General features: G+C 42.3%; 102 protein-coding genes, 1 tRNA gene and 1 pseudogene (2 of these 104 only partly in view). 62 read left to right on the top strand and 42 right to left on the bottom strand.

Going from position 1 to position 115,343, the window contains the following annotated elements; genetic code table 11:
- From KW060_RS12910 to KW060_RS12890, 5 genes are all read left to right on the top strand, one after another.
- Positions 1 to 764, top strand: the 3' portion of a protein-coding gene (locus KW060_RS12910; protein ID WP_249035802.1) for a polyprenyl synthetase family protein. 139 nt of this gene lie to the left of the window's left edge; the window shows 764 of its 903 coding nt (coding positions 140-903); its start codon lies beyond the left edge, outside the window; its stop codon occupies positions 762 to 764.
- A 21-nt stretch (positions 765 to 785) separates the two neighbouring features.
- Positions 786 to 2,720: a 1-deoxy-D-xylulose-5-phosphate synthase gene (gene dxs, locus KW060_RS12905; RefSeq protein WP_249035801.1), complete on the top strand. Its 1,935-nt coding sequence runs from the start codon at positions 786 to 788 to the stop codon at positions 2,718 to 2,720.
- Positions 2,713 to 3,456 carry a TlyA family RNA methyltransferase gene (locus KW060_RS12900; RefSeq protein WP_249035800.1) on the top strand — a complete coding sequence of 248 codons (744 nt, stop codon included), beginning with the start codon at positions 2,713 to 2,715 and terminating at the stop codon, positions 3,454 to 3,456. Before dxs ends, KW060_RS12900 begins: the two co-directional genes overlap by 8 nt.
- Positions 3,446 to 4,702 (top strand): 23S rRNA (uracil(1939)-C(5))-methyltransferase RlmD, encoded by a 1,257-nt coding sequence (gene rlmD, locus KW060_RS12895; RefSeq protein ID WP_249035799.1) that lies wholly within the window; start codon positions 3,446 to 3,448, stop codon positions 4,700 to 4,702. Before KW060_RS12900 ends, rlmD begins: the two co-directional genes overlap by 11 nt.
- 239 nt (positions 4,703 to 4,941) lie before the next feature.
- Entirely contained in the window at positions 4,942 to 5,406 is a 465-nt protein-coding gene (locus KW060_RS12890; RefSeq protein ID WP_249035798.1) for a hypothetical protein, read from the top strand.
- On the opposite strand, the gene KW060_RS12885 is transcribed toward KW060_RS12890, so the two are convergent.
- The 6 genes from KW060_RS12885 to KW060_RS12860 form a co-directional block, all read right to left on the bottom strand.
- A complete protein-coding gene (locus tag KW060_RS12885) occupies positions 5,403 to 6,452 on the bottom strand; it encodes a TauD/TfdA family dioxygenase (RefSeq protein ID WP_249035797.1) in 1,050 nt (349 codons plus the stop codon). The two genes, KW060_RS12890 and KW060_RS12885, sit on opposite strands and share 4 nt — an antisense overlap.
- Positions 6,453 to 6,458: 6 nt before the next feature.
- Positions 6,459 to 7,529, bottom strand: a complete 1,071-nt coding sequence (gene aroC / locus KW060_RS12880; protein WP_249035796.1) for a chorismate synthase — start codon at positions 7,527 to 7,529, stop codon at positions 6,459 to 6,461.
- Between the two features lie 4 nt (positions 7,530 to 7,533).
- Positions 7,534 to 8,352 carry an enoyl-ACP reductase FabI gene (gene fabI / locus KW060_RS12875; protein WP_249035795.1) on the bottom strand — a complete coding sequence of 273 codons (819 nt, stop codon included), beginning with the start codon at positions 8,350 to 8,352 and terminating at the stop codon, positions 7,534 to 7,536.
- Between the two features lie 94 nt (positions 8,353 to 8,446).
- Positions 8,447 to 9,310 carry a YihY/virulence factor BrkB family protein gene (locus KW060_RS12870; RefSeq protein ID WP_249035794.1) on the bottom strand — a complete coding sequence of 288 codons (864 nt, stop codon included), beginning with the start codon at positions 9,308 to 9,310 and terminating at the stop codon, positions 8,447 to 8,449.
- A complete protein-coding gene (locus KW060_RS12865; RefSeq protein ID WP_249035793.1) occupies positions 9,311 to 10,279 on the bottom strand; it encodes a DnaJ C-terminal domain-containing protein in 969 nt (322 codons plus the stop codon).
- A 38-nt stretch (positions 10,280 to 10,317) separates the two neighbouring features.
- On the bottom strand, positions 10,318 to 10,785 hold the full coding sequence (locus KW060_RS12860) for an RT0821/Lpp0805 family surface protein (RefSeq protein ID WP_274757292.1): 468 nt from the start codon (positions 10,783 to 10,785) through the stop codon (positions 10,318 to 10,320).
- 89 nt (positions 10,786 to 10,874) lie between these two features.
- Between KW060_RS12860 and pdxH the strand changes: the two genes are divergently transcribed.
- Genes pdxH through KW060_RS12840 form a run of 4 tightly spaced genes read left to right on the top strand, consistent with a single transcriptional unit; the run spans position 10,875 to position 13,055 of the window.
- Positions 10,875 to 11,450, top strand: coding sequence for a pyridoxamine 5'-phosphate oxidase (pdxH, locus tag KW060_RS12855; protein ID WP_249035792.1), 576 nt, complete (start codon positions 10,875 to 10,877; stop codon positions 11,448 to 11,450).
- Complete coding sequence (locus KW060_RS12850; protein ID WP_249035791.1) at positions 11,450 to 12,355, top strand: cation diffusion facilitator family transporter; 906 nt, start codon at positions 11,450 to 11,452, stop codon at positions 12,353 to 12,355. Before pdxH ends, KW060_RS12850 begins: the two co-directional genes overlap by 1 nt.
- Positions 12,355 to 12,681, top strand: coding sequence for a DUF6122 family protein (locus KW060_RS12845; protein ID WP_249035790.1), 327 nt, complete (start codon positions 12,355 to 12,357; stop codon positions 12,679 to 12,681). The genes KW060_RS12850 and KW060_RS12845 overlap by 1 nt, the downstream gene beginning before the upstream one ends.
- Before the next feature lie 20 nt (positions 12,682 to 12,701).
- Complete coding sequence (locus KW060_RS12840; protein ID WP_249035789.1) at positions 12,702 to 13,055, top strand: ArsC family reductase; 354 nt, start codon at positions 12,702 to 12,704, stop codon at positions 13,053 to 13,055.
- Between the two features lie 6 nt (positions 13,056 to 13,061).
- On the opposite strand, the gene KW060_RS12835 is transcribed toward KW060_RS12840, so the two are convergent.
- From KW060_RS12835 to KW060_RS12820, 4 genes are all read right to left on the bottom strand, one after another.
- Positions 13,062 to 13,964, bottom strand: coding sequence for a DMT family transporter (locus KW060_RS12835; protein WP_249035788.1), 903 nt, complete (start codon positions 13,962 to 13,964; stop codon positions 13,062 to 13,064).
- A 109-nt stretch (positions 13,965 to 14,073) separates the two neighbouring features.
- Positions 14,074 to 14,919 (bottom strand): carboxylating nicotinate-nucleotide diphosphorylase, encoded by an 846-nt coding sequence (nadC, locus tag KW060_RS12830; RefSeq protein WP_249035787.1) that lies wholly within the window; start codon positions 14,917 to 14,919, stop codon positions 14,074 to 14,076.
- Between the two features lies 1 nt (position 14,920).
- Positions 14,921 to 15,922 (bottom strand): quinolinate synthase NadA, encoded by a 1,002-nt coding sequence (nadA, locus tag KW060_RS12825; protein ID WP_249035786.1) that lies wholly within the window; start codon positions 15,920 to 15,922, stop codon positions 14,921 to 14,923.
- Between the two features lie 66 nt (positions 15,923 to 15,988).
- The gene (locus KW060_RS12820; protein ID WP_249035785.1) at positions 15,989 to 17,278 is read right to left on the bottom strand and encodes a Y-family DNA polymerase; all 1,290 of its coding nucleotides are present in this window, start codon (positions 17,276 to 17,278) and stop codon (positions 15,989 to 15,991) included.
- A gap of 147 nt (positions 17,279 to 17,425) precedes the next feature.
- Here KW060_RS12820 and KW060_RS12815 point away from each other — a divergent pair, with 147 nt between their 5' ends.
- The 5 genes from KW060_RS12815 to KW060_RS12795 all read left to right on the top strand — a co-directional run bounded on the left by KW060_RS12815 (position 17,426) and on the right by KW060_RS12795 (position 24,543).
- Entirely contained in the window at positions 17,426 to 18,688 is a 1,263-nt protein-coding gene (locus tag KW060_RS12815; protein ID WP_249035784.1) for a threonine/serine exporter family protein, read from the top strand.
- 15 nt (positions 18,689 to 18,703) lie between these two features.
- Positions 18,704 to 19,252, top strand: coding sequence for a hypothetical protein (locus KW060_RS12810; RefSeq protein WP_249035783.1), 549 nt, complete (start codon positions 18,704 to 18,706; stop codon positions 19,250 to 19,252).
- 120 nt (positions 19,253 to 19,372) lie between these two features.
- Positions 19,373 to 22,501, top strand: a complete 3,129-nt coding sequence (locus KW060_RS12805; protein WP_249035782.1) for a VPS10 domain-containing protein — start codon at positions 19,373 to 19,375, stop codon at positions 22,499 to 22,501.
- Between the two features lie 170 nt (positions 22,502 to 22,671).
- Positions 22,672 to 23,013, top strand: a complete 342-nt coding sequence (locus KW060_RS12800) for a hypothetical protein (protein ID WP_249035781.1) — start codon at positions 22,672 to 22,674, stop codon at positions 23,011 to 23,013.
- A gap of 147 nt (positions 23,014 to 23,160) precedes the next feature.
- Entirely contained in the window at positions 23,161 to 24,543 is a 1,383-nt protein-coding gene (locus KW060_RS12795; RefSeq protein ID WP_249035780.1) for a phenylacetate--CoA ligase family protein, read from the top strand.
- On the opposite strand, the gene KW060_RS12790 is transcribed toward KW060_RS12795, so the two are convergent.
- Positions 24,527 to 24,937 carry a hypothetical protein gene (locus tag KW060_RS12790; protein ID WP_249035779.1) on the bottom strand — a complete coding sequence of 137 codons (411 nt, stop codon included), beginning with the start codon at positions 24,935 to 24,937 and terminating at the stop codon, positions 24,527 to 24,529. The genes KW060_RS12795 and KW060_RS12790 overlap by 17 nt on opposite strands.
- Before the next feature lie 174 nt (positions 24,938 to 25,111).
- Positions 25,112 to 25,489: a hypothetical protein gene (locus tag KW060_RS12785; protein ID WP_249035778.1), complete on the bottom strand. Its 378-nt coding sequence runs from the start codon at positions 25,487 to 25,489 to the stop codon at positions 25,112 to 25,114.
- Between the two features lie 209 nt (positions 25,490 to 25,698).
- Here KW060_RS12785 and KW060_RS12780 point away from each other — a divergent pair, with 209 nt between their 5' ends.
- Positions 25,699 to 27,168: a Na+/H+ antiporter NhaC family protein gene (locus KW060_RS12780; RefSeq protein ID WP_476704316.1), complete on the top strand. Its 1,470-nt coding sequence runs from the start codon at positions 25,699 to 25,701 to the stop codon at positions 27,166 to 27,168.
- A 76-nt stretch (positions 27,169 to 27,244) separates the two neighbouring features.
- Positions 27,245 to 28,762 (top strand): Na+/H+ antiporter NhaC family protein, encoded by a 1,518-nt coding sequence (locus KW060_RS12775; protein ID WP_249035776.1) that lies wholly within the window; start codon positions 27,245 to 27,247, stop codon positions 28,760 to 28,762.
- Between the two features lie 10 nt (positions 28,763 to 28,772).
- On the opposite strand, the gene KW060_RS12770 is transcribed toward KW060_RS12775, so the two are convergent.
- Positions 28,773 to 29,717, bottom strand: coding sequence for a transporter (locus tag KW060_RS12770; RefSeq protein WP_249035775.1), 945 nt, complete (start codon positions 29,715 to 29,717; stop codon positions 28,773 to 28,775).
- Positions 29,718 to 29,811: 94 nt separating this feature from the next.
- On the bottom strand, positions 29,812 to 30,234 hold the full coding sequence (locus KW060_RS12765) for a hypothetical protein (protein ID WP_274757291.1): 423 nt from the start codon (positions 30,232 to 30,234) through the stop codon (positions 29,812 to 29,814).
- A gap of 147 nt (positions 30,235 to 30,381) precedes the next feature.
- Here KW060_RS12765 and KW060_RS12760 point away from each other — a divergent pair, with 147 nt between their 5' ends.
- Genes KW060_RS12760 through KW060_RS12750 form a run of 3 tightly spaced genes read left to right on the top strand, consistent with a single transcriptional unit; the run spans position 30,382 to position 33,263 of the window.
- Positions 30,382 to 31,182, top strand: a complete 801-nt coding sequence (locus tag KW060_RS12760) for a hydantoinase/carbamoylase family amidase (protein ID WP_249035773.1) — start codon at positions 30,382 to 30,384, stop codon at positions 31,180 to 31,182.
- Positions 31,179 to 32,123: an acetyltransferase domain-containing protein gene (locus tag KW060_RS12755; protein ID WP_249035772.1), complete on the top strand. Its 945-nt coding sequence runs from the start codon at positions 31,179 to 31,181 to the stop codon at positions 32,121 to 32,123. Before KW060_RS12760 ends, KW060_RS12755 begins: the two co-directional genes overlap by 4 nt.
- A gap of 12 nt (positions 32,124 to 32,135) precedes the next feature.
- Positions 32,136 to 33,263 (top strand): PAS domain-containing sensor histidine kinase, encoded by a 1,128-nt coding sequence (locus KW060_RS12750; RefSeq protein ID WP_249035771.1) that lies wholly within the window; start codon positions 32,136 to 32,138, stop codon positions 33,261 to 33,263.
- Between the two features lie 40 nt (positions 33,264 to 33,303).
- Here KW060_RS12750 and KW060_RS12745 read toward each other — a convergent pair whose 3' ends face one another.
- From KW060_RS12745 to KW060_RS12710, 8 genes are all read right to left on the bottom strand, one after another.
- Positions 33,304 to 34,923, bottom strand: a complete 1,620-nt coding sequence (locus KW060_RS12745; protein ID WP_249035770.1) for a gamma-glutamyltransferase — start codon at positions 34,921 to 34,923, stop codon at positions 33,304 to 33,306.
- 39 nt (positions 34,924 to 34,962) lie between these two features.
- Positions 34,963 to 37,398 (bottom strand): ABC transporter permease, encoded by a 2,436-nt coding sequence (locus tag KW060_RS12740; RefSeq protein ID WP_249035769.1) that lies wholly within the window; start codon positions 37,396 to 37,398, stop codon positions 34,963 to 34,965.
- Between the two features lie 14 nt (positions 37,399 to 37,412).
- On the bottom strand, positions 37,413 to 39,878 hold the full coding sequence (locus tag KW060_RS12735; protein ID WP_249035768.1) for an ABC transporter permease: 2,466 nt from the start codon (positions 39,876 to 39,878) through the stop codon (positions 37,413 to 37,415).
- Between the two features lie 9 nt (positions 39,879 to 39,887).
- Positions 39,888 to 42,341 (bottom strand): ABC transporter permease, encoded by a 2,454-nt coding sequence (locus tag KW060_RS12730; RefSeq protein WP_249035767.1) that lies wholly within the window; start codon positions 42,339 to 42,341, stop codon positions 39,888 to 39,890.
- A complete protein-coding gene (locus KW060_RS12725) occupies positions 42,341 to 44,818 on the bottom strand; it encodes an ABC transporter permease (protein ID WP_249035766.1) in 2,478 nt (825 codons plus the stop codon). The genes KW060_RS12730 and KW060_RS12725 overlap by 1 nt, the downstream gene beginning before the upstream one ends.
- Positions 44,819 to 44,826: 8 nt before the next feature.
- Positions 44,827 to 47,310 (bottom strand): ABC transporter permease, encoded by a 2,484-nt coding sequence (locus tag KW060_RS12720; RefSeq protein ID WP_249035765.1) that lies wholly within the window; start codon positions 47,308 to 47,310, stop codon positions 44,827 to 44,829.
- A gap of 67 nt (positions 47,311 to 47,377) precedes the next feature.
- On the bottom strand, positions 47,378 to 48,055 hold the full coding sequence (locus KW060_RS12715) for an ABC transporter ATP-binding protein (RefSeq protein ID WP_249035764.1): 678 nt from the start codon (positions 48,053 to 48,055) through the stop codon (positions 47,378 to 47,380).
- A gap of 33 nt (positions 48,056 to 48,088) precedes the next feature.
- Positions 48,089 to 49,486 (bottom strand): efflux RND transporter periplasmic adaptor subunit, encoded by a 1,398-nt coding sequence (locus KW060_RS12710; RefSeq protein ID WP_249035763.1) that lies wholly within the window; start codon positions 49,484 to 49,486, stop codon positions 48,089 to 48,091.
- Positions 49,487 to 49,580: 94 nt separating this feature from the next.
- On the opposite strand from KW060_RS12710, the gene KW060_RS12705 reads away from it, so the two are divergent.
- From KW060_RS12705 to KW060_RS12695, 3 genes are read left to right on the top strand one after another with little or no spacing between them, the layout of a single operon-like run.
- Positions 49,581 to 50,999, top strand: a complete 1,419-nt coding sequence (locus KW060_RS12705) for a sigma-54-dependent transcriptional regulator (RefSeq protein ID WP_249035762.1) — start codon at positions 49,581 to 49,583, stop codon at positions 50,997 to 50,999.
- Positions 50,989 to 52,341: a sensor histidine kinase gene (locus KW060_RS12700; protein WP_249035761.1), complete on the top strand. Its 1,353-nt coding sequence runs from the start codon at positions 50,989 to 50,991 to the stop codon at positions 52,339 to 52,341. Before KW060_RS12705 ends, KW060_RS12700 begins: the two co-directional genes overlap by 11 nt.
- Before the next feature lie 12 nt (positions 52,342 to 52,353).
- Positions 52,354 to 53,079 carry an ATP-binding cassette domain-containing protein gene (locus tag KW060_RS12695; RefSeq protein ID WP_249035760.1) on the top strand — a complete coding sequence of 242 codons (726 nt, stop codon included), beginning with the start codon at positions 52,354 to 52,356 and terminating at the stop codon, positions 53,077 to 53,079.
- On the opposite strand, the gene KW060_RS12690 is transcribed toward KW060_RS12695, so the two are convergent.
- Entirely contained in the window at positions 53,076 to 53,531 is a 456-nt protein-coding gene (locus KW060_RS12690) for an Lrp/AsnC family transcriptional regulator (protein ID WP_249035759.1), read from the bottom strand. The two genes, KW060_RS12695 and KW060_RS12690, sit on opposite strands and share 4 nt — an antisense overlap.
- A 135-nt stretch (positions 53,532 to 53,666) precedes the next feature.
- Between KW060_RS12690 and KW060_RS12685 the strand changes: the two genes are divergently transcribed.
- The 3 genes from KW060_RS12685 to KW060_RS12675 all read left to right on the top strand — a co-directional run bounded on the left by KW060_RS12685 (position 53,667) and on the right by KW060_RS12675 (position 57,221).
- Positions 53,667 to 54,734: an ornithine cyclodeaminase gene (locus KW060_RS12685; protein ID WP_249035758.1), complete on the top strand. Its 1,068-nt coding sequence runs from the start codon at positions 53,667 to 53,669 to the stop codon at positions 54,732 to 54,734.
- A 2-nt stretch (positions 54,735 to 54,736) separates the two neighbouring features.
- On the top strand, positions 54,737 to 55,663 hold the full coding sequence (gene ctlX / locus KW060_RS12680) for a citrulline utilization hydrolase CtlX (RefSeq protein WP_249035757.1): 927 nt from the start codon (positions 54,737 to 54,739) through the stop codon (positions 55,661 to 55,663).
- Positions 55,664 to 55,754: 91 nt separating this feature from the next.
- Entirely contained in the window at positions 55,755 to 57,221 is a 1,467-nt protein-coding gene (locus KW060_RS12675) for a glycine betaine ABC transporter substrate-binding protein (RefSeq protein WP_249035756.1), read from the top strand.
- Here KW060_RS12675 and KW060_RS12670 read toward each other — a convergent pair.
- Together KW060_RS12670 and KW060_RS12665 are read right to left on the bottom strand one after the other, a co-directional pair.
- Positions 57,218 to 58,060: a CvfB family protein gene (locus tag KW060_RS12670; RefSeq protein WP_249035755.1), complete on the bottom strand. Its 843-nt coding sequence runs from the start codon at positions 58,058 to 58,060 to the stop codon at positions 57,218 to 57,220. The two genes, KW060_RS12675 and KW060_RS12670, sit on opposite strands and share 4 nt — an antisense overlap.
- Positions 58,057 to 59,325 (bottom strand): reductive dehalogenase domain-containing protein, encoded by a 1,269-nt coding sequence (locus tag KW060_RS12665; RefSeq protein WP_249035754.1) that lies wholly within the window; start codon positions 59,323 to 59,325, stop codon positions 58,057 to 58,059. Before KW060_RS12665 ends, KW060_RS12670 begins: the two co-directional genes overlap by 4 nt.
- 108 nt (positions 59,326 to 59,433) lie before the next feature.
- On the opposite strand from KW060_RS12665, the gene KW060_RS12660 reads away from it, so the two are divergent.
- Positions 59,434 to 60,522 (top strand): YkvI family membrane protein, encoded by a 1,089-nt coding sequence (locus tag KW060_RS12660; protein WP_249035753.1) that lies wholly within the window; start codon positions 59,434 to 59,436, stop codon positions 60,520 to 60,522.
- A 10-nt stretch (positions 60,523 to 60,532) separates the two neighbouring features.
- Positions 60,533 to 61,792: a D-amino acid dehydrogenase gene (locus tag KW060_RS12655; protein WP_249035752.1), complete on the top strand. Its 1,260-nt coding sequence runs from the start codon at positions 60,533 to 60,535 to the stop codon at positions 61,790 to 61,792.
- Here KW060_RS12655 and KW060_RS12650 read toward each other — a convergent pair.
- Positions 61,789 to 63,171, bottom strand: a complete 1,383-nt coding sequence (locus KW060_RS12650; RefSeq protein WP_249035751.1) for a sodium-dependent transporter — start codon at positions 63,169 to 63,171, stop codon at positions 61,789 to 61,791. The genes KW060_RS12655 and KW060_RS12650 overlap by 4 nt on opposite strands.
- A gap of 193 nt (positions 63,172 to 63,364) precedes the next feature.
- Between KW060_RS12650 and KW060_RS12645 the strand changes: the two genes are divergently transcribed.
- The 11 genes from KW060_RS12645 (at position 63,365) to KW060_RS12595 (ending at position 74,999) form a co-directional block, all read left to right on the top strand.
- The gene (locus tag KW060_RS12645; protein WP_249035750.1) at positions 63,365 to 64,303 is read left to right on the top strand and encodes a glycosyltransferase family 2 protein; all 939 of its coding nucleotides are present in this window, start codon (positions 63,365 to 63,367) and stop codon (positions 64,301 to 64,303) included.
- A 12-nt stretch (positions 64,304 to 64,315) separates the two neighbouring features.
- Positions 64,316 to 64,648 carry a hypothetical protein gene (locus KW060_RS12640; RefSeq protein WP_249035749.1) on the top strand — a complete coding sequence of 111 codons (333 nt, stop codon included), beginning with the start codon at positions 64,316 to 64,318 and terminating at the stop codon, positions 64,646 to 64,648.
- Positions 64,645 to 65,436 carry a class I SAM-dependent methyltransferase gene (locus tag KW060_RS12635; RefSeq protein ID WP_249035748.1) on the top strand — a complete coding sequence of 264 codons (792 nt, stop codon included), beginning with the start codon at positions 64,645 to 64,647 and terminating at the stop codon, positions 65,434 to 65,436. The genes KW060_RS12640 and KW060_RS12635 overlap by 4 nt, the downstream gene beginning before the upstream one ends.
- Positions 65,437 to 67,164, top strand: a complete 1,728-nt coding sequence (locus tag KW060_RS12630; RefSeq protein WP_249035747.1) for a glycosyltransferase family 39 protein — start codon at positions 65,437 to 65,439, stop codon at positions 67,162 to 67,164.
- A 9-nt stretch (positions 67,165 to 67,173) separates the two neighbouring features.
- The gene (locus KW060_RS12625; protein WP_249035746.1) at positions 67,174 to 68,091 is read left to right on the top strand and encodes a flavin reductase; all 918 of its coding nucleotides are present in this window, start codon (positions 67,174 to 67,176) and stop codon (positions 68,089 to 68,091) included.
- Between the two features lie 27 nt (positions 68,092 to 68,118).
- The gene (locus tag KW060_RS12620; RefSeq protein ID WP_249035745.1) at positions 68,119 to 68,805 is read left to right on the top strand and encodes a fumarylacetoacetate hydrolase family protein; all 687 of its coding nucleotides are present in this window, start codon (positions 68,119 to 68,121) and stop codon (positions 68,803 to 68,805) included.
- A 1-nt stretch (position 68,806) separates the two neighbouring features.
- On the top strand, positions 68,807 to 69,448 hold the full coding sequence (gene maiA / locus KW060_RS12615; RefSeq protein WP_420833194.1) for a maleylacetoacetate isomerase: 642 nt from the start codon (positions 68,807 to 68,809) through the stop codon (positions 69,446 to 69,448).
- 111 nt (positions 69,449 to 69,559) lie between these two features.
- Complete coding sequence (locus KW060_RS12610) at positions 69,560 to 70,909, top strand: TolC family protein (RefSeq protein ID WP_249035743.1); 1,350 nt, start codon at positions 69,560 to 69,562, stop codon at positions 70,907 to 70,909.
- Positions 70,909 to 72,663: a type I secretion system permease/ATPase gene (locus tag KW060_RS12605; protein ID WP_249035742.1), complete on the top strand. Its 1,755-nt coding sequence runs from the start codon at positions 70,909 to 70,911 to the stop codon at positions 72,661 to 72,663. Before KW060_RS12610 ends, KW060_RS12605 begins: the two co-directional genes overlap by 1 nt.
- A 5-nt stretch (positions 72,664 to 72,668) precedes the next feature.
- Positions 72,669 to 73,952 (top strand): HlyD family type I secretion periplasmic adaptor subunit, encoded by a 1,284-nt coding sequence (locus KW060_RS12600; RefSeq protein ID WP_249035741.1) that lies wholly within the window; start codon positions 72,669 to 72,671, stop codon positions 73,950 to 73,952.
- A 117-nt stretch (positions 73,953 to 74,069) separates the two neighbouring features.
- Entirely contained in the window at positions 74,070 to 74,999 is a 930-nt protein-coding gene (locus KW060_RS12595; protein WP_249035740.1) for a calcium-binding protein, read from the top strand.
- Here the strand turns inward: KW060_RS12595 and KW060_RS12590 are convergent.
- Entirely contained in the window at positions 74,996 to 75,886 is an 891-nt protein-coding gene (locus tag KW060_RS12590) for a LysR family transcriptional regulator (protein WP_249035739.1), read from the bottom strand. The two genes, KW060_RS12595 and KW060_RS12590, sit on opposite strands and share 4 nt — an antisense overlap.
- Positions 75,887 to 76,056: 170 nt before the next feature.
- On the opposite strand from KW060_RS12590, the gene KW060_RS12585 reads away from it, so the two are divergent.
- From KW060_RS12585 to pcaF, 5 genes are read left to right on the top strand one after another with little or no spacing between them, the layout of a single operon-like run.
- Positions 76,057 to 77,469 (top strand): hypothetical protein, encoded by a 1,413-nt coding sequence (locus KW060_RS12585; protein ID WP_249035738.1) that lies wholly within the window; start codon positions 76,057 to 76,059, stop codon positions 77,467 to 77,469.
- A 27-nt stretch (positions 77,470 to 77,496) separates the two neighbouring features.
- The gene (locus tag KW060_RS12580) at positions 77,497 to 78,207 is read left to right on the top strand and encodes a 3-oxoacid CoA-transferase subunit A (protein ID WP_249035737.1); all 711 of its coding nucleotides are present in this window, start codon (positions 77,497 to 77,499) and stop codon (positions 78,205 to 78,207) included.
- Entirely contained in the window at positions 78,204 to 78,854 is a 651-nt protein-coding gene (locus KW060_RS12575) for a 3-oxoacid CoA-transferase subunit B (RefSeq protein ID WP_249035736.1), read from the top strand. Before KW060_RS12580 ends, KW060_RS12575 begins: the two co-directional genes overlap by 4 nt.
- Before the next feature lie 12 nt (positions 78,855 to 78,866).
- Positions 78,867 to 80,174: an aspartate aminotransferase family protein gene (locus tag KW060_RS12570; RefSeq protein WP_249035735.1), complete on the top strand. Its 1,308-nt coding sequence runs from the start codon at positions 78,867 to 78,869 to the stop codon at positions 80,172 to 80,174.
- A 14-nt stretch (positions 80,175 to 80,188) separates the two neighbouring features.
- Positions 80,189 to 81,388, top strand: a complete 1,200-nt coding sequence (gene pcaF, locus KW060_RS12565) for a 3-oxoadipyl-CoA thiolase (protein ID WP_249035734.1) — start codon at positions 80,189 to 80,191, stop codon at positions 81,386 to 81,388.
- 25 nt (positions 81,389 to 81,413) lie between these two features.
- On the opposite strand, the gene KW060_RS12560 is transcribed toward pcaF, so the two are convergent.
- Positions 81,414 to 81,881 carry a hypothetical protein gene (locus KW060_RS12560; protein WP_249035733.1) on the bottom strand — a complete coding sequence of 156 codons (468 nt, stop codon included), beginning with the start codon at positions 81,879 to 81,881 and terminating at the stop codon, positions 81,414 to 81,416.
- A 111-nt stretch (positions 81,882 to 81,992) separates the two neighbouring features.
- Here KW060_RS12560 and KW060_RS15975 point away from each other — a divergent pair.
- A pseudogene (locus KW060_RS15975) lies at positions 81,993 to 82,136 on the top strand (aspartate aminotransferase family protein); the annotation flags it as partial.
- 42 nt (positions 82,137 to 82,178) lie between these two features.
- Here the strand turns inward: KW060_RS15975 and KW060_RS12555 are convergent.
- From KW060_RS12555 to KW060_RS12545, 3 genes are all read right to left on the bottom strand, one after another.
- Complete coding sequence (locus KW060_RS12555; protein WP_249035732.1) at positions 82,179 to 82,664, bottom strand: Lrp/AsnC family transcriptional regulator; 486 nt, start codon at positions 82,662 to 82,664, stop codon at positions 82,179 to 82,181.
- A 76-nt stretch (positions 82,665 to 82,740) separates the two neighbouring features.
- Complete coding sequence (locus KW060_RS12550; protein WP_249035731.1) at positions 82,741 to 83,211, bottom strand: hypothetical protein; 471 nt, start codon at positions 83,209 to 83,211, stop codon at positions 82,741 to 82,743.
- A 405-nt stretch (positions 83,212 to 83,616) separates the two neighbouring features.
- On the bottom strand, positions 83,617 to 84,807 hold the full coding sequence (locus KW060_RS12545; protein WP_249035730.1) for a cystathionine gamma-synthase family protein: 1,191 nt from the start codon (positions 84,805 to 84,807) through the stop codon (positions 83,617 to 83,619).
- Between the two features lie 205 nt (positions 84,808 to 85,012).
- Here KW060_RS12545 and KW060_RS12540 point away from each other — a divergent pair, with 205 nt between their 5' ends.
- Entirely contained in the window at positions 85,013 to 86,236 is a 1,224-nt protein-coding gene (locus KW060_RS12540; protein ID WP_249035729.1) for an aromatic amino acid transporter, read from the top strand.
- Here the strand turns inward: KW060_RS12540 and KW060_RS12535 are convergent.
- Complete coding sequence (locus tag KW060_RS12535) at positions 86,233 to 87,171, bottom strand: LysR substrate-binding domain-containing protein (RefSeq protein WP_249035728.1); 939 nt, start codon at positions 87,169 to 87,171, stop codon at positions 86,233 to 86,235. The genes KW060_RS12540 and KW060_RS12535 overlap by 4 nt on opposite strands.
- Positions 87,172 to 87,275: 104 nt before the next feature.
- Between KW060_RS12535 and KW060_RS12530 the strand changes: the two genes are divergently transcribed.
- Genes KW060_RS12530 through KW060_RS12515 form a run of 4 tightly spaced genes read left to right on the top strand, consistent with a single transcriptional unit; the run spans position 87,276 to position 90,739 of the window.
- Complete coding sequence (locus KW060_RS12530; protein ID WP_249035727.1) at positions 87,276 to 88,736, top strand: 2-hydroxymuconic semialdehyde dehydrogenase; 1,461 nt, start codon at positions 87,276 to 87,278, stop codon at positions 88,734 to 88,736.
- A gap of 10 nt (positions 88,737 to 88,746) precedes the next feature.
- The gene (locus KW060_RS12525; protein ID WP_249035726.1) at positions 88,747 to 89,160 is read left to right on the top strand and encodes a RidA family protein; all 414 of its coding nucleotides are present in this window, start codon (positions 88,747 to 88,749) and stop codon (positions 89,158 to 89,160) included.
- 2 nt (positions 89,161 to 89,162) lie between these two features.
- Positions 89,163 to 89,729 (top strand): 3-hydroxyanthranilate 3,4-dioxygenase, encoded by a 567-nt coding sequence (locus KW060_RS12520; RefSeq protein WP_249035725.1) that lies wholly within the window; start codon positions 89,163 to 89,165, stop codon positions 89,727 to 89,729.
- 2 nt (positions 89,730 to 89,731) lie between these two features.
- Positions 89,732 to 90,739, top strand: a complete 1,008-nt coding sequence (locus KW060_RS12515; protein ID WP_249035724.1) for an amidohydrolase family protein — start codon at positions 89,732 to 89,734, stop codon at positions 90,737 to 90,739.
- Here KW060_RS12515 and KW060_RS12510 read toward each other — a convergent pair.
- Positions 90,726 to 91,163 (bottom strand): OsmC family protein, encoded by a 438-nt coding sequence (locus KW060_RS12510; RefSeq protein ID WP_249035723.1) that lies wholly within the window; start codon positions 91,161 to 91,163, stop codon positions 90,726 to 90,728. The two genes, KW060_RS12515 and KW060_RS12510, sit on opposite strands and share 14 nt — an antisense overlap.
- Before the next feature lie 200 nt (positions 91,164 to 91,363).
- On the opposite strand from KW060_RS12510, the gene KW060_RS12505 reads away from it, so the two are divergent.
- Positions 91,364 to 92,515 (top strand): efflux RND transporter periplasmic adaptor subunit, encoded by a 1,152-nt coding sequence (locus tag KW060_RS12505; RefSeq protein ID WP_249035722.1) that lies wholly within the window; start codon positions 91,364 to 91,366, stop codon positions 92,513 to 92,515.
- A 21-nt stretch (positions 92,516 to 92,536) separates the two neighbouring features.
- Positions 92,537 to 95,644, top strand: a complete 3,108-nt coding sequence (locus KW060_RS12500; protein ID WP_249035721.1) for an efflux RND transporter permease subunit — start codon at positions 92,537 to 92,539, stop codon at positions 95,642 to 95,644.
- Between the two features lie 15 nt (positions 95,645 to 95,659).
- Here KW060_RS12500 and KW060_RS12495 read toward each other — a convergent pair whose 3' ends face one another.
- Positions 95,660 to 97,210, bottom strand: coding sequence for a serine hydrolase (locus tag KW060_RS12495; RefSeq protein WP_249035720.1), 1,551 nt, complete (start codon positions 97,208 to 97,210; stop codon positions 95,660 to 95,662).
- A 142-nt stretch (positions 97,211 to 97,352) separates the two neighbouring features.
- On the opposite strand from KW060_RS12495, the gene KW060_RS12490 reads away from it, so the two are divergent.
- Positions 97,353 to 97,808: a nuclear transport factor 2 family protein gene (locus KW060_RS12490; protein ID WP_249035719.1), complete on the top strand. Its 456-nt coding sequence runs from the start codon at positions 97,353 to 97,355 to the stop codon at positions 97,806 to 97,808.
- A gap of 1 nt (position 97,809) precedes the next feature.
- Here the strand turns inward: KW060_RS12490 and KW060_RS12485 are convergent, their stop codons facing one another.
- A complete protein-coding gene (locus KW060_RS12485; RefSeq protein ID WP_249035718.1) occupies positions 97,810 to 98,262 on the bottom strand; it encodes an SRPBCC family protein in 453 nt (150 codons plus the stop codon).
- Between the two features lie 3 nt (positions 98,263 to 98,265).
- Entirely contained in the window at positions 98,266 to 99,186 is a 921-nt protein-coding gene (gnd, locus tag KW060_RS12480) for a phosphogluconate dehydrogenase (NAD(+)-dependent, decarboxylating) (RefSeq protein ID WP_249035717.1), read from the bottom strand.
- A gap of 201 nt (positions 99,187 to 99,387) precedes the next feature.
- On the opposite strand from gnd, the gene KW060_RS12475 reads away from it, so the two are divergent.
- From KW060_RS12475 to KW060_RS12455, 5 genes are all read left to right on the top strand, one after another.
- Positions 99,388 to 100,545, top strand: a complete 1,158-nt coding sequence (locus tag KW060_RS12475; protein ID WP_249035716.1) for an aminotransferase class I/II-fold pyridoxal phosphate-dependent enzyme — start codon at positions 99,388 to 99,390, stop codon at positions 100,543 to 100,545.
- 2 nt (positions 100,546 to 100,547) lie between these two features.
- Positions 100,548 to 101,519 carry a phosphotransferase gene (locus KW060_RS12470; RefSeq protein ID WP_249035715.1) on the top strand — a complete coding sequence of 324 codons (972 nt, stop codon included), beginning with the start codon at positions 100,548 to 100,550 and terminating at the stop codon, positions 101,517 to 101,519.
- Positions 101,520 to 101,529: 10 nt separating this feature from the next.
- A complete protein-coding gene (locus KW060_RS12465) occupies positions 101,530 to 102,681 on the top strand; it encodes an aminotransferase class I/II-fold pyridoxal phosphate-dependent enzyme (protein ID WP_249035714.1) in 1,152 nt (383 codons plus the stop codon).
- Positions 102,672 to 103,997: an APC family permease gene (locus tag KW060_RS12460; protein ID WP_249035713.1), complete on the top strand. Its 1,326-nt coding sequence runs from the start codon at positions 102,672 to 102,674 to the stop codon at positions 103,995 to 103,997. The genes KW060_RS12465 and KW060_RS12460 overlap by 10 nt, the downstream gene beginning before the upstream one ends.
- Before the next feature lie 141 nt (positions 103,998 to 104,138).
- Positions 104,139 to 105,419, top strand: coding sequence for a GGDEF domain-containing response regulator (locus KW060_RS12455; RefSeq protein WP_249035712.1), 1,281 nt, complete (start codon positions 104,139 to 104,141; stop codon positions 105,417 to 105,419).
- A gap of 7 nt (positions 105,420 to 105,426) precedes the next feature.
- Here the strand turns inward: KW060_RS12455 and KW060_RS12450 are convergent, their stop codons facing one another.
- Positions 105,427 to 105,909 carry a hypothetical protein gene (locus tag KW060_RS12450; protein ID WP_249035711.1) on the bottom strand — a complete coding sequence of 161 codons (483 nt, stop codon included), beginning with the start codon at positions 105,907 to 105,909 and terminating at the stop codon, positions 105,427 to 105,429.
- Positions 105,910 to 106,219: 310 nt separating this feature from the next.
- On the opposite strand from KW060_RS12450, the gene KW060_RS12445 reads away from it, so the two are divergent.
- From KW060_RS12445 to KW060_RS12425, 5 genes are read left to right on the top strand one after another with little or no spacing between them, the layout of a single operon-like run.
- Positions 106,220 to 106,498 (top strand): STAS domain-containing protein, encoded by a 279-nt coding sequence (locus KW060_RS12445; protein WP_249035710.1) that lies wholly within the window; start codon positions 106,220 to 106,222, stop codon positions 106,496 to 106,498.
- 1 nt (position 106,499) lies between these two features.
- Positions 106,500 to 106,865, top strand: a complete 366-nt coding sequence (locus tag KW060_RS12440; RefSeq protein ID WP_249035709.1) for a response regulator — start codon at positions 106,500 to 106,502, stop codon at positions 106,863 to 106,865.
- Between the two features lie 31 nt (positions 106,866 to 106,896).
- Positions 106,897 to 109,194 carry a methyl-accepting chemotaxis protein gene (locus KW060_RS12435; RefSeq protein WP_249035708.1) on the top strand — a complete coding sequence of 766 codons (2,298 nt, stop codon included), beginning with the start codon at positions 106,897 to 106,899 and terminating at the stop codon, positions 109,192 to 109,194.
- 34 nt (positions 109,195 to 109,228) lie between these two features.
- Positions 109,229 to 110,449, top strand: coding sequence for a PAS domain-containing sensor histidine kinase (locus KW060_RS12430; protein WP_249036284.1), 1,221 nt, complete (start codon positions 109,229 to 109,231; stop codon positions 110,447 to 110,449).
- A gap of 3 nt (positions 110,450 to 110,452) precedes the next feature.
- Positions 110,453 to 110,839, top strand: a complete 387-nt coding sequence (locus KW060_RS12425) for a response regulator (RefSeq protein ID WP_249035707.1) — start codon at positions 110,453 to 110,455, stop codon at positions 110,837 to 110,839.
- Between the two features lie 12 nt (positions 110,840 to 110,851).
- On the opposite strand, the gene KW060_RS12420 is transcribed toward KW060_RS12425, so the two are convergent.
- The 5 genes from KW060_RS12420 to KW060_RS12400 form a co-directional block, all read right to left on the bottom strand.
- Positions 110,852 to 111,391: a hypothetical protein gene (locus KW060_RS12420; RefSeq protein ID WP_249035706.1), complete on the bottom strand. Its 540-nt coding sequence runs from the start codon at positions 111,389 to 111,391 to the stop codon at positions 110,852 to 110,854.
- Between the two features lie 54 nt (positions 111,392 to 111,445).
- On the bottom strand, positions 111,446 to 111,871 hold the full coding sequence (locus tag KW060_RS12415; protein ID WP_249035705.1) for a GFA family protein: 426 nt from the start codon (positions 111,869 to 111,871) through the stop codon (positions 111,446 to 111,448).
- 17 nt (positions 111,872 to 111,888) lie between these two features.
- A tRNA-Arg gene (locus KW060_RS12410) sits at positions 111,889 to 111,965 on the bottom strand.
- Positions 111,966 to 112,011: 46 nt separating this feature from the next.
- On the bottom strand, positions 112,012 to 113,787 hold the full coding sequence (gene ggt, locus KW060_RS12405) for a gamma-glutamyltransferase (protein WP_249035704.1): 1,776 nt from the start codon (positions 113,785 to 113,787) through the stop codon (positions 112,012 to 112,014).
- A gap of 16 nt (positions 113,788 to 113,803) precedes the next feature.
- A protein-coding gene (locus KW060_RS12400; RefSeq protein WP_249035703.1) for an FAD/NAD(P)-binding protein crosses the window boundary here: on the bottom strand, positions 113,804 to 115,343 show its 3' portion. It continues 56 nt past the right edge of the window; only the last 1,540 of its 1,596 coding nucleotides appear in the window; its start codon lies off the right edge, out of view; its stop codon occupies positions 113,804 to 113,806.

The raw sequence follows: 115,343 nt of genomic DNA, 5'->3' as shown, positions 1-115,343 counted from the left end.
TCGCTGGCGGTAAGCGCATGCGTCCGTTTATGCTTGTTGAGGCGGCAAAGCTATTTTCCATTGATGATGAAAGTGCCATGCGTGTTGCGGCTGCTACCGAATGTATTCACACTTATTCGCTTATTCATGATGATCTTCCGGCGATGGATGATGATGATTTAAGACGCGGTAAGCCTACTACACATATAAAATATGATGAAGCCACAGCCATATTGGCGGGGGATGCGTTATTAACGCTTGGTTTTGAAATACTTGCCAGTGAAAAAACACATCCTGATCCCACGGTTAGATGTGAACTGGTAACATCGCTTTCACGTGCCATCGGCGCAAAAGGTATGGTTGGCGGGCAAATGATTGATTTAATCGCGGAAAATCAATCCTTGCAACATGATGAAATAAGCCGTATGCAACACATGAAAACAGGCGAATTGATTGTTTTTTCCTGTGAAGCTGCGGCAATTTTGGCTAAAGTAGAGGGCGAAAAGCGTGACGCATTAGTCCAGTACGCGGAAAAAATCGGCCTTGCTTTTCAAATTGTTGATGATCTTTTGGATATTGAGGGGTGCTCAACAAAAATTGGAAAAACGGCCGGTAAAGATGTGGAAGCAGGCAAGGCGACCTTCGTATCCGTATTGGGTGCTGATAAAGCAAGGTTGCTTGCCGATGAATTAATTGATGAGGCCATCCAGATTATGGATGTGTTTGACGATAACGCCGATGTGCTAAAATCATTGGCTGCTTTCGTCATAAAAAGGGCCCATTAAGGGTGCAGTAAAGATAATATTATGAGTGATAAACCAGATACACCATTATTGGATCAGATTAAGTTCCCAGCGGATGTGCGAAAGTTAAATGCGGATCAATTGCAGGATCTTGCCGATGAAGTACGTGCGGATATGATTGATAATGTGTCCCGTACCGGTGGCCATCTTGGTGCTGGTCTTGGTGTTGTGGAATTGACAACAGCCATTCATTATGTTTTTAATACACCAGACGATAAATTGATCTGGGACGTTGGTCATCAATGTTATCCCCATAAAATCCTGACCGGGCGCCGTGAACAAATGCACACGATCCGTAAGGGCGGCGGTCTTGCCGGATTTACAAAACGCAAAGAAAGTGAATATGACCCGTTTGGTGCGGGGCATAGTTCAACATCCATTTCGGCGGGACTGGGTATGGCTGTTGCACGCGATCTTGAAGGTGCTGATGATGCCGAAGACCGAAATGTCATTGCCGTGATCGGTGACGGTGCCATGAGTGCGGGAATGGCATATGAAGCCATGAATAACGCGGGCGCATTAAAAAGTCGTTTGATCGTTATCTTGAATGATAATGATATGTCAATCGCACCACCAGTTGGTGCCATGAGTGCTTATCTCGCGAGACTATTATCATCCAGCTCTTTTTTAAATCTTCGTGATTTTGCGAAAAATATCGTGAAAAAATTCCCACGCCCCATCAGTAATACAGCACGTAAGGCCGAAGAATACGCCCGCGGTATGGCAACAGGTGGCACATTATTCGAAGAGCTAGGTTTTTATTATGTGGGACCGGTCGATGGTCACAATATGGAACATTTATTGCCTGTTCTTGAAAATGTACGTGATGCGGGTGGTGGCCCGATCCTGATCCACGTTGTGACGGAAAAGGGTAAAGGGTACGAACACGCGGAAAACGCGGCTGATAAATACCATGGCGTATCCACATTTGATGTAAAATCAGGTGCGCAAAATAAATCACCGGCTAAAGCACCAAGTTACACAAGCGTTTTTGCCAAGGCCCTTATTGCCGAGGCACGAAAAGACGAAAAAATCGTTGCCATTAATGCGGCGATGCCGTCTGGTACGGGGCTTGATAAATTTGGTGATGAATTTCCAGATCGCTGCTTTGATGTGGGGATCGCGGAACAGCATGCGGTGACTTTCGCGGCGGGTCTTGCCTGCGAAGGGTATAAACCGTTTTCAACAATTTATTCCACATTCCTGCAACGTGCATATGATCAGGTTGTTCATGATGTGGCAGTTCAGAACTTGCCAGTTCGTTTTGCCATTGACCGCGCAGGCCTTGTCGGGGCGGATGGACCAACACATGCAGGATCATTTGATATTACTTATCTGGCGTCATTGCCGAATATGGTTGTTATGGCTGCTGCGGATGAAGCGGATTTAATGCATATGATTGCAACCGCCGCCGCCCATGACGCTGGTCCATCAGCCGTAAGATACCCACGCGGCGAAGGCATTGGTGTGGACCTGCCGGATGAAGGAACCGTTCTTGAAATTGGTAAAGGCCGCATTGTTCGCGAAGGAAAGCAGATTGCAATCCTGTCATTAGGTACAAGACTTGAAGAAGCGCTGAAAGCCGCTGATGAATTTAGTGCAAAAGGGCTAAGCTGCACCGTGGCAGACGCAAGATTTGCCAAACCGCTTGATCTTGAAATGATCAGGAAGCTGGCACTTGAACATGAAGTTCTTATCACCATTGAAGAAGGCTCAATCGGTGGGTTCGGCAGCCATGTTCTTGATTATCTTTCCAATGAAGGATTGCTGGAAGGTGGGCTTAAAGTTCGCACTATGAAATTGCCTGACACTTTCATTGATCAAAATAGCCCGCAAATAATGTATGAAGAAGCAGGCCTTGTGAAAGATGATATCGTCAGAACGGCCCTTCATGCACTTGGGCATAATGATCTGAGCAGTTCACAGGCCAATGGCTAAAAAGCGCGTAGATCAATTACTCGTTGACCGCGGTCTTGCTGAAAGCCGTTCACGGGCGCAGGCCTATATCATGGCGGGAAATGTATTTTCCGGTGAGCAAAAAATCCTTAAATCAGGCCAGCAGGTTAAAGAGGACATCGCATTAGAAGTCCGCGGTAAAGAACACCCGTGGGTTAGTCGTGGTGGACTTAAACTTGTTAAGGGACTTGATGAATTTAAAATTGACCCAACTGGAATGACCGTCATTGATGTGGGGGCGTCGACGGGCGGCTTTACGGATGTGTGCCTGACGAATGGCGCTGACCGTGTTTATGCGGTTGATGTTGGACATGGGCAGCTTGCGTGGAAAATCAGAAATGATGATCGTGTCGTCGTGCTTGAAAAAACCAATGCCCGTTATTTAAGCGATGAACAGGTGCCCGAAAAAGTAAACCTGATTGTCTGTGATGCTAGTTTTATCGGTCTTCAAACCGTGTTGCCTGCGCCAATGAGTTTGGCGGCTGAAGGATGCGTTTTAATCGCGCTTATCAAACCGCAATTTGAAGTTGGCAAAGGAAAAGTCGGTAAAGGCGGTGTGGTTCGTGAACCGGAACTTCATAAAGAAGTGTGCGACAAAATTGAAAACTGGATTAGAGATGACATGGACGGCTGGAATGTTATCGGTTTAACCCAAAGCCCGATCAAGGGCCCAGAAGGCAATATTGAATTTTTAATCGGGGCCAGATATGAACCATAAAGTAACAATAAATGAAATTGGTGGTCGTGGTGATGGCCTAGCCGAGGTGGACGGTAAAACGATTTATATTCCATACACAGTGCCGGGTGATGTTATTGATGCCAAAATTCAGGGGTCAAAAGGAAAATTACGTCATATCCATCAGAAATCCACCGAACGTGCGGAACCCATTTGCAAACATTTCGGTAAATGCGGTGGTTGTTTATTGCAGCACATTAATGCTGATTATTATAAAAACTGGAAAGAAGGGTTGATCAGAACGGCCCTTGCCCACCAAGGCAGCAAGGATGCAGATATTGCACCGATTAAAGTGAGCCCGATGGGCAGCCGCAGACGAACAACATTTCAGGCAATTGGCCGTGGTAACGGAAATATTGTTTTTGGTTATGCAGAAAAAGGTAGTCATAATCTGATCGATGTTTTTGAATGCCCGATCTTGGCACCGGAATTGGTTGCGTTAATAGGGCCGATTAAAAAATTGATATCCGGCATTCTTGATAAAAAAGAAAAAATGTCCGTCTCTCTAACCCTTGCTGAAAATGGCATTGATATGATGTTAAAGGGCAAGGGTGACCCGAGCCTGAATTTAAGAATGGATCTTGCGGAATTCGCGGAAAAGCATGACCTTGCCCGTATTAGCTGGTTTGATACAAAACTTAAAAAAGGGCAATATGAATTGCTCGCGGAACGTAAAAAGCCATATGTGACATTCGAAGGGAATAAAGTATATTTCCCATCCGGTTCATTTTTACAGGCAACCCAACAAGGGCAAGATGCACTTATTAATGCAATGCTTGATGGCATTGGTGATGCGTCAAAGGTGGTTGATTTATTTTCTGGGTGCGGCACATTTTCAATTGCGGCTGCCAATAGTTCCAATGTTCATGCGGTGGAAAATAACGAAGAAATGCTAACCGCATTAAAATTAAGTGCAAATCAAATGACGGGCATTAAAAAGGTTACAACGGAACTTCGTGATCTTTTTAAGCGGCCATTATTGCCACATGAACTTAATGAATTTGATGCGGCGATTATTGACCCGCCACGCGCGGGCGCAAAACATCAAATGGAAGAAATCATTAAATCAGATATTCAAAAGCTGGTGATGATTTCATGCAATCCGATTACTTTTTCAAGGGATGTGCAAAGTTTAATTGATGCTGGTTTTGAAATGGGTGCGGTAACGCCCGTTGATCAGTTTTTATATGCACCACACCTTGAAATTGTTTCTGTCTTTACACGCTAAAAGATTCACGCGCATTTTTTCGCCATAATTTTTTATTAAATTGAAAATCATGAACTCGGCAGTTTTTAACATGTTTAGAGCAAAAATTGCCGTAAATTATGGTTAAAATTTTATTAAAACACCTTTTTTAACAATATGTTAGTGAAATTTCGCTAGAAAATAGGTGTGTTTCGCAAAAATGCGGAATTGGCATAGTCCTTGCAATGTTTTTGGGCAAGATAAACAGCAAGGACAGAATAATGAATGGTGTAAGAGCATATAATATGAGCATTAACGAATTGGTACGTAATAATAGTAACCAAAATGAAATTGGCGATAAAATGCCTGTTTCGTCTGATAATGCACGCGCTTACAAGGTTGTAAAAGAAACGCTTTCTGAAACACCAAAAAAAACCGAAGCCGTATCAATTGATGTATCACCCGTCTGGCAAGAAGTGGCTGGCACAATTGATTTGAAAAATGCAACAGCCGACGAAGTAGCGAAAATGAGCGCCACATTATTTAAAGCCGAAGTCATTACATTTGAAGACCACGTATCATTAAGTTTTGCCAAAAATCCTGATAACCAAGAAAAAATGAATTTCCTTGATCACTGGAATGACCGTCAGGAAGAGGCTGTTCTTCAAGGAGCATCACATGATGACCTTAACGACATCATCCGTATTCAATCCATTCTTGGATTTGTGGATAATCTTAAAGACTAATCAATTTCAAAAGTAAGTTTTGTTTCGGGGGTAATGATGCCGCCTCGGTTACCTATTTCAATGCTGCCGTAACGTTCTTTAAAACATTCCGGTAATTCACGGTCGCCATCTAATGACAGCCATAGCCTATAAAGGTGGCGTCTGTTTTCTGGTTCAGGGTGATCGGTAAAGCCTTCACGGTCATGAAGCTGTGAATGGTTATAGACAAATTGTAGATCACCTTCTTTTAACTCCATTCTAAAATGAAGATCAGGGTCGTTGGCAAGACTATCAAAAAGATCAAGTGCTTGGATATGTTTATTGGTTAAACGCGGTGCATCTGGAAAACGCTGCGCACTTTCGATATATTGGCGCTGATACATCCCGGTAAGTTTTTCGTCATGCCAGTTCAGTACCGGAATTTCGAAATAGGGTTTTTGGCCATCTGGTACTTCGCCGCGCCTGTCCGTTGCAATATTGTCAAAAAGTAATGCCGTTAGTTCCGGGTTAACGCGCATCATTTTATTATAAATCGTTTCGGTGCTGACCAGTAATGATCCGCCGCCTTCTTTCGCGGTTTTAAGGCACATTAATCCGACAACATCGGCTGAGTCCGTATGGAATGTTTGTCGTTCTGACGTTTGATAAATACGCGTGTTTGGATCATTTGCATCCGCCCCAACATTTCTAACGTGGCCAAGGATATGTCCGGCGGCATTCTGTGATCTTGCGGACCCTAAATGTGCGCCGATACCACAGAAGATACAGGCTGCTTTTTCTTTCGAATATTCGTTGATGGGTAACCCGCGGATGACTTCGAAACCGATACCATTAATCAATGTTTCTTTTAAGCTGGCCAGTCGCCCAGAAAGTAATGGCAATGGAAAATCGTTAATTGTGATTTCACCAATGTTTTTTGATGTTTCAAGAAAATGATCCGCGGCATGTTCAAGTTCCTGAATTTCTTCAGGGTCTAAATAAGTAAGCCATTTATCAGGATTTGCGGCCATGTTTTTGCCAATCCACGCAGAAGGTCGTTCAATTCTTTCTGGTGGATGGTTTGACATGTCTTATTATCCGCATTGCGCCCGGTGAAGCATAATATGATCGGCAAGTACACATGCCATCATCGCCTCGCCAATTGGTACTGCGCGAATGCCAACACATGGGTCATGGCGACCTTTGGTAAGAATTTCCGTTTCATTGCCGTGTTTGTCAATTGTATCACGTGGCGTCAGGATCGATGACGTCGGCTTCACGGCAAAACGCACAACAATTTCTTGCCCCGATGATATTCCCCCCAAAATACCGCCGGCATTATTGCTTGTGAATTCAGGGTTTCCATCTTTGATGCGGATTTCATCTGCGTTTTCTTCACCTGTTAAGGCAGCACTGCCAAACCCTGCACCAATTTCAACGCCCTTAACCGCGTTGATGCTCATCATTGCAGCGGCAAGGTCGGTATCAAGTTTGTTATAAATCGGTGCGCCAAGACCAGCAGGAACACCACTAGCGCGAACCTCGATCACAGCACCGATTGAACTGCCGGCCTTACGAATGCTATCCAGATATTTTTCCCATTCTGGAACCATGTCGGCATCCGGGCACCAAAAAGGGTTGTTGCTAATTTCCTTATCATCCCAATTGTCAGGGTTGATTTTTTTGTCGCCGATTTGAACAAGAGCACCGGTGATTTTAATATCATCACCCAGAACTTTACGCGCAATGCCACCAGCCGCAACACGCATGGCCGTTTCACGTGCGGATGATCTGCCGCCACCACGGTAATCGCGGATACCATATTTCGCGTTATAGGTATAATCCGCGTGACCCGGACGGAATTTATCCTTGATGTCGCCGTAATCTTTTGAACGCTGATCTTTATTTTCAATAACCAAACTGATGGATGTACCGGTGGTCATTCCTTCAAATACGCCGGACATGATTTTAACCTGATCTGGTTCTTGGCGCTGTGTTGTAAATCGGTTTTGACCCGGCTTACGTTGATCCAGATAAACTTGTAGATCGGCTTCGGTGACCGGAATGCGTGGTGGTACGCCATCAACGACACAACCAATGGCTGGGCCGTGCGATTCCCCCCAGGTGGTAACCCGGAAAAGCTTGCCGTAAGAATTATCTGACATAATTTTAGTCCTTGTTTAAGGTCAGGTCTGGGGCATCTTCGCGCTTCATTCCCATCACATGGTAACCACCATCAACATGATGATTTTCACCGGTGACACCAGACGAAAGATCACTAAGGAAATATGCGCCTGCATTACCCACTTCGTCGATGCTTACGTTGCGCCCCATTGGTGAATTTAATTCGTTCCATTTCAGGATATAACGGAAATCACCAATGCCGCTGGCTGCCAACGTTTTGATCGGACCTGCTGAAATACTGTTCACACGAATGTTTTTTGGACCAAGATCACGAGCAAGATATTTTACACTTGCTTCAAGTGCTGCTTTTGCAACACCCATAACGTTATAATGCGGGATCACTTTTTCTGCGCCGTAATAGCTTAGCGTAATCATGCTGCCGCCATCGGTCATTAATTTTTCAGCACGCTGTGCAACGGCTGTAAATGAATAACAGGAAATATGCATGCTTTTTAAGAAATTATCGAGCGATGTATCAACATAACGGCCATCAAGTTCTTCTTTATCGGCATATGCAATTGCGTGCACAAGGAAATCCAACTTGCCCCATTTTTTCTCAAGTTCTGCGAATACGGCATCAATAGATGCGTTATCCGTCACATCACATGGAAGTACAAGTGATGAACCAACACTTTCCGCAAGCGGGCGTACGCGTTTTTCAAGAGCTTCGCCTTGATAAGTGAAAGCAAGTTCTGCCCCTTCGTCGGCCGCTTTTTTCGCAATGCCCCACGCAATTGAGCGATTATTGGCAGCGCCCATAATGATGCCGCGTTTGCTTGACAGAAGTCCTTTTTTTTCAGCCATTTTTACTGTTCCTCTGGGTATTTTCCCAAATGTATTTAAATGATAATCGTGTGTATATCAATTCTAAAATATCCTACACAAATTTGCCTAAATTTCAATCGCTTGGCTCGTTTTTTTCTAATTTCTCTAGTCTATGATGATAGAGCGCCGCATTAATTTCCGCGCCAAGGATAAATCCGACACTTAAAAAATAGAAAAATACCAGTGCGATCATAGCACCGGCGAGGCTTCCGTAGGTCACATCATAGTTGCCGAAATATTTCAAATACATGGAAAATCCGTTACCAACGATCATCCATAAAACGATTGCGGCTAGTGCACCCGGTGCTACAGGCCCGGCGATGGTCAATTTCCTTGGTCTAAGCACGAAATAGGCGAGACAAAGTGCGCCAAATATAAGCCCGAAACTGGTTGATAACCGGATTAGGTTCCATAATAAATTCCAATCTGTATCAATGGGAATAAAGCTTATTATGGTTTTCCATATGACAGGTCCGAAGACGAGGGCCGTCATACCAAGGATGATGCTGCTGGCGGAAAGTATGACAAGCAGTAGATTTTCAGCACGGCGTCTGATGTATGGGCGCCTTGTCACCGTGGAATAGGCACGAACATTCGCAAGACGTGCCGCATCAATAGCGGATGATGAAACCCAAAGCGCACCGATGATACTGAATGTCATAATGCCCTTGCCGGATGTGGATACCATTGTTTCAATGGGACCCCTTAGAACCACCACAACATCTTGCGGCATATTGTTAAATAATGCATCAAGTGCCTCGGTACCCGCAGCGGATTGGCCAAATGTGCCAGCGAGGGATACCAAGAAAATGATAAATGGAAATAGTGCGAGCATGCCAAGAAAGGCAAGATGTCCGGCCATTACCATGCCATCATGCTTATTAAAGTTAGCAATGGCTTTAAATAAAAATTTTATGAAACTGATGGGTTTTTCCATTTAATCCAAATGACCGCGAATCTTGTTTATTTCTGCTTCTTTATCTTTAGATGACCATTTTTTAACAGTATTTTCAAGCCCGGCCAAATTATCGCCTAGTAACATGATTTGCAGTTTGACCAATAAATCGCCTCTTTTTTTGGTTTTTGGGTCCATTGCACCCTTTTCTTTTAGGCGCATTATCTTTCCGGAACTGGAATGTTTCGGAACTTTAAGGGCGATTTTCCCTGTTAAGGCGGGTACGGTTACTTTTGCCCCCATCACCGCTTCTTCGAGTGTTATGGGTAAATCAATCAGAATGTCATTGCCGTTTCTAGTGAAATAGGGATGCTTTTTGATATTAACTTCGATTAAAGCGTCACCGCTTGAACCACCACCGGTTCCGGGTAAGCCCTGGCCTTTAAGCCTTATTTGCTGGCCTTCCTTCACATTGACGGGTGTCTTAATGTTCAGGGTCTTGCCATTTTCCAAGGTGATTTGTTTTTTGCTGCCAAGAACGGCATCAAGAAAATCAATATTGATTGTGTAGGTTTTATCCTTACCGCGTTTTCTTGGAGACTGCGCACGCGCTCTGCCGCCTGCGGTTCTAGCGCCAGCGCCACCACCCATGCCACCAAAAATACTTGAAAATAAATCTTCTGCGTCGAACCCGGCACCAAATGGGTTACCGCCACCACGGCCGCCACCAAAACCGCCGCCATATGGATTGCCGCCGGCATTTTGGCGATATCTATGAAATCCTTTTTCGCTGCCGTCCGGGTTAATCTCGCCGCGGTCGTAACGGGCTTTCATTTTTTCGTCACTTAAAAGGGCGTATGCCGCTGAAACCTCTTTAAATTGTTCAGCAACCTTTTCATCACCGGGGTTTTGATCCGGGTGAAGTTTCATCGCCAGCTTACGATATTTCTTTTTTAAATCGGCCTGGCTCGTATTTTTATCGACGCCGAGTACTTTATATGGATCTTTCATTATTCCATTCTACATAAATTAAGTCGTGCTATTTATAATCAGCTATTTATAATTTTCCAAGTGCCGTCTGGCATGCGGCATGCTGTACCATAGGCAGTTTCCTGTTCGCCGCCAATTGTCACTGTTTGCTGATATTCACGGCAATATTCGCCTTGTGTGTCTTGATAGGCCGGTTGCGGTGTTACGGTGCCGCGGTTTCCGCTATCTGGGTTATACCATGTTTGCGCCTCGCCAGATACGCCACTTTCAAGTGCGCCTTGCGTTGTATTATACATTTGTTGCTGGTCTGCTTCGTCCAATCTGCGGCCAATTTCACGGCCAGCATAGGCACCAGCAAGTGTGCCAAGCATCACACCAGTTGAACTGTCACCGGTAATTTCAGAACCAATGATGGCACCACCAATAGCGCCAAGCAATGTGCCGCTTTCTTCTTTCGTACAAGACATGACTGATAATGACATAAGCATCATCAAAGTGATTTTTGCAATGCTCTTAAAATTCGTCATTTCTTTATCCTTTATATTGCTTTAAATATATTCTTTATTACCTATCATATAGTTAATAATTAAATAAAGCATTACAAGGTTGGAAAAAAATGCAGGATCCTTTTGAAAGATTTGCCGAATGGTTTGAAGAGGCAGGAAAATCCGAAGATATGGCAGAGGCAATGTCAATTGCCACAGTTGATGATCAAGGCCGCCCATCAATAAGAATGGTATTGTTAAAAGACTATAGTCCAGAAGGGTTTGTATTTTATACAAATCTACAAAGCCGTAAGGGGCAGGAAATTGCCGGAAATCCAAACATGGCATTTTGTTTTCATTGGAAAAGCTTAGCAAGGCAAGTTCGTATTGAAGGCGAGGTTGAGCAGGTAAGTGATGAAGAAGCTGATGCATACTTCGCGAGCCGCCCGAAAGATAGCCAGATTGGCGCCTGGGCATCAAAACAAAGCCAGCCGATGGAAGGGCGATTTGAATTTGAAGGTCGTATTTTAAAATATACTACCAAATATGGTATTGGCGAAGTACCGCGTCCAGAATTTTGGTCAGGGTTTAGACTTAAACCACGCCGTATCGAATTTTGGCAGGATAGAAAATTCAGACTTCATGATCGTCATATTTATTTGCGCAATGAACAAGGGGATTGGGATACAGAAACCCTTTATCCATAATGAATGAAATCACGACCAAACAGGAATCAGAAAAACTTTTAAAGCGTGCAACAACCGCATCGGTAAGTGTTGCAGTGACGCTTATTATCCTAAAAACATATGGATATGTTGAAAGTGGTTCGGTCGCGATTTTTGGTACGCTTCTTGATAGTGTGATGGATAGTCTTTCGTCGATTATTATTTTCGCGGCCGTCCGGTTTTCAATGGTACCGGCCGACGATGATCACCGTTTTGGTCACGGTAAAGCAGAAGCGATTGCAGGATTATTACAAGCCTTTGTCATTACCGCGACATCGATACTGCTGATGTATGAGGTGGTCGATAAAATTAAAAACCCTGAAGAAATAGCGAAAACCGAGCTGGGTATCGGCATCATTATCGCGTCCATTGTGCTTACGGTGCTTTTGGTGATTTATCAGCGTTATGTTGCGAAGAAAACCAAATCCATCGCCATTGAGGCAGATGGAATGCATTACACCGGGGATATACTGTTAAACCTTGGGGTTGCTATATCGCTGGTGCTTGGGGGTTATTTCAATATGGTTTATGCCGATCCATTGTTCGGCGGGATTGCCTGTCTTTATCTTTTGCATAGTGCATGGGAAGTTTTTAAAGCCAGCACCGATGTACTTATGGATAAGGAAATGGAAGATGATGAAAAAGAAAAAATCATATCCATCATCAAATCACATGATAGGGTTATTGGCATACATGAATTAAGAACCCGATATTCAGGGCTTAATATTTTCATTCAGTTTCATATGGAGCTGGAAAATGGCATCAGTCTTTTTGATGCCCATGAAATTTCCGATCAGGTCGAAGTCAAAATCATGGAAAATTACCCAACAGCGGAAGTATTCATCCATGCCGACCCAGAAGAAGTGGTTAGCGGGTCCAAGGCATAATGGAGTTTATCCCAAACTTACAAACGGTTGTTCATTATAGCCTGCATTTTATTGTACCGGGAATGCTCGCGTGGCTTTTCTTTAAAGATAATTGGAAATGGGCATGGTTTATCATGATCGCGACCATGTTGGTTGATCTGGATCATTTGCTGGCTGATCCGATATTTGATCCGAACCGCTGTAGCATTGGTTTTCACCCATTGCATTCATATTATGCCATTGCATTGTATTTTGGGATGCTTTTTATAAAAAATACATATGTCCGGATCGTGGGGCTCGGATTATTGTTTCATATGGTTACGGATTTTCAGGACTGCCTTTGGTAGTAAAAATAAAGGAATAATTGATGATAAAAATATTCGGTATTAAAAATTGTGACACCATGAAAAAAGCATTCAAATGGATGGATGCAAATGGTCATGATTATACATTCCATGATTACCGTAAAGACGGCATTGATGAAGAAATGGTTGCTGAATTTGTGGATGCGCTTGGGATCGATCTGGTTTTAAATACCCGTGGCACCACATGGCGCAAATTGCCGGATGATCAAAAAGAAAGCCTTGATGATGCGGGTAAAATAAAATTGCTTGCGGAAAATGAAGCCATGATCAAACGCCCGATTTTTAAAATCGGTGATGACTGGGCCATTGGTTTTGCGAAAAAGGATCAAGCCGCCCTTGAAGAGCGGCTTAAATAAGATTCTTTATGGTAATGATTTTTGCTCTGTCGCCCGGTGATTTAACGGCGGGAAGAACTGAGCCATTAATGTACCAATAAGCATCAACACACATCCGATTAAGGCTTGTGGCCCCAGTATTTCGTTTAAGAAATAATATCCTGCGGCCGCAGCGAACACGGCTTCGGTGTTAAAAATAAGCGCCGCTTGTGATGGTGGCGTTACTTTTTGACCATAAATCTGGATCGTATATCCCATCGCAATGGCAATCATGCCGCTGGCCGCGATATAGAACCATTCTGTTGGCGTAGTAATTAACAGACGTTCACCTGTGATAATTGCGGCAATAAAGCTTAGCATTGCACAGACAAAAAATTGTCTGATTGCAAATGCAATCGGATGATGTCTGTGTGAAATATGATCAATAACAATCAAATGTAATGCCCAGCAAACAGCACTGATCAGAATGAAAAAATCACCCTGCTTCATGCTTAAGCCTTCCATTCCGGAAAGCAGATAAAGACCCGCGCAGGCAATAAGGATGGCAACCCAAATGCCGTGCTTATAACGGTGGCCGATAAAAACACCAATGATCGGTACAAAAACGATGTATAACCCGGTAATAAATCCGGCATTAGATACGGTTGTGTTTTTAATGCCGACTTGTTGAAAAGCAACCGCAACGAACATGATCGTTCCTGCTATGATCGTGCTGATCAGCATATGGCGTTTATCACTACTTTGCATGATATCGATGTTGCCGCGTCTCATATACCGGATCGGCAGAAGACACAGGCTCGCCAGCAAAAAGCGAAAGGCGTTATAAATAAACGGATCCATAAGATCCATTGCCAATTTTTGAATGACAAAGCTGAAGCCCCAGATGGCTGCAACAAATAATAATAATGAGTTTGATTTAGCGAGTGTCATGGAAGGTCTCCTCACTTAGTTTAATATTCAGGATAAGTCCTTCCGGTCTTTATCAAGGCCGGCCAGTTCGGGGAAACTGGATACTGAATATAAGAGCGAATATGCCAGTTTAAACTTTATAGTCAAGCCCAATATCAACGGCAGGTGCAGATTGTGTGATGCGGCCAACGGAAATATAATCAACGCCTGTGTCGGCGATGGATTTGATGGTTTCAAGCGTTACACCGCCCGATGCCTCAAGCCCCACGCGGCCTTTATATTTTGAAACGGCATCACGTAGCATATCATTTGACATATTATCGAGCAGTAGGCGGTCCGCGCCTGCGTTCACTGCTTCTTCTGCTTGATCCAGTGTGTCGCATTCAACGGTAATACCGATGGTGCTGGCGTCTGAACCGTAATTTTTTGCGGCGTCAATGGCGGCCTTAACTGAACCGACGCTGGCGATATGATTGTCTTTAATCAGTATCCCGTCATCAAGACGCATACGGTGGTTCATGGCGCCGCCCATTTTTGTGGCATATTTCGCGAGTTTCCTGAACATGGGTATGGTTTTTCGGGTATCAAGTAACCGACATTCCGTATGTTCGATTTCTTTCACATATGTGCGGGTCAATGTGGCGATACCTGATAAATGTTGCAACACATTTAGTGCGGATCTTTCTGCGGTCAGGATGTTTCTTGCGTTTCCTTCAAGGCGCATGATGACATTGCCAGCTGTGACCTCAACCCCATCTTGAACCAGAATTTCAACCTTGATCGCAGGATCAACCGTGTGGATGATTTTTTCGGCAATCTCAATACCTGCAATCACCATATTTTCACGGGCGTTCATTTCTGCCTTCAGGATATTATCCGCAGGAATGGTGGCAAGCGTGGTCAGATCGCCACGGCCGATATCTTCATCGAGTGTCATTCGGATGAATGAACGAAGTTCTTCCTTGAATAAAGGCATCTTAGAAAGCACGTCCTGATTTTGGTGGAACGGGGGCTTGTGCCGGTGACATTTCAAGCATTTTATTCAGTGGGGCTAACGCTTTTTTGCGTGTTTCCTCATCCACTTGAATTTGTGGCTCAAGCGTGTTCAGGCAATGATAAAGCTTTTCCAGTGTGTTTAATGCCATATATGGGCATTGGTTACAGTTACAATTACCATCTGCACCCGGGGCACCGATAAATGTTTTATGGGGTGCTGACTTCTGCATTTGGTGCAGGATGCCTGGCTCTGTCGCCACAAGGAATTTTTCTGCCGGATTATCAAGCACGAATTTAAGGATCGATGATGTTGATCCCACATGATCCGCGTGATCCAGAATATGGGCTGGACATTCCGGGTGTGCTGTTACCGGTGCGTCCGGATGTTCCGCTTTAAGCTTAATCAGTTCTTTTTCAGAAAAGCGTTCATGAACAATGCAGCTTCCTGGCCAAAATACCATTTCACGGCCTGTTTTCTTGGATAGATAGGCACCAAGATGGCGGTCCGGTGCCATCATTACTTTTTGATCTGCCGGAATTTGGTCCAGAATATATTCGGCGTTTGATGATGTGACGATGATGTCGGAAAGCGCCTTAACATCAGCGGAACAGTTAATATACGTCAGACATAAATGTTCAGGATGTGCTTCACGGAATTTTTTAAATTCTTCCGGTGGGCAGCTATCCTCGAGTGAACAACCCGCATCCATATCTGGTAGAACCACGGTTTTTTCCGGGCTAAGGATTTTTGCGACTTCCGCCATGAAGCGTACACCGCAAAATACAATCACATCTGCGTCTGTTGCTGCGGCTTTACGGGATAGATCAAGACTATCACCGACAAAATCGGCCAAATCCTGAATTTCAGGGTCCTGATAATAATGCCCAAGGATTACAGCATTTTTTTCTTTTCTCAGACGCTCGATCTCGGCAAGGAGTTCGGCTTTCGGCATGGTTTCATTTGCCGTTAATGGAATTGTCATGTCATAATTCCTTAAAGTTTCCAGTCATGACTTCTATGTAAGGCTTTGATGGGCGTCTTTCAAGAATTATTCATGAAATTCAGCCTTTTCAGGTATACGGGTAAAGGCGATTTTGGTGCCGCTAAAGCGTGACATGCTTTCGGGAAGGGTGCCAAGAACCACGGTATCAAGGCCATATTTTTCATTGATTTGATCCATTGCGGTTGAAAGTTTGGCATGTTTTTTTTGGGTCTGCGCCACCGGGTCATCGAGTTCTTTAAACATGTCCGGCATTATTTTATCGGCGGGTACAAGACCGTAAAAACTGACGCCGATCTGTTTGATGCGGGGCGGGGTGCCGTCCTCGATCATTTTTTCCCACAGCATATTAAGCGCGTTTAAAAATGAAAAGCTGTCTTCGGCGAGCGGGATTTTAATATCGCTGGTCCATTTGTAACGCTGCCCTGTGTTTTTCGGTACATCAAACCGCACATAAAGCGCATAAAGTTTCGCAAAATAACCAAGACGCCGCATGCGGCTTGCGGCCTTAAGCGTCAGGCGGCGTGCGACGATCCTTGCTTTATGTCTGGGCCGCATAACGGGGGCAAGCACGTGGCTATGGCCCACGGTGCGGCGCACGGGGTCTTCGTTTGTGGTGGTTTCAATACCGCGTAAGGCATACCAGAACCGTTCCCCCTCGACACTATGCCAGATGCGTCTTACGTGTTTTGGGTCAAGGTTCCAAAATGTGGGCAGGTCCGTCACCCCCGCACGGCGCAACCGTTCATTCATATTGCGGCCAATACCGGGCAAGTCGGAAAGTTTTATATGTGCAAGACGTTCGGGAAGTTCCGTGGCGTAAAGCACACTAAGTCCATTTGGTTTTTGTAGGTTGCTTGCCACTTTTGCGAGGAACCGATTGGGACCAATACCGATAGATGACCCAAGGGTGGGACCCACATTTTCTGCAATGGCGCGTTTGATGTTGCGGGCGATTTCAAGGGCGTTTTCTTCTTCGCGTTCCGTGCCCATCAACCGGCATGCCACCTCGTCAATGGAACATATTTTGGTAAGCGGCAAGAATTTCGCGATTTGGTCCATGATTTTATGATGATAATCCACATAATAATCATGACGTGCCGGTACGGTGACAAGGTCAGGGCACATTTGTCGCGCCTGATAAATCATTGTGCCTGTTTTAACGCCTTTTGCTTTTGCCTCGTAACTGGCGGCAATGGCACAGGTCGCGTCCGTGTTGGACGGCACAACCGCCACCGGACGACCACGCAGGCGCGGATTCATATGTTGTTCAACGCTGGCAAAGTAACTGTTTAAATCAAGATACAGCCACCCCAGCCCTGTCGGAATTTCCAACATGGTTCGATTCTTCTCTTTAATGTAATGAACGACTCATGATATCAAATAAATAAGAACAAAACAAGAACATATAAAAATGAAATAACGTCATAATTAATTTGTTTTTCTTTTTTATAAAAATCGCTTAACGTCAATTTTAAGACAAAAATGAATGAGTTAATGGCCATGACGGATCAGGTTTTAACAGACGAAAGAACAGTAAAATACAGCGTTGCCAGACGCTTTATCATCAAGCTTGGCATCATCGCCCATGGGTATGGCCCATCGGCGGCGCGTCTGGAATCATATCTGAAACAGGTGACAGAGGCACTTGGATACGGTGGTCATTTCCATTCGACACGTTCTGAAATCATCTATGCCTTTTGGAAAGATGACAAAATGGACCAAATCGTCCATATGGAAGCCGTCGAAAAAGGCAGCTTTAACATGGCGAAGCTCGCCCGTGTGGGTGAGGTGGTCGAGGCGGTCGTGGGCGGCGGTATGACCCTTGATGATGCTTATGATATATTGATGGAAATTGATGAACTTCCCAACCCGTGGGGCCCTTTTGCCAAGGCGGTCAGTTTCTTATTCATTGGGGTCGGCTTTGCGGGGCTGATGTCCGGCAATATATTGGATATTGTAATCGCGGGAACGCTGGCGATACTTGTGTATGGCAATGTGCATGTGGCCCATCAATATGGGGGCAGGGTTTTGGAATTACTACCATTTTCCAGTGCCTATACCATCGGGATTATAACCGCGGTGATTAAAATATTTATGCCGGAAATCAACGTGTCGGTGATTGTGCTTGCCGCGATCATCAGCATCATTCCCGGCTTTTCGGTTTCGGCCGGTATCGTGGAAATCGTCAGTAACCATGTGGTGTCGGGCAGTGAAAACCTGATCAGTGGTGTGATTTATTTGCTCAAGCAATTTTTTGGTGCGTGGTTCGGCCTTGCGACCATCGGATTTTTGTTTCCGGGTGATCCGGTGCCCGGCGCCGTTAGTGAAAGCCTTGGTTTATGGTTGTTTTTACCGCTGTTGTTCATTGGCCTTGGGATTGCGTACCAGTCATTAATACGCGATTTTCCGTGGGTGATGCTGTGTTGTCTTATATCCTATCTGGGTGTGATATTCGGTAACACGTTTGAAATTCAATATCTGGGAACATTGGTTGGCGCGATCACCGCCACCGTTTACGGTAACCTGTGGGCCAGAAAATTTAATCGCCCCACATCAATCGTGCTTGTCCCCGCCATCACCGTGATGGTCAGTGGATCGGTCGGTTTCCAAGGATTAATGATCGCCGCTACCGAAGAAAGCAGCCGCGGTTTCGATCAATTCCTGCAAATGTTCATTGTGGCACTGGTGATTTCAGCGGGTCTACTGATTGCCAATACAATTGTCAGGCCGAAGGTGACGTTGTAAGTAGAGGGGGAATAAATGGGGACTATAATAATTCAAGCAGTGGATGATGGAAAGGATTGGTCGAGTGTTGAGACTGATGATGTAGATATCTTGTATGTTCTAGAAGGTGTTGGGAGGAGTAGATGCTATTTGTATTTAACAAATGAAGTATACCATATGGGCCCTACACATGTTTTTGGATCTCCATTAGATGTGATGCTAGACGGTATTACCGAATTTTTACAAAGCTACAATGATATTAATTTCACATGGTATGATGAGCCAGGAACATATGACTGGTTCATCTATAAAGACAAAAAAGAACCTCATGTTATGGAAGTTGAGATTATTGAATATGAAGATATAGAATCGGATTTGAAAGGAAAGTTACCAAAATCTGAGGTATGTAAAACAACTAAATTCAGAGTAAAAATAAAAGTTTTTTGTACTTGTCTTTTAAAACAAATTGAGAAGATCGAGTTACTCTTGTCAGAGAAGAGTTATAGTGATCGCCGAAAAAAAGATTTTGATTTCATTAAAATTCAAAATTTTAAAGAAGCTTACGACAAGAGATTTGGGTACTAGTAAGATATTATACAGAAACAAGTTCAGCATGAGTGTTATAAGTTAACATCTGCCATTGCCAACCCACCTATTCCCTTGTAAGCTCTGGATCATTAGAAACAAAAAATCTGGGAGGATAGAATGGGATTTAAGTTCAAATCCAATTTATTGACATATTGTATGACCGGGATTGTCGGGGCGGGGCTGATGACAGTGCCGGCAAGTGCGGCTGACGGTATTATTAACGAAGATAACCTTAAGGCGATGGAATACCGTCTTGTGGGGCCGTATCGCGGTGGTCGTGTGACCACGGTGACGGGTGTTGTTGGTGATGATCAGACTTATTACATGGGGTCAACCGGCGGTGTGTTTAAAACCGTGAATGCGGGCCATACGTGGGAACCTGTTGATGATGGTACGTTTGGTACCGCATCTGTCGGGTCGGTGACCGTTTCAAAAACAGACCCGAATGTAGTTGTTGTCGGCATGGGGGAAAGTCCATACCGCCATGTGGCATCCAGTTATGGTGACGGTGTTTATATGTCCACTGACGCGGGTAAATCATGGAAACACATCGGTCTTAAAGACGCGCGTCAGATTTCAGAAGTGATCGTAATGCCGAATGATCCGGATACAATCCTTGTGTCGGTACAGGGCAGCCCGTGGGAAGAAACAGAAACACGCGGCGTATATAAAACCACAGACGGCGGTGAAACATGGGAACGTACGCTCTTTACCAATGAAACATCCGGCGGCGTGGATATGAAGATCGACCCGAATAACGCGCGTATTATTTACGCAACCATGTGGGATCAAAACCGTAACCCGTGGGGCATGCGTAGTGGCGGCCCGGGCAGTGGTATTTATAAATCCATGGACGGTGGTGACACGTGGAAAGAAATCACAAATGGCCTGCCGGATTATCTAGGTAAAATCGGTATCGCGCCATCGGGCGCGCAGGATGGTTTGATCTATGCGCTTGTGGAAGCGGGTGATGATGAAAGAACCGGCGAGGATAGTGGTCTTTATAAATCCGTGGACGGCGGTGAAAACTGGACACATGTGACGGAAAACCGTCAGCTTGTTTCCCGTTCATGGTATTATATGCATATTTATGCGGACCCGAATGATGCGGATACGCTTTATACATTAAACGCGCCAATGTATCGTTCAACGGACGGCGGTAAAACATTTGACCGTATCCGTACACCGCATGGTGACCATCATGGTCACTGGATCAATCCGGATAACAGTCTTAACATGATTAACGCCAATGATGGTGGTGCGACGGTAACGTTTGATGGTGGTAAAACATGGTCATCCATTCATAACCAACCAACAGCGCAGTTTTACCGCGTTAATACGGATAACAGTTTCCCATTCCGTATGTTCAGTGGCCAACAGGATAATTCATCGGTTGGTATCGCCAGTAAGGGCGTAAGCGGTGACATGGGTGAGGATGCTTATATTTCTGTGGCGGGCTGTGAAAATGCCCATGTGGCCATGGATAAAAATAATCCGCGTTATATGTATGGTGGTTGTTATCTTGGTCAGCTTAATGAATATGACAGCGATACAAAAATCCGCAGGAATGTGGAACCATACCGCGAGCTTGGTTTCGGGGTTAATCCGAATGAACGTCGTTATCGCTGGAAATGGAATGCGCCGGTGCTTGTATCCGCACATGATCCAAAGGTGATTTATCACGCCAGTAACGTGATCCATAGATCAGACGACCGTGGTGTGACATGGACGGACATTAGTCCTGACCTGACCAAAAACCAAAGTGAATATCAGCAAACAAACCCTGATACGATCACACGTGAGGTAACAGACAGTTATAATGCGCTGCTTTCGGTTACAGAAAGCCCATATGATGGCAATGTCATCTGGGCGGGTTCCGACGACGGTATGCTTTCCAAAACAGAAGACGGCGGCGCCACATGGGAAGAGGTCACCCCACGTGATAACGAAGACGGTATGGTAAATTCCATCGAAATTTCACCGCATGATCCGAATACGGTTTATATCGCAACACCGCGTTATAAATATGATGATCATAAACCATATATTTATAAAACAACCAACAATGGTCGCAGTTGGGACCTGATTACGGATGGTATTCCGGAAGGGTCATTTGTACGTGTGGTTCGCGAAGATCCGGTTCGCCCGGGCCTTTTATACGCAGGAACGGAAACGGGGATGTATATTTCTGTTGATGGCGGTGACAACTGGCAAGCCTATCAACAAAATCTGCCGACTGTTCCGATCACGGATTTACAGGTAAATGGAACTGACCTTGCCATTTCAACGCAGGGACGTGCTTTCTGGGTGCTTGATGATCTATCACCACTTCGTCAGGGCGCGGAAGACCGTGATGAGGATGCAGCATATCTTTATGCACCAGCAACAGCCTATGATGCACGTGTTGGTAATATGACCATGCAGGCGGTAATTTATTATACGCTTGGTGATGAATATGATCTTGCGGAAAAGCCGTTAAAGATGGAAATTCTTGATGGTTCTGGCAATGTGGTTCGTACCCTTAAGTCGGACGCGAAAAACCGTGATGGCGGTGGATCGGGTAGTGCTTATAAGCTTCCGGCGAACAAAGGCTTAAACAAGGCAATGTGGGATTACCGCGGTGAAAATTATTCAAAGATCGATGATCTTTATATTATCTCCGGTGGTGATGACAATATCACTGATGGCGCTAAACAACGCCCGGGTGAATATACGGTGCGTCTAAGTTTCGATGGCGAGGTAATGGAACAACCATTAACAATTTCATATGATCCACGCATTGAAGTAACAGATGCGCAATTGATGGAAAAATATGATCTGACGGACCAGATTGATGCGGCCCTTCGTGATCTGACCGATAGCATCAAAACGGCACGCGATGCCCGCAAGCAGGCGAAAGCCCAGCTTAAAGATGATGCCAATGATGAAGATCTTAAAAAACTGGCCCAGGAAATCGTTGATGCCGTGGATGCATGGGAAGCAAAAGTGGTCAGCGTTGACCGTACATATTTCCAGGACATCTTAAACTGGCCGGATATGGTGTTTGCGGATATGCAGGATATTTACCGCATTGTCGATAATATCGTGCCGCCAATGAACCAGCGTATGCGTGACCGTTTCTCGCATATCAATGATCGTTGGGAAGCGCTTAAGCCAGAATATCAGGCAATTTTAAGCGGTCCAGTTGCAGCGTTTAATGACGCATACTTCCAAAAAAGAAGTAAGGTTATTTTAGCTAGCGAATAAGTTGTATTGATAGAATGTATTTAAAGAGCGTCCTGAGTGGCGCTCTTTTTATATGTTTTGTGTACTGCTATGTCCTAATTTTCATAATTTATTAACCTTGAATTGTAACGTATTGTTTATACTTCCTTGTTACAATACAACCTTGACTCGAACATGGTGCGGCAAAAAAAATGATAGGTTTAAATAAGTTAAAGGATATTTTAACAGATGAGGATGGTTCAGATAGGAACCAGATACATGAACAAATTAATAATGATGTGGAATATGATCCATATTATGAAGATATAAAATTAAAAAGCATTTCCGCTCTTGAAGAAGAGGTGCTTTATAATGAAGATGAGCCGATAAAATCTCCTGTTCATGAAAAAATAGAATTTACTGAAAGACGGCTTTCTGAATTGCTCGAAGAAAATGAAGCAAAAGCAAGACAGGCCCTTAAAATCATTGAAAAGCTTGATTGTGAGGATTTTTGCAGTTGGACTTCCGCTGTTGAGGAAGATTGCGAAGAGTAATGTTTTTATATATTACGGCTAAATGAAGCGCCCAATGGGGCGCTTTTTTTGTGCCACTATAAATGTATTATTTCTTTTCATTTTAACTCTTTAAATCAATTGTTTTTTGTATAGAATAAAATCAAAAAATAGACATGCAGTTTTAAAATGAAAAATTATTCTCCTGATTTACTAATTCCCGGTGCTATTCCCGGAATGGTGTGGCCCGCGGTAAACGGCTCTTCATCATCAACGCTATCGGTTATCTCTGACCAGTTGGAAAAAACACAGTGGTGGAGCAAGGAACAAATTCTTGAGGCTCAGTGTCGTCAACTTGGAAAGTTATGCGAATTTGCACGTAAAACAACACCTTTTTACATGAAGCGTTTAAGTGGCTTGAAGATCGATAGTGAAAAGGGAATTGATTTAACAGAATTTAAAAAGCTACCAATTTTAAAGCGTGCTGATCTTCAAAATAATTTTGAGAAACTACAAACTACTGATTTGTCTTTGGAAAGAGGGCCGATTTACGAAAATATATCATCCGGTTCAACGGGTGAGCCTGTAAAAACAAAAATGTCGAGTTATCTGAATGAAGTAAATGTTGTGCTGCAACGCAGGTGGTATGATTGGGTTGGTTTAGATGGCAGTCAGCCCATGGGTTATTTTACGTCTAAACTTTATCAAAAAGGGGATAATGATTTTCAGCATACGCATGGTTGGCATCTTAATTATCCCGATAATGATTATTATGTGAATAACGTTTCATTATCACTTGCCAAAAAAGTGAAATGGTTATCGGAAGTCAGACCAAAATATGTGGTTACTTATCCTTCCTATACCAAGGAAATGATCCAATATGCCAAGAAGCATGAAATTGACATATCGTCCGTAGAACATTTTCTGCTTTATGGTGAACCAACGATGCTTGGCCTTAGAGAAATGGCAGAAGAGGTATGCGGCGCGAAGTTATCCGATAAATATGCGAGCCGTGAAACAGGATGTATTGCTATTGAATGCCCGGAAAGTGGGCTTTTGCATGTACAGGGTGATAATGTTTATTTGGAAATTATCAAGGATGATGGAACTGATGCCAAACCGGGTGAAAATGGCAAAGTGATCGTGACTAGTCTGACGAATACAGCAATGCCACTGATAAGATACGAACTTGGTGATGTTGCTGAAGCCGGGCCCGACTGTAGCTGCGGCAGACAGCAAATGACAATTTCAAACATTCTGGGACGTACGCGTGACTTAATACGGTTGCGTGGTGGTGATCGGGTAAGACCGATTACGAACCTAAGCGATAAAGATGCCTTTATTGACGTTCGTAAATTGCAATATGTTCAAAAAACATATGATGACATTGTACTTAGATATGTTTCTGATGAGCCGCTATCAGAAGATATCCAGAACCGCATGATTAAAGCAGGTGAGGAAATGTTCCCTACTTTTAATTTTAATGTCACACTGGAACGCGTTGATGACATTCCGCAAAAAGATGGCGGAAAATTAAGGGATATTATCAGCGAAGTTACTGAAGAAACTTAATCGTTTCTAACCCGCGTCCGCATTTGCATGGTTCTCTGGGGCTAATTGGTAACCCAGATGCGACCCTGATAAGCGGCATCGCAAAATTATGAAGTGAAGAGGCGACAACACTACCATTTATGTTTTCCAGTAAAACTGAATCTGATTGTACATGAAGATTTCCTTCTTCTGGACAAGCAGCAGCTATCATACCGAACCCTTTTTGAATAAGGACTGGAATGATAGAAAGGCCTTTATCTTTTGCTTTTTCACAGATTTTAAGGTGAGCATTATTCGATACAAAAACGATACCGCCTTGCCAGTTTTTTAGTTCGTCATTTTCATAATGCTTTAGCAGTTTTTCTAAAATCAGAACGTTTGTACGACAGTAAAAGTTTTCTTGAATGTCATTCAACCATTCAGGAAGTGATTTTTCCTCAAGATTAAGTTGACCATTAATTCCAAGACCACTTTCTTTAGCAAGTTTCCAGCCATTTTGATTGGCCGTACTTACTTGAACATTGCCGATTGAAATGTCGACGAGCGTATTTTTTTGATCCCATTTAAAATCATGAAAAAGGCGGGCAAATCATGCATTGCGTATTGCCATCCAATACTGACTCACGACAATTTTTACAGGCGGGTGAACTGTAGATATTAATTCGAGAGGTAGTTTTTTTCCATGCTTTTCCGGCATATTTTGCAATATCATGGTATTTCCGGATTGGGCAATTTGTTGTATTGATGTTATAGGAACTTGTTTCCATAAATCAGCAAAATTGCGCGCTTTCTGCATATCAAAATTAGAGGCCATATTGGCGAAATAAGCCGCATTGTTTCTTGCAAACCCAAGTAAAAATTCCAATTGTTTTGTTTGGCCCTGTCGAATTTCCTGAAGAGATTGCCATTGCGTATCTAATAACTGAAGATACATGTCATTAATTAAAATGAGATCTTCCCCAGGCATTCTCGGCCATTCAAAGTAATCGTTATATTTTGTATATTGCATTGTCACGATATTGGTTTCTCTAATTATTTTCTAAAATCATATATAGCATTATGGTTTTGTTTTTGAAGTGATAAAATTATTTTAAAAACGGCGTGTGAACTATAACTCCTTGACCATAGTATATTTGGCGTTACTCTTGAATTTATAAAAAATAAGGGAGAGGAAGATTGGATACTTATGGGTTTTTATCGGTAATACCACCGGTAATAAGTATTTTTCTGGCAGTATATACGCGCAATGTTATTTTTTCACTGGCGCTCGGGGGGCTAAGCGGGACACTTATTCTTGGTGGGTTTAATCCATTCTTTGCACCTGTTTCCTTAATGAGAGACCATATATTTATCCAAGTCTCAAGCCCATCTAACACGCAAGTTATTATGATTACTTTGATTATTGGTGGGTTTGTCCGGTTGCTTGAAGAAAGTGGTGGCGCACGTGCCTTTTCAACAGCAATTGTAAAGCTTGTATCCAGCAAGAAAAAAGGACAGTTCGCGACATGGATTTCCGGTATCAGTGTCTTTTTCAGTGATACGGCAAATTCATTAATAGTCGGGCCTCTGTTTCGTCCCGTTTATAGAGAGCTTAATATCTGCCGTGAAAAACTTGCTTATATTATTGATACAACGGCTGCACCCGTTGTGATCCTGATCCCGGTGGCCAGCTGGGGCGTTTATATTATGAGCCTGATTGAAAATTCATATTTAGGAATGGGGATTAATGAAGAATCATATTCGGTCTTGCTTAGTGTCTGGCCATATCAATTTTATGCATTTCTTGCCCTTTTTGCTGTGCCGATGGTGATTAGTACGGGTAAAGATTTTGGACCTATGCTCGCTGCACAAAAAAGTTATGAAAACGAAACGATTAAGCAAAATGATGAATTGAGTAAGGAAGAAGGTGAGACCAAAATTATCATGGTGATCCTGCCTTTTGCGATTATGTTGACAGTGCTTGGTGGGGTGCTGGGTTATTATGCTTTTACTGAAGGTATTAAAAGTACACACGTCAATGCTGGGCTTTGTCTTTCATATATTTTTGCGTCAATGGGATGTGCTTATGTGATGAGACGCTATCAAGGCACAAGTTATACTGAAGCAATGAATAGTTTCTTTAAGGGGGTCGGCAATTTGATGCAGGTGGGCGCGATCCTTGCGCTTGCGTGGGCACTTGGTTCTATATGTCGGGAACTTGAAACAGGGCCATATCTTGCAAGCCTTGTTGGTGATGGATTAAATCCGGCCTTTTTTCCTGTAATTGTATTTTTCCTTGGCGCGATGATGTCTTTTGCCACCGGGTCATCCTTTGGAACATTTGCAATATTAATGGCAACAGTTCTTCCTGCGGGTCATATCCTTGGGGCTGATCTTGTGCTGACAATCGCGGCGATTTTAAGCGGTGGTTTATTTGGCGATCATACATCACCAATTTCCGACACAACGGTTCTAGCCTCCATGGGGGCGGGTTGTCCGCATATTAATCATGTAACGACGCAAATTCCGTATGCTTTAATTACGGGAGCGATGACGGTATCAGCATTTATATTGCTTGCGATTTATCAAACGCCTTATGTCATTATTGCAATGTTTTTTGTTCAGTATTTTGTAATCAGATTTCTAATGAACAGGTTTGGTGCATAAAAAACTATGCAAGTGGGCATAGTTCTACTAACTTACCAAATCATATGGGGGCAAATACAAAAGAGGGAAATTTTTAATGGATGAATATGGCGTATTATCAATTTTGCCACCAGCATTAAGTATTGTACTGGCTGTATATACGAGAAATATTATTTTCTCACTGACATTAGGTGCGTTTAGTGGTGCATTGGTTTTATCCGATTATAATCCGTTTCTTGCTATTGCCGAATTCATTGAAACTCACGCATTCCCACAGCTTGCTGTTGCGTCGAATAATCAGGTTCTTGTGGTTACTTTATCCATAGGCGGCTTTATCTTTATGTTGGATAAATCCGGCGGGGCACGCGCATTTGCGGCTGTTATGGTGAAATTTATCGGTAATCCTGCCAAGGCGCAGCTTGCCGCGTGGACAACGGGGTTAAGTGTGTTTTTCTCGGACAGTGGAAACGCCCTAATTGTTGGACCGTTATTTAAACCAGTATTTCGTGAATTGAAAATTTGCCGTGAAAAACTTGCGTATATCATCGATACGACAGCGTCCCCGATTTGTATCCTGATCCCGTTTGTGGGTTGGGGTGTATATATTATGGGCTTAATTGAAAATGCGTACGCGGATGTTGGCTTAACAGAAGACAGCTTTTCCGTTCTTTTAAGCATTTGGCCATATCAGTTTTATGCGTTCTTGGCGCTTCTTTCTATTCCGATGATCGTGAGCACAGGCCGTGATTTTGGCCCAATGGCCGCAGCACAAGAACGATATAATCAAGCGCGCCTTGAAGGCACAATTGATAGTGAAGAAGAAACTGACGAAACACCAACAAAAGAAGAACCGAAATTAATCACCGTTCTTTTGCCGCTTGGCTTAATGTTAAGCACAATGGCGATTTATATTGGTTATTTCGCCGTAACAGATGGTGTCAAAAGCGTGCATGTAAGATCGGGTATTACGCTTGCTTATATTTTTGCATCGATGGGATGTGCGTACTTAATGAAGAAAAACGCAAAAACAACATATAATGAAAGCTTGAATATTTTCGTGCAGGGCATGCAGAAAATGGTCTTTATTTGTATCGTGCTTTTGCTTGCCTGGACGCTTAGTTCAATTTGTAGCGAAATGAAGACTGGTGCTTATTTGGCCAGTTTAATTGGCGACCGAATTCAGCCAAGCTTTTTACCGCTGATTGTGTTTTTCCTTGGGGCGATGATGTCCTTTGCGACGGGGTCATCATACGGAACATTTGCTATTTTGATGGTGATTGTTGTGCCGATGGCACATGCGATGGATGCACCAATGATTTTAAGCATTGCTGCGATTTTGAGCGGTGGTCTTTTCGGTGATCATACGTCACCAATTTCCGATACAACGGTTCTTGCATCCATGGGGGCGGATTGTCCGCATATTGATCATGTATCGACCCAATTTGCTTATGCGCTGACAAATGGTGCCATGACAATGTTGGCGTTTATTGTAGCGGGTTTTTATCCATCACCATATATCGTTTTCGGGATTTTGATTGTTCAGTTTATCTTTATCAGAACACTTATGCGGATGTATGGACATGATGCCCGCGGCGAAGTGACGCAGGCATCATAAAAAGGTTTCATTAGAACGCAAGCTGCCAACCAGCATGTAGACGGTAATCATTTTCCATCATGTTTGTACCAACATCCTGGTGGATGGCTTTGCCGAATTCGATGGCAAAACGGTTTCCTTTCAGTGTGCCTTCAGGGATAATGAAATTGATGCCGCCAAGCAGATCAAGTCGTTCTGCACCCATCATGTTCATGACGGGTGTACCATTTAAATTGGTATCGCCCCATTTTTGACCATCAAGTCTTAATGAAACACTCATGAAATTGGCAAGGTCATATCCAACCCATGCACTTGCAGCAATACGGTCGCCCATTTTGTAATCATTGTCGTTGGTGTTGGTGCGAATGACGCCCATTATTTGCCCACCCCAGGCAAGATCATCCTGTCTATCGATATATGTTAATCTTGAAATGATGTCATATGTACCGGAACCCGGTTGCATATTGGGGGATAAAAGTTGATTTGCCATCATTGGCGTATCATCGGTTTGATTGATTGAACCGGTTGGCAGGCTGATCGCCATATTAAGAAGGACCTTGGTGTGATCTTTTTGATAAAGCGTATATATGCCACCCAGTTTAACATCACCAATGCCATCAGCAGATGTTTGGAAATCAGCACCCATAGATCGGCCCATGGCCATTTTTGTTTTCACGAACGGCACATTTCCAACGAGCGTCAGTTCATCGGTTAGACCATACATTAGACCTGTTACATACATTTCCTTTTTCATGGTTTTAGGGGCCATCATTTTTCCATTTAAATAATCACCATCAAGCATTTTATTTTCCATGCTCATTTGATTAAAACGAAATCCGGCCATCCATTCACCTGCAAGGTGGTTATGATCAGCCATCACGCCAATGGGCGCGTGGTCCGTTGGAAGTGTGCCTGCGAAGGTAGATTGTGCTGCGAGTGTTGCAGCAAGTGTAAGTGTCGTTAGTTTCGTATTCATAGTTTTTCTCTTTAAATAATTTTTGTAAATTGCACGCGCATTACCACCGATGCCAAATGACATCAGGCGCGTTAGGTTTGTTTTAAAATTAAGGTTAAAGAGAAACGGGCGGTGCCCTTGGGATTGACGGGCTAAACCGTCTATTTGATTTTAGAATGTTATGCTGAACAATAAAATGTGATTTTGCCTGATGTATTTCAATGGCCATGACCGACTTTATGTCAGCAAGATACGGCTTATCTTCATCAGTATTTATCTGGCATAATGAACAATGGCTCGCAGAATCTTCTTGATCGCTGGTATCCATGTCATCAAGTTCATCAAAACTGACGTATTTATAGCCAAATGGCGTACAGATCAGAATTTTGTCGCCGAACAGTGACGATAGCTCGTCTTCTTCTGAAAATGATGACTTGGCAAAAACAGTTGAAAGTGGGGCGATAGCATTAATAAATACCGCCATTACAATCATTAAATTATAATATATTTTATGTTTTAGAATTGTTCCAATCATCATGACAGTGCTTATAGAGATAAGGGAATTAAAGCTCAAGAAAATTAAGGGATAAAAAACACTTGAAGATCAGAATATTGAATATAAGAATAACTTTTAGAAAATATCCATGGCTTGCTTAAGGGTTGGCATCATTCAAGGTGAAAAATATTGAATATTAATTTTGAACGACTTAAAGACCGCATCACAAAATTATCTGAAATCGGCCGTACACCCGAGGGTGGGGCAAGGCGCATTGCATTATGTGAAGAAGACAAGCAAGGCCGTGATCTTGTTCGTGGTTGGATGCGTGAATTGGGACTTGAAGTTACCATTGATAAAATTGGTAATGTCTTTGGAGTACTGAAGGGAAGTGGCAATAAAAATCCTATCATGATGGGGTCCCATATTGATACGGTCGGTAACGGTGGACACCTTGATGGGCCGCTTGGGGTGCTGGCGGGGCTTGAGGTGATTAACACTTATCTTGATCATAATATCATTCCGGATCATGATTTATGTGTTGCTTTCTTCACCAACGAAGAAGGGGTGCGTTTCCAACCGGATATGATGGGGTCACTAGTTTATGCGGGTGGTTATGATTTGGAAAAGGCGTATTCCACAAAATCCAATGATGGAAAATTATTAAAAGATGAACTTCAGAAAATTGGTTATCTGGGTGATATGGAATGCGGCGCAATTGTCCCGCATGCATTTGTGGAATTACATATTGAGCAGGGACCAGTTCTTGAAAAAGAAAACATTGAAATTGGTGCCGTTGAAAATGTGCAAGGCATATCATGGTCAGCTTTAACCATTAAGGGCGAAGCAAATCATGCTGGTACAACCCCAATGCATATGAGACATGATGCTGGATATGCGGCGGCCTCAGTTTCCGTGATGGTGCGTAAAATTACCGAAACCATCGGTCATGGACAGGTGGGCACAGTGGGTGTGGTTATCTGCATATGACGGCGAAGGGACTTAAAAAACAAGAACTTTCAAAATTTCTGGCTACGCGTGGTTTGTGGTTGATTGTTGTTGAAATAACATGGATCAGCTTTGCGTGGCAGTTATGGACTTATAATTCATTTTATCTTCAAGTCATCTGGACAATCGGCATAAGTATGATTTGTCTTGCTGGTCTCATTCATTTGCCTAAAAAGATTATTTTGGCAATTAGTCTTGTGATGATATTTGGCCATAACTTGCTTGATGGGATTGAGCCGGAAACATTTGGGGATTTTTATTGGTTATGGAATATTCTTCATAATCAAACATATGTAGTAACACCTGATCTTCCTATTCGTGGATTTTTAACAGGATATCCTTGTATCCCTTGGATTGGGGTTATGGCATTGGGTTATTTGATGGGGGATATATTCACAAAACCTATAGAAGAACGTCATAAAACATTATTCAAAATTGGTGGGTCTGCGATCATTTTATTCGTGATTTTACGCTATCTGAATATATATGGTGATACTGAAAACTGGGCTGTGCAGGAGCGTGGATTTGCATACACGGTTATGTCATTCCTGAATACGGAAAAATATCCGCCATCACTGTTATTTTTGTTAATGACGCTAGGGCCATCAATATTATTGATGCCTTATTTTGATCGAATGACTGGTAATGTCGGTCGTTTTTTTGCTGTTTACGGTAAGACGCCATTTTTCTTTTATGTACTGCATTTGCCATTGGTGCATGTATCGTCATATTTGCTTTATTTGTTTCACAGAACCGAAACCAGTTCATTTCGTGATCATTCATCGTGGGCCGTATCATATGAACCAAATATGTTCAGATGGTATTTGATGACGGCATTCTTCGTTTTTTTATTTTACTACCCATGTAAATGGTTTGGTGAATATCGCCGAACCCATAAACATTGGTGGCTTAGTTATATTTAATTGGATTTTATAATGAATACTGAAAAGATATCTACTGCTCATCAGGCAGTGATCGAAAGTGAAGCCAGGCTTTTAAGAGCGCAACGCATTGCGCATATGGGGAATTGGGTGTGGGATATTCCGGCAAATGTGGTTCATTGGTCAGATGAAATTTATAATATTTTCGGCCTTGGCGTGCGGGAATTTAAAGAAAGTTATGAAGCTTTCCTTGAAAGGGTTCACCCTGAAGACCGTGAAAAAGTAAAGGCGGCCGTTCAAAATGCCGTTGATACAGGGCATACCTATTCCGTTTTTCACCGCATTATTAGGCCGGATGGTGAAGAAAGAGTGGTTCATGAAATTGGTGAAGTTTTGCTTGATGATGATGGCAACCCAATACGAATGGACGGCACGGTACAGGATATTACCGAACCCTGGAACAAAAGAATAAACCTGAATGAAGATAGTGTTGAAGATGAACATTTTGAAAAGATGCAATTTTGGTCAAATGTAGAAGGGGACTTGAAATCATCATTATCGGATATCATCCGATTGGGGGAACTTATAAAAAACAATCAACAAGCTGAAAGTGGTTCATCTGAAACAGCTGAATATGCTGACAAAATTATTGATAATGGTCAACATGTTATCTTTATGCTGAATAGCTTGCTTGAAAAGTCTATTTTGGAACTTGGTAACCTTTCTTCACAAAATGAAAAATTTCAGATTTTAGATATCGCAGAAAAATGTGCCAATTTTGCCAGACAAAAAGCAAAAGCGAAAAATGTAAAACTTGAAACCACCTTTGGTGATACAAGTTGTATTGCTGAACTGGATAAAGGGATCTGCGCCCAGATCATGATCAATTTGCTCTGTAACGCAATCAAATCATCTAATGCGGGTCAAACGGTCACATTTAATGTCAAATGTCATGAAGAATATTTTGAAATTATCGTTCATGATAATGGTGCTGAAATGGATCATGACGTGCTTGATGAAGAATTAAGAGGTTCAAAAACCGGATCACGTGTCAATTTATCCAATACAGGTGCGTCGCTTCCGATGGTTCAGAAACTGACGGAAATGCAGGACGGGATCATTTATATTGAAAGCAAAAAGGGAAGCGGAACAACAGTTAAGGTCGAGCTTCCCTTTTCATAAAGCGTTCTTATTTTGTTATGCTGCTTTAATGAGTTTGGAATTAATTTTTCCATGCTGGCTTTGCGGTTCCATCCCTTCTTGGGTCGGCTGCACCAGACCATTTTCCGTTTTCATTGGCTAGTGCATGAACACCGCCAAAGTAAGGATCAAAATGTCCATTTGCAACGCCGTAATTCGGTCTGTTCAGATTATAATCATATTCAGCCATTTTCTTGATCAGCTCGTTATCAATATTCGGGCCTTCGATATAGGCTTTATCATCCGGCACCACGTGTACTCTGAATGCGGAAACCGCTTTTTCTATATTTTGTTCAACATCAATCCAGTAACTGGTTACTTGTGCAATGGCGGAAATAATTCTGGCACTGGCAGGGCTACCAAGAACCATTTTGGTTTCATTATTTTTACGGACAATGGTTCCCGACATAGAGCTTAATGGCATTTCATTAGCCTTTAAGACATACGGTGAGCCATCATCTTCTATGCGGAAAGATTGCATATAATTATTATACAAAAACCCAAGCGTTGGATGAGCAACCAATGCTCCGAAATAATTATCGATACTCATGGTGACGGCAATTGCATTACCTTCTGCGTCAACAACAGAAAAATGTGTTGTTTCACCACCTTTACCGGATTTGAAATTTTCAATCATGCGTTGGGCTTCTTCTTTAGAAAGTTTATGACTGATATCATCTTGATAATTATGAAAGTCGGGTGGTGGGTTATTTTTCCTTGTCCCGTGACCAAGTCGCATTGCATTTAAAAGTGCAATTTTTCGTTCTGCATTATCTTGGTTAACTGCATCCGTTGATTGTGCCTCAAGCAGATTTAAGATTTGCAACATTACCCATCCACCATATGGCGGTGGAAGGGAGAGTACCTCATATCCACGGTAAGTTGATTTTATAGGTTCAACAATGGCGGGTTCAGGAAAGTTTGCCAGATCATCATAGGTAATCCAACCACCATTTTCTTGAAGGTCAGCGGCAATTTCACGGGCCATGTCGCCTTGATAAAATTCGTCTGCGCCTTTATTGGCAATACGTTCCAAAGTATCAGCCATTATCGGTTGTTTAAAAATTTCACCGATGTCATAAGCGCTTCCATCAGATTTTAAGAAAATTTCGGCGGCTTCTTTTTGCCCTTTTAATCCCATGCCGTAATGGGCGAAGGCTTTATGACGAAAATAACCGACTTCAATACCATTTCTGTATAAATCAACGGCAGGCATCACCAATTCTTTCCATGTGAAATTACCGCTTGCGTAATTTTTGAATGTATAATCAAGAACACGTAATTGGGACGGAACGGTTGATGCTGTTCTTCCACGGACAAGTTGGCTGCGCGTAACTTTATCAGGAATATTGGACGGGGAAAGGGTGGTTCCATGAATGACAAATGCGTCGCCATTTGCAGGTTGGACAAGCATCACGGTTTGTCCGAATATTCCCGATCCGGCCGGTTCGCCGGGACCCAGCGCTAAGGCAACAGCCACGGCAGCGTCATAAGCATTACCACCGTTTTCAAGGATTTTTACACCGACATCAGTTGCTTCCGGTGACGCAGAACTTACATATCCGGCGAATTCTTTTTCTTGAGAAAAACCAATAGATAAACCCAGATATGTAGACAGAAGAATAAAAAATAATCTACGCATAATTTTTCCCTTTTAATTATGCGTAGATTTTATATTTATTTACTCATAATGCAATGCATTAACCGGATTGGTTTTTGCCACATTAAATGCGTGCGTTGCGACGGTTGCGGCGGCAATCAGAATACCCACAATGCCTGCACCGATCAGCATACCATAAGGAAGGCCAATACGTTCCGCAAAGAAATTTAGATACTGGCTGGATGCAAAGAATGCGATGCCAAGTGCAATGGGTGTTGCCCATAACACTGGTGTTGAAAATTGCCAGATCAGCAGTCTAACGATTTGATTATTGCTCGCGCCTAGAACTTTACGGATACCGATTTCTTTGGTTTTTTGTTCCGCCATAAAGGCAGCTAAACCAAAGAGACCAAATGAAGCAAGTGCCAGTGCGACAAATGCAATTGAACCAAGTGTTGATGTGGCCAATTCAAAAAGCATATAAACCATCTGGAATATTTCATTTAAGAACTGACCTTGCATCGGATAGTCGGCATAAACAGTTGCCCATGCATCTTCAATATCACGAACGACACTGATCGGCGCGTCTTTCGAAATTTTCACAGACGCAAGTCTGTATGAACCAGGTCTCATGAAAAAGAAGGTTGGTTTAACAACATTAAATAGGCCAAGAATATTTCTATCGGCCATAACTCCGACGATTGTGTAAGTGGTGATGCCTCTTTCATCTCCTTCGTCTTCGTAGAAAACTTGTCCAACGGCTGCGTCTGCACTTTCAAAGCCAAGGGTCCTTACGGCCGTTTCATTAATTAAAACATTTACCTCACCATCTTCGCGGATGTGGGTGTCTTTGGCATATTCTTTTGAAATATCCCTGCCTGCAACAAATGGAATGTCATAAGTATCAGCAAAGCTGTCATCGATATTGATCTGATGCAGACTGATTGTTGATTCAAAATCATTTAGAATACGTGAAGCATTAATCGATGTATTTGTTTGTTCATAAGGAACCTGTGACGAAAGAGTAAAGTTTTCCACATAGGGGACATTCATCATTTCATTTCTAAGTACTTCATGGCGATCTTCCATTTGATCCACATTTAAACGGTTCAAAGTATAAATCTGATCTTTCGGGAAAATGCGGCTGCTTTCTTCCACTTTCGAGTTTTGTTGATAAACAACCAAAACCATCGCTAGAATACATACAGAGAATGTAAATTGTACACCAATCATGATCGCTCTAATGAGTGATGCGCCACGGCCTTTTCTAGCACTATCACGTAATGCATCAATTGGGTTGGTTTTGGTGATCAGGTAAGCCGGATAACTGCCAGCAAAACCACCGACAACCATGGTGGTAGCGATCAACCATGGAAGTTCTTGAATATAGTTAATTGTGAGAACCTTGCCTGATGCTGCATTGAACATAGGAATGATTAATTCAAGCACGGAAAGCGAAAGCAGCAATGAGAAAAACGTTATCGTCATGCTTTCAACCAGGAACTGGGTCAGCAATTGTTTCTTGTTTGCACCCAGCGTTTTTCTTAGGCCCACTTCACGTGCGCGTCCCATTGATTGTGCTGCGGCAAGGTTCGTATAATTCACGCAAGCAATGACCAGAACAACAATACCTAGAACTTGTACGACATCAATGACAGGAAGTCCCAGCATCGCCCATAAAGCCATATTTTGTTCCTGTAATGGTCGTACGTTAAATCCAGACAGGAAGTCACGTTGATCTTCTGGCATGTGGCGTTCATAAATACCATCCATTTGTGTTTGTAGCCAGTCCCTATCCAGGTTTTCGGGTAACAGCACGTAGGTCAGGTTACCCATAGATGTACTGCCCCAGTTTGTATCAGGTTGGAATTCTGTAATACGTTCCATGGCACGTACAGGAACGATAACATCAAGCGGTCTTGTCATTTCACTTGCGAAACCTGCGCTAAAGTGTGTATTAGCGGGTAGTTCGTCAATCACGGCCGCAACCGTTAAATCATGTTCATGATCCAGTGTAATGGTTTTCCCCATTGGGTCAGTATCACCAAAGAATTTTTCGGCCATCGTGGTGGAAATTATCACGCTGTTTGAACCATCCAGTGCCGTACGGTTTCCTTGCAGGAACGTTAGTTCGAATATGTCCAGTAATTCCGGATCGGCAAAGCGTACGTTTTGATAAAAATTATTTTCGCCAACGGTTACCAGAAATTCCCTGAAAATCGTGCGGGCCACGGCCTCAACCTGTTCAAGGTCAGATTTAATCAGCGGTCCAACGGCCCCCTGAACGCCATCAATTTGATTAAGTCCAAGATTGGATTGCGGGTTCACATCACCGCGAATGGTGTAAATACGTTCCGCATTTTGAAAACTTAAGTCATGCGTTTTTTCATATTCTGCAAAAAGCGAACCAAACATATAAATAGCAAGCCCGATAGAGAGCCCCAAAATGTTAATCACGGCATAAAGCTTGTTTTTCAAGATGCTTCTGATTGCGACTTTGATGTAATTTTTAAACATAACGTTTCTCTTTTCTATTCGCTTTTAAGTGAATAAACAGGATTAATGGTTGCCGCACCCCATGCCTTGATGGATGTGGTGGCATATGCAAGTACGAAGGCAACAACACCAGCGATTAGATAAGGCAGGATGCTCATATCAATGCGAGTGTTAAATGCCATTAGCCAATCATTCATCATGATCCATGCAACGGGCCATGCGATGACATTGGCAATCAATACTAATTTTGAAAGTTCCCATGATAACATGGTGACAATGTTCATAACAGATGCGCCAAGAACCTTGCGGATGCCGATTTCTTTGGTGCGGCGATCTGCGATGAAACTGGCAAGGCCATATAAACCGATACAAGCGATCATTGCCGTAATTCCTGCAAAGCCAATAAACATTCTGAAGACACGACCTTCTACGGCGTAGAAGGATGCGTAATCTTCTTCCAGATATGTTCTGCGGATTGGGTATTCAGTGACATGTTGCGCCCAGATGTTATCAATGGCTGCGGTTGCGGCGTTTAATGCGCCTTCCTCTGCTTTAATCACCATTTTATTACCGACACCTTCTGTCATGAGGAAGGAAAGGGAGGCAGGCTCTGATCTAACGGATCCAAAATGAATGTCTTTTACAATTCCAACAATATTGAAGTTTAAACGGTAATCCGTACCACCAAATGAAAACGCAGTATAAATTTGTTCGCCGACGGCATTATTGGGGTCGGTCCATCCGGCTTGACGAGCGGCGGTTTCGTTTAAAATAATACCACCGCTGACCGTCGGATTTTCCGGTGAAAAGTTTGGCATAATATCACCAAGGAAATCCTTGCTTAATGGACGGCCCGCGGCCATTTCCATGCCAAGCGTATCGAAATATCCGTCATTTACGCTGACGCGACGTGTAATGATTTGAAAATCTGGTGCTTCACCCTCTTTTTGAAAGACGGAACCATCCGATAAATCACCCGTCGGGATGATTGATCCGCTTGATACAGCTGAGATCGCTGGATTAGCAAGCAGCTGATCATGCATGGTTTGATATGCGTTTCTCGCTTCGCTGTTATTTAAGCTTACCGTGATGACATTTTCTGGCTCATACCCAAGTGAACCATTAAGTGCAAAGTTGATCTGATCATTCACAATGCCAGTTGCGGACATTAGCCCGATGGCAATGGCAAATTGCATCACCACTAATGTAGCGCGCAGCTTTGCTGAGCCAACACCGTTAAAGGCACGCCCGCGAACCGCGATAGCCGGTAAAATACCAGAGACAATCAGGGCAGGATAAAGACCGGATATAATGCCAACCATAACCGCAAGTAATATCAACCCACCCATAAAGGCGACGTTATATACAGCCGCAGCCGTAAGTGGAACACCAAGCATGCTGCCAAAAAATGGTGAGAACATTTCCACAAGAACCAATGCACAGATTAGCGCGATTAAAGCCATCAGGGTTGATTCCACAATGAACTGTGCGGCGATTTGTTTTCTGCTTGCGCCAAGTACTTTTCTGACGCCGACCTCTTTTGTTCTATTGCTGCTTTGTGCGATTTGCATATTCACAAAGTTAAACGTGGCAATCACAATCGCCAAAATGGCGACAATGGCAAAAATGGAAATATCAGATTTCTGTCTGCCCGGCTTTGAAAGTCCGGTCATTGTATCGCGAACGGTCATTTCATTTTGTAATTCAGTATTGAAATGAATGTCTTTTAAACTTTGTGCATAAACGCCCAAATCTTCTGCGAAATCGCTGCTAATGTTATCTTTGATATATTTATGGGCATTGGCGGCGAATGTGTCACCACTTACATTTGGTGCCAATCTTATATAATGATAAAGCTGATCGGAAAAATTACGTTCCCAAAATGTGTCATCATTCCAGACGACAGGTAACATTTCCATATGGGCATAAATGTTTGAAACCTGATGACTGTTGCTTTCATTATTTTCGATAATCGCAGTGACTTGAAAATCGTGCTGACCATCGATTGTGATAGTTTTTCCAATTGGGTTTTCGCCGGGGAATAGGGTGTCGGCGGCAATCCGGCTTAAAACCATATTATTCTGGTTCTTTAATGCGTTTTGATTACCTTGAATGAAATTGTTTCCGAAAAATTCAAAATAATTAGGGTCAACAAAACTAACCGTTTGATATAATTTATTATCACCAATGGTTAGCAAACTTTCTGTTAGCGCAATGCGACTTACATCTTCCACGTCATTTGGGTATGCATCCGCAATAACCGGGGATAACGGATTAAAAAATGTGGCAAATCTTGCGCCGCTTGATGTGCTTTCCCAATTCAGACGGTAAACACGATCATTGTTTGGCACATTGCTATCGAAACTGCTTTCGTGATTAACAAACAGGATAATTAGGATTGCAACGGCAAGTCCCGCAGCCAATCCAACGATGTTGATCGTGCTATAAAGGCGTTGTTTGAGGATGCTTCTAAACGCCATATGGATATGATTTAATAGCAATGTTTTCTCCTATTCATATCTTAATGCATTGATTGGGTTTGATTTGGCGACGCGGATGCTATTGCCCGCGACCGTTCCCCATGCAATCATCAGCGCGATTAAACCTGCAACAATTGAAAATCCGATGATGTAGGTGGCATCAATTCTGTAAGAAAAGCCCTCAAGCCATCTGGTCATCATGTAAAATGATAATGGCCATGCAATCAGATTAGCAATAAGTACGGGTTTGGAAAATTGCCACATTAATAAATGCACAATTTCAAATACACTGGCGCCCATGACTTTACGGATGCCGATTTCTTTCACGCGTCGTTCTGTTGTAAAGCTTGCAAGGCCGTAAAGCCCCATGCTTGAAATCACGATCGCAAGTGCTGAGAAAATAAGAAATAATCTTCCTTGATCCTGATCAGATTTATATTGTTCCGCAATTTTTTCTTCGAGGAATACTTGTGTGAATGGAACTTGTGGGAATAAGTCATTCCAGATTTCATTAATTTCGGCAACAACACGTTCTGTATCATCACCTGTTAACTTTAACGTGAGGCGGTAATAAAATTCCTGATCAATATAATAAATTGTCGGATTTGATTCATCACGTGTTGTTTGTAAATGAAGATCAGGAATAACCCCGACGATGGTGAACGCATTTTCATCAACAAGCCTTTTACCAATGGCGTCTTCTGCGTTTTTAAAACCAAACTGGCCAACGGCTGATGCGTTGATTAATACGTTGCTGTCTTTTACATCTTCACCGTAAAGCAGCGTAATATCATCACCGCGTGTTTCATCCAGATTTCTTCCATGGGTTACATTAATGCCATATGTGTTTAAGAAATCTTCATCGATGCTTTGAATTCGTGCAAGGATCGGGTCAACTTCAACACCATCAACATTACCAAAACCCACCATGGCAACCATTCTATCGGCTGGAACCGCGGATGTTAGTGTGGCACTTGCAACATTTGGGTGGGATAGTAATCTTTGTTTTAAAGTAACGGCATGTTCCTGCACCAATGGATCACTGATGCGGTTAATAACCATAAGATTTTCTTTTTCAAAACCTGCGTCACGGTCAATGCTATAGTCCAATTGTGAATAAACCACAAAGGCAGAAATGATCAGCGTGATACAGATGGTGAATTGAATGATGACCAGTGCCATACGCATTCTAAGGGATCCAACTGTTTCAGAACGCCCGGAAGAGAGAACTTTGCTAGGCCTAAAGGATGACATAACGAAAGCAGGGTGTGCCCCTGCGCCAACCGCAACAAATATTGTTAAAGCCACAATCAGGAACATGGTTGCTGGGGATTGAAGGGCATTGATTTCAAGCATTTTTTCAACAATTTCGCTGTAGTATGGCAGTGTAATTTCCACAATAACTAGTGCAAGAAGAAGTGCTATTGACGCCATCAGGATGGCTTCTGATAAAAATTGGAAAATGATATCTTTTTTACCGGCGCCAAGAACTTTTCTGATGGCAACTTCACGTGACCTAAGGCTTGCACGTGCAGTCGATAGATTCATAAAATTAAAACAGGCAATCACAAGGATCAGTAACGCAATCATAGAAAAGGAAATGATTGTCGTCATATTGCCTTTTGGTTTGATGCGCGCGGATTCAGATCCTTTTAAATGGATATCCGTAAGCGGCATAAGATGCAGTTCCCATCTTTTGCTTGGTACAATTGTGTCGTTTGGTCTTGGCCCTCTACGGTCAAGGAATGCCGGAAATTCATTTTCAATTGCGGCTTCCGTTGTGTTCGCACCCAGTTTTACATAAATATAAGTGCCAATGTTAAACCAATTATCCAGTACAGATAATTCATCATTATCATCTTGCGGCTGTGGGAATTCGGTATAAGAAAACGGGACGACAATATCCAGATTCATATGTGAATTTTGCGGTAAATCTTTAAGAACTGCGACTACGTTATAATCACGGCCTACGCTGGAACTAATGCTTTGGCCCAGAACATCTGTGGTTCCAAAATATTTAATGGCCATTTCTTCTGAAATGATTGCCGCAGATGGGTCGGTAAAAGAAGTTATTTTTTCACCATGTACCAATGGCATGTCAAAAATATTAAAGAAATTACCATCTACAAAGGCGATTTCTTCTGAAAAATAATCATTTCCTTTTTTGATGTTTCGGTTGGCGTAATAAAGTCGTGCTGTTTCCTCAATGCCTGGGAAATCCTGTTCGATGAATGGTTTTAGCGGTCCCATCGACGCAGCAAGGTTAAAGGTACGAGCTGTTGGTGCATGGCTTACCAGTTCAACGCGGTAAATATCTTCGTTATTTGGAATCCATTTATCATAGCTAAGTTCATCTTTTACAAACATCATAATCAGAATGCAGGATGCAAATCCGATCGCCAGACCAAGGATATTGATGGCGCTGAATAGTTTATATTTATAAAAATTGCGCAGGGCACTATTGATGTAATTTTTAGCCTTCATTATTCATACCTTAATGCTTTGATGGGGTTGGCACGTGCAACACGGAAACTGTTACTTGCCACTGTTGCCCACGCAATAAGAAGCGCAGCCACACCGGCGAGTGCACAAAAACCAAGAATGAAAATAAACTCGATACGGTAAACGAAACTTTCTAACCAAACTGTCATGGCATAAAATGCCACCGGCCAGGCAATTGCATTTGCAATGAAGACTGGTTTTGAAAATTGCCAAACCAGTAGCTTCACAATGTCAAACACGCTTGCGCCCATGACCTTACGAATGCCGATTTCCTTTGTGCGGCGTTCTGCTGTGAAACTTGCAAGACCATAAAGACCAAGACAGGCAATGAAGATTGCTAGACCAGAGAAGGTCGCAAACATTGCCATTTCGCCTTGTTCTTGTTCATATTGGTTTTCAAGATTGTCAGTGGCAAAATTATAATCAAACGGGACGCTCGGGATTTCTTGTTCCCAGATTTGTTTTAATTGGTCAACGACCGCCATTGGGTCACCGGTATATTTAACGGTAACATATTGGGCGAGGGTTGGTGTCAGGTCGAACATTTCCGGTCTGATCTGTTTTTTAAGTGTGTCCAAATGGGAATCAACAACAACACCAATGATTTCATATTCCATAATAAAGGATTCATCATTATTGCCGAATGGACGGTAAAGGGATTTGCCGACGGCCTCTTCTGCGCTACTGAACCCTAATGTGCGAACAGCCGTTTCATTGATGACCAATGAACTAACATGGCCGTTTCCTTCGCGGATGGCGCTGAATTCTGCGCGTTCGTCATTTTTGTTAATGTCATAATAGCGTCCTGCGATAAGCGGGATGTTATAGGTTTCAAAATAATCATAACCCACGGTGCGGTTACCGATTAATTGTGTATCTTCTGCGGGCATTTCCGGTGTGCGAAGGCCTGTGTTGTTTTCGGTCGGTACACCTGGTGCATCATTTGACGTTGCAACATTTATGACATTCGGAATGCGTTTATATTCATTTACAAGTGTTGCTTGTTTATTATGGGCCGCATCACGGTATAGATTGCCGATAACAATCATACGTTCTTTATCAAACCCAAGTTCGATGTTTTTCGCATAAAGCATCTGGCCGTAAACGACGGCTGTTGAAACGAACAGGGTAATTGAAATCGCAAATTGGAAAATAACCAGTGCGGCTCTTAATTTTGCGGATGCGCCCCCTTCTGATGATTTATTTGCTTTTAAAACTTCGGCTGGTCTAAATCCAGATAGGATAAAGGCAGGGTATAATCCACCCATTAATCCAACGGCTGCTGCCATCAGCATCACCAGAAGCAGATCACTTGATGCGTAATCAAACGATAAATCCTTACCGATTGTTTCATTGTAAAGTGGCAAGGACATTTCCACGATTGCCATTGAAAGAAGCAAAGCGAACAATGTTAACAAGATGGATTCGCCAATAAATTGGGAGACCAGATTTTTACGGGATGCCCCCAAAACCTTACGAAGACTAACTTCTTTGGCCCGTTGACTTGCACGGGCTGTGCTTAAGTTCATAAAATTGATGGATGCAATTAGTAATATTAAAAAAGCAACAGCAGAGAATATAAGTACGGTATTTAAGCTTCCGCTTTCTGTAAATTCGCTTGTTCCCGGTGCCTGCAAATGCAAATCCGTAATAGGCATAGAGCTTAGTTCAACGAAGCTTGAAACTTTATCACCGCTTCCTTGTTCAGGGAAATTACGGTCAATGAAAGTAGGCATTTGTGCATCTATTTCATTGATATCTGCGCCGTCACGTATCGTATAATAAAGAAAACTATTAACCGAGAACCAGCTATCAAACATCCATTCTTGGCTTTTCCATTCTTCTTCTACGATCGGTAAAAAAGCATCACCCCCAAGAATAGTGTTTTCTGGCATGTCTTCAACAACGGCGCTAATTCTAAATTCACGTTCAAAAACATCGGCGTTGACCGTGATAGATTGACCTAACGCGTCGCCGTTTGGGAAATATTTATCAGCGAGTGTCTTGGTAAGGACGATACTACTTTGATCGACAAGTGCGTTGTTGATGTTTCCTGATAAGGCATTAAGGTCAAATATATTAAGAAATTCCGCATCGACGAGGCCGATGGTTTCTTCGAAATAATTTCCGTCTATTGTAAATGTTACTCGCTTTCCTGAAATCCGAGCAGCATGTTCAATTTGTGGGAAATCTTTCTTTAAAGCATGGATGATGGGACCAGCCGCGAGCGAGAATTCCATAGGCGGCCTCGCTGTTGGCAGGAAGGTTTGATGCATTCTGTATATATTATCAGCCTTGGACCAGAACTTGTCATATCCAACCTCGTCACGGACAAATAAGGCAATCATCATGCAGGCAGCAAGGCCGATGGCTAGACCCAGAATGTTAATGGCACTGAATAATTTATGATTATAAATGTTGCGCCATGCGACAGTAATATAATTTTTAAATAGCATCATTCGTCCCCTTATTCATATCTTAATGCAAAGATTGGATTTGCTTTTGCGACACGCATACTGTTGCTTGCAACGGTGCTCCATGCGATTAGCATCGCTGAAATACCGGCGAGCAAACAGAAGCCAACCACATAATAAATTTCAATGCGGTAGACGAAATTCTCTAACCAAACGCTCATGGCGTAATAAGATATGGGCCACGCGAGAAGATTGGCAATAATTACAGGTTTTGAAAATTGCCAAACCAGTAATTTTACAACATCAAATACGCTTGCCCCCATAACTTTACGGATGCCGATTTCTTTGGTGCGGCGATCCGCAGTGAAACTTGCCAGACCATAAAGGCCAAGACAGGCAATGAAGATAGCAAGACCAGAGAAGGCAGCAAACATAGTCGCTTGCCCTTGTTCTGCGGAATATTGCTTGGCAATCGCATCGGAAATGAAGTCATAATCAAACGGGATGCTTGGAATTTCCTGTTCCCAAAGGGCACGGACCTGTTCAACCACTAAGGTAGGATCGCCTTGAAATCTTGCGGCGATAACTCTTCCCCAATCATTTTCAAGCTCATACACTTCGGGGCGTATTGTTGTTTTTAAGCTGTCGAAATGAATGTCTGGAATAACGCCAATAATTTCATATGTGGCCGTAAGATTTTCTTCCGGCTGTCCGGCACCTTTATAGATGATTTGGCCGATGGCTTCTTCAGGGCTAGTAAACCCAAGTCTGCCAAGAGCAGATTGGTTTAGCATAATTGAGCCGGTGTAATTAATCCCGTTACGAAGATCATCCGTCATTACATTACGGTCACCGCGTTCCTTGCTATAGGCGCGACCGGCAATCATTGGTATATCGAATGTTTTGAAATATTCATATCCGACATTACGACTACCGATCAGAACACCATCTTCAACGGTTTGGCCTTCTGTGTGGACGATTGTGTTATTGTTATTGGAATTACCCGGCATAAAATCAGACCAAGTAACAGCAGTCACACCCGGCATTCTGCGGATTTCTTCCACAAGGGTCAGCATTTTTTCGTAAACGACATCACGGCCAGCTTCTTTGATCGCTAATACATTTTCAGTGTTATAACCAAGGTCCATCGTTCTGGCGTATAGCATTTGACCATAGACCACTGATGTGGAAACAAACAGTGTGATCGATACGGCAAACTGCATCACAACCAAGATATATCTTAGTTTCACGGATGCATCACTTTCGGCTGATTTATTTGCTTTTAATGTTTCTGCAGGGCGGAAATGCGAAAGGACAAACGCAGGGTAAGCGCCGCCAAGCAGTCCAACACCAAAAGCAAGCAGAACAATGTTTAAAAGATCGCTTGAGCCATAATTAATCACAAGCTCTTTGCCGATCGTTTCGTTATAAAGCGGTAGTGCCAATTCAACGATCGAAAGCGCAATCACAAGCGCGAATAATGTCATTAAGACAGATTCACCAAGAAACTGAATGATCAGATCTTTACGGGAAGCGCCCATAACTTTGCGAAGGCTGACTTCCTTTGCACGTTGACTTGCACGTGCGGTGCTAAGGTTCATGAAATTAATCGCTGCTATCACCAAGATCAAAATAGCAACCGTGGCAAAAATCATCACTGTATTTTTGTTGCCGCCTTGATGGTATTCACCGTTACTTAAGGCATTCAAATGAATGTCTTGAATATTCATGGTGGACATCACGATCATATCCGATGTTTCAGCATCATCACCACCAAAAGGTAATTTCGGGAAATTACGATTTACAAAATCAGGGTATGCTTTGTTGATATTTTCAATATTGGCGCCATTTTGAAGAGAAAAGAAAAGCTGCGAGTTGGTTGAAAACCATGCATCAAACATATAAGGACGGTCAAGCCAGGCCGCTTCATCAATACTGATGATTGCTTTTGGCTTAACATGGCTGTTTTCACGCATGTCTTTCATTACGGCGACGATATTGTAATCTTTTTTGAAATTATCAAAATCGACGGTCAGAATTTCACCAGCCACATTTGTGTTGCCAAAATATTTCTGGGCCAATGTTTCATTCAGGATAATGTTGCTATAGCTGTCCATGGCACCATCAAGCGAACCAGAGATGATTTCAAGGTCGAAAATATCTGTAAATTCAGGATCAACTAACGTGATGTAATCAACGAAGTAATTGTCATCCACGATAATTGTTGGCTCTTGTATTGAATAGCGCGTCGCATGTTCAATGTCCGGGAAGTCCTTTTTCATAGCATTCATTACCGGTCCCGGTGTCATTCCCATATACATCGGGTCACGCCCCGGTACTGTGAATGTAATATTCGGGCGGTAAATGTTATCGGCCTTCGTCCAGAACTTGTCATAAGAAAGCTCATCGCGGACAAACAGTGCGATCATAATACAAGCGGCCAAACCAATGGCGAGGCCAAGTATATTAATCGCGCTGAACAGCGAATGTTTAAAAATGTTGCGCCATGCGCTTACAAAGTAATTTGTTAAAAGCATTTTTATAATCCTGAATTTGGCTCCCTACTCCCTTTCCCTTCAAGGTCGCCGAATTTTTAGATTGCGTTTAAGCACGCATGCTTTCTGTAACAACGTGACCATCAAGCAGGTTGATTGTGCGGCGTGCATAATCAGCATGTGACGGGCTATGTGTTACCATTACGATTGTTGTACCTTCTTCGTTTAGTTTCTGAAGCATTTCCATTACTTCCTGACCATGAGCAGTATCAAGGTTACCGGTTGGCTCGTCAGCGAGGATCATGCTTTGGTTACCAACAACGGCACGGGCCACAGCAACACGCTGTTGTTGACCACCGGAAAGTTGACTTGGCATATGTTTAGCGCGGTGGGCAATACCAACTTTATCCATTACGGCGTTAACACGGTCTTTGCGTTCTGAGGCCGGAATATCATGATAAAGCAGCGCAAGTTCGATGTTTTCAAATACTGAAAGCTCATCAATCAGGTTAAAGCTTTGGAAGATAAAGCCGATATGTTGTTTTCTGATAACACCAAGTTGTGCTTCAGAATATCCTGCTACATCCTCGCCATTAAAGAAGTAATGACCACTTGATGGTGTATCAAGCATTCCAACGATGTTTAGAAGCGTTGATTTACCACAACCTGATGGTCCCATGATGGCAACAAATTCACCTGTTTCGATTTCAATGTTGACGTTGTTAAGGGCAACCGTTTCAACTTCGTCTGTGCGGTATGCCTTTGTAAGGTCTTGTAATTTTAACATTCTATGTCCTTTTGGTTTGTTAAATTCTTTGGTTTATTCTTCGGTTAATTTTAAACGGTCCATATCCATGAAGCTGGTGTATGGTGATGTGATGACGCGCTCACCGATTTCCAGTCCTTCTATTACCTCAATGTAATTGTTGTTTTTGCGTCCAAGGCGCACATTACGTTTAATGGCAGTTGTGCTGTCATCGGTGACAACGAATACCCAGCTACCACCTGTGTCTTGGTAAAAGGCACCATTTGGAATAAGGACGGCTTCAGCGCTGTCGCCAAGGGTTAGTTTTGACTGTAATGTTTGGCCGCGACGAATATCTTCTGGCTGTTCTTCAGTGAAAACCATATCGATTTTAAACTGGTTGTTTTGAACATCCGGATAGATTTTCTTGATGCGCATTGGGAATTCAGCATTATCGCCAGGGCGCACATACACACCATTTTGACCAAGGTCGATACGGTTTAGATAAAATTCATCCACCTGTACTTCAAGTTTGAAATTATATGGATCATCAATTTGACCGATGGCTGTGCCCGGACTTACTGTTTGACCAAGTTCAAGATCAAATCCGGAAAGCTGCCCTTCGATTTGCGCTTTCATATTTAGGTTTTCAAGACTGGTTCTGGCGATACCAAGATTTCTTTCCAGGTTTTCTGTGTCCAGTTTGGACATCTGAAGCTGAGTTTCCTGCATACGCGCATCGGTTTCTTGTGATTGCTTGGTGATGTCAAGCATCTTGATTTTATAGGCTAGGTCCTCTTCAGCCAGATCCATTTGCGCTTTGGTATAGTTACCATTGGCATATAGTCTTCTGTAACGTTCAATATTACGGGTCATTTGCTGAATTTCATATTCAAGCGTCGTGATATTGGTAATATGGCGCAGGCGGTTTTGCTCAAGCTGTAATTCAAGTGTACGCATGGCGTTAAGCTGCCCTGCAACGCGTGCTTCGTTTTGGAAAACTTCAAGCTGAAGCGTTGGGTTGGATAACTCAACGATTGCCTGTCCTTGATTTACGATTGCACCGTCTTCAACAAGAATACGTTCCACGCGACCACCTTCGGTCGCCGATACGAATACGGTTGTTAGCGGGGTTACTTTTCCGCGGATGGGAATGTAATCTTCGTATACGCCGCTGGTGACGGTTGAAACCACTAGGCGGCTTTCTTCAACGCGGAATGTGCGACCGCCACTAACGCTGTCAAAAATCATATAAATGACAGTTAGTGTGATTAATCCGGCGGCGCCGAATAAGGCCAGTTTTTTATTATCGCGTTTTTTTTCAATGACGCGGTCCATGCCTGTACCAGCATGGGCGCTTGTTGTGCTTTTAATATTGTTGTCCATTTTAGTCATGTTAACTTCAATCAAATAATTCGTGTTACCTTCTTTAAGTGCAAAGAGCGTGCCAAAAATAAAAACGTTGATTTTCAATGATTTAATTCTTTACTGTTCGTTTTCGTACAGTATATACTGTTCGTAAACGGACACTGGTGTACGAATGCGGACATTAAAAGGATAAGTAAAATTGGAAAAACGCGGTTCGATATTAATTGTGGATGATGACGAAGATATTCTTGTTGCGGGCAAGCTTCTTCTTAAACCGCATTTTGCATCCGTTAAAACCATTGAGGATCCAAATAGGTTGCCGGAACTGTTATCGAAAAATACATATGATGCAATTTTGCTGGATATGAATTTTGGTCCCGGTCAAAGTTCTGGTGAGGAAGGCTTTCACTGGTTATCAGAGATTATGAAAATCGATCCACAGGCCGTTGTTATCATGATCACGGCCCATGGTGGTGTAAATATTGCTGTAGAGGCCATGAAAATGGGGGCAACAGATTTCGTTTCAAAACCATGGCAAAATGAAAAAGTGGTCGCCACCTTGTCTGCGGCGGTGAAACTAAGGAGAACTCGAAACGAAGCAGCAAACCTGAAACGGGTAAATCAAACACTTGTTGAAGAACGCGGTGGTCAGGAAATTATCGGGTCATCCGACGCGTTAAAAAATATCCAGTCTATGATTGACCGCGCCGCGCCGACGGATGCCAATGTTATAATTCTTGGGGAAAATGGAACGGGTAAAGAATTGGTTGCCCGTGAATTACACCGCAAATCCAAAAGGTCCGGTGAAATATTCTTAAGCGTGGATATGGGCGCGATTAGCGAAAGCCTTTTTGATAGTGAACTGTTTGGTCATAAAAAAGGATCATTCACGGATGCAAAATCAGACCGCGTTGGCCGTTTTCAAGCGGCATCGGGTGGGACATTGTTCCTTGATGAAATCGGAAATTTGCCGCTGCATATGCAGACGAAACTGTTAACAGTTTTAGAACAACGTCAAGTAACACCCGTTGGGGCAAATGCACCGGTGGATATTGACGTAAGAATTATTGCTGCAACAAACCTGACGGCAAAAGAGCTTAATGACGAAAGCCGTTTTAGACAGGATTTGTTATTCCGTCTTAATACCGTTGAGATTAACGTGCCGCCTTTAAGGGAACGCCCGGGCGATATCGAAGAAATCGCCAACCATTATATCGAGGTTTATTGCCGCAAATATGATAAACCGCATAAGAAATTATCGGTGGACGCATTAAGTGCGATTAAAGAATATAACTGGCCGGGCAATGTCAGGGCGTTACGCCACGCTATTGAACGCGCAATTATATTGAGCCAAGGAAATGAATTTTCAGCGGGGGATTTTTCCTTGGAAAGTCATCCCGATAGCGCGGGTGAAGTGGCGAACAAATTAAGCATTAAAACAAGTTCCGGCACCGAAGAAATTGAACTTCCTGACGGTAACCTTAATCTGGAACGGATGGAGCATGTTTTAATTGAAAGGTCACTTAAAAAACATCGCTATAATATTTCGCACGCGGCGAAAGAATTGGGTTTAACGCGCGCCGCACTTTACCGAAGGATGGAAAAATATGGGTTTTAAGCGTTTCAGCTTACTTCTTACTATAAGATTGGTGTTGTTATTCGTAACCGTTTCCAGTCTTTCTATCCTTGTGATCAGCCCGGGTTTTATTGCGGCTAGCATGCTTATTACATTGGTTGCTGTTTTTCAGATTTTTGAAATTGTCCGCTTTGTAAAACTTACCAATGATGATCTGACCCGTTTTTTGGATGCCATGCGTTATAGCGATTTTGGCCAAAAATTTGATCATGCCGGAATGGGTGCGGGTTTTAATGAACTTGGTGAAGCGATCACAGATATTCTTGAACGCTTCCGACAGCTTCGCGGTCAGCAGGAAGAGGACCTAAAACATTTAAAAGCACTGATTGAACAGGTTCCCGTGCCATTAATGTCCATCAATGGTGACGGTACCATTTCAATTCATAATAATGCAGCAAGGCGGCTTTTTGGGTCTGCGCATGTGACGCGGGTTTCTGACCTGTCGCAATTTGGTGATGAATTTAGGAAAAAGGTACTTACTTTGGAACCCGGAGAACGCCACCTTGTGACGTTTAAGCTGGATGATATTGAACAGACCTTAACGGTCGCATCCACGCAGATCATTTCAGCAGGTAAAGTAGAAAAATTAATTTCATTGCAAGACATCCAAAGCGAACTTGATGTTGCGCAGCTTAAAGCATGGCAAGATTTGGTGCGCGTGCTTACCCATGAAATTATGAATAGCATCACGCCCGTATCATCACTGGCGAAAACATCAACCGATCTTGTTGATGATGCCATTGAAAAGGCAAAAGGCCAAGATGAACTGGTTGAAGAATTAAGTGATGTTCGTGATGCGGTCGATACCGTCGCCAGAAGATCAGATGGCCTTATGCATTTTGTGCAAAGTTATCGTCGCCTCACCAGATTACCACCACCGGAAAAAGAACAAATTGTTCTGAAAAAGATATTTGATGATGTCATTCGGATCGCGGCCGTTAATTGGGATGATAAGGGAATCGCGCTAGATGTTGATGTGGCAACAGACAGTCTTGAGGTTTCCGCTGATCCAGAAATGCTTGAACAGATGTTGATTAACTTGCTTAAAAATGCGGCGGAAGCATTAGAGGGCGTAGAAAATGCCAAAGTTTCGTTAAGTGCAAAAATCAATAAACGTGGCCGAATTGTTATTGAAATATCAGATAACGGGCCCGGCATACCGGATGACCTTGCGGAAAAAATATTTGTGCCATTTTATACGACAAAACGCGAAGGATCGGGTGTTGGTCTTGCCTTAACCCGTCAGGTGATGATTGCTCACGGTGGTAACGTTAGTCTTTCGACTTCTGCTGGTGGCGGTGCATCATTTTTTCTTACATTTTAATCAAGGTTAGGCATGGTCGTTTCATTTAAAGATATTTCAAAACAATATGGCAAGACCAGTGTTCTTAATCAAATAAACCTTGATGTTGAAAATCATAAAATAACGGCACTGGTTGGCGAAAGCGGCAGCGGTAAAACAACATTATTGCAGCTGGTGAATGGTTTAACGGAACCATCATCCGGTCATGTTGAACTGTTTGGCGACAAGCTGAATTATGATGATATTTCCGGTATGCGAAAGAAGATGGGGTATGCGGTTCAAGGTGGCGGTCTTTTCCCGCATATGTCAGTTTATGAAAATATCATTGTGATGGCGAAACTGGATGGATGGTCTGACGCGGATATTAAAAAGCGCGTGGATCATGTGATTAAGCTCGTGAATTTATATGAAGAATTACTGGATAGATATCCGCATAAACTATCCGGTGGGCAGCAGCAGCGTGTAAGTCTTTGTCGTGCTTTGATGCTTGATCCAGCATTACTGTTACTCGATGAACCATTTTCCGCATTAGACCCCATCACCAAAGAACATATTCACGATGAATTTTTAAAAATGCAGCAAGCGGAACCGCGTGCGATTATGCTTGTCAGCCATGATATGAGTGAGGCCGTGAAGCTTGCCGATAATATTGTCATAATTGAAAAAGGTGAAATCATTCAGCAGGGGAAAACCGCAGATATTATTCAGAACCCAGCAAATGACTATGTACGAAATTTACTGAAATCACATGCAGATTAAATGCTGATGAGCAGCAAACTTGTTTCACTGTTAAGGACGCCGTCAATCATTCTGACATCCCTTAACACGCGGTCAAATTCTGATAGGCTGGATGTTTGAATTTCAGCAACCAAATCCCATGAACCATTTGTTGTGTGTAATGCGTGAAGTTCCGGCATTCCGCGTAGCTTTTTAATCACTTGTGATGTTGTTTTGCCGACCACTTCGATCATCATTAGGGCGCGTATGGTATCCTGATCATAATCTTCACGGACGCGCACAGTGAACCCGTGAATGGCACCGGAATTTACAAGCCTGTCCAGTCTGTTTTGCACGGTGCCACGGGATACACGCAGTATATCAGCAAGCTTTGATAAAGGAGCGCGCCCATCGTTCCTTAATAAAGAGATTAGGTCACGATCAAGTTGGTCATATATATATTTGGTTGGTTCTTTCAATATATCGGCAATCATGTTTGAAATTGTTATTTTTCACAATTTTATATATCAAAATGTACAATTATGCATCAATTTTTATCAAAAAATGACATTGTTGCTAGTTTTGTGCTTTGGTAAAATCTGTTTTTAAGAACTTAAGTGAGCAATATTATGAATAAAAAATCATTAAACGAACTTAACCTTGTCCCATTCGTCAGTGTTGATGACATGATGAAGATTATTTTAGATATCGGCGTTGAAGAAATGCTTGCCGGAATTACAGAATATCTTGATGAAGATTTTCGCCGCTGGCCGGAATTTGATAAAACACCACGTGTTGCCTCCCATTCACAAGAAGGCGTGATTGAATTAATGCCGACGAGTGATGGTCAAATTTATGGTTTTAAATATGTGAATGGTCACCCGAAAAATACAAAAGACGGCCTTCAAACGGTAACGGCGTTTGGTGTGCTTTCTGATGTGGAAACAGGTTATCCATTAATGTTCACGGAAATGACAATTTTAACGGCCCTTCGTACGGCGGCAACATCGGCACTTGCGGCAAAATACTTAATGCCAAAGGGTTCAAAAACAATGGCGATGGTCGGAAACGGCGCGCAATCAGAATTTCAGGCGCTGGCGTTTAAATCCATCTGTGGCATCGAAGAAGTACGCCTTTATGATGTTGATGCAGCGGCCACTGAAAAATGTATGCGTAACCTTGAAGGTCGCGGCTTAAAAGTGGTTCCATGTGATAGCGAACAAATGGCCGTTGAAGGCGCAGATGTAATCACCACATGTACTGCCGATAAGCAATATGCAACCATTCTTACTGATAACATGGTTGGGTCGGGTGTTCATATTAATGCCATCGGTGGTGACTGTCCTGGTAAAACGGAACTTCATAAAGATATCCTACTGCGTTCTGATATTTTCGTGGAATATACCCCACAAACCCGCATAGAAGGTGAAATTCAACAGCTTGATGATGATTATCCGGTAAAAGAATTATGGCAGGTTATGACTGGCGAAGTTGAAGGACGCACATCTGAAAAACAAATCACCCTTTTTGATGGTGTTGGTTTCGCGATTGAGGATTTCTCGGCCCTAAGATATTTGCATGACCAGCTACAAAGAACAGGCCATTTCCAAAATTTGGATATGCTTGCTGACCCTGATGATCCACGTGATCTGTTTGGTATGGTGCAAAGGGCCGCAAAAAACAATGACGGAGAGTAACCATGGAAAAACGCAGTGTTCAGGCACCTGCGGCTGTAATTATGGTGCGGCCGCATCACTTTGTGCCCAATTCACAAACGGCAAAAGATAATAGCTTTCAACAAACAAGCGAGGATTTATCCGAAGCTGAAGTTTCAAAAAAAGCTTTTCAAGAAGCAACAATTGTCGCTGAGAAATTAGAAGAAAAAGGCGTAAGAGTTCATATCTTTGAAGATGAAGGAACGAAAACACCGGATTCCGTTTTCCCGAACAATTGGTTTTCGACCCATTCGGGCGGTCATGTGGCCATATACCCAATGTTCCCTGAAAACCGCAGATTGGAAAGACGGTATGACATTATTGAAATGCTTAAAACCAATTACCGTGTTCAAGATGTGATTGATTATTCTGGCCTTGAGCCGGACGGTCTTTTTCTTGAAGGGACAGGGGCAATGGTGTTGGACCATAGGGACCGTGTTGCTTATGTGACCAAATCAAACCGTGCTGATCCGGTGACATTAGAAAGATTTTGTACCCATTTTAATTATGAACCAATGGCGTTTGATGCTTTTGATGATAGTGGTACACCCGTTTATCATACAAATGTACTTATGTGTATCGCCACCGATTTTGTGATGGTCGGGCTTGATATGATGGATGATCCAGCAAGACGGGACGAGATCGTATCAAGATTTGAAAGTTCCGGTCGCGAAGTCATTGCATTAAGCAAAGATCAAATTGCCAATTTTGCCGGCAATGCGCTGGAATTACAGGGTAGCGAAGGACGCATTCTTGCCATTTCCAAAAGAGCCGTTGATGCGCTAACCGACGAGCAAATAGCCAAAATCGAAGAAAGCACAACCATACTGCCGCTTGAAATTCCGACAATTGAACTGGCGGGTGGTTCAGTGCGCTGTATGCTCGCAGGAATTCATTTATTGCCGCGTTAGGTTTGACTTAAAACCATATATCCCTGATACTGATTAAAAAGGTATCAGGGAAAGAAAAATCTTTAAATCAATCACAGTGAAATTAATGTTCTTGGCCTTAACTTTAGTGGGGCCATTTACGTTCGCGCAGGATAAAGAAACCATTACTGTGGGCAGCAAAATGGATGGCGAAAGCTATTTACTCGCGGAAATAATGTCGCAGTTATTAGAAAGTGATGGTTACATCGTTGACCGGCGGTTTGGAATGGGTGGGACGCTTATTACCTATAATGCACTGACATCTGGTGAGATTGATTTATACCCTGAATATACCGGTACAATAACAGCTGCACTGTTAAGCGAGGATGAGCTTTCAGATAATCCAATCTCAATTGATGACCTTAATAAAATTTTGAACGATAAAGACTTGCATGTAAATTTCACGTTTGGATTTAATAATACCTATGCGATGGCGATTAAACGTGAATTAAGCGATGAAAAAGGTATTAAGAGCATTTCTGATTTACAAAATCATCCAGATTTAAATGTGCATTTCAGTCATGAATTTTTAAATCGCAATGATGGATGGCCGGCGTTAAAGGCGGCATACGGGCTTTCTTATGAACCCACAGGAATTCAGCATGGCCTTGCCTATAAGGCCATTGATGAAGATGCCATTGATATGACGGATGCTTATTCAACAGATGGTGATATCGAAAGATACGGGCTTATTTTACTGAAAGATGATCTTGAATTTTTTCCGAAATATTTTGCGGCATCACTCACAAGGACAGATTTTCCATTAAGGGCAGCAGAACTGCTTGCTGAGTTATCCAGTAGTTTAAATGACGAGAGCATGCGTGCAATGAATGCTCAAGTAGTTATTCATGAAAGAACATTCGCGGATGTTGCAAATGAATTTCTAATTTCAAAAAATCTCGTTAGTGAGCAAAGGCAGCAGGCGGGTTGGTCAACCCGGTTGTTATCCAATACATTAACACACATCAAAATCACGTTGATCGCGTTATCAGCTGGGTGTGTATTTGCTCTTATATTGGCTTTTTTGATTTTTAGATCCGTTAAATTATCAAGATCAGTGATTTATTTTTCTGGACTTATGCAAACGATCCCGTCTATTGCATTGCTGGCGCTTATGATCCCGCTTTTCGGTATTGGTGAACTACCGGCCATTCTTGCGTTATTTTTATATTCCTTGTTACCAATTTTAAGAAGTGCCGTGACCGCATTAACGACGATTGACCCGGTCCTGGTTAATGTATCACGCGCCATTGGCATGACGCGCTTTCAACAATTAAGTCGGGTTATTTTCCCGCTTGCTTTACCCAATATATTGTCAGGTATCAGAACAGCGACGATCATTTGTATTGGTACGGCGACACTCGCGGCGTTTATTGGTGCGGGCGGGCTTGGTGAGCCAATTGTGACCGGGCTAGCGTTGAATGATACGAACCTAATTTTACAAGGGGCGGTGCCAGCCGCATGTCTTGCAATAATCACGGAACTTCTTTTTGAACTTCTTGAAAAGAAGGTTATCCCCGAACATATGCGTGTTCGTTAATCCTGTTTCAGCCTGACCGTTTTTTCATGGAACGTGATTTTGCCCTCTTTAAACAATTTGCCGAGCGCTTTTTTATAATTGGATTTACTGACATGGAAAATGGCATTGATTTCACCGGGCGGACTTTTGTCAGTAAGGGTCGTGATGCCGCCATTTTCATGAAGGAAAGCCAGAATTTTATCTGACAGCTCTTCACGCATTTCATGGGCCAGTTTTTGAAGTGTTAAATTGATGCGACCGTCATCCCGAAATTCACCGATATATCCTTTAAACTGATCACCGGCCCTAATAGGGCGGACAACTTCGTTTTGATGAATAAGACCAAGATGGGTGCCGTTAATCACTGCTTTATAACCGAGGTCGGTTTTTCCAGTGATCAGTAAATCCACCTCTTGGCGAAATTCAAAATCACCTTCGTTTTCTTCTTTAAGGTGCCTGCTTATTTGTGTTGTGGCTGCGATCCGGTTCGATTTATCAAGATAGATATAGACGACATATGATCTGCCCTCATGCATGGGGACGCGCTGTTCTTTAAAAGGAACAAGTAAGTCTTTTGATAAACCCCAGTCGACAAATGATCCAAATGTCGTTTTGCCAACGACTTGTAAAAATGCGCATTCGCCAACCTCGGCATAAGGTTCTTCTGTGGTTGCGACGGGTCTGTCTTCTGAATCAAGATAGACAAACACATCCATTTCTTTGCCGATTTCGTAAAGCGATTGATCGTCAGGTAAATATTTTTCAGGAAGCAGAATATTTTCCGTTTCATCACCAAGGTAAATACCGAAATCAGTATGACTGGTGACGGTTAAAGTGTTCCTGCTTCCAATTGAAATCATTTTTTTCTTTTCTTTTTACGCTTTGGCGTTTCTGCGGCTTCTGTCTTTTTAAGTTCAGGGCGCCACCACCAGCTGGTTTTTAAGCGACCACGATCCATAAGCCAGTCATCAAGTTTTAAAGCAAGCTTTTTAAACGGGCTTTTGGCAAGTTTCAACCACAACCTGTGTCGTAATTTTGAAAAGTCGCGATTGTAAGGGCATGACCTGACACAGATAATACAATCAGTATTTTGATTGCACCAGAATTTAAAACATTTTTCGGCGGACGGTGTCCATTTTACTACGCCTTTGATGTTGCTTTCGCTATGGACATGATCGCTTGGATCGTCAAATGGAATGGCACTAGGCGGGCACGCGACTGCACATCTGTCGCAATTATTACAAAATTCCTCAACACCAAATTTTTTAGGCTTGTTAATTTCCAGCGGCATATCGGTGAAGATTTTTCCAATCCTAAAACGGGGGCCATATTTTTCATTGATCAGCATGCCATGACGGCCGACCTCACCAAGTCCGGCTTGTAAGGCAAGTGGTATACATAATGCACTATCATTCAGCGTGGCATAAGCACGATACCCCATATTTCGGATATATTGCGCAAGCGTAATGATTGCGACACCGTCAAAAGTATAACCTAGCCCCGTTGCAGCACCGGATAGTGCAGAAGGAACCGTTTTGATCAGTTCACGGTCCATGGGTTCCAATGTCACAATAACGTTTGGAATGTCACTAGGGATTTCTTGTGGTTTTTGACCGTTTCCTTCCTTACTGAATATGGATTTATACATCCATCTTTCATCATATTCACAAACACCAAGGTCACCGACACCACAAAATCCGGCCACTTTTTTAAGGTCACGTGTGGCTTCGGCGGCGCTTTCAAACGGGTATGGTTCTGGCCATCCTTCATCATGGGATGTGTAATAATCCCAAAAGCCTTCTTTTCTGATTTCATCCGGTTTTTCTTTTCTAAATTCACCGGATTTTTCAATGTCACGGATCACGTTATTCACATGCCATGCTGCATTTCTGAACGCATAATCTTTTTGGCTAAACCCATCGGTTTTACGTGCCTTGGCGTAGGGCATATAATAGCCTTCGAAAAATTTATCGGATTTTTCCGATCTGATTTCCGGATCCCACATGGCACGGCAATAAATATCAAACTTTTGTTCAAACCTTTCGAAATCATCGTTCACTTTGATTCCGGTTAATTCATCAATTGGTTTGGCATTTAATGATTTGTTTTTAAAGGGTTTATTCATAAATACACATCCTAAGTTTTACACTTGTGTAAAATATATACTGATTTTGCCTTTGCATCAAACAAATATAAATGCCATGGTCGTTTCAAATTGAATGGAAGGAATGAAATGGGAAGTATATTTAAGCGTTATTTGTTGCCGGGTTTTATTTTTCAATCTGTCATTATTGCAGGTGGATATTCAACAGGTCGTGAAATTGTTGAATTCTTTTTTGGATCGGGCCCGATAGGTGGACTACTTGGCATTTTTGTTGCCATGACCATCTGGAGTATAACGCTTGCGGCATGTTTTGAACTTGCCAGAATGACGAAAAGTTTCGATTATCAGACCTATTTCAGCCAAACGCTCGGGCGATTTAGCTTCCTGTTTGAGATTGCATATATGCTTCAAATTCTATTAACAATATCAATTGTCGGTGCTGCGGCCGGCGCATTACTGCTTGAAAATTATGGAATTATGCCAATATGGGGAACCACTGCGATGATGATTTCTGTTGGGGTATTGGTTTTTTACGGATCAAACATCATTGAAAAATTCTTAAGTGCATGGTCCATTCTACTTTATATCGCCTATGCCGCATTTGTAATTTTATGTATTTCTGTATTTGGCGATAAAATTGCGGCCAATTTTTCAAGCTACCCTGTGGGAGAGGGGTGGATTAAAGGCGGGCTTACATATTCAGGGTATAACCTTGCGACGATCCCTGCCGTTTTATTTTGTATTCGTCATTTAACATCCCGTAAAGAGGCCGTTACTGCAGGGCTATTGGCAGGACCAATTGCGACCATTCCAGCAATTTTATTTTTTATTGCGATGATGGGGTATTATCCGGAAATTACGGGGGAATCGTTGCCGGTTAATTTCCTGCTGATCATATTGGATGTGCCATTTTTTAAGGTGTTATTTGAAATTATTCTATTTGGAACATTCATTGAAACGGGTACGGCACTGATCCATTCGATTAATGAACGAGTGGCGGTGGCTTATGAACATAAAAATAAAGTTATGCCAAGGTTCATGCGCCCTGTCATTGCCATCGGTATTTTGTTTACGGCAATCGTTCTTGCGACTGAATTTGGGATTGTAAACTTAATCGCAGAAGGGTACGGAACCTTAACATATGCATTTATTATCTTGATCATTGTCCCTCTATTTACTATTGGTCTTTGGAAGATGGTAAAGAACAAAGCGGAATAATTTTTAAGTTATGAAAATTATAATTGTTGGCGCAGGCGTCGTCGGTACCACGAGCGCCTATTTCCTTGCGAAAGAAGGACACGATGTCACTGTTATTGAAAGACAAGACGGGCCAGCGTTAGAGACCAGTTTTGCCAACGCAGGAATGTTAACGCCATCAATGGCTGATCCGTGGAATTCACCGGGAATATTAAAAACGCTGATCACATCACTTGGTGATAATAAAAGCGCGTTTAAGCTGCGCCCTAAAGCTTTGCCGTCACTTTTGACCTGGGGGGTGTCGTTTTTAAATAATTCTAGGGAACAGAAATATATCAAAAACCTGCACCGCAGTGCGGAACTTGCTTGGTATTCCCTGAAATTATTGGATGATATCAGGGAAAATATGAACCTGAATTATGACCAGATCACAACCGGGTCTATAAAGGTATTCCGCGATAAAGAAAGCCTTGATGAGCTTGCAGAATTATCCGAACATTTACGTGATCATGGAATGACGTTTGATGTTTTATATGGTGAAGACTTGTTAAAGGTTGAACCGTCACTGGAACCCGTTATTGATAAGCTTGCGGGTGGTGTTTATTTTCCAGATGATCAGGCGGGAAATGCTTATAAGTTTAGTTGTGAAATTGAAAAAGAAGCCGTGAAGTTGGGTGCGAAGTTTCGTTACGGGGTATCGGTTGAAAAGCTGATGAAGAAATACGGAAACATATCATCCTTAAGAACCAGTGATGGCGATATATCGGCGGATAAATATGTCATCAGCGCCGGAAGTTTTTCCGCACCACTTGCGAAAACGGTTGGTCTTAATATCCCAGTACGCCCCGCAAAAGGATATTCAATTTCCGTGCCGCTTAAGGGATGGAACGGTGGGCCGCGCATGCCAATTATTGATGATGGTTTCCATGCGGCGATTTCCCCACTTGGTAACGTTCTTAGGATTGCGGGAACAGCGGAATTTGCCGGACTTGATAGCAGCCTTACCCAAAGTCGTCTTGATAATATGTATAATCTGCTTGAGGAACTTTATCCGGATTTTGCCCCTTATTTTGATAAAGATCAGGTGACTGAATGGGCGGGATTAAGACCATTAAGTGTTGATGGATCGCCGTATATCGGCAAAACGAAAATTGATAACCTTTATGTTAATACGGGACATGGACCGCTTGGATGGACCATGGCAGCAGGATCAGCGAAATTGTTAACTGACATCATTAGCGGTAACGAGCCGGACTTTAATCCGGCTACGTTCAATCTTGATAGATCCTAAAACGGGTTGCCAAACATCATCATATAAACGACCAGTGTAATGGCTGCTGTAGCAACATATTTTGTGCTGATGCGCCACATGGTGAACTGGCTTGTGCCGTATTTAAACCCAAGCTGTTCTGTAGCCATTTCATTTGTCATTGCCCATCCGGCGAATACAGCAATCAGAAGCGCATTAACCGGCAGCAATACATTCGCAACCGTATAATCCATTATGCCGAACAGGTTTTTGCCTTCATAAAACGGAATAAAGTTAAGCGGTTGGAAATCAGCCAGGATGTTAAATGAAAATAACATGAACATACCAATTGACCATGCGACAACGCCTGTTGCCCATGCCATTTTAGCACGCGACATGCCTTTATCAACGAACCAAGCAACAATTGGTTCCAGCATGCCAATCGTTGATGTAAGTGCCGCAAAAGAAAGCAGCACAAAGAATAAAGTACCAAAGAAAATACCACCCGGCATTTGACCAAAGGCAATCGGAAGTGTCGCGAAAATCAATCCCGGTCCTTCGCCTGGCTCAAGCCCGTATGCAAACACAACTGGGAAAATGGCAAAGCCCGCAAGTAAGGCTACTGCCGTATCGGCTAAGGCAATAATACCTGCTGAACGTGGCAGTGATGCTTCGTCATCAAGATAAGCACCATACGTAATCAGACCACCAACACCAATCGCCAGTGAAAAGAGCGCCTGACCAAGTGCTTCAAGAATGGCGCGTGGGGTTAATTTGGAAAAATCGGCATTGATAAGAAAATCAATTGCGCCGCGCGCGTCACCCGTGCTCATGGCATATACGGCCAAGATCACAAGGATCAGGAATAATGACGGCAACATAAATTTCACTGCCTTTTCAAGGCCAGCTTTAACACCAAGTGAAATAATGGCCACAGTGGAAAATAGAAAAATGCTGAACCACACGGTTAAAACTTGCCAGTTATCCTGTGCTTCCTGGAAAATGGCACCTGACCCGGCGGCATCAACACCGTCAAACTGTCCTGACCCTGCTTTAAATATATATTCAAGGGAAAGTCCGGCAATCACACTGTAATAAGTAAGTCCGAGTACGGGCACCAGAATACTGATATAACCGATGCTTTTCCATATTGGGTGATGTCCCATGGAAACTAGTTTCTTCATCGTGCCAAGGGCATTCATTTTACCAGCACGACCAAGGGCGAGTTCCGACATAATCAATGGAACACCAAGCAAAAACACAAAAGCAATGTAAATAAGTACAAAAGCACCACCACCATTTTCCCCGGCGATATAGGGGAAACGCCATAGGTTTCCTAACCCAACGGCGCACCCGACTGATGCCATAAGAAAGGCCGATCTTGTCGTCCAGGTGACTTTTTCTGTTGTTGCTTCGCTCACGTGATTATTCCCTATTTATATTTTTATAATTCTTATGATTATGATTCTTTGGGCGCTAGCTTAGGATAGACCGCAATCAAAAACCAAGAATAAATTGTATTTTTGTTATAATGGAATGTATATAATATTAGAAAAATAGCATTGCCGGATTACGGTTTTGACTAAAGACAAAATTGAGGGATTAAGAAAACACATGACAATTATTAATGAAAAACCTGAATTGTCTGTCGTTATTCCTCTATATAACGAGCAAGATAATGTTGCGGCTATGTCTGGCCGTCTGATTGAAAATCTTGAAGCACTTCAAATCAAGTATGAAGTTATTTTTATTGATGACGGTAGCCGCGATGCAACATGGGATCATGTTTGTAAAGAAAGCAGCAAGAATAGTCATATCAAAGCTATAAGGTTTTCCAGAAATTTTGGTCATCAACGTGCTATTTACGCTGGACTAAAACATGCTGAAGGTGAAGCTGTAATAAGTATGGATGGTGATTTACAGCATCCTCCCGAATTAATTCATGCTCTATATAAAAAATGGAAAGATGGTTACAATATTGTCAATACAGTGCGTCGTGACAAGGCTGTATCAGGTTCATTAAAAAGAGTTTCTTCGAAACTCTATTATAAAATTTTCTCATTATTATCCAGCGTTGAAATAGAAGAGGGAAGTTCCGATTTTCGGTTAATTGATAGGCAAGTATTAAAGGAATTATTATCATTTGGTGAAAGCGATATTTTTCTTAGGGGGGCAATTCAATGGGTCGGTTTTAATGTGGCAACGATTGAATATGATTTAGCAGAAAGACACAGCGGCAAAACCAAATTTACATTTTCCAAGATGATGCAATTAGCATCAAGTGGCATTGTCTCTTATTCCACACTGCCCTTAAAAATTGGGGTATGGATAGGGATGATCACAGGCATTATTGCCTTTTTTGAATTAGGGTACATCTTTTTTGTTTATTTAAAGGGGGAAACAGTTCCAGGTTGGGCTTCCACATTAGGGGTGATGTCTCTTTTGTTTGGAATATTGTTTTTCGTTATAGGGTTGATGGGAATTTATATCGGAAGAATTCATAATTCACTGCAACAAAAGCCAACTTATATCATTAAAGATAAAATTAACTGAGGTTTGCCAAATATGATGATAACCAATGCTTTAATTTTTATAATGTATTTCTTAGTAAGTGCTTCCGGTCTTTTGCTTTTGAAATTATCAGATGGGGAATTGATATCTGCTAAAGGAATAGGCGGGTTATTTTTATATGCTGTTGGCTTCTTAATTTGGTATGTGGTTTTATCCAGAATTAATTTATCAGCTGCTTTTCCAATTGCAGCAGGGGGACTTATCATTTCAACGCAATTGGTTGGTTATTTCTTCTTAAAAGAATATATTTCAATGAGCCATATTGCAGGTATTCTTGTAATTATTCTGGGGATTGCATTGATAACAATTGGTGATAAACCAGTATGAATAGGCCAGATCAAAAACAAGAATTATTAGACCGACAAAAAGAACATTTTAATTCAATTGCTCATGAATATCATCAGGCAAGGCTTCATAAAAATCATCAACTTTTAAAAAAACTGATTTGGAAGCATTGTTTAAAAGAGATCAGTTTACTTCCAAAAAGAAAATATAATTTACTTGAAGCAATGTGCGGTTTTGCTGAAGGAAATGAAATCATCCCAAAACATTTGGGGGTTCAGATTGTTTATTGTGGCTTTGATTACAGCGATCAGGTGGTTTCTTTATTAAAGGAACAAAATACTGACCTAAACATTTGGCAAGCAGATGCTACGAGCTGGAAACCAGAACCTGAAACATATGATATAATTTTATTGATTGGTGGATTACATCATGTTCCGGATCATGCCGGGCAGGTGGTAAAAAGTTTATCAAAAGGCTTAAGAAAAGGTGGGTTGTTTATTAATTTTGAGCCCACATATGGCAATCCGGTCACGAAAAAAATCAGAGAAATAATTTATAATAAGAATAAATTATTTGATGAACAAACTGAACGTGATTTCTCGGTAAAAGAACTGGAAAATTTATTTCAGTCGGCAGATATGGAATGCGAACGCATTAGGTACCCGGGGCTGTTGGCATATATCTTATATTATAACCCAGATGCATTCCCGTTATTAAATAAAGGGGGCGAGTGGTTGGTCAGGTCTGTTTTCTGGATTGATAGGCTCTTTTACAAAAATCTTATCGGCCGCTTTTTTTCATTTGCAACATTATCGATATGGAAGAAATAATTGAAAACCGATTTTCTTAATCATATGAGAAGCAGAAATAATATCCTTCTTTTGATTTCTATTGCGATTTCTGTTGCTCTATTGGTTGTAAATTATGACAAGCAATGGGATCCTCCAGATGACGGGGCTTATGGTCATGTTGCGGATAGAATTTTAAAAGGAGAAGTGCTCAATCTGCATGTTTCTGATTTGCATATGGGATATGTAAATTTTCTAAATGCGTTTGTCTTAAAAATATTTGGCAGTAGCTTAGTAAACTTAAGGCTACCCTTAGTTTTTTTAACAATAGTTCAGTCGATATTAGTTTTTAGAATATTAGAAAAACATAGTCCCGAATTTGCGTTTTTAGCATCAACCGCCTTATCTGCATCGTCCTTTATTCTTTATCCCAACCCGACAGCTAATTGGTACGCATTATTTATTGCAATTCTATTGATTTATAGTTTGCAACGCATACCAAAAGAGAATGAAAAACGTTTATATATTATTGGTGTTTTGATTATGACACTGTTTATGTTCAGACAGTTAACAGGTGTCATTACTGGTATAGGACTTTTTACATATTTACTATTGGAACAGCATGACCAAAAATTACCGGGCCTTAATATTGGTGCTAAAATCCTTACATTTATTATGTTTTTGGGACTTTTCTGGTATCTTGGAAATAAAACGACATTTTTTACGGCAATAATTATTGGCGGTTTTCAGGTTTATATACTTCTGTTTATGTCTTTCTTGATAAATGTAGATAATTCAAAGCTATGGAAAATAATTAAGAAGATATTAGTTGGTGCTATTATACCTTTAATACCGATAGTTCTTTATCATGTATTAAATAATTCATTAGAATCATGGTTTTACGATGTATTAATTCTGCCGTTAGGTTTAACAGAACTCGAATTTATTAAATCAATCAAATATTTATATTATTATATATTTGCGATTGAGAACTTATTGAACGGGGGGAGTTTAACGGAAAATATTAATGCGTTGATGTGGATATTAGCTATATTGGTTTATCCGGTATTTGGGGCGGTGGTTTTAAAATATGTATATTCTGTTTTTAAAGGAAATAAAGATGTACATCCTTTACCTATAATCGCTCTTTTTTATGGAATTGTTTCAACGCATTATCAAGCGCCAATTTATTTCTGGTTTTCATTTGGGCTAGTATTGTGTGGATTGATATTCATGATATTGGAGTTTCCCGTTAAAATAAGAAATTCTATTGCTGCAATGATAGTTTTTATTGTTTGCGTTAATGCTTATTTTAATGCTAGCGCATCACATGAACGGAATTTAAAAGAAATTGTATTAGGACAAAAGCACAATATTGAATTGAAATATTACCCGAAACCGATTGGTTTATGGTTAAGTCAAAAAGATTTTGAAGAATATAAAGCAATTATGGAAGTGACGGAACGTTATAGTGATAAAGAAGGCTATATTTTCGCATTTCCAGGAAATGCAGAAATATATTTTATTTCAGAAAGAAAAAATCCTTTCAGGTTCTTTAGTACTGCATTTACAGATATTAATTTTGAAAAAAGTATAGAAATCATTCAAGAAAAGAAACCAAAGGTTATTTTCTATACGAGGGAAGATAAATATAATACTGAATACTCTGAAAGAATGGCTGAATATTTTTCTTTAAACTATAAACGTATAAGTGATATAGGAAATAAAGAAGTTTATGTATACAGTGTTGCACAAGACATTGAAAATTAAGGTAAATCAATGACAAAAATAGATCCCAGAGAACTTAGAAACTGTTTCGGTAAATTTGCAACGGGTATTACCGTGATAACCGCTGTCGGACCTGATGGTAAAAAAATTGGTCTTACGGTTAATTCGTTCAGTTCTTTAAGCATTGATCCACCGATGATTTTGTGGTCACTTGATAACAGATCTAATAATCTGGATGCTTTAAAAGAGGCAAGCCATTTTGCCGTTAATGTACTTGCGTCGGATCAAATGGATTTATCCAATAATTTTGCTAGTCCAAAAGAAGATAAATTTGAAGGCATTGAGACGTTAGAAGGTAAGTGCGCCATCCCACTTCTAAAAGATACTGTTGCTCATTTGGAATGTAAAAATGTTAATCAATACCCGGGTGGGGATCATACGATTTTCATCGGTGAAGTTGAGCATTTTGAAATGGGTGATAAAAAACCGCTTCTTTATGCAAATGGTAATTATGGATTAGCAGCCCGTCACCCATCCAATCAATTCCCGGAGCCGGAAGCAAAATCACATGATGGTGATTTTGTGATGTTGATGCTTTTAAAAAGTTACCGTGAAATTGCGGCCCCTTTTCACCGGGAATTAATGGATGAAGGTATTCCTGTGGCGCATGCAAGGCTTATTTCAAGCATAAGCAGAAACCCAGGCATCATCACGGCGGAACTTGCAAGTGATACTGATGTGGATATGGCAACAGTTTCAATGTCTCTCAAAATGTTAAGCGATAACGGCCATATCAATATGGATGATGATAAAGGATATTACCTGACGGAAACAGGTGAAGAATATATGCTATCCATCAGAAGCCGCGTCAAAAGATTTGAAGATGAAGTTCTTGATGGTTTTTCATCTGATGAAATTGATATGCTTAAAAAGACATTGCAAAAACTTATCAATCGTTCTGATATTTAAATTCAAAATTATAAAGGGGGTGCCATAATGGCATTTGTCGTTGAACCTTGTGAAAGATCCACGTTAAATATTCATAACAGTGATGATCTTTATCCGGTACGAAGAATATATTGTGTTGGCCGAAATTATGCTGATCACGCACTTGAAATGGGTGGTGACCCAACACGTGAAGCACCATTTTATTTTACAAAACCGGCAGACGCTATTTTAAAAAATGGTTCTGACTTTCCATATCCACCAGAAACAGAAAATCTGCATTATGAAGCAGAGCTTGTAATCGCCATCGGTAAAGTAGGAAAAAATGTAAGCGTTGATGAAGCACTTGATTATGTATACGGATATGCAGTTGGTATCGATTTTACAAGACGCGATCTGCAGGCAGCATCAAAGAAGAAAGGACGTCCTTGGGATACGGCAAAAGGGTTTGATCATTCTGCGCCTTGTTCGGAAATATATCCTGTTTCTGAAAACGGTCATATCGATGATGCGCGTATCTGGTTAACGGTTAATGGTGAAACAAGGCAAGATAGCAACACAAACAAAATGATTTGGTCAGTTGCTGAGGTCATAGCAAATTTATCCGAGCTATTTACATTGAAGCCGGGTGACTTAATATACACAGGCACACCCGAAGGTGTTGGTCCTGTTATTAAAGGTGACGAAATTAAAGTTGGCGTTGATGGCCTTTCTGAATTGGAGATAAAAGTTGTCTAATATCGTTTTACATGGTTTTTGGCGTAGTTCTGCGGCTTACCGCGCACGTATTGCGCTCAATTTAAAAAAAATCGATTATGTACAGAAGAATTATGCCCTTGCGAAAGGTGAACATAAATCGGAAGAGTTTTTAGCGAAGAATCCGCAAGGATTGGTTCCCGCACTTGAGGTCGGTGATAAAATGATCACGCAATCTTTGTGTATTCTTGAATATCTTGATCATTTAAGCGCCGATAATCCGTTATTACCTGACAATATTGATGATCAAATCAGGGTAAAATCTATTGCTTATGCGATTGCGTGTGAAATTCATCCATTGAATAACTTACGTGTTACTAATTATTTGCGTGATCCTTTAAATCACAGTGATGATGAAGTCACCATGTGGTATCATCATTGGGTTAAACAAGAATTCACAGCACTGGAAAAGAAACTGGAACGTGAGCCGGAAACAGGTGATTTCTGCCATGGTGATAAACCTGGTTTCGCTGATTGTTTTCTGGTGCCACAAGTTTATAACGCGAACCGTTTCAAATGTGATGTATCGCCATACGCGAATATTTTACGAATTAATGAAAACTGTCTGGCGTTAGAAGCATTTCAAAAAGCGATCCCTGAAAACCAGCCAGATGCCGTAATTTAAAGGTAAAAATTAAAATCTTCTGCTTTATTAACCTATAATTATATTAGGTTGATTAATATGCGTTCTTCAATATAGTTACGCGGTAGAGAATCATTGATTAAAGATAAAAATATGACAAAGATAAATTGGGGAATTGGTGTTCTTGCGTTAAGCATGGCATTATCAGCACCAATCGCGGTGAAGGCGCAGGAAAGTAGTAATTTTGTTGGCGTACCTGCATATTCACAAACATTTAAAGAAAATATTCAACTTGCTGTAAGCGAGCATCCACGTACGTCTGCGGCACTCGCCGTACGTGATGAACAGAAATTTCGCGAGGACGAAGCTCGTTCTGCATTATACCCAACAATTGGTCTTGATGTGTCGGGCCGTCACAGGATTTTTGATAATTTTGAAGATCGTTTTGATAACATAACCCAACGTAGCCTTCGGGATACTGCGGCGAATGTTGCGCTCGTCGGTAGGCAATTATTATATGATGGGGGCAGCACTTTTAGCCGTATTTCCAGTGCCCGTCATGCATTCACAGCGGCACACGAAGAATATTCATTAGAAGCATCGGCAGTGGCACTTGCTGCGGTAGAGGCGCATTATCAGGTTCTGTTCCAACGTATGCGTAAAGATTTTCATCAGCAGAATGTGGCGCGTCACCGTGAAATACTTGATATGGTTAATCAGCGTTTTGAAAGTGGTCGTGGTGCCAACCAGGACGTTACATTAATGGAATCGCGTCTTGCCCTTGCTGAAACGCAGGCATCGCGTGCTGATATGGACTTGGAAGAAGCCACTAGCCATTACGAAGAAGTTTATAATTTTTCCCCGGCCAATTTGGACCGTCCGGAATTTGCCTTAAACCTTCCTGCGACGGAAAATGAAGCTCTTGAAATGGGTTTTATGAATAGTCCGCTTCTTACGATGGCATCTTCAAGAACGATGGCATCCAAGGAAGACGTCAATGCGGTTAAGAAAGAAAGACTTCCATATGTGTCATTGGAACTCGCCGCGACGAAATATGATGTGGAACGCTGGACGCCGGATTATGACGTATCGGGTCGGTTGATTTTGAATTATGATCTTTATACTGGTGGTGCCAATACAGCGCGCATTGCCAGATCACAAAAGAATTATGAAAGATCACGTCATGCGGAAGATCAAATTGGTCGCGAAGTAAACCGCGGTATTAAAGTTTCTTTCCAAAGTATGCAAAGTCAGCAAAGACAGGTTGTTTCGCTTGAAAAAGCAATGCAGGCAAGCGGCATTAACCGTGATCAAACAAGAGAACAATTCGAGGTTACTGGCGGCAGTCTGTTTTCATTGTTAGAGGCGGAAAAAGAACATCACAATGCCCGTGAACAACATTTAAGCGGCATGATCGAGCATGATTTGTCAAAATACAGGCTGCTTGATAGTATGGGTACATTGCTTCCGGCACTGAATATTATATTACAGAGAGGCGAGTAATGAGCGAGTTTAGTCCACAATCAGCTATTTTGGATAAGGAACATTGGTTCTGGGGTGCGTTTCATCAGAACTGGTGGACCTATGGCCAGATTATTCTTGCTGCGGTAATGATTAATATTTTTTCATTAGGTAGTTCCGTTTTTATCATGACGGTTTATGACCGTGTTATTCCGAACAATGCTATTGAAAGTCTGGTGGCACTTTGTATCGGTATGATCATTCTGATCGGGTTTGATTTTCTTTTGAAATTCTTACGTGCCTATTTCATTGATAGCGCAGGTCAAAAGGTGGACCTTACGGTTGCGAAGCGCATTTTCGACCGTATCATGAAATTAAAACTGGCGTCACAAAAAGGATCGACGGGCGGTCTTGTGAACACGGTTCGTGAATTTGAAAGTCTTCGTGATTTTTGTACGTCCGCATCAATTGCGACAGTGGTGGATATTCCGTTTATTGTGTTGTTCATTGGTGTTATTGCAATGATTGGTGGTCCGGTTGCTTGGGTGCCGGCACTTGCGGTGCCGTTCGTACTTTTTGTTGGTGTATTCATTCAACCATTCCTTAGCCGCTTTTCAAAAGAAGGAATGCAGCAAGGTCATAGTAAACAAAGCACACTTGTTGAAATGGTGTCGGGGCTTGAAACATTAAAAAGTCTTGGGTCTGATAAACTTTTCCATGACCGCTGGGAAAAGGCGGTGGACCAGCATTCAAACGTGGGTGTTAAATCACGTATGTTCAGTCAAGTTGCCATTAATAGCGCAGCATCCGCACAGCAAATATCACAAATCGGTATTGTTGCGGTTGGTTTCTTTATGATCATGGAAGGGGAGCTTTCCATGGGTGCGTTGATTGCCTGTGTGATTATTTCCGGTCGCTGTCTTGCGCCGCTTGGTCAGCTTGCGAACCTGCTTACGCGTTATAACCATGCGAAAACGGCTTATGGTGCACTTGATAATTTGATGGCAGAACCAAACGAAGATGTCACTGGTCGTGATTTCATCCGCCGTGATAAAATGAAGGGTAAAATTGAATTTAAAAATGTGAACTTTAAATACCCTGATCAGCCGACCCGTGTGCTTGATAATTTATCCTTTAAAGTGGAGCCGGGTGAGAAGGTCGGTATTCTTGGTAAAATTGGTTCTGGTAAAAGCACAGTTTTAAGACTTGCTGCGGGGCTTTATGAACCGGATGACGGTGCCATCATGATTGATGATACAGACATACGTCAGATCGTGCCGGATGACGTTCGTAAAAATATGGCCATGGTTTTACAGGATGTATTCCTATTTTCCGGAACGGTTAAAGAAAATATCACAATGGGCCATCCGGAAGTGAGCGATGAAGATATTCTAAAAGCTGCTGAAATCAGTGGTGTTCAGGATTTCCTTGGCAGTATTCCAAATGGTTATGATCTTCACCTTCGGGACCGTGGTGAAGGATTATCGGGCGGCCAAAAACAAGCGCTTGCCATTTGTCGTGCGCTCGTTCGTAAGGCGCCGATGATCATGATGGATGAACCGACCAGTTCTATGGATACGGCATCCGAGCATAAGCTTATCTATAGATTAAAAGAAGAATTAAAAGACAGCACATTACTTATTGTAACGCACCGTCCGTCGCTTCTTGAACTTGTGGACCGTATCATTGTTGTGGAACAGGGCAAGGTTGTTGCCAACGGGCCAAAAGATGACGTCATTAAAATGCTAACCCCTAAGGGCGCGAAAAACGCACCTGATATGATGAAGAAGGGGTAACCCAAATGTTAAAAAATATTCCTGAATTAACACCAAAACTGGCGGCCAATGCATTATTGCTTTGTATTTTTGGCTTTTTCACATTGTTTATTTTATGGGCAAGCCTGTCTGAACTGGACGAAGTAACACGTGCATCGGGCCGTATTGTGCCAAGTAAGCAAATACAGGTAATCCAAAACCTTGAAGGCGGTATCGTAAAAGAAATTCTTGTGCGCCAAGGGGACGAGGTAAAAGAAGGCGATATTCTCGTTAAGCTTGACCGTACCCAGTTTGATGCTGAATTTAATCGTAATGAAGAAGAGTATCTATCATTAGAGGCGATGATCACCCGTCTTCGTGCAGAAAGTAATTTCGAAGAACCGGTATTTGATGAAACGCTTTTAAATGAGCATGAATATCTGGTCAGTCGTGAAATCAATCTATTTAATGCCCGTAAGGCGGAATTTGATGCATCGATTAACAGTCTTACTGCACGTCTTCGTCAAATTGAACAGGAACAAATCGAAGCAGAAGTAAGTCTCGTCAGTGCCAGATCAGCTAGTGAGTTAGCGGACGCAGAAGTTGAACTGTTAAAGCCGCTGGTTGAGCGTGGTATTGAACCGCAAATGGAACTGATCCGTGCGGAACAGCGCAAAACGGAAGCGGCCGGTGATAGCAGAATTGCAGAGCTTGGGATTGAGAAAGCCAAGAAATCCGTTGAAGAAACAAATCTTCAAATCGAAGCCGAACGTCAAAAATTCCGTGCTGGTGTACTAACGGAACTGAATGAGGCGGAAACAAGCCGTAACCAACTTGTTGATAGCCTTCCGGCGTTATCGGACCGTGTAAACAGAACGGACGTTATTGCACCGACAGACGGTGTGATTAATCAGGTGCTCGTCACAACCATCGGCGGCGTTGTTGATAGCGGTATGCCGATAGTTGAATTGGTGCCACTTGATGACACGCTATTGGTTGAGGCAGAAGTATTGCCGCAGGATATTGCATTTTTACGTCCGGGGCAGGATGCACGTGTTAAATTAACGGCATATGATTTTGCCCGTTACGGCGCACTTGAAGGGAATGTGGAAAACATCAGTGCTGATGCGATTCTGAATGATCAGGAACAATATGTTTATGTCATTCAAGTACGTACACAGGAAAACAGCCTGCCATCAGACGAAGGAAACTTGCCAATCTTACCTGGTATGGTCGCAGAAGTTGATATCCTAAATGGTAAAAAGTCGATTATGCGCTATCTGATGAGTCCGGTTCTTAAATTGCAGGAAAATGCATTTAGAGAGCGTTAATTCTGACCGGTACCTGACTGTTTCCTGAAGGGCATATTCAGCAACCGTTCATCAATAATCATGTAACTTTATTTTCACGCACGCGGTGAGGGGTCAACCTGTGGTGTGGAGTAAAGTATGAAAAAACGTGCTTTAGAAAATGTGAAATTCTTTAAGAAACCGAAACTCTTCGGTCTTGGTATCTCAGCAATATTAATAAGCGGATGTAATTCCGGCCATTATCACTATGGCGCAGATACCGTTATCGTAACAGAATATGTTTATGAAGATTATGGCCCAAGCAGCTATTTTTATGCGTCCAGCGATACATACGAAGCATATGATGATGCCGATCATATCTTGGAACAAGAATATACCGGCCGGGATCTAGTGGTATTTTCTTATGGGGGTGACGATATTATCGATACTGGTTCTGGCGATGACATCATATATGGTGGCGGCGGTGATGACTTGATCCATGGTCATCATGGTTTCGATGATATTTACGGCGAAAGCGGTTTTGATGACATTTATGGTGGCTCGGGCGATGATCATCTTGATGGCGGCAGTGGTAACGATTGGATATATGGTGGTTCCGGTGATGATGATCTTTATGGTGGATCCGGCAATGATTTAATGTCTGGCGGATTGGATATTGATTATCTATACGGTGAAGGTGGCGATGACACCTTCGAAGTTTACGAAGATGAATTTTCCGATCTGGAAGATTATTTTGATGGCGGTAGTGGATTTGACACGCTTCAATTCTTTGCCGAAGACCCCTTTATCCCCTTCTTTCTTGATTTATCCCTTATCGATGCCGTTGATATTGAGGTCATTGACCTTGGTAACTTCGAAGATGAAATCTCTGTGGAACTAACCGTTGATGACGTCATCGACATTACCGATGGTTATAATGAATTAATCATCGAAGGCGACAGCGGTGATGAAGTGTTCTCTGTCGGTGAAGGTTGGTTTTATGTCGGTGAAGAGGCCGGTGCAAACGTTTATACATTCGCCGATGTAACACTTCTCGTGGATGAAGATATCCCTCAATTAATTACTTAGGTCTCAGTCTGTTCCAACAACCAACTTTTTAGCGCCTTAACCGGCGCATAGTTGGAATGGCTGCTTGGGGTGATCAGGTAATACCCAGCGCTGTTTTCAAGCGGATTATCCATCAAAATCTCAAGCTCCCCGCGGTCAAGTTCCGTATTGATCAAAAAATGAGGAAGGAGCGCGACACCAAGACCCGCGACGGCGGCTTGTGTAACCATTGAAAATTGTTCAAGCACCATGCCTTTGTCTTTTGGTGGTTTAAGGTCATTTTGCTTAAACCATTCGTCCCATGCGGCTGGCCTTGTTTCAATATGTAAAAGCGGCATGTCCAGTATTTCTTCTGCATCACGAACGGTATGGTCGCCAATGAATGATGGCGCAGCAACGGGGACGGCTTGTTCGCTCATTAAAAAGGTGCCTTCCGTACCGGCCCAATCGGGATGGCCAAAGTGAATGGCGCAATGAAGATCTTCGCTGTTAAAATCAAACGGTGATAATTTACTGGTGAAATTCACTGTGATTTGTGGGTTCTTTGAAAGAAAGTCAGGAAATTTCGGCATCAACCAACGCATGCCGAACGTGGGTAATATAGCGACGTTTAATGTCTGGCCCTTGGTGTCACTCACTGCGTTAAGAGACGCATTACGAATCGTTCTAAGGGCTCCAGCGATTTCATCGGCATAAATTTTTCCAACATCCGTCAGGATAATTGATTTTTTGACCCTTTTGAAAAGGGATACACCCAGCTGTTCTTCAAGCGCGTTTACTTGTCTGCTAATTGCACCTTGTGTCAGGTTTAATTCCTGTGCAGCAAGGGTAAAGCTGCCGTTTCTTGCGGATGCCTCAAATGCCATCAGCATACTGGTACTTGGTATTAATCTTCTTTGGCCGAGCATTTTTCTCTTTCATTACAAAAACTCATGAATATGTGACCAACTTTGGCTTGTCCATATCCAGATATTTTTGTAATTTACGGCAAATTTTAATTTTGAGCAATATGTTGAAATGAGTTTTAGTCATAAAAGTTGCATTTCAATTCGTCTAAACAGCCGTGGAGGGCATTATTATGAACGTACAAGCAAAAGTTAGAAAGAAGCATATCCCAACTGAGAAAGAAGCAGATTTTCTGTCAAAAGTTCAGAATGCTAAATATGACCGTCAAATCGTAACAGGTCTTCAAAAATTCATGGACGGTAAAGTCGATGATGATATGAAGGATTTCTATACTGAAGAAGAGCTTGCTGAAATCGCAGCACTTAAAGGCACAAACCGTGACATCGAAGCACGTATGCCAGTTAAAATGACACGTCATTATTTCGAGCGTGCACGCGTAAGCCCATCAGTACGTACACTTGTTAAAGCATCACCTGCTGAAACATTTGACCTTGCCGGTTCAGAAGATCCTGGTAAGCAAATGAGCTACAGCCCAGTTGAAGGTCTTATCCATAAATATGAATTAGGTCTTATTTATGTTGCGGGTACATGTTCAGCACACTGTCGTTTCTGTTACCGTGAAGAACTAATCGCGAAAAAAGAAATCGTTCGCGAAGATGGTTCAATCCAAGCTAAAGGTCTTGCACAAATTCCTGAGCTTGTTGAGTACATCAAAGAGCACAACAAAATCGTTGATGAAAACGGTGGCCGTCACCCTGAAACAGGTCGTGAGCGTCTACGTGAAATTCTTATGTCTGGTGGTGACCCAATGGTTCTTGCGAACAAAGGTATCGCATCATGGTGGGCAGCACTTTCAGAAGCAGGTATCGAAAGCATCCGTCTTGGTACTAAGGAACTTGCGTTCTTCCCAGACCGTTTTGATGACAGCTTCTTCCAAATGATGGATGATTTCCATGAAGCTTATCCTGAAACACGTCTACGTTTCATGATCCACTTCAACCATCCTGATGAGTTCCTAGATAAAGACGAAGACGGCAACTACATCCCTGTTGAAGGCGGTGGTCTTAAGTGGGTTGAGAGCACAGGCCGTGCCGTTAAAGAATTCGGCAAACGTGGTTTCGTAACACTTGATAACCAAGCACCAATCATCAAAAACATCAGTGATGACCCTGATGCGAAGCGTATCATGCAACGTGAACTTCGCCGTGCGAAAGTTGAAAACCATTACTTCTTCTGTGGTCGTGACATTGTTGGCCATAAAGCGTTTAACGTTCCAATCGAAGAGGCATGGAACATTCTTAATACTTCACAACGTGGTCTTTCTGGTGTTGAGGCGCATGCTCGTCTTTCAATCACTCACTATTACGGTAAGACAGAAGTTGTTGCAGTAACAAACGAGCCTATCCCTGGTGTTCCGCACGCTGAAAACGGCGTTGTGATCTTCAAGCTTCTTCGTTCTGCTGAAGATGCACCGAAGAAAGGTCAAGTTGCGATTGTTGGTCGTAACCCAGATGCGATCTGGTTCGATGATTATAAAGATCGCGTAATTAGTGATGAAGCAGGTCTATTCAGCATTAAAGCTTAATCCTATTCATCATAAGGACTATCGTTTATGATCAATAAACAAATAGATTCCGTTCATGAAGCGGTGGCAGACATCAAAGATGGTGCCACCGTTATGATCGGCGGGTTCGGTGAGGCAGGCAGCCCTATCGAACTTATTCATGCTCTCATCGATCAGGGCGCAAAAGACCTTACTGTGGTTAATAATAACACAGGTTCCGGTCACGTTGGCCTTGCAGCGCTTATCGAAAATAAGCGCGTTGCAAAGATGATCTGCTCTTTCCCGAAATCTGCGAACTCATTCGTTTTTCCTGAACTTTATACAGCAGGTAAAATTGAACTTGAGCTAGTGCCACAAGGCACACTCGCCGAGCGTATCCGTGCTGGTGGTGCAGGTGTTCCGGCATTCTTTACGGCAACATCCGTGGGTACACCACTTGCCGAAGGTAAAGAAGTTCGTAATTTCAATGGTCGTGATTATGTGATGGAAATGGGCTTAACGGCTGATTTCGCACTGATCAAATCATTAAAGGCAGACCGTCACGGCAACCTGATTTACAATAAAACGGCCCGTAATTTTGCACCGATCATGGCAATGGCCGCAAGCACAACAATTGTTCAAACAAAAGAATATGTTGAAGCAGGCGCAATTGATCCTGAAGTGGTTGTAACACCAGGTATTTTTGTAAATCGTATTGTTACTGTTGCTGATCCTGTTCATGAATCAGCACTTGTTGCAGCAGGGGAGAGTTACCCATGACTGAAGAAGTAATCGGTTGGGACCGTGAACAAATGGCGGAACGCGCAGCGCAGGATATTCCTGATGGTGCATATGTAAACCTCGGTATCGGTATTCCTGAAAAGGTTGTCCGTTATATCCCTGAGGGCCGCGAAGTAATTTATCATACGGAAAATGGACTTCTTGGTATGGGCGATGCCCCAGCAGAAGGTGACGAGGATCCGGAACTGATCAATGCTGGTAAAAAGCTTGTAACAGCAATCCCGGGTGCATCATATTTCCACCATGCGGATAGTTTTTCTATGATCCGTGGCAGCCACATTGATATTTGTGTGCTTGGCGCGATGCAGGTTGCGGAAAATGGCGATCTTGCGAACTGGTCAACTGGTAATCCAGATGCGATCCCGGCTGTGGGCGGCGCAATGGATCTTGTTGCTGGCGTAAAAACAATCAACGTGATTACCCAACATGTAACCAAAAAAGGTTATCCGAAATTGGTTGAAAATTGCACATTCCCGCTTACTGGTGTTGGCGTTGTAAAACGCATCTATTCCGATCTTGCGGTTATTGATGTAACACCAGAAGGGTTCAAACTTGTTGAACTGGCTCCGGGTGTTGATTTTGATTATGTGCAGGAACGCACAGGTGCAAAGCTTATCAAGGCTTAAAAGGAAAAAATAATGTCAAAAAGCTCTGAATTATATGAACGCGGCCTAAAGGTAATGCCTGGTGGTTGCAGCCGTAACACAATCCTGCGTAAACCACATCCATTATATGTGGACCATGCAGAAGGCTGTTTCGTAACCGATATCGAAGGCGTAACCCGCATCGATTTTGCCAATAATATGGCATCGCACATTCACGGTCATTCTCACCCGAAAATCGTTGAAGAAGTAAGCGCACAGCTTGCGAAAGGTACGGCATTCACACTTGGTACAGAAGCAGAGGTTCTTTATGCTGAGCATCTGGTTAACCGTTCAGATAGTTTTGAAAAGGTTCGTTTTGTTAACTCCGGAACCGAGGCCGTAATGGGATGTCTTAAAGCATCACGTGCTTTTACGGGCCGTCCAAAAATTGCAAAGGTTGAGGGTGCATACCACGGTCTTTATGACTATGCGGAAGTAAGTCAAACGGCAAACCCTTCCAACTGGGGTGATGAAGACCGTCCGACAAGTGTTCCTGTTGCACACGGAACACCGCAAGCGGCCCTTGATGACGTTGTGGTTATTCCGTTTAATGATCCAGAGCGCGCCATTAAAATCCTTGACGAAGAAGCAGACAACATTGCTTGTGTTCTTCTTGACTTGATGCCGCACCGTGTTGGTTTCTTACCTGCTGAAGAAGATTTCGTTCAGGCAATTTACGACTGGACACGTCGTAATGAAGCGCTACTTGTTTGTGACGAGGTTATTACCTTCCGTTCAAATTATGGCGGTGCGCAGGAATGGTATCCGAATATTAAGCCTGACCTTACTGCGATGGGTAAAATGATCGGTGGTGGTTTCCCTGTTGGTGCCTTTGCTGGTCGTGCGGATGTAATGGATGTGATGAACCCGCATGCGGATAATGTACTATTCCCGCATTCCGGTACATTTTCAGCAAACCCGATTACAATGACAGCGGGCCGTGTTGCCATGGAACTGTTTGATCGTGAAGCGGTTGACCGTCTTAACGGTGTAACTGAATATGCACGCCAGTCTGTTCGTGAAGCGATTAAAAACGCTGACGTTCCATGTTGTGTAACGGGCCGTGGTTCCGTATTCCGTATTCACATGAAGCCGGAAGTGCCAAACACATACCGTAAAGCATTTGTTACCAAAGAGGAAAGTGCCCTGATCAGCACACTGAACAATCACCTGTTTGATGAAGGTTTCATCATGGTGAACACATGTTCTGGTCTGCTTTCAACAGCACTGACCAATGCGGAAATCGACAAATTTGCAGAAGCCGTCGAGCGCAGCTTCAATAAAATGAAAAACCAGTTTTAAAGGTAAAAAGTAAAATGAAAAACGTCTTTATTTGTGATGCAATCCGTACACCCGTTGGTCGTTATGGTGGTGGTCTTGCCCCTGTACGTGCAGATGATCTTGCGGCAATTCCGTTAACGGCGCTAATGGAAAGAAATAAAGACGTTGACTGGGCAGCGGTTGATGATGCGATTTATGGCTGTGCCAATCAGGCAGGCGAAGACAACCGTAACGTTGGCCGTATGGCAACACTTCTTGCAGGGCTACCGCAGGAAGTTGCTGCAACAACCGTAAACCGCCTTTGTGGTTCTGGTCTTAATGCCATTGGTATTGCCGCCAACGCCATCGCGGTCGGTGAAGGTGATCTGATGATTGCGGGTGGCGTGGAAAGCATGTCACGCGCCCCATTCGTTATGGGTAAATCAGAAGGGCCATATGGCCGCGCACATAAGTTAGAAGATACGACAATGGGCTGGCGTTTTATCAATAAGAAACTTGATAAGATGTATGGCACAGATGTGATGCCAAAAACGGCAGAAAATCTTGCGGAAGAACATAACATCAGCCGCGAAGATCAGGACAAGTTCTCTTTCTGGAGCCAGAATAAAGCAGCCGCCGCAATTGAAGCGGGTTACACAGCAGATGAAATTTGTTCTGTTACGGTACCGCAACGACGTAAAGATCCGATTATCGTGGACCGCGATGAGCATCCACGTCAATCAAACCTTGAAAAAATGGCGAGCCTTCGCACAATTTTTGAAGGGGGCACAATCACAGCCGGTAACGCATCTGGAATTAACGACGGTGCCGCAGCGACATTGATCGCCACCGAAGAAGCCGCAAGCAAACACGGTTTAACGCCACGTGCCCGTATTCTGGGTTCTGCTGTTGCTGGTGTTGCACCGCGTACAATGGGTATTGGCCCAGTTCCAGCATCACAAAAATTGCTGGCACGTCTTGGCTTATCCCTTGATGACATGGATATTCTTGAGCTTAACGAGGCATTCGCCGCACAGGTTCTTGCTTGTACACGTACACTCGGTATTGCTGATGATGATCCGCGCATTAACCCGCAAGGCGGCGCAATCGCATTCGGTCACCCACTGGGTATGAGCGGTGTTCGCCTTGTAACAACCGCGGTCAATCAACTTGAACGCACTGGCGGCAAATACGCCCTCTGCACAATGTGCATCGGCGTCGGCCAAGGCATCGCCATGGTGATCGAACGCGTTTAGGTTTATTTAATTTAAAACTCAATTTTTATTTTGAAATTACGTTAGATTTTTTTTGCTCTATAAAGTCTAAAAGTAGATCAGTTATTCGTTGAGGAATTTGATGAACTTCAAAATTAGGATCGCATAAACCTAGTTGCACTTGGTTTGGTATATTGTCATTTTTTGCAAATATAAGCATGGGTTCGTTTTTTACAAAATTTTTACCCCAGAAACTTGTATTGGATGAATGGAGTATATTGATTTCTTGAGAGTTCTTTCCTTTATATAATTTATCAATTACAAAAGTTGTAATGCTCTTTTGTATAGTTATAGGATCTGTTTCATTAGCAGATTCATAGTATACAACTCTTGATGATGTCGCATATCCTTTAAAAATTACGTCATAATCATCAATTAATTCTTTATCATAAGTTATATTGCAACTTAATGCATACGAATTTGAAGAAGCTATTACAGAACAGAATAATATTAATAAATAGGCAGTAATCTTCAATTTAATCTCCAGAAAATGGAGGGAAACTTTGAACTAAAAAAATGTTAGAAATCTCCCCAATCAGAACTTTCAATTACTATAACATTTTTTCTTGAAAGCCAATAACTTCGTAGTTTGTGTAAGCGTGGTGTTATTACGCGGGCCATGCCACAAGGTGATATTCTTGGTTTTGCCCCACCATTATGCATTAGCGCCGCTGAAATCGATATTGTTGTTGCTGCTATGCAAGAAGCAATCAGTGAAGTGTGTGGATAAGTATAATTTAGTAAGCGGGATCAGGTTTGATCCCGCTTTTTCTTAATTATCCAGTAATGCGTTTATTTTAATTTGATTTGATGATTTAACGGTTTTGGTGACGATATAGGTAAAATAACGATCAATTCCGATATCAGCGTCCAGCATTTCATCAATTAGCTTTTGGTATAGATCAATATCTTTTGCGACGATGCGCAGGATGTAATCAATGCCCCCGCCCGTTGCGTAACAATCCACCACATGGTCCATTGATTGAACTGCTTCTTCGAAACGAATAAAATCATTCTTTGTATGGCTTTTTAGGCTGACTTCAACCATCACGGTCGAAAATGAAAAAAGCTTATCAAGAACGATATTGGCGCTATAGCTCGTGATGTATCCTTCATCTTCTAACCGTTGAAGACGTACCCAACATGGGGATGGGGAAAGGTTCACACGTTCCGCAAGATCGGTTTTGCTGATCCTGCCTTCGTTCTGCAGTACAGATAGAATTTTAAGATCAGTGGGATCGAGTGCGGTTAATGTCAAAATAGTGCCTGTAGTCTTAATTTACTTTAAGGATGCATATTACCTTAATTAATTTCGCGCGCAATAGTATGCATTATTATTTCCTAAAACTGATATTCGCAAACTGATCATTTTCAGGATTTGACTCCTTCAGTTTTTTGGCAAGTTCTTCTTCTATTTTCTCTTCTATTTTTTCTTTAATGATTTGCTCGATGCGTTGCTGGACTTCGGCTTCTAATGTTGCGTAATCCTCTTCGCTATATCCCATTGAACTAAGAACTTGTGCTCTAACCTCTGCTTCTAGCTTTTCTCTATTTACCTCTTCTGCCCAGTCAAGAAACCCTTTTGACATGATTTTTTCGGTTAAGGCATTCTGTGCTTCATTTCGCGCTTTAAGGCTAGCTTCATATGCATCCAGCGCTTCGGATGATATTTCGACCTTATCTTCAACAATGCGCGCAGCTCTGTTATTGTGAGCCTGCGTTTCTTGATTTGAAGTTTGGTTGCCTTGTAATGACGTTGCACCAATGGCGTTCGCTGGATATGTTTTATCTGGTATAATGATCATTTTTTCTTCCCAATATGTTTGCAGGAAAATAATGCAAGAAATATGCCACTTGAAAATGTGGAAAATGCTGGGAAGTATTTATAGATAAACAATAATTGCCTATGCAGAACATGCCGAAACGGCAAAATATGCTGAGATCAATGTTAGATGCAAACTCAGCTTAAATTTCCTAAGATAAATCGGAGTCGTTTTTACTCTGCGTCAGCCGCCGAAAAACATGGTTAATTCAGGGCTATTGATTTTAAAAGAGAATTGGAAACCATAAGCGGCGAAATTGAAAAATGGCTTATTTTATGGTATAATAAGCTATTCAGACAGGGACGTGGTTGGTTAGCCTGTTATTGTCTGAAAAACGGGAGAGCGCGAACCACGCCACGCTCTCCTTTTTATTTGTCTAAACGCTTTTTAAAGCGACTTCATTGCTTGTTCGAAATCGGCAATGATGTCATCAATATCTTCGATGCCTACTGAACAACGGATCAGACTTTCCGGAATGCCGAGTGCAGCGCGTTGCTCTTCTGTTAGTTCAACATGGCTTGCTGTACGGGGTGGCCCAAGAATTGTTTCAACACCACCAAGGTGCGCTGCGCGGTGCGCATATTTAACAGATGGCAGAAACTTACGAACGCTATCAAACCCGCCCTTAAGCGAGAAACTAAGCATACCTGTAAACCCACGCATTTGACCTTTTGCGATTTCATGACCCGGATCATTTTCAAGACCTGGATAGAAAACTTTTTCCACCTTATCGTGACCTTCAAGATATTTGGCAAGTGCAAGCGCATTTTCGTTTTGCTGTTTAACGCGTAGTTTTAATGTTTTAAGACCACGAAGAAGCAAATATGCTGAATTGGCGTCAAGTGATGCACCATTAATTTCACGGAAAGAATATGCTTTTTTAATCAGGTCTTCTTTACCACAAAGAATGCCGCCCATCGCATCAGAATGACCACCAAGGAATTTTGTCGCACTGTGCACCACAAGATCAGCACCAAGTGCAAGCGGGTTTTGGTTAATCGGTGTGGCAAATGTGTTATCAACAATAACAATCGCGCCTCTCTCTTTCCCGTAGGCAATCAAACGTTTTAGATCAAGAACCTTCATCGTCGGGTTTGTTGGTGTTTCCAGATAAAGTAGATCACAGCCTTTATCAACTTCTGCTTCGATCGCGTCCATGTCGGTTGTTTCAACAAGACTAACATCAACACCAAAACGCGGTAGATGTTCTAAGAATACAACGCTGGTGCCGCCATACGTATCTTTTGTTGATACTACGCGTTGTCCTGGTGATAAAAATGTGAATAAGGCGTTGCTGATCGCAGCCATTCCAGTTGAAAAACTTGTCGCGGCTTCCGCGCCCTCAAGGACGCGCATTTTTTCTTCAAAAACATCAACGGTCGGGTTGGTGTTACGGCTGTAAATGTGGCCTTCGCGTTTACCGGTCGCAACTTCAAACCATTCATCAACATCATCGTGGCTATATGAAACACTGTTCACGATCGGAACTTGTGCGCAGCCCTCCAAAAATGTTTTTTCTTCACCAGCCCAAACGGCCATTGTCGCCTGGTCGATGTTATCCCAATTTTTGTCTGTCATGTTTATAATCCAGTTATTAAAAATTAAATTCTTTTCATGTTTACTCGAAACATATATCGTATCCAGAAACATAAAACAAACATTACATGTAAAACATTATTCTTATTGAAGAAATGATGTTGTAATTATTATTAAGTTGTTGAAATTGTTGGGGTATTAGAGAAAAATTTCCTGAGAGATCGGGAGCGAAGAGGGAGAAAAATATATGTCAGAAGATAAAAATCCATCCGTCCTTGTGGGCACCGCAATTATTGCGGGTGCTACTGTTGGTGCGGGGATGTTCTCTCTTCCGATTATTACGTCAGGAATGTGGTTCACATGGTCTATAATAGCCTTGGTGGTTAGTTGGTATTTATTGTATCAATCCGGCCTTATGGTGGTGGAAACCAACCTCAATTATCCGCGTGGTTCCAGTTATGATACTTTTGTAAAAGATACTCTCGGCCCCAAATGGAATTTGTTTAACGGCATCACGTTTGCCTTTGTTTTATATGTGCTTACCTATGCCTATATCAGTGGGGGTGGTTCAATCGTAAGTCATACGCTTGAAGCATCGATTGGGTTAAACTTGCCACCGGTTGTTGCAGGTCTGACGTTCGCGTTTGGGCTTGCCTTTATTGTTTGGTTAAGTACCGCAATGGTAGGGCGCATAAATGCGATTATTGTTGGCGGTATGTCGATTACATTTTTGCTTTCGATGGGTGAATTTACTACACGAATTCAATTGCCTGTTTTGCTTGATAATAAAGCGGAATATATTCCATTTATTTTCGCAGCCCTACCTTATTTTCTGGCGTCATATGGTTATCACGCAGCTATCCCGAGCGTGATGAAATATTACGGTAAAAAGCCTGATTTAATCAGAAAAAGCGTACTTTACGGATCACTGTTTTCAATGGTTGTTTATGCGCTTTGGTTAATGGTGACACAAGGTAATATCGGCCGCGAAGAATTTAAACCGATCATCGCAAGCGGTGGAAATATTGGCGATATTGTTGGTGCGCTTAATAATGTTGCTGAAAGCGCAAATCTTTCTGCGCTTGTAAACGCCTTTGCCAATATGGCTGTTGTATCAAGTTTCCTTGGCGTGTCACTGGGGTTATTTGATTTTATTGCGGACAAATTTAAATTCAGTGATGATGGCATGGGCCGATTAAAAACGGCGGCGATTACATTTATTCCGCCGACAATTGGTGGTGTATTTTTCCCAAATGGTTTTCTTTATGCCATTGGCTTGGTTGGCCTGTTTGGAATGGTTATGGCAACGCTTATGCCCGCGCTTTGTGTACGGGCAAGTCGCAAGAAATTTGAAAATAAAGATTTCAGAGCTGGTAGCGATAAACTGATTAATGTGATCCTTGTTTATACAGCGTTTCTGGCCATTTGCTTCATTGCTGCCGCAGCAGGGTTATTGCCAAAATTCGGTTAAATATCGCTTATTTCATTGGCAACCTGTTTTAAGGTTTCAATGAAATAATTAACTGCGGTTGAGGGGGTATAATCCGAACGGTAACTGATACCAACAGCGCTGGTTGCAGCATCAAATGTGATTGGTAATTTTATCAGATCGTTATTATTTTCCACCACGTGATTTGGCATCGCAGCAATCATATCCGTTTCAGCCAGCAATGTGAAATTGGTTAGAATAGAAATGGATTCAATGGATTGGAGCGGTGGTTCAAGTCCGGCATTTCTAAATTCGCTTTCAATCTGGCGTCTTAATGATGTGGATGGCGGCGGTAAAATCCAGTCATATTCTTTTAAATCGGAAAATGAAATGTTTTTATGATCCGCTAATGGGTGATCTTTTCTTGAAACGATGGATATGGGTTCATCATAAATAATATCTTGTTTTAAACCCTCACGTTCACGAAATTCCGGAAGTCTTCCCACGACCACATCAATATCACCTGTGCGTAAGGCAGGCATCAATTTATCATTGGTGCCTTCGATTATGGTGACGGTGATGTTGGGACGTTCTTCTTTTAATTTTAAAACGCTCTGTGGGATCAGGGTCGGTGACGCGGCCAGTAAAGTGCCTACATTAATGTGTCCGGTGATCCCTTGTGAAATCGATGTAATTTCTTCGCTGATTTGTTTGACCTGACTTAGCATAAATTTGGCGTGCTTGATGGCCACTTCGCCGTAAAGTGTTGGTGTAACACCACGGGAAGATCTTTCGAATAAAGGCACATTCATTATATCTTCAAGTTCACGAATGCTCTTGGTCGCGGCCGGTTGCGCAATATTTAATTCTTTGGATGCTTTTAAGATATTTCTATGGTGATCCACGGCAACAAGCAGCCGTAATTGTCTAAATTTCAACCTGTATAAAAGATGATGTTCTAATTGCGCAGCGGTCATAACGTTATATTCAAATTATTATAATTAAGGTTCATATTGTTATTATTAGTTTATATGTTTAATCTGTATTATTCAATAAACCAAACAATTTTTCGGAGCCTCTATTGTCCAATTCACCAATATATAAAAACTATATCGACGGCGTATTTGTCGATAATGGTAATTATTTTGATGATATCAGCCCCATTGACGGATCATTGGTCGCAAGGGTTTCAGAAGCGGATAAATCACTGGTGGATCAGGCGGTTCTTGCAGCCAAAAATGCCATGAATGGAAAATGGGGCAAAATGAGTGTCGCCGAACGCTGTGATATGCTTGACCGCGTTGCGGCAGAGATTGAGCGACGTTTTGATGATTTTGTCGCTGCTGAAATCGCTGATACTGGAAAGGCGCATGCGCAGGTTAAAAATATCGATATTCCCCGTGGCGGTGCTAATTTTAGATTTTTTGCAAACCTTGCTCGTGAACAAGGTGAGAAAAGCTGGCAAATGGATACACCCGATGGATTGGGCGCGACCAATAAAATTTTGAGTAAGCCAATTGGTGTGGTTGCGGTTATTTCGCCGTGGAATTTACCGCTTCTATTGATGACATGGAAAGTGGCGCCTGCGCTCGCCGCTGGAAATGCGGTGATTGTTAAGCCATCCGAAGAAACGCCGGGAACAGCAACATTGCTTGCAGAAGTAATGGATGCGGTTGGTATGCCAAAAGGTGTGTTTAATCTTGTGCATGGATTTGGCCCGGGATCAGCAGGGGAATTTATGGTTACGCATCCACATGTTGATGCGGTCACATTCACCGGTGAAAGCAAAACCGGTACCGCCATCATGAAAAATGCGGCGGATGGATTAAAGCCCGTATCATTTGAACTTGGGGGTAAAAATGCAGCCATTGTTTTTAAAGATGCGGATTTTGATAAGGCCGTTTCTGGAACCATCAGGTCGGCATTTGCCAATTGCGGTCAAGTATGCCTTTGTTCGGAACGTGTATATGTAGAACGTGAAATTTTTGATGAATTTGTATCGGCGCTTAAAGAAAAGGCAGAAGCTTTAAAAATCGGTAGACCAGAGGATAACGCCGACATGGGGCCACTTATTTCTGTGGGACACCGTGAAAAGGTGCTTTCGTATTTTAAGCTAGCGATTGAAGAAGGGGCGAATGTGGTCACCGGTGGTGAAGTGCCGCATTTCGGTGATGACCGTGATCAGGGTGCCTTTATCAACCCAACCATATGGACGGGGTTATCAGATGACGCCAGATGCATGAATGAAGAAATATTTGGCCCTGTTTGTCATATTATGCCCTTTGATCATGAAGACGAAGTAATCCATAAAGCAAACGACACTGATTATGGTTTAGCCGCTGCAATCTGGACAACAGATTTGGAAAAGGCCGAACGTGTCGCGAGGCAGATGGAAGTAGGAATATGTTGGGTGAATGACTGGTTTTTGCGTGATTTGCGCACCCCATTTGGCGGCGTAAAATTATCGGGTATTGGTCGAGAGGGTGGTATTCATAGCCTTGAATTTTATTCGGAACCCTTAACTATTTGCATGAAACATTAGGAACTAAGCCATGAGCGGAAAAATAATTGACGGTAAAGCAAAGCCCCTTGGTGCCTATCCCCATTATAAACGGGCTGGCGATTTTATTTTTGTTTCCGGCACCAGTTCAAGACGCGAAGATAACAGCCATGAGGGCGTTGAAATTGATGCTGATGGCAATGTTACATTGGATATCAAGGCACAAACACACGGTGTTATCAAAAATATTGAAAGCACATTAAAAGCCGCGGGCGCAGAATTGTCGGATTTGGTGGAAATCAGTACTTATCTAATCAGTATGGATGATTTCGCAGGATATAATCAGGTTTACGGCGAATATTTTAATGCTGAAACAGGCCCGTCCAGAACCACGATTGCCGTAAGTGAATTACCGCATCCGCATCTGTTAATCGAAATTAAGGCCGTTGCCTATAAGAAGGGATAAACATGCCAGTACATCCAAAATTAAAACCATTTAATTTTCAAAAATGGATTGATGAGAATGAGCATCTGTTAAAGCCACCAGTGGCCAACAAAATGCTGCATGATGAAACATCAGGTATGATCGTTATGGTGGTTGGTGGCCCCAACACCCGTGTTGATTTTCATGATGATCCGGTTGAAGAATGGTTTTATCAGGTCAAAGGCGACATGATGCTAAAAATCGCGGAAAATGGTGAAATTTATGATGTGCCAATTCGCGAAGGCGAGGTGTTTTTATTGCCACCCCATACAATTCATGCGCCGCAACGCCCACAAGAAGGATCAATCGGCCTTGTGATCGAAGCCCCAAGATACGAAGGAATGATGGAAGGGTTCGAATGGTACTGTTTTAATTGCGGTGAAAAAGTACACCGTGTTGAAGTGTCATTAGTTGACCCAAGCATGATCGTAACAGCACTGCCAAAGGTCTATCAGGATTATCATGATGATATAAAGGCACGTACCTGTAAAAATTGCGGTGAATTACACCCTGGAAAAGGAAAACCGCCGGAAGGATGGGTTAAGCTTTAATCATGACTGCATCCACCAGAGTAATAGACATTCATTCACATTTTTATCCGGATAACATTGCGGATATGGAAACGCGCTTTGGCTCGGGCGAATGGCCGGGGTTTCGAAAAGTTTCTGATGAAAAAGGAATGATTACCTTTAAAGGAAAAGATTTTAGGCCCATTTATGATGCCTGTTGGTCCGCATCCCGCCGTATTGAAGAAATGGATAAATATGGCGTAGATGTTCAGATTATGTGCGCGACACCAATTCTTTTTGCCTATGCAAAACCGGCGAAACAATCGCTGGAATGTGCGCGCTTCATGAATGATGCTGCCCTTGAAATGTGTTCATATGATAGTGCCCGGTTAAAAGCCATGTGTCAGGTTCCTCTACAGGATATTGATCTTGCTTGCGCGGAAGTCAGTCGCGCGATGGAAAGTGGTCATATCGGGGTACAAATTGGCAATCATGTTGGTGATAAAAACCTTGATGACGAAGGATTGATCACGTTTCTTCATCATTGTGCTGATATTGGCGCGCCTGTATTGATCCACCCTTGGGATATGATGGCACCGGAACGAATGCCAAAATATATGCTGCAATGGTTGGTGGCGATGCCTGCGGAAACGCAGCTTTCAATTCTGTCGCTGATACTATCTGGCGCTTTTGAAAGATTGCCAAAAAGCTTGAAACTATGTTTTGCTCATGGCGGTGGCAGTTTTGCTTATCTTATGGGACGTGTTGATAATGCATGGCGCGAACGTGATATCGTCAGGAAAGACTGCCCGAATTTGCCGTCCAGTTATTGTGACCGTTTTTATGTGGATAGCGCAGTGTTCAGTGATGACGCCCTTGATTTGTTGGTAAAATGCAGTGGCACAGAACGGGTCATGTTCGGAACTGATTATCCGTTCCCGCTTGGTGAAATTGATATGGGCGCATTGGTGCGCAACCATCCTGATTTGGATGATACGCAGAAATCAGCAATACTTGGTGGAAACGCGGAAAAATTCTTTAAACTAGATTAGAATTAATCACCACTTCATTCATAATTGTACGTTGAACCGGGCATTTTTCGGCAATGGCAAAAATGCGCCTTCTTTCATCGTCTGTCAGATCACCGGAAATGCTGATCTCTGTATCGATAATATCCACGAGGCCCTTTGTGGTTTCGCATTTCTCGCAATCTTTTGCATGGATCCGATAATGATTTAATGTCACATCAACATGTTCCAGCTTAAATCCCTTATGCGCCGCATACATGCGCATGGTCATGGATTTACAGGCACCAAGGGCGGATAAAAGATAATCATATGGATTTGGGCCAAGATCATCGCCGCCGAGTTCAGTGGGTTCATCGGCAATCAATACATGTCCTGAGCTTGTTACGATTTTATTGGTGAATTTCCCGGCACCGGATTCAGAAATTGTGACGCTTGTTTTATCAGCCATGTTATTCCTTAATAATATTGAAAATTATTTATGATTTTACGTTAGTCATCTTAATTACATAAGACAATAAATTTAAAAGCCAATAGCCGGAATGTCACATTTATGTGAATAGTGTGATCACTGATTTACTTTTGTTGTTCGGGATATTAATAAGTGCTATATTGATCAGTTAATCCTAATAATGAATAAGGGAAAAACCCGTGTCCAGAAAAAATCAAATCATTGCCATTTCCGTTATCATCATTGCGGGTTTAGGTTGGTATTTTATGAAAAATAATGCGGCTGCACCAGGCGGTGGAATGCCAATGGGTATGGGGCAAATGCCGCCACCGGCCGTTTCTGTATTACAAATTAATACTGAAACCATCAACCGTGAAGAAATTCTTCCAGGTCGTGTCGCTGCCTTTAGGCAAGCGGAAATCAGACCGCAAGTTGAAGGTATCATTACCGAGCGCCTTTTTGAAGAAGGGGCGGCTGTTGAACGCGGTCAGGCGCTTTACCAAATTGATGATACGCCATACCGTGCGGCCCTTGCCAGCGCGAATGCTGATCTAGTGAGCGCAGAAGCAAACTTAAGAGCCGCTACAGCAAAAGAAGCAAGATTTAAAGAGCTGATCAAAACAAATGCGGTCAGTGGACAAGCTTATGATGATGTAAAAGCGGAACTTGACCGCGCTACAGCAAATATTGCAGTGGCAAAAGCAAACATCGAAGTTGCACAAGTAAACTTGAACTACACGAAAGTATATGCGCCGATTTCCGGACGTATTGGCCGCACAATGGTGACGGAAGGTGCGCTTGTGACAACAAACCAAAGCGACAGCCTGACACAAATTACCCAGCTTGACCCGATATATATCGACATCAGCCAACCGGGTAATGACGCACTTCGTTTAAGAAGCGAAATGAGCAATGGTAACGATCTTCCGGTTCAAGTGGTATTGGATAATGCTGCGGGCGTTAGTTATGAAGAACAAGGCGTTCTGAAATTTTCTGATGTAGTTGTGGAAGAGAGCACCGGATCAGTAGGTCTTCGGGCACTAATGCCAAATAAATCGCAATTATTGCTGCCGGGGCTGTTTGTTCGTGTGAAAATCGAACTTGGCGAACAAGACGCGCTTCTCGTGCCGCAACGCGCAACCACCAGAAACCCGGACGGTACATTAACAGTATGGACTATTGACGCAAATAATCAGGTAAGCCCAAAAATGATTACCGTAAGCGGTGCGCATGGCGATCAATGGATTGTATCATCCGGCCTAAATTCCGGTGACACAATCGTGATTGAAGGGTATCAGAAAATCGGACCGGGAATGACAGTGATGCCATCCCCATGGTCACCTTCATCGTAATAAAGGGTATAGGAAAATATAATGGCTCGATTTTTTATTGAACGACCAGTCTTTGCATGGGTGATAGCGATTATCATTATGCTTGCGGGTGTCCTGTCTATTCGTGGACTACCTATTGAATTATACCCGAAAGTGGCGCCGCCAACGGTTTCAATTATGGCGATGTATCCCGGTGCATCGGCAGAAACGATTGAAAATTCGGTCACGCAGGTGATCGAACAGAAACTAGTGGGAATTGATAACCTGCGTTATTTCTCGTCACAAAGTATGGACGGGATGTCAACGATTACATTGACATTTGAACCAAACGCGGACCCGGATATTGCACAAGTGCAAACCCAGAATAAGGTGCAAGGGGCCGTGCCGCAATTGCCATCGGAAGTACAGGCACTTGGTCTTACGGTTGCAAAGGCAACACGAAATTTCATGATGGTTGTCGGACTTTATTCAGAAGATGAAAATATCGGGCAGCAAGAAATCGGTGACATGATCGTTACCACATTTCAGGATCAGCTTTCCCGTGTGAACGGTGTCGGCAGCGTTCAGGTTTTTGGTTTCCAGAACGCGATGCGCATTTGGTTAAACCCTGAAAAACTGCTTAGTTATAACCTGACACCGCTTGATGTTCAAAATGCCGTTAGAATTCAAAATACGGACCTTTCAGCAGGACAAATCGGTGCCCTTCCTGCAGTTCAGGGACAACAATTAAATGCAGTTATTAATGCGCAATCACGTTTACAAACAACCGAAGAATTTGAACGTATTATATTACGTGTGAATTCCGATGGATCACAGGTTCGCCTACGTGATGTGGCCCGTGTTGAATTGGGTTCTGAAGAATACGGTATGGTTGCTCGTTATAAACGCCGCCCGGCAAGTGGTATGGCTGTAAGTCTTGCTTCAGGTGCCAATGCGCTTGATACGGCGGAACGTGTAAAGGCAAGGGTCGAAGAGCTTGCAGAGTTTTTACCGGAAGGTGTTAAAGTAATTTATCCGTTTGATACGACACCGTTCATTGAATTATCCATTCAATCTGTTGTCATGACATTGTTCGAAGCCGTTGGACTTGTGTTCCTTGTTATGTTCCTGTTCTTGCAAAATATTCGTGCAACCATGATCCCGACGATTGCGGTGCCGATTGTGTTGCTTGGAACGTTTGCCATTCTTTCGATGTTTGGATATTCGATCAACACACTAACCATGTTTGCGATGGTGCTTGCCATTGGTTTGTTGGTGGATGATGCCATCGTTGTGGTGGAAAACGTCGAACGGATCATGAGCGAAGAAGATCTTTCCCCGAAAGAAGCCACGAAAAAATCCATGGATCAAATTACCAGTGCCTTGATTGGTATTGCGGTCGTGCTTTCAGCGGTGTTTGTGCCGATGGCATTTTTTGGCGGTTCGGCCGGTGTGATTTATAAACAGTTCTCAATCACGATTGTATCCGCGATGGCGCTTTCGGTGGTTGTGGCAATTGTGCTTTCACCATCACTATGTGCCACTTTCCTGAAACAGGAAAAGCATGGTGAACGCCGATCGACATCGGGCTTCTTTGGTGCGTTTAATACACATTTTAACCGCATCCGTACTTTTTATCAGGAAAGTACGTCATATATGGTACGTCGTACGGCGCGCTTCACATCCATTTATGTGATCTTGATTTCCGGTATGCTTTATATCTTTAGCACGCTACCAACATCATTCTTGCCGAATGAAGATCAAGGCATGATGATGATGATGGTCAATGCCCCGTCCGGTGCAACGGCGGAAAGAACACTTGAAAGTGTCTATCAGATCGAAGATTTCTTCCTTGATCAACAAGCACATAATGTTGATCACTTATTTACGGTGGTTGGTTTCAGTTTTGCTGGCGCCGCGCAAAATGCGGGTATGGGTTTTATCGGATTAAAGGATTGGGATGAGCGTACACGCGAAGATCAATCTGTCTTTTCCATATTCGGGCAAGCCATGGGTGCCTTCTCACAGATTAAAGATGCTTTTGCCTTTGCGTTTTATCCACCCCCAATTCAGGAACTTGGTAACGCATCAGGATTTGATTTCCAAATCGTCGACCGGGCAGGGCAAGGTCATGATGCGTTGATGCAGGCAAGGAACCAATTACTTGGTGCAGCGGCACAAAACCCGCTACTTTTCGGGGTGCGTCCATTGGGACTTGATGATGTGCCGCAGCTTAAAATCGATATCGATAGTGAAAAGGCATCTGCCCTTGGTATTTCACTGAATGACATTAATAGAACATTACAAATCGCCTGGGGTTCTAGCTACGCAAATGATTTTGTTGATCAGGGTCGTATCAAGAAAGTGTACCTGCAAGGGGATGCTGAGTTCCGCATGATGCCGGAAGATGTTTATGATTGGTATGTGCGAAACGATATGGGCGAAATGGTACCGTTTAATAACTTTTCAACGGTGGAATGGGAATTTGGCCCATCGAAACTGGAACGTTTTAACGGAACAAGTTCACTGAATATTCAAGGTTCACCTGCACCGGGTATTAGTACCGGTGTCGCCATGGTGGAAATTGAAAAAATCGTTGATACATTACCTGATGGTTTTGGTATTGAATGGTCCGGCATGTCTTACGAAGAACGTCTGACTGGGTCACAAGCACCACTTCTTTACGGTATTTCGGTACTTGTTGTTTTCCTTTGTCTTGCGGCGCTTTATGAAAGCTGGGCTGTGCCATTTGCGGTACTTCTTGTTGTGCCGCTTGGTGTGCTTGGTGCCGTGATTGGCAGTAAGGTATTCGGTATGGCAAATGATGTTTACTTCCAAGTGGCATTGTTAACAACAGTGGGGCTTGCGTCCAAGAACGCAATTCTGATTGTTGGGTTTGCTAAAGAAATGTATGAAGACGGCATGTCGATACTTGAGGCAACAGCACTGGCTGCGCGTCAGCGTTTCCGTCCGATTATCATGACATCGATGGCATTTATGCTTGGTGTGACACCGCTTGCGCTTGCAACAGGTGCCGGATCAGGAAGTCAAAATGCAATCGGCGTTGCGGTGATGGGCGGTATGTTCGCCGCCACATTCCTTGCGATTTTCTTTGTGCCGATGTTTTACATTTTCGTACAACGATTATTCAGAAGCAAATTTGAAAGCTAATTATTTCAATCTTAATTACTGGACCCTTTTGGGGTCCAGATGCTGAAAATCAAATGAGAAGTCCGTTAATGGGGAAACGGGCTTCATTTTTATGCCGTTGATGTTTCCTTCCGGGCTTGTTTCAAATGTGACGTAGGCATCAGCCTCTAACGTGCGGTCATACCACCTTGCGATGAAGGTGTTGTTTTGGAAATACTCTAACGGTCCGGTAAGCAGTTCACTGCGACCGAATGCGATTTCTAGGTTGTCACCGTTTAAGCGTACTTCAATATCGCCATACCAAGCATCATGATAAGTGCCAACATAATTGTCGGTTGGTTGCGAAGGTGTGCCGCCGGATGATTTTGGTGCTGCTTTTGCCATCACTTCTTCAGCACGTTTTCTGGCTTCTTGCTGGTATTCTTTAAAGGCGGTAATCCAGTCCCCATTATCAAGACCAAGATAAGCGTCCAAAATTTCATGGGAAACGGAAACCATTGGCCCGCCATTCATGCTATTGGTAAATACCATCACCGCCATTTCCTGTTCCGGAAGCAAGTTGGTGTATGTCACCATACCCACAAGGCCGCCTGTATGACGCACACGTAATTCACCGCCTGCGTCTGATAAAATCCACCCTAGTCCGTATGCGGAAAAATGTTCATCAAATTCACCGCGTTTTATAGCAGATCCACGCATCATGGTTACGGGGGACCAGATTTCCTTATGACGGTCTTCGCTATAAAGTGCGGTGCCGTCTTTCATTTTGCCTTCATTAAGCTGTAATGCGATCCATTTGGCATGATCATTTAAGGAACAATTGATGGAACCAGCAGCCGTCATTGGTTCGCCGCTTTGCCAATATGTTTTTGTAATCTTACCATCAACGGGGATGTGCGGCGCAGCGGATGGTGCATCGGATGGCAACCTTTCCCGCATGGAACGGCAGCTTGTCATGTTTAAGGGCTTGAAAATATGTTCTTCAATATATTCTTCCCACGGCTGTCCGGAAACGCGGGTTACGACCTCACCCGCAACAATATAAAGCAGATTGTCATAATCATATTTACTTCTGAAACTGGAAACCGGTTTTAAATGTTGAAGCGCGTTGATGATATCTGCACGGCTTGCGGTACTATTTGGGAACATCAATAAATCGCCCGCGCCAAGATCAAGACCGCTTCTGTGGGTGAGCAGATCACGAATGGTAAATTCACGGGTGGCATATGGGTCATATAATCTAAATTCGGGGATATGGTCGATTACCTTATCATCCCAATCAAGTTTTCCTTGATCTTTTAACATTGCAAGGGCGCCGACGGTATATGCTTTTGTATGTGATGCGATGCCAAAAACGGTGTCTGGGGTAATTTTTGCGCCTGTTTCAACATCCGCAATGCCATATCCTTTTGCAAATATCAGCTCGCCGTCTTTTAATATACCAACGGACATACCCGGTGTTTCAAATGTTTCAAGGGCACGTTCTGCTATTTCATCAATTTCATTTTCGCTTATTGGCATATCGGCAGCAAGCGATGTGCTGGCGCTTAAAAGTAAGGCAAGTGATAAACAGGTATTTTTGATCATGATATTTTCCCGCAAGATTTTTGTTTTCTTTAGATCATACACACAATGAATTGGAATAAAATGTCTTTTTATAATCTGCTATCTGTTCTTGTCAGCGTGGAAAACCAGATATATGCTGTGGTGCAACAAAAAGGGAAACGTCATGAAGAAAATAATCATAGCCATCACAGTAATGTTAATGCCGTTTACAGCATTCGCAGACGGTAGCATAACAGAAAAAGCAGCTGTTCATAAAGTATTGGATCAGGTTTTTGATGCCATGCGTGCGGGGGATGCGGACACCTTAAGGAACCTTTTGTTGCCGGATGCGAGCCTTGATAGAATTACACCAGGTAAAACTGTTAACAGAAGCGATTCATCAGGCTGGATTGGCTGGGTAGAAACACTTGAACCGGGTGAGGCTGATGAGCAAATTTTTGATGTAAAAATCCATGTGGAAGGACCACTTGCTGTGGCATGGGCACCATTTACAATTGCGCTAAATGGAAAGCTTACATCATGTGGTGTTAATCAATTTACGTTAGTAAAACATGGCGAAGAGTGGAAAGTGGCGTATCTGATTGACACACACACACCGGAAAAATGTTTGCCACAATAAGTTAAAATTTATCCTCGACGACATTTAACTTAATGCCGTGCTCAAGATAAGCTTTCGCGGCGGCGACTACCAGATGAAAGCCGCCGTTTGAATCAAGTGCTTTAGCCATTTTTTCGTCGTCAGTCCCCTTGAACCCCTTGTTAATCATGGTGACAAGGGTTGTACCGTCATCACGGCCAGCGAATGTCCATTCGAGACGGGATAAATCATCACCGTCACCCCATGTCATGTGGATTTTTTCGCCATCAATGAATTCTGTCACACGGACAGGTACACAAAAACCATACATGGTCCAGCACCATTCAACGTTGGCACCCAGGGCAAGTGGTCCAGTGCTTTTATCAAACCAAAATCTGGTAATCTGATCCGGATTAACAAAGGCTTCAAATACGACATCCACAGGTTTGCGGATACGTAATTCTGCTTTTGCGACCGGATCAAGATTTAATGACATTTGCTATTCTTTCTTTACGCTATGCCCGCCAAATTGATTGCGAAGCGCGGATACAACCTGTCCAGTATAGCTTGGATTGCCTTGTGAATCGATACGGAATTGAAGTGATCCTTCAATGACAGGTACAGGGATATTTTTAACATCGCCTGACTTCGTGACGCAATTTTTGGCTTCTTCAACGGTCCAAAGCCCTTCGCCACTATGGGAAACTTCGCCAGAAATGGCGTCCAGTTCCACACCTTCTTCGTCGTATGCCTTTTGAAGCCATCCTGTAAGACGGGATTCAATCACGCTGCCTGTGTTATAGATGCGTGATACTTCTTTAAGATCCAAACCAAATTGGGATTCTTTTAACACTTCAAATCCTTCGCCGATGGCTTGCATCATGCCGTATTCAATACCGTTATGGATCATTTTTACATAATGACCAGCACCGCATTCACCCATATAAGCATAACCATCTTCAATGCTTAGGTCTTTGAATAGCTGTTCATATTTATCAAATTTATCACGGGCACCGCCGATCATCATACAGGCTCCATTACGCGCACCAGCAGGGCCACCACTTGTGCCCACATCCATAAAGACAAGACCTTTTTCTTTAAGTTCTGCACCGCGACGCATGGTTTCTTTGAAATTGGAATTACCACCATCCATAATGGTGTCGCCTTCGTTTAATATACCGCTTAGGTCCGCGATGACATTATCGACAACATTATGTGGCACCATGATCCAGATAAATTTTTCGCCTGGCAGTTTGTCTTTAAATTCTTCCAAGTTGCTTACGATTTCTGCACCAGCTACTTTGGCTTCGTTACAGGCATCTTCGTTTGGGTCAGTGGCAACCACTTCGTGACCTTTTTCAAGCAATAATTTGACCATGCCAAGGCCCATTTTGCCCAAGCCAATATATCCGATTTTCATGATTTAAATAATTCCCTGTTATATGAACATCTCTTCCCCTCTTTATAGCGGATTCTATTCAAAAATGAAGTAGTTTTAACAAGCTATTCAAGCATAATTTGTATTTTTTCGTTATTCCTGAATATATGTGATCTTGTTGCTGGACTTTGGTCAATTCTTTCTGCAAGATGCATTCAATATTTATGATTTTAGGGAGCTGAAATGCACTTACTAGATAACCCGATCAGATCAGATCAATTGCTTGAAAAAACATTTGATATCGACCACCGTTTTTATGCCTCGTCATCAGAACCGCTTGATCTTCAGGAACTCATCAACTGGACCATTGAAAATGGTGATCAGGAACTGGTTGATTTGATGCATGATCATTCACTTGGTTATGCGGATAACGGTGGCAGTCAGGATATCCGTGCGGAAATTGCGACCCTTTATGATGATAGCATCACGGAAGATAATATCGTAATTTTCCCGGGTGCACAAACCGGTATGACATTAACAGCACTTGCGATGATCCATGATGGCGATCATGCGATTGTTGTGACACCAAGTTACCAATCTCTTGAGGAAGGGATTAAATATGCGGGCGGTGATGTTACACGTATTGGTCTTACACCAGAAGATAACTGGCAAGTGAATGTGGACGCGGTTAAGGCCGCGATCAGATCAAACACAAAATATCTGGTGTTTAATGATCCGCATAACCCGTCTGGCTCGCTTATGAAGCCGGAAATCAAAAGCGAACTAGTCAAATTGGCTGAAGAACACGGCTTTCATGTTTTCTCAGACGAGGTTTATAGACTGCTTGAAATTAATCCGGATGATAGATCGGCATCTGTTGCGGAAATGACCAAAAATGGCCTTGCGCTTGGGACGATGGCGAAACCGTGGGGCGCTGGTGGATGCTGTGTTGGTTGGGTTGCTTGTCAGGATATAGATGTCATCAGAAAATTACAAAAAGCACAGCATTTATTTGCCGTCTGTGTGTCAAGAACTGGTGAAATTCAGGCGCGTATGGTTATTCGTGCCAGCGATAAAATCATTGAACGAAACATGAATATCATCAATGAAAATCTGGTATTACTTGATCAATTTTTTGATGAATATAGTGACCTTTTTGAATGGATGCGTCCCGAAGCAAGCGGCACGGGTTTTGTGAAATTTAAAGGACCGATGACATCAAATGAACTGGCGGAAGAATTACTTGAAGTCGGTATTTTGGTGTTCCCGTCATATATTTTTGATTGCGATGAAAGCCAGAAACAATATTTCCGTATCGGCTTTAGCCGCAAAACAATGCCGGCTGCCCTTGATGCATTTAAAACTTTTGTAGATGAGCGAAAAGAAAGTTGGAAGTCATAATTATGAAAGAAATTATTCCAAATTTCAGCGATGAAAAAATTGCGAGCATTGCGAAAGAACATTATGGTCTTGAAGGGTCGGTAACCGCTCTCGTGTCATATGAAGACCAAAATGCGCTTATTAAAACGGGTAATGGCAAATTTGTATTAAAAATTTCCAATACCAAATGGCCGAAAACATTCATTCAAACGCAAATTAATGTGCTTGAGCATCTTAAAGTTAAGGCTCCCCATCTTGCCTTTCCAAGTACGGTTGCAACACTGAGCGAGGAAGAATTGATCGAAGTTGACGGCTTTTACGTTCGTCTTCAAACCTTTCTTGAGGGGGAAATTTACACCAATATGCCAAAGAGTGAAACGCTCTATGCTGATCTAGGGCGTTTTTTGGGGCAGCTTTCACAAGCGCTTTGTTCATTTAATCCGGAACATCATGAAGGGTCGGACCCGCTTTGGAAGCTGGACCGTGTGATTGATTGTAAGCCATATGTAAAATATGTGGCCGATGATGAAACACGTGACCGGATGAATCGAATTTTTGACGCGTATGAAGAAAAAGTGCTTCCTAAATTACCCAAATTACGTAAGGCGATTATCCATAGCGATGCCAATGAACAAAACTTTCTTGTATTAAAAGAAAAACCAGACCAGATTTATGGTCTGATTGATTTTGGCGAACTTCAACATGCATCACAAATCAATGAACTGGCGATTACGCTTGCTTACTGCTTGATGGGTGAGGATGACATTGAAATGGCATCCAAGGCATTGGTTGATGGATATGACAAGGAATTTAAAATCCTTGATGAAGAGCGTGAGATTTTATTTTACCTGATGGCGATGCGTGTCATCGTGTCGGTCACTATGTCAGCTTATAACGCGAGTTTGCAACCGGATAATGAATATCTGTTGGTGACGCAAAAACCGGGTATCGAGCTTTTAAAGCGAATGGAAGAATTAAAATTTATTGATATTTAGAAAGCGGAAAATGACTTTCAAATTACCATGGTCTAAAAGACATAAAAAAGTAACTGGCGGTTTGCCGTATAATTTTTCAAATTCTTATACTGAACCACTGACGAGCAAAGAATTGCTTGATATGGCGGCTGCGCGTGGTGATCAAAACCTTGTTGATGAATATCTTGATCATACACTGGAATATACACCAAATGGCGGCAGTCTTGATTTACGTGAAGAGATTGCAAAATTATACGGCCCTGAAATCGGGCCAGATAACATTCTTGTCTTTTCCGGTGCCCAGGTCATCATTTCGACGCTCGCATTTGCTTTGCTTGATGAAAATTCGCATTCCATTGTTTTTACGCCAGGGTATCAATCTGTTCAGGAAGCGCCATTTTTTGCACGCAGTCAGGTTACAAAAATTCAGCTGAAATATGAAAATGATTGGCGTATTGATTTGGATGAGGTCGAAGCCGCAATTCAGGAAAATACGAAATATATCGTTGTTAATCAGCCAACCAATCCTGCTGGTACTTTAATGAGTGCCGAAGAACAGGCAAGGTTGGTTGAGATGGCGCAAAGAAATGACATTCATATTCTTTCTGACGAAGTATACCGTTTATTGGAGCATACACCGGATGTACAAATTCCTGCGATGGCAGATATATATTCAAAAGGGATTAGCATCGTAACCCTTTCAAAACCATGGGGCGGATGCGGTGTCACAATTGGATGGGCCGCGCTGCAGGATTTGGATTTAAGAGATAAAATGACCGATATTCAGTATTTCGGAACTGCATGCCCAAGCCGGGCCAGTGAACTGCTTGCGATAATGACACTAAGGTCCAGTGATGAAATATTGAAACGTAACATTGAAATTATTAATTATAATATGTCCTTGCTGGATGAGTTTTTTGATGAGTATAGTGAATATTTCGAATGGGTAAGACCAGTCGCGGGTGCGGTTAGTTTCGTGAAGTTTAAAGGCCCAATGGATACGGATGAATTGGGACTTGCGCTTGCAAAAGAGGGGATATCAATAAAGCCTGCCTATGTTTTCAGTGATACCGTGACGGAAGATGTTGATTTTTTCCGCCTTGGATACGGTGAAAGCAATATGGCAGAAGCGTTAGAAAAATTAAAAGAATTTATAGAGAGGCACAAGGGCGAATGGGATTAGAAAACGGTGAAAAGAAATTATCACGTGAAGGGCTTGTCAGATCAATTGGTCCATTAGCACTAGGCACCAATGTATTTAATATGGTTGTTGGGGCCGGTATTTTCGTTTTGCCGGGGGTTGTGGCTTCCCATCTGGGGGCATCAGCAATTTTTGCTTATCTCATTTGCGGGCTTGCCGTTAGTATGATTTTTCTATGCTACGCCGAAATCGGCAGCCGCGTTAGACGTAGTGGCGGTTCATACGCTTATATCGAAGATGCATTTGGCCCTTTTGCTGGGTTCATCGCATCTATGCTGCTATGGTTTGGGTGGGCTATTCTTTCGGATGCGGCGCTTTTGGTGATTTTAACGGAAACGATAATTCTTATCGTGCCGGAAGTGGATAATCAGATATTCCGTATTTTATTTATGACGGGATTGATCGCGTTTCTTGTTTTTACCAATGTTCGTGGTGTTGAGAGCGGCAAAAAGCTTTATATCGCCAATACTATCGCCAAGGTTATTCCGCTTGGTTTGCTTGTAATATTCGGATTTTTTGCCATTAATTTTGATAATTTGACCATCACTGAATGGCCATCGGTAGAGCAAATTGGCGCATCGACATTAATTCTTTTCTTTGCTTTTTCTGGTGCGGAATGCGCACTTAATGCCAGCGGTGAAATTGAAAAACCTGAAAAAACAGTGCCCCGCGGTATCATGCTTGGGATCGGTAGTATTTTGATGCTTTATCTTGCGCTGCAAACGGTGGCACAAGGTGTTCTTGGTGCTGACCTCGGTAATAATACGGAAGCGCCACTTTCCGCGACAGCCGAAATTATATTCGGATCATGGGGTGGTAAAATGTTGCTGGTGGGGACGGCTATATCAATTTTCGCGACACTTAGTGGTGATATTCTGGTTACGCCGCGTGTTGTATTTGCATCAGCACGTGATGGCAATTTACCTAAATTCCTTGCGAAAGTGCATCCAAAATTTAATACACCATATATGTCCGTGATTGTGTTTTCGGCGCTTCTTTTATTGATAGCCTTTAGCGGAACATTTGAAACACTTGCCATTCTTGCGTCCGGTTCCATTATGTTGATTTACGCGGGTGTCAGTCTGTCGGTGATTAAGGTCAGGATGCGAGATGGAATGCCGTCCAGAGAACAGTTTAAATTGCCGGGCGGTGCAATTATTCCGATGTTAAGTTGTTCGCTTATTGCTTGGATGCTTTTCCAGTTAGAAACAAATGAAGCGTTAGGGCTGATTGCACTCGTGGGTGTTTCCGTGTTGATATATCTGGCCAATCAATTAATGAAGAAAAAATCTTCTTAACGGTTAAGTGTTATTTAATATATTAAGTAAATAATGTGTGGATGATCTTATTTATTAAGATGATGGGGTATCTATATCATTAGCTGTTATCTGCTGTTGAATTTTTGACTATCCTCTAATTTTTGCGTTGGAGAATATTAAATGTCACTAAAAGGCCAAGGCGTTAAGAATATTTTACTTGTAGAAGATTCTAAATATTTCGCTGCGGTTATCATGCAAACGTTAAGCAGAATGGAATGGGTGAATATCCATTGGGCAAGTGATCTGGTAGAAGCCAAAGAAGCTTTATCAAATCCAGATAATAAATTTCATTTAACACTTCTTGATTTAAGCCTACCTGATGCCCACGGTATCGAGATAGTTCAGGCAATTACAAACTTTAATGTTCCTATCGTTGTATTCACAGGAACTTTTGATCTTCAATTATCGAAAAGTATGTTTGACCTTGGTGTGGTTGATTATGTGATCAAAGGGGGAAAGGCAAGTTTTGAATATATATATTCTGTTGTGAGAAGAGTGCTTATAAATCAGGATATAAAAGTATTAATTGTCGATGACACCAAAATAGGCAGAATTTTACTTTCTGAAATGTGCAGAAGATATCAGTTAAACGTAATCGAGGCATGTGATGGTGAAGATGCACTTCAGAAATTGAAAGAAAACCCTGACATCAAAATGATTTTAACGGATTACAATATGCCGAAAATGGATGGGTTTGAATTAACGAAAAACATCCGTGAAGAACATCCAAAAAGCAAGCTTGCGATTATTGCGGTTTCCAGCTCAGAACAACAAGGGTTGTCGGCGCAATTCATTAAAATTGGTGCCAATGACTTTATTTCAAAACCTTTTGATGCAGAAGAGTTCTATTGCCGGGTTTCACAAAATCTTGATTATCTTGAACATATTGAACAGCTTGAAAATCTGGCGAGTTATGATTTTCTGACAGGATTAAGAAACCGCAGGTCATTTTTCGAGGTAACAGAACCGCTCCTTTCCGGGTTAGATAGACGGAAAGTGCCTCCTGTTGCAGCGATGCTTGATGTGGATCACTTCAAAAAAATTAATGATACATTCGGCCATGATGTGGGGGATCAGGTTCTTATTTTGATAGGTAATGTACTATCAGAAAATATCCGAAAAAGTGATGTGCTTGCTAGGACGGGTGGTGAGGAATTTGCAATTCTTGCAACAGATATGGATGTTGAAAAAGTAGAAGAAAAATTTGACCATATTAGACAAGCTGTTAACGATGTTACCATGGAAATTGATAATGAAATCATTAACCCCACCATCAGTATTGGCGTTTATGTAGGGCATAGTGAAGATGCAGATGAATTATTATCATATGCTGATAAATGTTTATATGAAGCAAAGGAAAACGGGAGAAATAAAGTCGTCGTTAAATACGAAGAAGAATGAATGATATTTATAAATTGTTCGCCAATTTATATTCGACGCCATGTCTTCTGGCGCATATTAAAATCATATAGGCTTCTTTTGATTTTGGTTCAATTTCCTTAATCCCTTCTAGTAAGGCGCGTTCATGGGTTTTAAGTGAAAAATTACCCATCAAATACTTTTTTAATCCTTGAATGGGACCAAGGAACCTTGGGGTCGAATTTGCAGTATTTAGATCCGATGATTGTCGTTTTTCCAGTCTTGCGATTTTTGCATTTTGTTCTTTTATTTTTGACTGTAGTTCTTTGATTTTTCGTTTAGTAGAATGGGTTGATTTATATTGTAATTTGCTAATAAACGCGTGATATGTTAAACCATACTTAGAAAGAATTTGTTGAGCTTTACGAGTTGCCACTAAACATTCGGCGTCATTTGTTGAATTTGAAAGCTCTAGTATACGACATAATTTTTGTAGTTCTTGTTCGTTACTAAAAAGGTCTGTTTCAGGCATTATTTCCTCCGGGAAAGACATTAAAACAGTTTGTAAAATTGTACCGCGTTAATCTTTTGTTAAGCATAACATTACGAATCATATGATGATGATTCGCGCGAATCAATATAAAAATTCATTTTGATTCAAAAGTTTATATTCAGTGAGCAATATTTTTGGGGGTAAGGCGCGTTGTCGCCAAGCATATATAAAATTGTAACAGAAATTTTACTTAATATATTTAATATTTTAATTGCTTGTTAACTAAATTGGCAAATACTATTGCGAAATTTAATCGGTAAAAGTGAATTCAGGGAGGAAATTTACCTTTATGACTGACACAATTAAACTTTCTCCAGTTATGGATCTTGTCGCAGCAAATGATTTCAAAGTGCAGCTGGAATCCCAATTGAATGACAAGAGTGAAATTACGATAGATGGCTCAGAAGTTGAAAGAATTCTGACCCCATGCATCCAGTTGATTGTGGCTACCGATAATGAACTTAAAAAAAATAATTCCAAATTAATTGTCACGAATGCATCGGATGCATTCATTAGTGCGGTAACCGATTTGGGATTGGAAAAAGAATATAAAGATTGGAGTTCTTAAAATGGCTAAAAAAATTCTGGCTGTTGATGATTCAAAAACCATGAGAGATATGATCAATTTTACACTGCAAGGTGCAGGGTATGATGTCACGTTGGCCGTTGATGGGAACGATGGGTTAACCAAATTAAAATCCAACGAAATCGATCTTATTATTACAGATATTAATATGCCGGGAATGAACGGCATTGATTTAATCAAAAATGTTCGCGTGGACGATAAATATCGTTCCATGCCGATTTTAATCCTGACAACTGAATCTGGCGATGACCTAAAACAAGAGGGTCGTTCAGCCGGAGCAACAGGCTGGATTGTAAAACCATTTGTACCGGAGAAGTTGATAAAAGTAGTAGCTAAAGTGTGTCCTTAAATCAGAATAAAAAAACAGAACAGGGAAATACATGACAGGTGATGATCCGTTTGCTCAGTTTAAAACTGTTTTCTTTACGGAATGTGATGAACTGACAGCAGATATGGAACAACATTTATCAGATTTGCAATCTGGTGATGATGACGATGAAACGTTGAATGCAATCTTTAGGGCGGTTCATTCAATTAAGGCCGGTGCGGGAACTTTTCAATTTACAGATTTGATATCATTTTCACATACATTCGAAGCATTGCTTGATCGCATGCGCAATGGTGAAATTGATAATAACGAAGATGTCACCAATACATTGTTTAAATCAAGTGATGTACTTAGCGATTTAATTGAAGCAGCACAAAATGAAGATGAACTTGGCCCGGAATATGGAATTGAAGCAAAACAGGAACTTGAAGCATATTTAAATTCGGATGGTTCAACGGCACCAAAGGAAAAGAAAGAAGAGGCGCCGGAAGAGCAACAATCGGAAAAACAAACATATTCTATTTCCTTTATACCCAATGCGGAAGTGTTTCGTCATGCCAATGAACCGATCCTTCTGATTAGAGAACTCAAAACACTTGGTGATGTTGAAGTTGAAATTGATACATCAAAACTTCCGGATTTACATTCAATCGAACCGGAAGATTCATACTTTTCCTGGAATTTTAAATTAACGACTGAAGAACCACGTTCTGAAGTTGAAGAGGTTTTTGAATTCGTAGAAGATGATTGTAAGCTTGAGATATCTGTTGTTGAAGACGCGGCGGTGAAAGAGCCGGAAAAAACAGAGGCCAAAGAAGTATCAACAGAAAAACCATCCAAAGCGAATGGCAAAGATGCCACCGTTAAAACGCCTGTGACAAAGAAGAAAGCGACGGCTGCAACGACCTCTATTCGTGTTGATCTTGAACGTATTGATAAGCTCGTCAATATGGTTGGTGAGTTGGTGATTACCCAGGCCATGTTAACGCAAGACCTTGAAGATTTGGATACTTCGCAAAATCTACGCATTGTTTCCGGCATGGAGGAACTCGCAGCACATGCACGAGAGCTTCAGGAAAATGTGATGGCCATTCGCATGCAGCCGGTAAAGTCTGTATTTTCCAGAATGCCGCGCCTGGTGCGTGATTTAAGTGGGCAGCTTAAGAAGAAAGTAAAGCTCGTTACAACCGGTGAGGCAACTGAAGTCGATAAAACAGTGATTGAAGAAATCGCCGACCCGCTGACACACATGATAAGAAATTCTTTGGATCATGGCATCGAAATGCCCGATGAAAGAGAGAAAAACGGGAAAAGCGCAGAAGGTACGATCTGGCTTAATGCGGAACATCGTGGCGGCAGAATTGTCATTGAAGTATCCGATGATGGTCAAGGTATCAAAAGAGATGTGGTCTTAAAGAAAGCACTGGAAAAGAACCTGATTGAATCAGATAACTTGGCCGACGAAGATATTGATAATTTGATTTTTCATCCGGGTTTTTCAACAGCAGCCGAAGTCACAAATGTGTCTGGTCGCGGTGTGGGTAGTGGTATTTCCAAAATTGTGACCCTTTCAAAAGAAAGTATCCAGATGGTTTACGATCTGGAAAAAGTCATGGGCAATGTTGAAGAAACGGAAGCGCTCCTTTTTAAAATTGAAGACATTAATAGCAAGACAAATTTACTGGCGTTAAATGCTAAAATTGAATCTGCGCGTGCCGGCGATGCGGGTAAGGGTTTTTCTGTTGTTGCGGATGAAATGAAGGATTTGTCCCAATTGATTAACGGGCTTGCGGGTGAAATTCAATCGAAAATGGGGTCTGTTTCTTCGGGGATAAAAGAAAGTTTTGAATCCTTGAAAAAGATCGCAAATATCGACATGTCCCAAAATATTACTGCTAAAGATAATATCGATAGCATGATGGAAGAAATGATTGAATATAACAATGATTTCAGTCTTCGCCTTGAGGAATCATCACACATGTCGGAAAAAATCGCGCAGGATATTTCTGGCTTGATTACTGGTTTCCAATTCCAAGACCGTGCCACCCAATATCTTGAAACCATCAAAGTGACGCTTGGTTCACTTGATGATTTCCTTAACGATCTTGAGCATAATGCAGTGATGAGCGAATTAGATGATGAAGCCCTGCATAAAGAGTTGGTTCAAAATTGGATCAAACAGATTTTAGAAAGTTTCCCACTTGTCGAAGTAAAAGAAAGATTTCTTGATGGCCTAGATGATAGCTATGGACATTCATCGGAAACTGAAGAAAAAAAATCAGATGTCAGTGAAGTAGCGGCCACCAGTCAGGACGATGACGATGATGACGACGGTATTGAATTATTTTAGTGCGAGGCAAAAATGGAATTAAAGATTGATAAAAATGATAGGTGTGCCGTTTAATGTCGGTGACCGAATTGTTGGGATGATTGGTCTTGCAAACCGTCCTGGTAGCTATACTAAAATAGTGAATGAGTTGGCACCAATTGTTCAGGCTGTCGGATACATAATCGATGCAGAACAAAGAAAATTACAATTAAGTTTTATTGAAAACCTGAATGAGCAAGCACAAGCAGCATTAAATAACCATGCGATCGTAAGTGCGACTGACCAGTTTGGTAAGATCATTTATGCGAATGATAATTTCTGCGAAATTTCAGGATACAGCAGAGAAGAATTACTTGGTAATGACCATTCTTTATTAAAATCTGGCGAGCATGAAACCGAATATTATGCCAATGTTTATCGTACATTGTTTTCGCAAGAAATATGGAGTGGTGAATTTAAAAATAAACGTAAAGACGGTAGTTATTATTGGGTTTATTCGACTATCCAAAAAAGATTTTCCAAATCCGGTAAATTTGAAGGATATATAGCCATTCGTACAGATATTACAGAACAAAAAGAAATTGCCCGACTTAAAGAAATGGAAAATATTGCCAAGGATCAGATTTTATCAAATGTCAGTCATGAATTAAGAACACCTCTCAATGCGGTGATTGGTTTTGCCCAGTTATTAAAAGTAAGAAATGATGATAAGCAAAATGAAGAATATATTGATGAAATTCTGTACGGTGGTGAACAGTTATTGAACAGTATTGATGCGTTATTGAATTTTGAAAAAAACAGTAAATATCAAGAAGGGTCAACAGATTTAATGCCTGTGATCGATGGCGTTATTGATAAGCATCAGGAACAGATATATGAAAAAAATCTGGATGTGAATATTAACGTATTAGATGACCCACATGTTAAAATTTCAAAGAATAATTTGAAAAATATAATTGATAGTGTGATTTCAAATGCCGTGAAGTTTAATGTGCAAAAAGGATCGATTTTCATTAATGAACATTCAGTATCGGATGAAAATTTTGTATTAAGTATCAAAGATAGCGGCATTGGTATTTTGCCCGAAGAACAACAAGTTATCTTTGAACGTTTCAAACGTGGAAGAATTGCAAACAGTGTTTACTTGGGTAATGGGCTAGGACTTTCAATTGTGAAAGAATTATTGCGTCATGCAAAGGGTGAAGTTGACATCATTTCAGATGGAAATTCGGGAACGGAAATTTTATTAACCTTACCAATAGCAAATAAGGAATAACCTGTGAAAATATTATATGTTGAAGATGTGGAAATGAACGCGAGGTTACTGGCCCTTATGGTTGAACAAATTTGGGGCTATGAGATTGATATCGCTGAAACTGCCGAACAGGGGCTGGAAATGATAGAGGCCCAAAAGTATGATTTGGTTTATATGGATGTGAATTTGCCGAACATGAATGGCATTGAAGCGGTTCAGGAAATCAGAAAGTCATATTCAGAAAAAGATTTGCCGATCATTATGGTCAGCGCAGATGTAAGCGAAGAAGCCATCATTAAGGCAAGGGGGGCTGGTGCTAATGATTATATGTCAAAACCGGTCAATCTTACTGCATTGAAGGAAAAGTCATCCAAGTATGTTGAGATGGATTTGATGGAAAAAAGCGTTTAGTAAATCCGATAATTATTTCAGCGGTACGAGGACGGATAATAAATGGCTGACGTTTGTCCCGTCATTTGATAATGGCAGATCAAGCCATATAACGCGGTGTAATCTACTGTCAATATTGGGCGCATGACCAATCACGAAAGCATATTGACCATTATGAATATGATTTAGAAACTCTTGGTATTCTTCTAAAACAGCGGCGTCGGTTTCCTCTCGATTGTTAATTTCTGTACGCATGGTCTGCTTACCAAAATATTCATTGAAACGTTCGCCGGATACAATAATTTTGTCTTCTTTTGGTGTGCTGTTTTCCATATCAACAATACGAATGTATGAATGCCATCCGGTAAGTTTTTCAAACGGAAGATCTTTTCGTGATGGGATATCTTTCTCGAGATTGCTATTGCGCCATAAATGATAAAAATCAACAAGTACACCCGCTTCATCAGGTGGCGCTTGGTTTAATGGAAAATAATAACTTGTATATTTTTTCCCATTAACCTTAACAATTCTTTGATCTACTGGTGAATTTCCCGTTTTTCTTTCTTTATCCATTTCTGAAATTTATTCTAATGTATGTTTTTAGTCAATGAGGGGAAATCATAGAATTTAATTGTTTTCAGTGTCCGAATTCATCATTTCTAATATTTCGGCTTCTGTCATTGTGGCTGTTTCTTCTTTGAAATTATAATAATCGGGTTTTTTATCGATAAAAACCTGTGTGCTAAATTCGGGTGAAATATCACCATCAAATAAACCAAGTGAGACATAATGGCTGCCGGTTGGTAAGAGTTTATAATAAAGATGGCTTCCGCAATTTTTGCAGAATGCCCGCTCTGCCCATTCGGATGATTTGAAAATAGAAACGTATTCTGTTCCGGAAAATTCAATATCAGACCCACATTCAATTTCCATAAAGGGGGCGCCACTCCATTTTCTGCACATGGCGCAGTGGCATGCGCCGAAATGTTCTTTGCTTGCGGTAGTCGTAAAAGTAACTTTCCCACATAAACAGCTACCATCTTTTTTAGACATAAATTTTCCTCTTAATATGGTGATCCCGACTGGATTCGAACCAGTGGCCTACAGATTAGGAATCTGTCGCTCTATCCACCTGAGCTACGGGACCACACGACAATTGATTTACCATAGCCGCATGGTCCCGGCAATATTGCTTATTTTACTTCATCATCAAAAAGGATGCCGACGGTGCCTTCGCGGCGTGGGTCGGCGCCGCCTTGTAATGTTCCGTCATCCAATTTGAGTACTGCGCTTAATCCTGAAATTTCGCCTTCGCTTTCGAAAACATCATATCCGAAATCGCGAAGTGCTTGTATGATTTCCGGCTTGGCGCGGTTTCTTTCGATGCGGACTTGCTCTGTACGGGCAACCATATTCGGCAGATCAATGGCTTCTTGCGGGCTAAGGCCCCAGCTCATGATGCCGACAACCGTTTTGGCCACATATGAAATGATGTTACGGCCACCTGGTGACCCAACGGCCATTAGGAAGTCATCATTTTCATCAAGCACGATCGTTGGTGACATGGAAGAACGTGGGCGCTTGCCCGGTGCAACCGCATTGGCAATTGGATTGCCATCTGCATCAACATAATCGAATGAAAAATCCGTAAGTTGGTTGTTAAGGATCATACCGCCAGCCATTCGCAGTGAACCAAAATATCCTTCAACAGTGGCGGTCATGGAAACTGCATTGCCGTCGGCATCAACAATCACGAAGTGGGTCGTGCCAACGTCATCTAGGGTCGCGTCTTTACCGTAAAGAAGGCTTGCTTGCTGTTGTTGATAGGCCCATGGGTCGCCAGCTTCGATATTGTTATTTGCACCTTCGCGGGAAATCAGTTTCGCACGGTCTTTGATATAAGCGTCAGACATCAGTCCTTGGATCGGAACTTCGACAAATTCATCGTCAGCAATGAACTGGTTGTTATCTGCATATGTAATACGTAATGCTTCCGCAAGCAGCGTCCAGTTTTCAGGATCATCTGCGCCTTCTGCGGAAAATTGTGGCGCTTCGTTTAAAAGGCTCATGACCATTGATACGGACACCCATGACGACGGCAGAGCGGAACCGCAAAGGGTTGTGTTGCGGTATTTGCTGCAATATGCATCACGTTTCACCGGGTAATAATCGGCGATGTCTTGTGTTGATAATGTGCCGCCATTGGGCATTTCCTGTGCCGCCGCAGCAATTTTTTCGGCAATATCACCGCGGTAAAAATCATTCGGATTATTGGCGACGATACGTAATGTTTCTGCGTACTCTTCGTTTACAAGGATATGACCGATCGGTAGCGGACTACCGTCATCAAGATGTAAATATTCATAAAGATCTGTTGGACCATCGGCCGGATCTTTATAGAAATTTTCCTCATAAGATACGATTGAGTTGTGCATGCGTGGTGAAACGGCAAAACCGTTTACGGCATATTCAAGTGTCGGATCAAACAATTGTTTCCATGGAAGCTTACCATGATCTTGATAAGCCATATTTAGTACGGCAACCGCACCCGGTGCACCAATGGAAAGGCCGCTGTTTTTGGCTTGTCTGAATGGTAGTTTTTCGCCATTTTCATCAAAGAATAATTCCTTGGTTGCGCCCATCGGCGCGCGTTCACGGCCATTATAATAATCAATTTTTTTGGTATCAGCATCATAATGAACCATGAAGCCACCACCACCAAGGCCAGAACTTTGCGGTTCAACCAAGCTTAGTGTTGATAAGACGGTCACGGCTGCGTCCATTGCGGAACCGCCAGCGCGAAGCGTTTCAAGGCCTGCTTCTGTTGCAAGCGGGTTTGCGGTAACCACCATACCAACCGGTTTACGCTCGGTAGTTTCAATTGGTTGATTACTGGCTTGTTGTTCCCCCTGACCACAGCCAACAATGAATAATGTTAAAAATAAAAAAAGATGTTTTGTATATTTCATTCTTCTGACCTGATTATTAAGATTTTTGCTTATTAAATATTGATTTTAGAATGCGGTCAACAAATGTTGCCATATAAATGGCACCGCTGGTGTAAAAACCTTTCCCCCAAAGCAATTGACTGGATAGATAGATATTCTCACAGCCAGTGACTTTAAAGGTATCCATATCAAATTCGATGCCCGGCATTTGTGTGTCGCCACACATATAAGGATGCATCATTTCGTTATTGACCATATGTTTGATAAGCGCTGATTGGTCATCACTTGTGACATCGCGGCTGACGCTGCCGGTGGTGTTAATAAGGACATTTGTTTTATCGCATCCAAAATCATGATGGATGACATAATGATCATTTTCTTGATCAAATATCACATCGCTTGATCCCTTAATCGTGCGTAAACGACCCACTTTATATAACGCGAGCAGTTTTTCAGCGGTGGAAATCGGGCAGGATGCTTCATATGTTAAGGCTGCCGTTTCGTATTGGTTCCTGTACTTAATTTCATCTTCGGGGCTTACAAGTTTTGCAGCGAACATATCCCAAAGCTCTAACCCGGCATCACCGAAAATATCCACTAAGATATTACGGGCTGTTCCGTCAACGGCGGTGCGTAAATCTTTTTCAAGAATATCTGCGGCGCAGGCATCAACGTCTTTAGCACTTGTGCAGTTGCGATAGGGGGCAGCGATTTCTTCCCAATCGCTTTCGCCATGATGAAGTTCACAATCTTTCTTGATTGCATCTGCAATATCATTAAGGGAAAGATATTCATCTTTTTTAATGGATGTCAGATAATCAAGGGTGAAATATTTTCTGTTGATGTCTTTTGTAACGCGGCTTTTCATTTTCTTTAATCTGCCGCTTCTTGAACATAGAACAACAGAACGATCATTGTTTTCGGCATTAAAAATAAGCTCACCATCATCATTATATTCAAATGAACATCCGGTAGCCGAAGAGAATAGCCGTCCAACGACATCAAAAGCGCTCAGCGATGCGCCAAGAATATAGCATTCTGCATTCATTGGAATATGATCAAGCGCATCTGTGTTCAAATGATCCGGGAAATAGAGGGCATTTGATCCTTCCGGCGGATGTTCATAACGATCAATGGTAGGGCAGTGGCCAGTACACATGATTACTTTGTCGCAATGAATTTCTTCGGTGTCATATTTTATTATGACTTTATCGCCTTCTTCAAAAATGGCGGTGGCTTCTTTTGAAATTAGGTTGACCTTAATTCCCTTAATTGCCGCTGTTGTGAGCGTTGATCTGAACACGTCTTTCAGGAAATATCCGTAATAAATGCGTGAAATATTGCCGCGTGGGTGTATTTCCGGCAGTTCCACGCCATCGGGTAATTCTGGTTTTGATAATAACCAGTTGTAAAATGCCTGTCTGTTATCCGGCGTCAGGCAGAGTGTGTCATTGGTGTTATTTAATAAATAATCATCGCACTCATCTGTTTTATAAGGTAGGCCCGGACCAAAATCTCCGCTAGCCTCAAAAATGGTGATTTCTGAAATGGGATATCTTTCAACCAGTTGATAAAAT

Source organism: Pseudemcibacter aquimaris (assembly GCF_028869115.1).
GTDB lineage: Bacteria > Pseudomonadota > Alphaproteobacteria > Sphingomonadales > Emcibacteraceae > Pseudemcibacter > Pseudemcibacter aquimaris.
Note: the sequence above shows the minus strand (reverse complement) of the source record. Positions and strands in the feature narration are given on the sequence as shown.

Coding starts and splice junctions, on each gene's coding strand:
- dxs (WP_249035801.1), top strand. CDS start 786: ATGAGTGATAAACCAGATACACCATTATTGGATCAGATTAAGTTCCCA.
- KW060_RS12900 (WP_249035800.1), top strand. CDS start 2,713: ATGGCTAAAAAGCGCGTAGATCAATTACTCGTTGACCGCGGTCTTGCT.
- rlmD (WP_249035799.1), top strand. CDS start 3,446: ATGAACCATAAAGTAACAATAAATGAAATTGGTGGTCGTGGTGATGGC.
- KW060_RS12890 (WP_249035798.1), top strand. CDS start 4,942: ATGAATGGTGTAAGAGCATATAATATGAGCATTAACGAATTGGTACGT.
- KW060_RS12885 (WP_249035797.1), bottom strand. CDS start 6,452: ATGTCAAACCATCCACCAGAAAGAATTGAACGACCTTCTGCGTGGATT.
- aroC (WP_249035796.1), bottom strand. CDS start 7,529: ATGTCAGATAATTCTTACGGCAAGCTTTTCCGGGTTACCACCTGGGGG.
- fabI (WP_249035795.1), bottom strand. CDS start 8,352: ATGGCTGAAAAAAAAGGACTTCTGTCAAGCAAACGCGGCATCATTATG.
- KW060_RS12870 (WP_249035794.1), bottom strand. CDS start 9,310: ATGGAAAAACCCATCAGTTTCATAAAATTTTTATTTAAAGCCATTGCT.
- KW060_RS12865 (WP_249035793.1), bottom strand. CDS start 10,279: ATGAAAGATCCATATAAAGTACTCGGCGTCGATAAAAATACGAGCCAG.
- KW060_RS12860 (WP_274757292.1), bottom strand. CDS start 10,785: ATGACGAATTTTAAGAGCATTGCAAAAATCACTTTGATGATGCTTATG.
- pdxH (WP_249035792.1), top strand. CDS start 10,875: ATGCAGGATCCTTTTGAAAGATTTGCCGAATGGTTTGAAGAGGCAGGA.
- KW060_RS12850 (WP_249035791.1), top strand. CDS start 11,450: ATGAATGAAATCACGACCAAACAGGAATCAGAAAAACTTTTAAAGCGT.
- KW060_RS12845 (WP_249035790.1), top strand. CDS start 12,355: ATGGAGTTTATCCCAAACTTACAAACGGTTGTTCATTATAGCCTGCAT.
- KW060_RS12840 (WP_249035789.1), top strand. CDS start 12,702: ATGATAAAAATATTCGGTATTAAAAATTGTGACACCATGAAAAAAGCA.
- KW060_RS12835 (WP_249035788.1), bottom strand. CDS start 13,964: ATGACACTCGCTAAATCAAACTCATTATTATTATTTGTTGCAGCCATC.
- nadC (WP_249035787.1), bottom strand. CDS start 14,919: ATGCCTTTATTCAAGGAAGAACTTCGTTCATTCATCCGAATGACACTC.
- nadA (WP_249035786.1), bottom strand. CDS start 15,922: ATGACAATTCCATTAACGGCAAATGAAACCATGCCGAAAGCCGAACTC.
- KW060_RS12820 (WP_249035785.1), bottom strand. CDS start 17,278: ATGTTGGAAATTCCGACAGGGCTGGGGTGGCTGTATCTTGATTTAAAC.
- KW060_RS12815 (WP_249035784.1), top strand. CDS start 17,426: ATGAATGAGTTAATGGCCATGACGGATCAGGTTTTAACAGACGAAAGA.
- KW060_RS12810 (WP_249035783.1), top strand. CDS start 18,704: ATGGGGACTATAATAATTCAAGCAGTGGATGATGGAAAGGATTGGTCG.
- KW060_RS12805 (WP_249035782.1), top strand. CDS start 19,373: ATGGGATTTAAGTTCAAATCCAATTTATTGACATATTGTATGACCGGG.
- KW060_RS12800 (WP_249035781.1), top strand. CDS start 22,672: ATGATAGGTTTAAATAAGTTAAAGGATATTTTAACAGATGAGGATGGT.
- KW060_RS12795 (WP_249035780.1), top strand. CDS start 23,161: ATGAAAAATTATTCTCCTGATTTACTAATTCCCGGTGCTATTCCCGGA.
- KW060_RS12785 (WP_249035778.1), bottom strand. CDS start 25,489: ATGCCTGGGGAAGATCTCATTTTAATTAATGACATGTATCTTCAGTTA.
- KW060_RS12775 (WP_249035776.1), top strand. CDS start 27,245: ATGGATGAATATGGCGTATTATCAATTTTGCCACCAGCATTAAGTATT.
- KW060_RS12770 (WP_249035775.1), bottom strand. CDS start 29,717: ATGAATACGAAACTAACGACACTTACACTTGCTGCAACACTCGCAGCA.
- KW060_RS12765 (WP_274757291.1), bottom strand. CDS start 30,234: ATGATGATTGGAACAATTCTAAAACATAAAATATATTATAATTTAATG.
- KW060_RS12755 (WP_249035772.1), top strand. CDS start 31,179: ATGACGGCGAAGGGACTTAAAAAACAAGAACTTTCAAAATTTCTGGCT.
- KW060_RS12750 (WP_249035771.1), top strand. CDS start 32,136: ATGAATACTGAAAAGATATCTACTGCTCATCAGGCAGTGATCGAAAGT.
- KW060_RS12745 (WP_249035770.1), bottom strand. CDS start 34,923: ATGCGTAGATTATTTTTTATTCTTCTGTCTACATATCTGGGTTTATCT.
- KW060_RS12740 (WP_249035769.1), bottom strand. CDS start 37,398: ATGTTTAAAAATTACATCAAAGTCGCAATCAGAAGCATCTTGAAAAAC.
- KW060_RS12730 (WP_249035767.1), bottom strand. CDS start 42,341: ATGAAGGCTAAAAATTACATCAATAGTGCCCTGCGCAATTTTTATAAA.
- KW060_RS12725 (WP_249035766.1), bottom strand. CDS start 44,818: ATGATGCTATTTAAAAATTATATTACTGTCGCATGGCGCAACATTTAT.
- KW060_RS12720 (WP_249035765.1), bottom strand. CDS start 47,310: ATGCTTTTAACAAATTACTTTGTAAGCGCATGGCGCAACATTTTTAAA.
- KW060_RS12715 (WP_249035764.1), bottom strand. CDS start 48,055: ATGTTAAAATTACAAGACCTTACAAAGGCATACCGCACAGACGAAGTT.
- KW060_RS12700 (WP_249035761.1), top strand. CDS start 50,989: ATGGGTTTTAAGCGTTTCAGCTTACTTCTTACTATAAGATTGGTGTTG.
- KW060_RS12695 (WP_249035760.1), top strand. CDS start 52,354: ATGGTCGTTTCATTTAAAGATATTTCAAAACAATATGGCAAGACCAGT.
- KW060_RS12690 (WP_249035759.1), bottom strand. CDS start 53,531: ATGATTGCCGATATATTGAAAGAACCAACCAAATATATATATGACCAA.
- KW060_RS12685 (WP_249035758.1), top strand. CDS start 53,667: ATGAATAAAAAATCATTAAACGAACTTAACCTTGTCCCATTCGTCAGT.
- ctlX (WP_249035757.1), top strand. CDS start 54,737: ATGGAAAAACGCAGTGTTCAGGCACCTGCGGCTGTAATTATGGTGCGG.
- KW060_RS12670 (WP_249035755.1), bottom strand. CDS start 58,060: ATGATTTCAATTGGAAGCAGGAACACTTTAACCGTCACCAGTCATACT.
- KW060_RS12665 (WP_249035754.1), bottom strand. CDS start 59,325: ATGAATAAACCCTTTAAAAACAAATCATTAAATGCCAAACCAATTGAT.
- KW060_RS12660 (WP_249035753.1), top strand. CDS start 59,434: ATGGGAAGTATATTTAAGCGTTATTTGTTGCCGGGTTTTATTTTTCAA.
- KW060_RS12655 (WP_249035752.1), top strand. CDS start 60,533: ATGAAAATTATAATTGTTGGCGCAGGCGTCGTCGGTACCACGAGCGCC.
- KW060_RS12645 (WP_249035750.1), top strand. CDS start 63,365: ATGACAATTATTAATGAAAAACCTGAATTGTCTGTCGTTATTCCTCTA.
- KW060_RS12640 (WP_249035749.1), top strand. CDS start 64,316: ATGATGATAACCAATGCTTTAATTTTTATAATGTATTTCTTAGTAAGT.
- KW060_RS12635 (WP_249035748.1), top strand. CDS start 64,645: ATGAATAGGCCAGATCAAAAACAAGAATTATTAGACCGACAAAAAGAA.
- KW060_RS12625 (WP_249035746.1), top strand. CDS start 67,174: ATGACAAAAATAGATCCCAGAGAACTTAGAAACTGTTTCGGTAAATTT.
- KW060_RS12620 (WP_249035745.1), top strand. CDS start 68,119: ATGGCATTTGTCGTTGAACCTTGTGAAAGATCCACGTTAAATATTCAT.
- KW060_RS12610 (WP_249035743.1), top strand. CDS start 69,560: ATGACAAAGATAAATTGGGGAATTGGTGTTCTTGCGTTAAGCATGGCA.
- KW060_RS12605 (WP_249035742.1), top strand. CDS start 70,909: ATGAGCGAGTTTAGTCCACAATCAGCTATTTTGGATAAGGAACATTGG.
- KW060_RS12600 (WP_249035741.1), top strand. CDS start 72,669: ATGTTAAAAAATATTCCTGAATTAACACCAAAACTGGCGGCCAATGCA.
- KW060_RS12595 (WP_249035740.1), top strand. CDS start 74,070: ATGAAAAAACGTGCTTTAGAAAATGTGAAATTCTTTAAGAAACCGAAA.
- KW060_RS12590 (WP_249035739.1), bottom strand. CDS start 75,886: ATGCTCGGCCAAAGAAGATTAATACCAAGTACCAGTATGCTGATGGCA.
- KW060_RS12585 (WP_249035738.1), top strand. CDS start 76,057: ATGAACGTACAAGCAAAAGTTAGAAAGAAGCATATCCCAACTGAGAAA.
- KW060_RS12580 (WP_249035737.1), top strand. CDS start 77,497: ATGATCAATAAACAAATAGATTCCGTTCATGAAGCGGTGGCAGACATC.
- KW060_RS12575 (WP_249035736.1), top strand. CDS start 78,204: ATGACTGAAGAAGTAATCGGTTGGGACCGTGAACAAATGGCGGAACGC.
- KW060_RS12570 (WP_249035735.1), top strand. CDS start 78,867: ATGTCAAAAAGCTCTGAATTATATGAACGCGGCCTAAAGGTAATGCCT.
- pcaF (WP_249035734.1), top strand. CDS start 80,189: ATGAAAAACGTCTTTATTTGTGATGCAATCCGTACACCCGTTGGTCGT.
- KW060_RS12550 (WP_249035731.1), bottom strand. CDS start 83,211: ATGATCATTATACCAGATAAAACATATCCAGCGAACGCCATTGGTGCA.
- KW060_RS12545 (WP_249035730.1), bottom strand. CDS start 84,807: ATGACAGACAAAAATTGGGATAACATCGACCAGGCGACAATGGCCGTT.
- KW060_RS12540 (WP_249035729.1), top strand. CDS start 85,013: ATGTCAGAAGATAAAAATCCATCCGTCCTTGTGGGCACCGCAATTATT.
- KW060_RS12535 (WP_249035728.1), bottom strand. CDS start 87,171: ATGACCGCTGCGCAATTAGAACATCATCTTTTATACAGGTTGAAATTT.
- KW060_RS12525 (WP_249035726.1), top strand. CDS start 88,747: ATGAGCGGAAAAATAATTGACGGTAAAGCAAAGCCCCTTGGTGCCTAT.
- KW060_RS12520 (WP_249035725.1), top strand. CDS start 89,163: ATGCCAGTACATCCAAAATTAAAACCATTTAATTTTCAAAAATGGATT.
- KW060_RS12515 (WP_249035724.1), top strand. CDS start 89,732: ATGACTGCATCCACCAGAGTAATAGACATTCATTCACATTTTTATCCG.
- KW060_RS12510 (WP_249035723.1), bottom strand. CDS start 91,163: ATGGCTGATAAAACAAGCGTCACAATTTCTGAATCCGGTGCCGGGAAA.
- KW060_RS12500 (WP_249035721.1), top strand. CDS start 92,537: ATGGCTCGATTTTTTATTGAACGACCAGTCTTTGCATGGGTGATAGCG.
- KW060_RS12495 (WP_249035720.1), bottom strand. CDS start 97,210: ATGATCAAAAATACCTGTTTATCACTTGCCTTACTTTTAAGCGCCAGC.
- KW060_RS12490 (WP_249035719.1), top strand. CDS start 97,353: ATGAAGAAAATAATCATAGCCATCACAGTAATGTTAATGCCGTTTACA.
- KW060_RS12485 (WP_249035718.1), bottom strand. CDS start 98,262: ATGTCATTAAATCTTGATCCGGTCGCAAAAGCAGAATTACGTATCCGC.
- gnd (WP_249035717.1), bottom strand. CDS start 99,186: ATGAAAATCGGATATATTGGCTTGGGCAAAATGGGCCTTGGCATGGTC.
- KW060_RS12475 (WP_249035716.1), top strand. CDS start 99,388: ATGCACTTACTAGATAACCCGATCAGATCAGATCAATTGCTTGAAAAA.
- KW060_RS12470 (WP_249035715.1), top strand. CDS start 100,548: ATGAAAGAAATTATTCCAAATTTCAGCGATGAAAAAATTGCGAGCATT.
- KW060_RS12465 (WP_249035714.1), top strand. CDS start 101,530: ATGACTTTCAAATTACCATGGTCTAAAAGACATAAAAAAGTAACTGGC.
- KW060_RS12460 (WP_249035713.1), top strand. CDS start 102,672: ATGGGATTAGAAAACGGTGAAAAGAAATTATCACGTGAAGGGCTTGTC.
- KW060_RS12455 (WP_249035712.1), top strand. CDS start 104,139: ATGTCACTAAAAGGCCAAGGCGTTAAGAATATTTTACTTGTAGAAGAT.
- KW060_RS12450 (WP_249035711.1), bottom strand. CDS start 105,909: ATGCCTGAAACAGACCTTTTTAGTAACGAACAAGAACTACAAAAATTA.
- KW060_RS12445 (WP_249035710.1), top strand. CDS start 106,220: ATGACTGACACAATTAAACTTTCTCCAGTTATGGATCTTGTCGCAGCA.
- KW060_RS12440 (WP_249035709.1), top strand. CDS start 106,500: ATGGCTAAAAAAATTCTGGCTGTTGATGATTCAAAAACCATGAGAGAT.
- KW060_RS12435 (WP_249035708.1), top strand. CDS start 106,897: ATGACAGGTGATGATCCGTTTGCTCAGTTTAAAACTGTTTTCTTTACG.
- KW060_RS12430 (WP_249036284.1), top strand. CDS start 109,229: ATGATAGGTGTGCCGTTTAATGTCGGTGACCGAATTGTTGGGATGATT.
- KW060_RS12420 (WP_249035706.1), bottom strand. CDS start 111,391: ATGGATAAAGAAAGAAAAACGGGAAATTCACCAGTAGATCAAAGAATT.
- KW060_RS12415 (WP_249035705.1), bottom strand. CDS start 111,871: ATGTCTAAAAAAGATGGTAGCTGTTTATGTGGGAAAGTTACTTTTACG.
- ggt (WP_249035704.1), bottom strand. CDS start 113,787: ATGAAATATACAAAACATCTTTTTTTATTTTTAACATTATTCATTGTT.